Origin of the sequence: Pseudomonas sp. BE134, assembly GCF_031456105.1 — a bacterium.
Taxonomy (GTDB): domain Bacteria; phylum Pseudomonadota; class Gammaproteobacteria; order Pseudomonadales; family Pseudomonadaceae; genus Aquipseudomonas.
Map to the genome: position 1 here is coordinate 56765 of NZ_JAVDUA010000012.1, position 113961 is coordinate 170725.

General features: G+C 57.6%; 105 protein-coding genes, 4 tRNA genes, 3 pseudogenes and 1 riboswitch (1 of these 113 running past the window's edge). Of the genes and pseudogenes, 38 read left to right on the forward strand and 74 right to left on the reverse strand.

What is annotated here, in order from left to right; translation table 11 throughout:
• Positions 1–56 precede the first annotated feature (56 nt).
• Entirely contained in the window at positions 57–701 is a 645-nt protein-coding gene (locus J2Y56_RS12145; protein WP_007946016.1) for a hydrolase, read from the reverse strand.
• Positions 702–860: 159 nt separating this feature from the next.
• Between J2Y56_RS12145 and J2Y56_RS12150 the strand changes: the two genes are divergently transcribed.
• Positions 861–1748, forward strand: coding sequence for a LysR substrate-binding domain-containing protein (locus J2Y56_RS12150; RefSeq protein ID WP_310350388.1), 888 nt, complete (start codon positions 861–863; stop codon positions 1746–1748).
• A gap of 20 nt (positions 1749–1768) precedes the next feature.
• On the opposite strand, the gene J2Y56_RS12155 is transcribed toward J2Y56_RS12150, so the two are convergent.
• From J2Y56_RS12155 to J2Y56_RS12170, 4 genes are all read right to left on the reverse strand, one after another.
• Entirely contained in the window at positions 1769–2281 is a 513-nt protein-coding gene (locus tag J2Y56_RS12155) for a MepB family protein (RefSeq protein WP_310336002.1), read from the reverse strand.
• Positions 2278–3156, reverse strand: a complete 879-nt coding sequence (locus J2Y56_RS12160; RefSeq protein WP_310350392.1) for a carboxylate/amino acid/amine transporter — start codon at positions 3154–3156, stop codon at positions 2278–2280. The genes J2Y56_RS12155 and J2Y56_RS12160 overlap by 4 nt, the downstream gene beginning before the upstream one ends.
• A gap of 256 nt (positions 3157–3412) precedes the next feature.
• Positions 3413–4012 (reverse strand): FMN-dependent NADH-azoreductase, encoded by a 600-nt coding sequence (locus tag J2Y56_RS12165; RefSeq protein ID WP_007946020.1) that lies wholly within the window; start codon positions 4010–4012, stop codon positions 3413–3415.
• A gap of 372 nt (positions 4013–4384) precedes the next feature.
• Positions 4385–4699 (reverse strand): hypothetical protein, encoded by a 315-nt coding sequence (locus tag J2Y56_RS12170; RefSeq protein ID WP_007946021.1) that lies wholly within the window; start codon positions 4697–4699, stop codon positions 4385–4387.
• 49 nt (positions 4700–4748) lie between these two features.
• Between J2Y56_RS12170 and J2Y56_RS12175 the strand changes: the two genes are divergently transcribed.
• The 5 genes and pseudogenes from J2Y56_RS12175 to aqpZ all read left to right on the forward strand — a co-directional run bounded on the left by J2Y56_RS12175 (position 4749) and on the right by aqpZ (position 9926).
• Entirely contained in the window at positions 4749–5672 is a 924-nt protein-coding gene (locus J2Y56_RS12175; protein ID WP_007946022.1) for a LysR family transcriptional regulator, read from the forward strand.
• Between the two features lie 14 nt (positions 5673–5686).
• A pseudogene (locus tag J2Y56_RS12180) lies at positions 5687–6492 on the forward strand (alpha/beta fold hydrolase).
• Positions 6493–6495: 3 nt separating this feature from the next.
• On the forward strand, positions 6496–7053 hold the full coding sequence (locus J2Y56_RS12185) for a peptidylprolyl isomerase (RefSeq protein WP_310336005.1): 558 nt from the start codon (positions 6496–6498) through the stop codon (positions 7051–7053).
• Between the two features lie 85 nt (positions 7054–7138).
• Positions 7139–8971, forward strand: coding sequence for an ABC transporter ATP-binding protein (locus J2Y56_RS12190; RefSeq protein WP_310336006.1), 1833 nt, complete (start codon positions 7139–7141; stop codon positions 8969–8971).
• Between the two features lie 256 nt (positions 8972–9227).
• Positions 9228–9926, forward strand: a complete 699-nt coding sequence (gene aqpZ / locus J2Y56_RS12195) for an aquaporin Z (RefSeq protein ID WP_310350400.1) — start codon at positions 9228–9230, stop codon at positions 9924–9926.
• A gap of 15 nt (positions 9927–9941) precedes the next feature.
• On the opposite strand, the gene J2Y56_RS12200 is transcribed toward aqpZ, so the two are convergent.
• The 6 genes from J2Y56_RS12200 to aceK form a co-directional block, all read right to left on the reverse strand.
• Positions 9942–11066 carry a GNAT family N-acetyltransferase gene (locus J2Y56_RS12200; protein ID WP_310350402.1) on the reverse strand — a complete coding sequence of 375 codons (1125 nt, stop codon included), beginning with the start codon at positions 11064–11066 and terminating at the stop codon, positions 9942–9944.
• 69 nt (positions 11067–11135) lie between these two features.
• Entirely contained in the window at positions 11136–11372 is a 237-nt protein-coding gene (locus tag J2Y56_RS12205; protein ID WP_007949521.1) for an anti-sigma factor, read from the reverse strand.
• Entirely contained in the window at positions 11366–11980 is a 615-nt protein-coding gene (locus J2Y56_RS12210) for an RNA polymerase sigma factor (protein ID WP_033049811.1), read from the reverse strand. The genes J2Y56_RS12205 and J2Y56_RS12210 overlap by 7 nt, the downstream gene beginning before the upstream one ends.
• Before the next feature lie 150 nt (positions 11981–12130).
• Entirely contained in the window at positions 12131–13252 is a 1122-nt protein-coding gene (locus J2Y56_RS12215) for a beta-ketoacyl-ACP synthase III (RefSeq protein WP_310350404.1), read from the reverse strand.
• Between the two features lie 328 nt (positions 13253–13580).
• Positions 13581–17492, reverse strand: a complete 3912-nt coding sequence (gene hrpA, locus J2Y56_RS12220; protein WP_310350407.1) for an ATP-dependent RNA helicase HrpA — start codon at positions 17490–17492, stop codon at positions 13581–13583.
• A 162-nt stretch (positions 17493–17654) separates the two neighbouring features.
• Positions 17655–19373 carry a bifunctional isocitrate dehydrogenase kinase/phosphatase gene (gene aceK / locus J2Y56_RS12225; RefSeq protein ID WP_310350410.1) on the reverse strand — a complete coding sequence of 573 codons (1719 nt, stop codon included), beginning with the start codon at positions 19371–19373 and terminating at the stop codon, positions 17655–17657.
• Positions 19374–19716: 343 nt separating this feature from the next.
• On the opposite strand from aceK, the gene J2Y56_RS12230 reads away from it, so the two are divergent.
• A complete protein-coding gene (locus J2Y56_RS12230) occupies positions 19717–20625 on the forward strand; it encodes a DMT family transporter (protein WP_310350412.1) in 909 nt (302 codons plus the stop codon).
• Positions 20626–20747: 122 nt separating this feature from the next.
• Here J2Y56_RS12230 and J2Y56_RS12235 read toward each other — a convergent pair whose 3' ends face one another.
• The 7 genes from J2Y56_RS12235 to flgB all read right to left on the reverse strand — a co-directional run bounded on the left by J2Y56_RS12235 (position 20748) and on the right by flgB (position 27870).
• On the reverse strand, positions 20748–22328 hold the full coding sequence (locus J2Y56_RS12235) for an aldehyde dehydrogenase (NADP(+)) (RefSeq protein ID WP_310350415.1): 1581 nt from the start codon (positions 22326–22328) through the stop codon (positions 20748–20750).
• Between the two features lie 42 nt (positions 22329–22370).
• Entirely contained in the window at positions 22371–23366 is a 996-nt protein-coding gene (araD1, locus tag J2Y56_RS12240; RefSeq protein WP_007943925.1) for an AraD1 family protein, read from the reverse strand.
• Positions 23367–23418: 52 nt separating this feature from the next.
• Complete coding sequence (locus J2Y56_RS12245) at positions 23419–24594, reverse strand: L-rhamnonate dehydratase (protein ID WP_007943924.1); 1176 nt, start codon at positions 24592–24594, stop codon at positions 23419–23421.
• A gap of 332 nt (positions 24595–24926) precedes the next feature.
• Positions 24927–26243, reverse strand: a complete 1317-nt coding sequence (flgE, locus tag J2Y56_RS12250; protein ID WP_007943923.1) for a flagellar hook protein FlgE — start codon at positions 26241–26243, stop codon at positions 24927–24929.
• A 31-nt stretch (positions 26244–26274) separates the two neighbouring features.
• Positions 26275–27000, reverse strand: coding sequence for a flagellar hook assembly protein FlgD (gene flgD / locus J2Y56_RS12255; protein WP_007943921.1), 726 nt, complete (start codon positions 26998–27000; stop codon positions 26275–26277).
• Positions 27001–27015: 15 nt separating this feature from the next.
• Positions 27016–27459 carry a flagellar basal body rod protein FlgC gene (flgC, locus tag J2Y56_RS12260; protein WP_007937507.1) on the reverse strand — a complete coding sequence of 148 codons (444 nt, stop codon included), beginning with the start codon at positions 27457–27459 and terminating at the stop codon, positions 27016–27018.
• Between the two features lie 3 nt (positions 27460–27462).
• Complete coding sequence (gene flgB / locus J2Y56_RS12265) at positions 27463–27870, reverse strand: flagellar basal body rod protein FlgB (RefSeq protein ID WP_007943919.1); 408 nt, start codon at positions 27868–27870, stop codon at positions 27463–27465.
• 62 nt (positions 27871–27932) lie between these two features.
• On the opposite strand from flgB, the gene J2Y56_RS12270 reads away from it, so the two are divergent.
• Positions 27933–28091, forward strand: a complete 159-nt coding sequence (locus J2Y56_RS12270) for a hypothetical protein (protein WP_157214408.1) — start codon at positions 27933–27935, stop codon at positions 28089–28091.
• A gap of 49 nt (positions 28092–28140) precedes the next feature.
• Here J2Y56_RS12270 and cheR read toward each other — a convergent pair whose 3' ends face one another.
• On the reverse strand, positions 28141–28968 hold the full coding sequence (gene cheR, locus J2Y56_RS12275) for a protein-glutamate O-methyltransferase CheR (RefSeq protein WP_007943918.1): 828 nt from the start codon (positions 28966–28968) through the stop codon (positions 28141–28143).
• 46 nt (positions 28969–29014) lie between these two features.
• A complete protein-coding gene (locus J2Y56_RS12280) occupies positions 29015–29947 on the reverse strand; it encodes a chemotaxis protein CheV (RefSeq protein ID WP_007943917.1) in 933 nt (310 codons plus the stop codon).
• An 81-nt stretch (positions 29948–30028) separates the two neighbouring features.
• Between J2Y56_RS12280 and flgA the strand changes: the two genes are divergently transcribed.
• The 4 genes from flgA (at position 30029) to J2Y56_RS12300 (ending at position 32638) form a co-directional block, all read left to right on the forward strand.
• Complete coding sequence (flgA, locus tag J2Y56_RS12285) at positions 30029–30790, forward strand: flagellar basal body P-ring formation chaperone FlgA (RefSeq protein WP_081502754.1); 762 nt, start codon at positions 30029–30031, stop codon at positions 30788–30790.
• Positions 30791–30956: 166 nt separating this feature from the next.
• Positions 30957–31283 (forward strand): flagellar biosynthesis anti-sigma factor FlgM, encoded by a 327-nt coding sequence (flgM, locus tag J2Y56_RS12290; RefSeq protein ID WP_150779048.1) that lies wholly within the window; start codon positions 30957–30959, stop codon positions 31281–31283.
• A 48-nt stretch (positions 31284–31331) separates the two neighbouring features.
• Positions 31332–31799 carry a flagella synthesis protein FlgN gene (locus J2Y56_RS12295; RefSeq protein ID WP_007943914.1) on the forward strand — a complete coding sequence of 156 codons (468 nt, stop codon included), beginning with the start codon at positions 31332–31334 and terminating at the stop codon, positions 31797–31799.
• Between the two features lie 92 nt (positions 31800–31891).
• Positions 31892–32638 (forward strand): flagellar brake protein, encoded by a 747-nt coding sequence (locus J2Y56_RS12300; RefSeq protein ID WP_007943913.1) that lies wholly within the window; start codon positions 31892–31894, stop codon positions 32636–32638.
• A 64-nt stretch (positions 32639–32702) separates the two neighbouring features.
• Here the strand turns inward: J2Y56_RS12300 and J2Y56_RS12305 are convergent, their stop codons facing one another.
• The 6 genes and pseudogenes from J2Y56_RS12305 to J2Y56_RS12330 form a co-directional block, all read right to left on the reverse strand.
• Entirely contained in the window at positions 32703–34076 is a 1374-nt protein-coding gene (locus J2Y56_RS12305) for an MFS transporter (RefSeq protein ID WP_007943912.1), read from the reverse strand.
• A 69-nt stretch (positions 34077–34145) separates the two neighbouring features.
• A pseudogene (locus tag J2Y56_RS12310) lies at positions 34146–34317 on the reverse strand (glutamine synthetase); the annotation flags it as partial.
• Positions 34318–34450: 133 nt separating this feature from the next.
• On the reverse strand, positions 34451–35143 hold the full coding sequence (locus tag J2Y56_RS12315; RefSeq protein WP_007943911.1) for a sensor histidine kinase KdpD: 693 nt from the start codon (positions 35141–35143) through the stop codon (positions 34451–34453).
• Complete coding sequence (locus J2Y56_RS12320; protein WP_007943910.1) at positions 35140–36744, reverse strand: tetratricopeptide repeat-containing response regulator; 1605 nt, start codon at positions 36742–36744, stop codon at positions 35140–35142. The genes J2Y56_RS12315 and J2Y56_RS12320 overlap by 4 nt, the downstream gene beginning before the upstream one ends.
• Before the next feature lie 155 nt (positions 36745–36899).
• A complete protein-coding gene (gene chrA, locus J2Y56_RS12325; protein ID WP_007943909.1) occupies positions 36900–38237 on the reverse strand; it encodes a chromate efflux transporter in 1338 nt (445 codons plus the stop codon).
• Between the two features lie 158 nt (positions 38238–38395).
• Positions 38396–38472, reverse strand: a tRNA-Arg gene (locus J2Y56_RS12330).
• Between the two features lie 288 nt (positions 38473–38760).
• Here J2Y56_RS12330 and J2Y56_RS12335 point away from each other — a divergent pair.
• Both J2Y56_RS12335 and J2Y56_RS12340 read left to right on the forward strand, forming a co-directional pair.
• A complete protein-coding gene (locus J2Y56_RS12335; RefSeq protein ID WP_007943908.1) occupies positions 38761–38991 on the forward strand; it encodes a hypothetical protein in 231 nt (76 codons plus the stop codon).
• 24 nt (positions 38992–39015) lie between these two features.
• Entirely contained in the window at positions 39016–39195 is a 180-nt protein-coding gene (locus J2Y56_RS12340; protein WP_007943907.1) for a PA3371 family protein, read from the forward strand.
• On the opposite strand, the gene phnN is transcribed toward J2Y56_RS12340, so the two are convergent.
• Entirely contained in the window at positions 39170–39742 is a 573-nt protein-coding gene (gene phnN / locus J2Y56_RS12345) for a phosphonate metabolism protein/1,5-bisphosphokinase (PRPP-forming) PhnN (RefSeq protein ID WP_310336032.1), read from the reverse strand. The two genes, J2Y56_RS12340 and phnN, sit on opposite strands and share 26 nt — an antisense overlap.
• 386 nt (positions 39743–40128) lie before the next feature.
• Here phnN and J2Y56_RS12350 point away from each other — a divergent pair, with 386 nt between their 5' ends.
• Positions 40129–40455 (forward strand): Arc family DNA-binding protein, encoded by a 327-nt coding sequence (locus tag J2Y56_RS12350; RefSeq protein ID WP_007943904.1) that lies wholly within the window; start codon positions 40129–40131, stop codon positions 40453–40455.
• Between the two features lie 100 nt (positions 40456–40555).
• Here the strand turns inward: J2Y56_RS12350 and mgtE are convergent, their stop codons facing one another.
• The gene (gene mgtE, locus J2Y56_RS12355) at positions 40556–41998 is read right to left on the reverse strand and encodes a magnesium transporter (protein WP_007943903.1); all 1443 of its coding nucleotides are present in this window, start codon (positions 41996–41998) and stop codon (positions 40556–40558) included.
• A gap of 319 nt (positions 41999–42317) precedes the next feature.
• On the opposite strand from mgtE, the gene J2Y56_RS12360 reads away from it, so the two are divergent.
• Positions 42318–42845 (forward strand): cell envelope protein SmpA, encoded by a 528-nt coding sequence (locus J2Y56_RS12360; RefSeq protein ID WP_310350424.1) that lies wholly within the window; start codon positions 42318–42320, stop codon positions 42843–42845.
• A 19-nt stretch (positions 42846–42864) separates the two neighbouring features.
• Here J2Y56_RS12360 and J2Y56_RS12365 read toward each other — a convergent pair.
• The 7 genes from J2Y56_RS12365 to ltaE all read right to left on the reverse strand — a co-directional run bounded on the left by J2Y56_RS12365 (position 42865) and on the right by ltaE (position 48834).
• Positions 42865–42941 (reverse strand) — tRNA-Arg (locus J2Y56_RS12365).
• Between the two features lie 72 nt (positions 42942–43013).
• A tRNA-Arg gene (locus J2Y56_RS12370) sits at positions 43014–43090 on the reverse strand.
• Between the two features lie 107 nt (positions 43091–43197).
• Positions 43198–43288 (reverse strand) — tRNA-Ser (locus J2Y56_RS12375).
• Between the two features lie 62 nt (positions 43289–43350).
• Positions 43351–43539 carry a carbon storage regulator CsrA gene (csrA, locus tag J2Y56_RS12380; protein WP_002554426.1) on the reverse strand — a complete coding sequence of 63 codons (189 nt, stop codon included), beginning with the start codon at positions 43537–43539 and terminating at the stop codon, positions 43351–43353.
• Positions 43540–43725: 186 nt separating this feature from the next.
• Positions 43726–44967 carry an aspartate kinase gene (locus J2Y56_RS12385; protein WP_007943901.1) on the reverse strand — a complete coding sequence of 414 codons (1242 nt, stop codon included), beginning with the start codon at positions 44965–44967 and terminating at the stop codon, positions 43726–43728.
• Positions 44968–45058: 91 nt separating this feature from the next.
• The gene (gene alaS / locus J2Y56_RS12390) at positions 45059–47683 is read right to left on the reverse strand and encodes an alanine--tRNA ligase (protein ID WP_150779058.1); all 2625 of its coding nucleotides are present in this window, start codon (positions 47681–47683) and stop codon (positions 45059–45061) included.
• A 146-nt stretch (positions 47684–47829) separates the two neighbouring features.
• Entirely contained in the window at positions 47830–48834 is a 1005-nt protein-coding gene (gene ltaE / locus J2Y56_RS12395; RefSeq protein WP_310350428.1) for a low-specificity L-threonine aldolase, read from the reverse strand.
• A 195-nt stretch (positions 48835–49029) separates the two neighbouring features.
• Positions 49030–49202: riboswitch (FMN riboswitch) on the forward strand.
• A gap of 102 nt (positions 49203–49304) precedes the next feature.
• On the opposite strand from ltaE, the gene J2Y56_RS12400 reads away from it, so the two are divergent.
• The gene (locus tag J2Y56_RS12400; protein WP_007943897.1) at positions 49305–49814 is read left to right on the forward strand and encodes a 6,7-dimethyl-8-ribityllumazine synthase; all 510 of its coding nucleotides are present in this window, start codon (positions 49305–49307) and stop codon (positions 49812–49814) included.
• Between the two features lie 128 nt (positions 49815–49942).
• Here the strand turns inward: J2Y56_RS12400 and astE are convergent, their stop codons facing one another.
• The 7 genes from astE to J2Y56_RS12435 form a co-directional block, all read right to left on the reverse strand.
• Entirely contained in the window at positions 49943–50953 is a 1011-nt protein-coding gene (astE, locus tag J2Y56_RS12405) for a succinylglutamate desuccinylase (protein WP_310336037.1), read from the reverse strand.
• 12 nt (positions 50954–50965) lie between these two features.
• Positions 50966–51253, reverse strand: coding sequence for a hypothetical protein (locus J2Y56_RS12410; protein WP_007943895.1), 288 nt, complete (start codon positions 51251–51253; stop codon positions 50966–50968).
• Positions 51254–51278: 25 nt separating this feature from the next.
• Entirely contained in the window at positions 51279–52625 is a 1347-nt protein-coding gene (astB, locus tag J2Y56_RS12415) for an N-succinylarginine dihydrolase (protein ID WP_007943894.1), read from the reverse strand.
• A 201-nt stretch (positions 52626–52826) separates the two neighbouring features.
• Entirely contained in the window at positions 52827–54296 is a 1470-nt protein-coding gene (astD, locus tag J2Y56_RS12420) for a succinylglutamate-semialdehyde dehydrogenase (RefSeq protein WP_162830873.1), read from the reverse strand.
• On the reverse strand, positions 54293–55318 hold the full coding sequence (gene astA / locus J2Y56_RS12425; RefSeq protein ID WP_310350431.1) for an arginine N-succinyltransferase: 1026 nt from the start codon (positions 55316–55318) through the stop codon (positions 54293–54295). The genes astD and astA overlap by 4 nt, the downstream gene beginning before the upstream one ends.
• An 84-nt stretch (positions 55319–55402) precedes the next feature.
• Positions 55403–56422 carry an arginine/ornithine succinyltransferase subunit alpha gene (gene aruF / locus J2Y56_RS12430; protein ID WP_150779065.1) on the reverse strand — a complete coding sequence of 340 codons (1020 nt, stop codon included), beginning with the start codon at positions 56420–56422 and terminating at the stop codon, positions 55403–55405.
• Positions 56423–56649: 227 nt separating this feature from the next.
• A complete protein-coding gene (locus tag J2Y56_RS12435; RefSeq protein ID WP_007943890.1) occupies positions 56650–57870 on the reverse strand; it encodes an aspartate aminotransferase family protein in 1221 nt (406 codons plus the stop codon).
• A gap of 287 nt (positions 57871–58157) precedes the next feature.
• Here J2Y56_RS12435 and J2Y56_RS12440 point away from each other — a divergent pair, with 287 nt between their 5' ends.
• Positions 58158–63002, forward strand: a complete 4845-nt coding sequence (locus J2Y56_RS12440) for a dermonecrotic toxin domain-containing protein (RefSeq protein WP_310350436.1) — start codon at positions 58158–58160, stop codon at positions 63000–63002.
• Position 63003: 1 nt separating this feature from the next.
• Here the strand turns inward: J2Y56_RS12440 and argR are convergent, their stop codons facing one another.
• From argR to acs, 7 genes are all read right to left on the reverse strand, one after another.
• Positions 63004–63984, reverse strand: coding sequence for a transcriptional regulator ArgR (gene argR, locus J2Y56_RS12445; protein ID WP_007943887.1), 981 nt, complete (start codon positions 63982–63984; stop codon positions 63004–63006).
• Positions 63985–64229: 245 nt separating this feature from the next.
• Entirely contained in the window at positions 64230–64994 is a 765-nt protein-coding gene (locus J2Y56_RS12450) for an ABC transporter ATP-binding protein (protein WP_007943885.1), read from the reverse strand.
• A gap of 27 nt (positions 64995–65021) precedes the next feature.
• Positions 65022–66134, reverse strand: a complete 1113-nt coding sequence (locus J2Y56_RS12455; protein WP_310350438.1) for a M14 family metallopeptidase — start codon at positions 66132–66134, stop codon at positions 65022–65024.
• A 1-nt stretch (position 66135) separates the two neighbouring features.
• The gene (locus tag J2Y56_RS12460; protein ID WP_007943882.1) at positions 66136–66834 is read right to left on the reverse strand and encodes an ABC transporter permease; all 699 of its coding nucleotides are present in this window, start codon (positions 66832–66834) and stop codon (positions 66136–66138) included.
• The gene (locus J2Y56_RS12465; protein ID WP_007943881.1) at positions 66831–67520 is read right to left on the reverse strand and encodes an ABC transporter permease; all 690 of its coding nucleotides are present in this window, start codon (positions 67518–67520) and stop codon (positions 66831–66833) included. The genes J2Y56_RS12460 and J2Y56_RS12465 overlap by 4 nt, the downstream gene beginning before the upstream one ends.
• A gap of 92 nt (positions 67521–67612) precedes the next feature.
• Positions 67613–68389: an ABC transporter substrate-binding protein gene (locus J2Y56_RS12470; protein WP_007943880.1), complete on the reverse strand. Its 777-nt coding sequence runs from the start codon at positions 68387–68389 to the stop codon at positions 67613–67615.
• Between the two features lie 587 nt (positions 68390–68976).
• Positions 68977–70932 (reverse strand): acetate--CoA ligase, encoded by a 1956-nt coding sequence (gene acs, locus J2Y56_RS12475; RefSeq protein WP_007943879.1) that lies wholly within the window; start codon positions 70930–70932, stop codon positions 68977–68979.
• Positions 70933–71480: 548 nt separating this feature from the next.
• On the opposite strand from acs, the gene J2Y56_RS12480 reads away from it, so the two are divergent.
• Both J2Y56_RS12480 and J2Y56_RS12485 read left to right on the forward strand, forming a co-directional pair.
• Positions 71481–71744, forward strand: coding sequence for a DUF2790 domain-containing protein (locus tag J2Y56_RS12480; protein WP_007943878.1), 264 nt, complete (start codon positions 71481–71483; stop codon positions 71742–71744).
• A gap of 533 nt (positions 71745–72277) precedes the next feature.
• Complete coding sequence (locus J2Y56_RS12485) at positions 72278–73528, forward strand: ribonucleotide-diphosphate reductase subunit beta (RefSeq protein ID WP_007943877.1); 1251 nt, start codon at positions 72278–72280, stop codon at positions 73526–73528.
• 197 nt (positions 73529–73725) lie between these two features.
• Here J2Y56_RS12485 and J2Y56_RS12490 read toward each other — a convergent pair whose 3' ends face one another.
• The 5 genes from J2Y56_RS12490 to J2Y56_RS12510 are packed head-to-tail and all read right to left on the reverse strand — an operon-like array spanning position 73726 to position 82517.
• Complete coding sequence (locus tag J2Y56_RS12490) at positions 73726–75540, reverse strand: AIPR family protein (RefSeq protein WP_310350441.1); 1815 nt, start codon at positions 75538–75540, stop codon at positions 73726–73728.
• 1 nt (position 75541) lies between these two features.
• A complete protein-coding gene (locus J2Y56_RS12495) occupies positions 75542–76555 on the reverse strand; it encodes a PD-(D/E)XK motif protein (protein ID WP_310350445.1) in 1014 nt (337 codons plus the stop codon).
• Positions 76539–79394 (reverse strand): Z1 domain-containing protein, encoded by a 2856-nt coding sequence (locus J2Y56_RS12500; protein ID WP_310350446.1) that lies wholly within the window; start codon positions 79392–79394, stop codon positions 76539–76541. The genes J2Y56_RS12495 and J2Y56_RS12500 overlap by 17 nt, the downstream gene beginning before the upstream one ends.
• Before the next feature lie 23 nt (positions 79395–79417).
• Positions 79418–80947 (reverse strand): ATP-binding protein, encoded by a 1530-nt coding sequence (locus J2Y56_RS12505; protein WP_310350449.1) that lies wholly within the window; start codon positions 80945–80947, stop codon positions 79418–79420.
• Positions 80892–82517, reverse strand: coding sequence for a DNA cytosine methyltransferase (locus tag J2Y56_RS12510; RefSeq protein WP_150779074.1), 1626 nt, complete (start codon positions 82515–82517; stop codon positions 80892–80894). Before J2Y56_RS12510 ends, J2Y56_RS12505 begins: the two co-directional genes overlap by 56 nt.
• 51 nt (positions 82518–82568) lie before the next feature.
• Between J2Y56_RS12510 and J2Y56_RS12515 the strand changes: the two genes are divergently transcribed.
• Complete coding sequence (locus tag J2Y56_RS12515) at positions 82569–83003, forward strand: very short patch repair endonuclease (RefSeq protein ID WP_310350453.1); 435 nt, start codon at positions 82569–82571, stop codon at positions 83001–83003.
• On the opposite strand, the gene J2Y56_RS12520 is transcribed toward J2Y56_RS12515, so the two are convergent.
• Entirely contained in the window at positions 83004–84845 is a 1842-nt protein-coding gene (locus J2Y56_RS12520) for a hypothetical protein (protein WP_310350456.1), read from the reverse strand.
• A gap of 150 nt (positions 84846–84995) precedes the next feature.
• Here J2Y56_RS12520 and J2Y56_RS12525 point away from each other — a divergent pair, with 150 nt between their 5' ends.
• On the forward strand, positions 84996–85982 hold the full coding sequence (locus J2Y56_RS12525; RefSeq protein ID WP_310350458.1) for a hypothetical protein: 987 nt from the start codon (positions 84996–84998) through the stop codon (positions 85980–85982).
• On the opposite strand, the gene J2Y56_RS12530 is transcribed toward J2Y56_RS12525, so the two are convergent.
• Together J2Y56_RS12530 and J2Y56_RS12535 are read right to left on the reverse strand one after the other, a co-directional pair.
• Positions 85983–86678, reverse strand: a complete 696-nt coding sequence (locus tag J2Y56_RS12530; protein WP_310350461.1) for a DUF6933 domain-containing protein — start codon at positions 86676–86678, stop codon at positions 85983–85985.
• Positions 86679–86713: 35 nt separating this feature from the next.
• Positions 86714–87082: a hypothetical protein gene (locus J2Y56_RS12535; protein WP_310350463.1), complete on the reverse strand. Its 369-nt coding sequence runs from the start codon at positions 87080–87082 to the stop codon at positions 86714–86716.
• Positions 87083–87303: 221 nt separating this feature from the next.
• Here J2Y56_RS12535 and J2Y56_RS12540 point away from each other — a divergent pair, with 221 nt between their 5' ends.
• Both J2Y56_RS12540 and J2Y56_RS12545 read left to right on the forward strand, forming a co-directional pair.
• Positions 87304–87621, forward strand: coding sequence for a helix-turn-helix transcriptional regulator (locus tag J2Y56_RS12540; RefSeq protein WP_007946091.1), 318 nt, complete (start codon positions 87304–87306; stop codon positions 87619–87621).
• An 11-nt stretch (positions 87622–87632) separates the two neighbouring features.
• A complete protein-coding gene (locus J2Y56_RS12545) occupies positions 87633–87851 on the forward strand; it encodes an XRE family transcriptional regulator (RefSeq protein ID WP_310336068.1) in 219 nt (72 codons plus the stop codon).
• Positions 87852–87898: 47 nt separating this feature from the next.
• On the opposite strand, the gene J2Y56_RS12550 is transcribed toward J2Y56_RS12545, so the two are convergent.
• The gene (locus tag J2Y56_RS12550; RefSeq protein WP_310350467.1) at positions 87899–88957 is read right to left on the reverse strand and encodes an MBL fold metallo-hydrolase; all 1059 of its coding nucleotides are present in this window, start codon (positions 88955–88957) and stop codon (positions 87899–87901) included.
• A gap of 217 nt (positions 88958–89174) precedes the next feature.
• Between J2Y56_RS12550 and J2Y56_RS12555 the strand changes: the two genes are divergently transcribed.
• Together J2Y56_RS12555 and J2Y56_RS12560 are read left to right on the forward strand one after the other, a co-directional pair.
• Positions 89175–89792, forward strand: coding sequence for a TetR/AcrR family transcriptional regulator (locus J2Y56_RS12555; RefSeq protein WP_007946094.1), 618 nt, complete (start codon positions 89175–89177; stop codon positions 89790–89792).
• Between the two features lie 120 nt (positions 89793–89912).
• Positions 89913–90452 carry a DUF1003 domain-containing protein gene (locus J2Y56_RS12560; RefSeq protein ID WP_007946095.1) on the forward strand — a complete coding sequence of 180 codons (540 nt, stop codon included), beginning with the start codon at positions 89913–89915 and terminating at the stop codon, positions 90450–90452.
• Between the two features lie 7 nt (positions 90453–90459).
• Here the strand turns inward: J2Y56_RS12560 and J2Y56_RS12565 are convergent.
• Positions 90460–90555 (reverse strand): annotated as a pseudogene (locus tag J2Y56_RS12565) (LysR family transcriptional regulator); the annotation flags it as partial.
• 177 nt (positions 90556–90732) lie between these two features.
• Here J2Y56_RS12565 and J2Y56_RS12570 point away from each other — a divergent pair.
• On the forward strand, positions 90733–91041 hold the full coding sequence (locus J2Y56_RS12570) for an antibiotic biosynthesis monooxygenase (protein ID WP_310350472.1): 309 nt from the start codon (positions 90733–90735) through the stop codon (positions 91039–91041).
• 125 nt (positions 91042–91166) lie between these two features.
• Here J2Y56_RS12570 and J2Y56_RS12575 read toward each other — a convergent pair whose 3' ends face one another.
• Entirely contained in the window at positions 91167–91493 is a 327-nt protein-coding gene (locus tag J2Y56_RS12575; protein WP_310350476.1) for a DUF2025 family protein, read from the reverse strand.
• 236 nt (positions 91494–91729) lie between these two features.
• Here J2Y56_RS12575 and J2Y56_RS12580 point away from each other — a divergent pair, with 236 nt between their 5' ends.
• On the forward strand, positions 91730–92857 hold the full coding sequence (locus tag J2Y56_RS12580) for a glycerophosphodiester phosphodiesterase (RefSeq protein WP_310350479.1): 1128 nt from the start codon (positions 91730–91732) through the stop codon (positions 92855–92857).
• 122 nt (positions 92858–92979) lie between these two features.
• Positions 92980–93288, forward strand: a complete 309-nt coding sequence (locus tag J2Y56_RS12585; RefSeq protein WP_310350482.1) for a PepSY domain-containing protein — start codon at positions 92980–92982, stop codon at positions 93286–93288.
• A gap of 102 nt (positions 93289–93390) precedes the next feature.
• Here J2Y56_RS12585 and J2Y56_RS12590 read toward each other — a convergent pair whose 3' ends face one another.
• Positions 93391–95049 (reverse strand): methyl-accepting chemotaxis protein, encoded by a 1659-nt coding sequence (locus J2Y56_RS12590; RefSeq protein ID WP_405046854.1) that lies wholly within the window; start codon positions 95047–95049, stop codon positions 93391–93393.
• A 237-nt stretch (positions 95050–95286) separates the two neighbouring features.
• On the opposite strand from J2Y56_RS12590, the gene J2Y56_RS12595 reads away from it, so the two are divergent.
• From J2Y56_RS12595 to J2Y56_RS12610, 4 genes are all read left to right on the forward strand, one after another.
• Positions 95287–96309: a transporter gene (locus J2Y56_RS12595; RefSeq protein WP_310350486.1), complete on the forward strand. Its 1023-nt coding sequence runs from the start codon at positions 95287–95289 to the stop codon at positions 96307–96309.
• 138 nt (positions 96310–96447) lie between these two features.
• On the forward strand, positions 96448–98064 hold the full coding sequence (locus J2Y56_RS12600) for an inorganic phosphate transporter (RefSeq protein WP_310350488.1): 1617 nt from the start codon (positions 96448–96450) through the stop codon (positions 98062–98064).
• Between the two features lie 291 nt (positions 98065–98355).
• Positions 98356–99222, forward strand: a complete 867-nt coding sequence (locus J2Y56_RS12605; RefSeq protein WP_310350491.1) for a hypothetical protein — start codon at positions 98356–98358, stop codon at positions 99220–99222.
• Positions 99219–99941, forward strand: coding sequence for a TylF/MycF/NovP-related O-methyltransferase (locus J2Y56_RS12610; protein WP_007946102.1), 723 nt, complete (start codon positions 99219–99221; stop codon positions 99939–99941). Before J2Y56_RS12605 ends, J2Y56_RS12610 begins: the two co-directional genes overlap by 4 nt.
• A gap of 205 nt (positions 99942–100146) precedes the next feature.
• Here the strand turns inward: J2Y56_RS12610 and J2Y56_RS12615 are convergent, their stop codons facing one another.
• Positions 100147–100602 (reverse strand): multidrug/biocide efflux PACE transporter, encoded by a 456-nt coding sequence (locus J2Y56_RS12615; RefSeq protein WP_310350494.1) that lies wholly within the window; start codon positions 100600–100602, stop codon positions 100147–100149.
• A 90-nt stretch (positions 100603–100692) separates the two neighbouring features.
• Here J2Y56_RS12615 and J2Y56_RS12620 point away from each other — a divergent pair, with 90 nt between their 5' ends.
• Positions 100693–101547, forward strand: coding sequence for a LysR family transcriptional regulator (locus tag J2Y56_RS12620; RefSeq protein ID WP_007945383.1), 855 nt, complete (start codon positions 100693–100695; stop codon positions 101545–101547).
• Between the two features lie 115 nt (positions 101548–101662).
• On the opposite strand, the gene J2Y56_RS12625 is transcribed toward J2Y56_RS12620, so the two are convergent.
• The 3 genes from J2Y56_RS12625 to J2Y56_RS12635 all read right to left on the reverse strand — a co-directional run bounded on the left by J2Y56_RS12625 (position 101663) and on the right by J2Y56_RS12635 (position 103864).
• Positions 101663–102898 carry an RNA polymerase sigma factor gene (locus J2Y56_RS12625; RefSeq protein WP_310350496.1) on the reverse strand — a complete coding sequence of 412 codons (1236 nt, stop codon included), beginning with the start codon at positions 102896–102898 and terminating at the stop codon, positions 101663–101665.
• Between the two features lie 115 nt (positions 102899–103013).
• Positions 103014–103358 (reverse strand): YciI family protein, encoded by a 345-nt coding sequence (locus J2Y56_RS12630; RefSeq protein ID WP_310350499.1) that lies wholly within the window; start codon positions 103356–103358, stop codon positions 103014–103016.
• 80 nt (positions 103359–103438) lie between these two features.
• On the reverse strand, positions 103439–103864 hold the full coding sequence (locus J2Y56_RS12635) for a nuclear transport factor 2 family protein (RefSeq protein WP_310350501.1): 426 nt from the start codon (positions 103862–103864) through the stop codon (positions 103439–103441).
• A gap of 142 nt (positions 103865–104006) precedes the next feature.
• Between J2Y56_RS12635 and J2Y56_RS12640 the strand changes: the two genes are divergently transcribed.
• Positions 104007–104492, forward strand: a complete 486-nt coding sequence (locus tag J2Y56_RS12640; protein ID WP_310336085.1) for a GNAT family N-acetyltransferase — start codon at positions 104007–104009, stop codon at positions 104490–104492.
• Positions 104493–104520: 28 nt separating this feature from the next.
• On the opposite strand, the gene J2Y56_RS12645 is transcribed toward J2Y56_RS12640, so the two are convergent.
• From J2Y56_RS12645 to J2Y56_RS12665, 5 genes are all read right to left on the reverse strand, one after another.
• Positions 104521–104862 (reverse strand): hypothetical protein, encoded by a 342-nt coding sequence (locus J2Y56_RS12645; protein ID WP_150779096.1) that lies wholly within the window; start codon positions 104860–104862, stop codon positions 104521–104523.
• Entirely contained in the window at positions 104855–105121 is a 267-nt protein-coding gene (locus J2Y56_RS12650) for a type II toxin-antitoxin system Phd/YefM family antitoxin (RefSeq protein WP_150779097.1), read from the reverse strand. Before J2Y56_RS12650 ends, J2Y56_RS12645 begins: the two co-directional genes overlap by 8 nt.
• Positions 105122–105217: 96 nt before the next feature.
• Positions 105218–105706, reverse strand: a complete 489-nt coding sequence (locus J2Y56_RS12655) for an N-acetyltransferase (RefSeq protein WP_310350504.1) — start codon at positions 105704–105706, stop codon at positions 105218–105220.
• Positions 105707–105803: 97 nt separating this feature from the next.
• On the reverse strand, positions 105804–106289 hold the full coding sequence (locus tag J2Y56_RS12660) for a GyrI-like domain-containing protein (RefSeq protein ID WP_007945392.1): 486 nt from the start codon (positions 106287–106289) through the stop codon (positions 105804–105806).
• Between the two features lie 66 nt (positions 106290–106355).
• Positions 106356–107018 carry a LysE family translocator gene (locus tag J2Y56_RS12665; protein WP_007945393.1) on the reverse strand — a complete coding sequence of 221 codons (663 nt, stop codon included), beginning with the start codon at positions 107016–107018 and terminating at the stop codon, positions 106356–106358.
• 139 nt (positions 107019–107157) lie between these two features.
• Between J2Y56_RS12665 and alaC the strand changes: the two genes are divergently transcribed.
• Positions 107158–108375 carry an alanine transaminase gene (alaC, locus tag J2Y56_RS12670; RefSeq protein ID WP_310350509.1) on the forward strand — a complete coding sequence of 406 codons (1218 nt, stop codon included), beginning with the start codon at positions 107158–107160 and terminating at the stop codon, positions 108373–108375.
• A 153-nt stretch (positions 108376–108528) separates the two neighbouring features.
• Here the strand turns inward: alaC and J2Y56_RS12675 are convergent, their stop codons facing one another.
• Both J2Y56_RS12675 and J2Y56_RS12680 read right to left on the reverse strand, forming a co-directional pair.
• A complete protein-coding gene (locus J2Y56_RS12675; RefSeq protein WP_007945395.1) occupies positions 108529–109881 on the reverse strand; it encodes a GntP family permease in 1353 nt (450 codons plus the stop codon).
• A gap of 82 nt (positions 109882–109963) precedes the next feature.
• Positions 109964–110497, reverse strand: coding sequence for a gluconokinase (locus tag J2Y56_RS12680; protein ID WP_150779101.1), 534 nt, complete (start codon positions 110495–110497; stop codon positions 109964–109966).
• Between the two features lie 215 nt (positions 110498–110712).
• Between J2Y56_RS12680 and J2Y56_RS12685 the strand changes: the two genes are divergently transcribed.
• The gene (locus J2Y56_RS12685) at positions 110713–111744 is read left to right on the forward strand and encodes a LacI family DNA-binding transcriptional regulator (protein WP_007945397.1); all 1032 of its coding nucleotides are present in this window, start codon (positions 110713–110715) and stop codon (positions 111742–111744) included.
• Between the two features lie 141 nt (positions 111745–111885).
• Positions 111886–112518 carry a glutathione S-transferase family protein gene (locus J2Y56_RS12690; RefSeq protein ID WP_007945398.1) on the forward strand — a complete coding sequence of 211 codons (633 nt, stop codon included), beginning with the start codon at positions 111886–111888 and terminating at the stop codon, positions 112516–112518.
• A 30-nt stretch (positions 112519–112548) separates the two neighbouring features.
• Here the strand turns inward: J2Y56_RS12690 and J2Y56_RS12695 are convergent, their stop codons facing one another.
• Together J2Y56_RS12695 and J2Y56_RS12700 are read right to left on the reverse strand one after the other, a co-directional pair.
• Positions 112549–113562 (reverse strand): ABC transporter substrate-binding protein, encoded by a 1014-nt coding sequence (locus J2Y56_RS12695; protein WP_310350514.1) that lies wholly within the window; start codon positions 113560–113562, stop codon positions 112549–112551.
• Positions 113559–113961 carry the 3' portion of a sigma-70 family RNA polymerase sigma factor gene (locus tag J2Y56_RS12700; protein ID WP_007945401.1) on the reverse strand. The gene runs 131 nt beyond the window's last position, so only the last 403 of its 534 coding nucleotides appear in the window; its start codon lies off the right edge, out of view; its stop codon occupies positions 113559–113561. The genes J2Y56_RS12695 and J2Y56_RS12700 overlap by 4 nt, the downstream gene beginning before the upstream one ends.

The window sequence follows — 113961 nt, forward strand, 5'->3', positions numbered from 1 at the left end:
TCATCGCGAGCAGGCTCGCTCCTACAGGGGTTTGCATCGTTTCCGAAATTTGCGCCTTACTTGACCTGCCGCTGAGGCGCCTTGTGCACCATGGTGTAGGCGTAATCCACGCCCATGCCATACGCGCCGCTGTGTTCCAGCACCAACTCCATCACCGCTTCGTAAGTGTCTTTGTGTGCCCAGTCACGTTGGTACTCAAGCAGCACCTGTTGCCAGGTCACCGGCACCGCACCCGCTTGAATCATCCGCTGCACCGACATGTCGTGCGCTTCCTTGGTGGTACCGCCAGAGGCGTCCGTGACGATGTACACCTCGTAACCTTCAGCCAACGCTTCCAGTGCCGGGAAGGTCAGGCAGACCTCGGTCCACAGCGCGGCAATGATCAGTTTTTTGCGGCCGGTGGCTTTCACCGCGTCTACCAGCGCCTTGTCTTCCCACGAGTTCATCGAGGTACGCTCGATCGGCTTTTGCTCCGGGTGAACCGCCAGCAGCTCGGGCCAGATGTAACCGCTGAAGCTTTCGGTTTCCACCGAGGTGTAAATGGTCGGCACGTTGAAAATCTTCGCGGCCTTGGCCAGGCCTACCGTGTTGTTCTTCAGCGTCTGACGGTCGATCGACTGCACGCCGAACGCCATTTGTGGCTGGTGGTCGATCAGGATCAGGGCGGAATTGTTTGGGTTGAGCAGTTCACGGATAGACATGGCGCGTTCCTTTTGATGTCGATTTTCAAAGTGAGTAAGGGGTGAGTCGACGTTGCCTTCAGCGGCGTTGTCGTCGGCTTGGATGTCACTTTAGGGGCTGGCACAAAAAGGGACAATCCTCTAAAATTGAGAATCATTGATTCCAAAAAAGGGACAATCATGGACCGCATCGAATGCATGCGCGCCTTTGTCGTCACGGTCGGCGAAAACGGCTTCGCCGCCGCTGCACGGGCAATGGATGTGCCGCGATCAAAAGTCAGCAAACAGATTCAGGCGCTGGAGGACGCAATTGGCGTGCAGTTGCTGCAGCGCACCACTCGCAGCCTGCACCTGACCGAGGCAGGCGCCGAATACTTCGACGCGGCACGCGAAGTGCTGGCTTCGCTGGACGAAGCCGAACAGCGAGCGCGTGAGGGCATCGGTGAATTGCGCGGGGTGTTGCGAGTCAATGCGCCGATGTCCTTTGGCTTGCGCCGACTGGGGCCATTGATCCCGCTGTTTCATGAACAGCACCCGAACATCGAGCTGCAACTGGTGCTCAGTGACCAACAGGTGGACCCGGTGCGCGGTGGTTTCGACGTGACCATCCGCATCGCCTGCCTGCCGGACTCGACGATGATTGCCCGGCAACTGGCGCCGGCCCCGCGAATTCTGGTGGCGTCCCCGGCCTATCTGGCGCGCGCTGGCACACCGCAAACCCCGCAAGACTTGCGCGCGCATCAGTGCCTCAATTACGGGTACTTGCAAAGCGGCGTCAGCCTGCAACTGTGCAACGGCCAGGAAACCCAGCGGGTCAACGTGACAGGCCCCTTGCATGCCAACAACGGCGACTTGCTCGCTCAGGCCGCCGAAGCTGGCATGGGCATCGCCCTGCTGCCTGACTTCATTGTCGAGGATGCGCTGACGGCAGGCCGCCTGGTGCCATTGATGTGTGAATGGCAGGCGCCCGCGATCACCATTAACGCGGTGTACCCTTCCGCACGTCGGGTCCCGCAGAAGACCCGCACGTTTATTGAGTTTTTGGTGGCGCAGTTGGCAGAGAAATAACGCTCATCCCTTGTAGGAGTCTATTTTCCGAAGAGTCGGCGCACCTGATCCGCATCGGCGCTACCGTTCTGTTCAAGCGCGAGGAAATACTTCAGCTGCCATTGCTGCGTCCTGATCGCCTGTTTTGCGACAGGTCTGGCCCACGGTGGATAAACACGAATCGCACGCTTGCCACCGACACCGTCAATCGACATGACCCCTTTGGCGGCCAGTATCTTTTGATCGAACACAAACTGCCCGCGGTGCGTGTCATCAGCAACACTCACCACCACAAAGGCAATGCCATCGCCGGTGTCGAATGGTGCAATCTCGCTGACCGACGTCGGTCGCTTCCATAGCGTAACGAACTGGCCAATCTTGGTCGGCGTGGTCTTCGCCACACGGAAGACCACCTCATGGTCATCGAGGCCAAGGCGGCAGGCTTCGTACTCGGCACTCTCCGGTTCGCGTTGAGCCTCCTGGGTCAATGTCATGCCTGCTGGTTTGTACACCTGCTCGATGGCGGTGATCAGTTCTTGCGGAAGGTCCGTCATCGTCGTTCCTGCACCGGCTGAATGTCTCGTCTGATGCCCAACCGACTAATCCACACCGCCATCAAAATCACCGACCCACCGAGGAACAATCGCCCCAGTTCCTCATGCTGATTCCAGATCAGCAGATTGATCAGCAAGCCCACGGGCACATGCAGGTTGTTCATCACCGCCAGCGTCCCGCCATTGACCATGCAAGCGCCCTTGTTCCACCAATACAAACCCAGCGCCGTCGAAACCAACCCGAGAAACACCAACACGCCCCATTGCAGCGGCGCTTCGGGCAGGAAGTTCTGTTTGCCGAACAGCAGGAACGCCGGCAAGGCCACCGCCAATGCACCGAGATAGAAGTAGCCGAATCGGCGGTAGTGCGGCAGATCGCTCGGATGGCGCGCCACCAGATGCTTATAAAGCACCTGCCCGGCGGCGTAGGTGAAGTTGGCGAGTTGCAGCAGCAGGAACCCCATGAAGAAATCCGGGTTGATCCGGTCGTAGCGAATCACTGCCGCCCCCATCACCGCCACCACCGCAGCAATCAATGCCCACGGATTGAAACGCCGGTTCAGCGCATCTTCGATCAGGGTCACGTGCAACGGCGTGAGGATGGTGAACAACAAGACTTCCGGCACTGTCAGCACGCGGAAGCTCAGGTACAGGCACACGTACGTCACACCGAACTGCAACGCGCCGATCAGGAGCATGCCGCGCATGAACGCAGGCTCCACCGAACGCCAGCGCGTCAGCGGAATGAACACCAGCCCCGCAAGTACCACACGCACCAGAACCGCAAAGTAACTGTCGACATGACCGGCCAGGTATTCGCCGATCAAACTGAAGGAAAACGCCTGGATCAGCGTGACAAAAAGTAGATAGCCCATGCTCGCCTCGTTTTGAATGGCGGCGACGATAGCGGGTTTTACTTGTAATCGCGAACGCTCAGCCATCACCCGCTCCCACAGGGGGATGTGTATGTCAGCCAAATCCCAGGCAAAAAAAACCCGATCTCGCTAAGCGTTCAATCGGGCAAGAGCACTCAGGAGCAATAAGTGCAAAGGGAGGTTCGATGCGCGTAAAGCCTTGAAGGGGTTGCGCCAGGTCACTTGAACATCAAGGGATTATCTGGCGATTAAAGCCTCATGCCACCTGGGAAAGCTTGGCGTTGGCCTGGTTCAGGCCCTTCTCGTGGAAGTCGCCGCCCAGGTTCATGCCTTCGGCGTGAATAAAGGTTACGTCGTGGATACCGATGAACGCCATGACCTGACGCAAGTACGGTTCCTGGTGATCCGCTGTGCTGCCGGCGTAGATTCCGCCGCGAGCAGTCAGCACGTAGGCACGCTTGCCGCTGAGCAGACCTTGCGGACCCGTGTCGGTGTATTTGAAAGTCACGCCTGCACGCAGCACATGGTCGAGCCAGGCTTTAAGTGTGCTGGGGATAGCGAAGTTGTACATCGGCGCAGCCATGACCAGCACGTCGGCGGCCAGCAATTCGTCGGTCAACTGGTTGGAGCGTTCCAGCGAAGACTCCTCGATGTCGCTGCGCTGCCCGGCAGGTTTCATCCAGCCGCCCAGCAGGTTGATGTCCAGGTGCGGCACCGGGCTGACGGCCAGATCACGAACGGTGATCTGATCGCCTGGATGAGCCGTTTTCCACTGGTTGATGAAGGTCTGGGTCAGTTGACGGGAAACCGAGTCTTGCTGACGGGCGCTGCTTTCGATGATCAGAACGCGTGACATGGGATGTAGGCTCCATCTGAGAATGCTGTAAGGCGATGGAGTGAAGGTTAAACAGAGTCATATCGATGAAAAAGCGCAAATAACTGCTATAACCCATCAATAAATTCGTTTATAAGCTGAGCATACCCGTGTAGGAGCGGGCTTGCCCCAAGGCCGATCAGTTAAGCCATCACACGACCCGTAGCAGCTGGCGAAGCCTGCGTTCGGCTGCGCAGCAGTCGTTAAATCAGGCGATGCTGTGTTTCAGAAAGACCGCCAACACAGGTTTTACGACTGCTGCGCAGCCGAACGCAGGCTTCGCCAGCTGCTACGGACAAAGTTATGGCTTAACTGATCGGCATTAGGGCAAGCCCGCTCCCACAGGTGCTGAAGTCATTTGGGCGTGCACGTTAGCTCGATACGCAACTTGATAATGCCGCGGGTGAACTTGGCGGTGGCATCTTTGTGTTTTCCCGCCGGCACATCGATCTTGCGAGTACGCGGTGCTTCCGGGCCGTTGCTGAAAACCGCTTTGCAGGTCGCATCAACGTCGCCGTAGTTCGCCACCCGGATGGAGCCCATGTCGTTATCCGTGTCATAGGTGGTGTAGTCGATCTTCAAGCCATTGAGTTTTTTCTGCACATCAATCGGATACGCAAACGCCGTCAGCGGCAGCACCGCCAGCAGCACACAAAAAAGTTTTTTCATCCAGCAGTCTCCATAAAGGGCTGCCAGCTTAGGACAAGAGGAGCCATTCATGAAAGCGCCCCGCGTGACCCTTGATCAATGGCGAACGTTGCAGGCCGTGGTCGACCACGGTGGTTTCGCCCAGGCCGCCGAAGCGCTGCATCGCTCGCAATCGTCGGTGAGCTACACCGTGGCACGCATGCAGGACCAACTCGGTGTGCCGCTGTTGCGCATCGACGGGCGCAAAGCCGTGTTGACCGAAGCCGGTGGCGTGTTGCTGCGTCGTTCGCGGCAACTGGTGAAACAGGCCAGTCAGCTGGAAGACCTGGCCCATCACATGGAACAGGGTTGGGAAGCCGAAGTGCGGCTGGTGGTCGACGCGGCATACCCTAGCGCCCGCCTCGTCCGTGCCTTGACCGCGTTCATGCCGCAAAGCCGCGGCTGCCGGGTTCGTTTGCGCGAAGAGGTGCTGTCGGGGGTAGAAGAAGTCCTGCTCGAAGGCGTGGCAGACCTGGCGATCACCGGGTTCAGCATTCCAGGTTATTTGGGGGCGGAATTGAGCGATGTCGAATTCGTCGCAGTCGCCCACCCCGAGCATGCGCTGCACCGCCTCAACCGTGAGTTGAATTTCCAGGACCTGGAAAGCCAGATGCAAGTGGTGATCCGTGACTCCGGGCGCCAGCAGCCGCGTGATGTCGGCTGGCTTGGGGCCGAACAGCGCTGGACCGTCGGCAGCCTGGCCACCGCCGCGACATTTGTCAGCAGCGGCCTGGGTTTCGCCTGGCTGCCCCGGCACATGATTGAACGGGAACTCATGGAAGGTACGCTCAAGCTGCTACCGTTGGATCAGGGCGGCAGTCGTAACCCGAGTTTTTACCTGTATTCAAATAAGGACAAACCCCTGGGACCTGCGACGCAGATTCTCATTGAACTGCTGCGCACCTTCGACACCGCACCGCTGGACGCGCCTTTCGCCGCCCCTGAACAAGCCTGACAAGGAGTGAATGCATGGCCTATTTCGAACATGAAGGCTGCAATCTGCACTACGAGGAATACGGCCATGGTACGCCGTTGCTACTGGTCCACGGTTTAGGGTCCAGCACGCTGGACTGGGAAATGCAGATCCCGGCACTGTCCGCGCACTACCGGGTGATCGTCCCGGATGTACGTGGCCACGGTCGTTCCGACAAACCTCGCGAGCGCTACAGCATCGCCGGCTTCAGCGCCGACGTCGTCGCACTGATCGAGCATTTGAACCTCGGCCCGGTGCACTACGTGGGGCTTTCGATGGGCGGCATGATCGGCTTTCAATTGGCCGTGGATCAACCGCAATTGCTGAAAAGCCTGACCATCGTCAACAGCGCGCCACAGGTCAAATTGCGCAGTCGCGACGATTACTGGCAGTGGTTAAAACGCTGGAGCCTGATGCGCGCCCTCAGCCTGGGCACCATTGGCAAGGCCCTCGGTGGCAAGTTGTTCCCGAATCCGGAACAGGCAGATTTGCGTCAAAAGATGGCCGAGCGCTGGGCAAAAAACGACAAACATGCTTATCTCGCCAGCTTCGATGCCATCGTTGGCTGGGGGGTTCAGGAACGACTTTCGAAGGTCGCCTGTCCAACCCTCATCGTCAGCGCCGACCGTGATTACACACCCGTCGCGCTGAAAGAGGCCTATGTAAAACTGCTGCCCGATGCACGGCTGGTGGTGATTGCCGATTCGCGTCACGCCACCCCGCTGGACCAACCCGAACGCTTCAACCAAACACTGCTCGAGTTTCTCACCGCAGTCGACACCACCCCACTCAGGATCACTGACCCATGCTGAAAAAAATCGCCCTCGTCGCCGGCACCGTACTGTTTGCTGCCAACCTGATGGCTGCAACGCCCGCCAAGGCACCACACGTATTGCTGGACACTACCAACGGCCAGATTGAAATCGAACTGGACCCGGTCAAGGCGCCGGAGAGCACCAAAAACTTCCTCAAGTACGTAAACAGTGGCTTTTACAACAACACCATTTTCCACCGCGTCATCCCGGGCTTCATGATCCAGGGCGGCGGTTTCACTCAGCAAATGCAGCAAAAGCCGACTGAAGCACCAATCAAGAACGAATCCAAAAACGGTCTGCATAACGTCCGTGGCACGCTGTCCATGGCCCGTACCTCCGATCCGGATTCGGCCACCAGCCAGTTCTTCGTCAACGTCAAGGACAACGACTTCCTCGACCAAGGTGATGGTTACGCCGTGTTCGGCAAAGTCGTGAAAGGCATGGACGTGGTGGATGTCATCGTCAACTCGCCAACCACTAAGCGCAACGGCATGAGCGACGTGCCCGCCGATCCTGTGTACATCAAGTCGGCCAAAGTCATCGACTAAGCTTCACAGGAAGTCTTGAGCGGCTACCGGCCTGCGGGGCCGCTCACACTGTTCAATGGAGAGCCCGTGCGCGGGCGGAGAACTGATGCTTTATCGCCGTTTTGAAAAACTGATCGACGTATTCCGCGATGCACCAACGGCTGCGCCCCCTGATCGGGTTTTCCCTTTCTATACCTATTACCTGAAGCAGGTCTGGCCGAGTTTCGCCGCCCTGCTGATCGTCGGCCTGTTTGGCGCGTTGATCGAAGTCGCACTGTTCAGTTACCTGAGCCGCATCATCGACCTGGCCCAGGGCACGCCGAACGTCAATTTCTTCAAGGAGCACGGCATCGAACTGGCCTGGATGGCGGTGGTGGCGTTGATCCTGCGCCCGGTGTTCGTCGGCCTGCATGACCTTCTGGTGCACCAGACCCTGAGCCCCAGCATGACCAGCATGATCCGCTGGCAGAACCACAGCTACGTGCTCAAACAGAGCCTCAATTTCTTCCAGAACGACTTCGCCGGGCGCATCGCCCAGCGCATCATGCAAACCGGCAACTCATTGCGCGATTCTGCGGTGCAAGCGGTGGACGCGCTGTGGCACGTGCTGATCTACGCGATCAGTTCGCTGGTGTTGTTTGCCGAAGCCGACTGGCGCCTGATGATCCCGCTGCTGAGCTGGATCGCTGCGTACATGGGTGCGCTTTATTACTTCGTGCCACGGGTCAAAGAGCGTTCGGTGGTGTCTTCCGATGCGCGTTCCAAACTGATGGGACGGATCGTCGACGGCTACACCAACATCACCACGCTGAAACTGTTCGCCCATACCAATTTCGAACAGCAATACGCCAAGGAAGCCATTGAAGAACAGACGGTGAAGGCGCAACTGGCTGGCCGGGTGGTCACCAGCATGGACGTGGTCATCACCAGCATGAACGGCTTGCTGATTGTCACCACCACCGGCCTGGCGCTGTGGCTGTGGACGCAGTCGCTGATCTCCGTGGGGGCGATTGCCCTGGCCACGGGCCTGGTGATCCGCATCGTCAACATGTCCGGCTGGATCATGTGGGTGGTCACCGGCATCTTCGAAAACATCGGCATGGTTCAGGACGGCTTGCAGACCATTTCTCAACCGGTCAGCGTGATGGATCAGGACGAGGCCAAACCACTGGCCGTCGCCCGGGGCGAAGTGCGTTTCGAGCACGTCGATTTCCACTACGGCAAGAAGAGCGGGATCATTGGCGACCTCAACCTGAGCATCAAGGCCGGTGAAAAAATCGGCCTGATCGGTCCCTCCGGCGCCGGCAAATCAACCTTGGTCAACCTGCTGTTGCGCTTGTATGACGTGGAGGGAGGGCAAATCCTCATCGACGGTCAGAACATTGCCGAAGTCGGTCAGGAAAGCCTGCGCGAGCGTATCGGCATGATCACTCAGGACACCTCGCTGCTGCACCGCTCGATCCGCGACAATTTGCTGTATGGCAAACCCGATGCCACTGATGCCGAACTCTGGGAAGCGGTGCACAAGGCCCGCGCCGACGAGTTCATCCCGCTGCTCTCGGATGCAGAAGGCCGCACGGGATTCGATGCGCACGTGGGTGAGCGCGGGGTGAAACTGTCTGGCGGTCAGCGTCAGCGGATAGCGATTGCCCGCGTGCTGCTCAAGGATGCGCCGATTTTGATCATGGACGAGGCGACGTCCGCCCTCGATTCGGAAGTGGAAGCGGCCATCCAGGAAAGCCTGGAAACCCTGATGCAAGGCAAAACCGTGATCGCCATCGCCCACCGTCTCTCGACCATTGCCCGGATGGACCGCCTGGTGGTGCTGGAAAACGGCAGGATCGCCGAAACCGGCACCCACGCCGAACTACTGGCCCATGGCGGGTTGTATGCACGGTTGTGGCAGCACCAGACCGGGGGTTTTGTCGGGATCGATTAATTCAAAATCCCCCCTATCCCCTGTCTGATCGTTCCCACGCTCTGCGTGGGAATGCAGCCCGGGACGCTCTGCGTCCCAAAAGCGGACGCAGAGCGTCTATTGAGGCATTCCCACGCAGAGCGTGGGAACGATCTGCCTTACCCGTCGGCTGGAATTCTGTAAAAACCCTGCTGTACTCAGCCAAGGTTCTGGAGATGGTTCTGCAGTCCATCTGCTGGAGGCGAAAGGCATTAAAACTTCGAAAGGACACGCTCTCATGTCTCTATTCAAACGTTCAGCGACAGAGTTGGTAGGTACGTTCTGGCTGGTGTTGGGGGGGTGCGGCAGTGCAGTGCTGGCCGCTGCCTTCCCGGATGTAGGCATCGGTTTACTGGGGGTGTCCCTGGCGTTTGGGTTGACGGTGCTGACCATGGCGTTCGCTATCGGCCATATTTCCGGTTGTCACCTCAACCCGGCGGTGTCACTGGGGCTGGTGGTCGGCGGACGGTTTCCCGCCAAGGAGCTGCCGGCTTACATCATCGCGCAAGTGATTGGCGGGGTGATTGCAGCCGCGTTGCTGTATTTCATTGCCAGCGGTAAGGCCGGCTTCGACCTGGCCGGCGGCCTGGCCTCCAACGGCTATGGCGAACACTCCCCCGGCAGCTATTCCATGGTGTCAGGGTTTGTCTGTGAACTGGTGATGACAGCGATGTTCATCCTGATCATTCTCGGCGCCACCGACAAGCGCGCTCCGGCAGGACTTGCCCCCATCGCCATCGGCCTGGGGCTGACCCTGATCCACCTGATCTCGATCCCGGTCACCAATACCTCGGTCAACCCGGCGCGCAGCACCGGCCCGGCATTGATCGTCGGTGGCTGGGCCATTCAACAGCTGTGGATGTTCTGGGTCGCGCCGCTGCTGGGTGCGGTGATCGGCGGCATCACCTATCGCTGGCTGGGCAAAGAAGACACTTAAGGCCTCGGACGAGGATCAGTCTTGCCGGTAAGGCAAGGCGGTCCTCGCCTCTTCTGCATACGCCAGCACCCCAACGCGCTCTTGCTGCAGGAAGTCTTTGACCGCCGCTTTCAGACCCGCGTGGCGCAGGTAATGCCAGGAATGGGTGATCACCGGTTCAAACCCGCGAATCAATTTGTGCTCGCCTTGGGCACCGGCGTCGAAACGTTGAAAGCCATTGGCAATCGCATAATCCATGCCCTGATAGAAACACGTCTCAAAGTGCAGTCGATCAAACTCCGCCAGACAACCCCAGTAACGCCCGTAGAAACTGTCGCCCCCCACCAGACTGAAGGCCATGGCCACCGGCCGTGAGCCCTGTTTGGCCAGCACCACACGAATCGACTCCGGCATGCGCTCGGCCAACAGGCTGAAGAATTCGCGTGTCAGGTAAGGCCTTTGCCGACGTACCGCGTAAGTATTGGCATAGCACGCATAAATGAAATCCCACTGCGCCTGATCCAGCTGCCGACCTTCAAGCCATTCGAAATCAATGCCCTGCCCCGCGACTTGCTCACGCTCTTTGCGCATCTGCTTGCGTTTACGTGAACTCAGCACGTCGAGGAAATCCTGAAAATCCCGATAGCCGCGATTCTGCCAGTGATACTGACAGCCAATTCGCTGCAACCAGCCGGGCTGTTCGGCCAGTGCGGCGTCAGTGAACGGGTCAGTGAAGTTGATGTGTGCGCTGGAGAGGTCTTCTATCTCAAGATAGCCCGGCAGGCTCTTGAGTAACTCGAAACCGTCCTCGACGCTGGCCGCCAGCAAGCGTGGCCCGCTGACAGGACTGAAGGGCACGGCGGTCAATAATTTGGGGTAATAGTCGATACCGGCCCGCTCACAGGCATCCGCCCAGGCATGATCGAACACGTATTCACCATAGGAATGCCACTTGCGGTAACTGGGCAGCGCGGCGATCAGCCGATCCCCTTCGATGTGCAACAAATGCTCGGGTTGCCAGCCGGAATGCGGGCCGATGCTGCCACTGTCTTCCAGGGCACTGAGGAAGGCATGGCGCAGAAATGGCTGATGCTCGGGTACGAGTGCATCCCAGATGTGCGGTGCTATTTCGGACAGATTTTCCAAACGTTGCAGCGGCATCAACTTCCTCTCCACTTCTTGCTTGAAAGACCTGCGAGCCTGTTTCTTGACCTGCGCAATGAATCCTCTCTACGGCATGTCCTTGCGGCGTTCCGCAGCGAGACGTTCAGCCAGCGCATCGACCTCCGGCAATGGCTCTTCGGGCATGGCGCGCAATGTCGCCTGCATCAGCCGCATCTGTCGAATGAACCGCCGGCAACTGGGGCAGAACATCAGGTGATGACGCACCATCAGCCGCTCACGAAAACTCAGATCGCCATCGAGATAATCGCTGGAACGCGCCACTTGTTCCTTGCAGGTCAACATTCCCCGGTTTCCTCAAAATGTTCTACGGCCGCAAAAACCTTCAACCGCGCCCTGTGCAACAGCACGCGAACATTGGAGAGCGAGATGTCCAGAAGATTACAGATTTCTTCCAACTCCAGCCCCTGACGCTCACGAAGTAACAATACACTTCTTTGCAGCTCTGACAGGCTCAGCAGCGTGTGATCCAGGCATTCACGCAACTCGCGTTCGGTCAGCAGCGCTTCCGGCGTGTCCTGGTGCCATACAAAGGGAGCCACCCGCCAGTGACCGTCACCTGGAGAAAAACGGTCATCGTCAATTGTGCCATGGGGTGACGGCAGGTCATCGAGGAACACTTCGCGTCGGTTTTGTTTGTATCGACCTTTTGCCGCATTGGCCGTAATGGTCAGCAACCAGGTCTTGAGGCTCGAACGCGCCTCGAATTTGCTCAGATTGCGCACGACCGATAACCACGCATCCTGGACGATTTCGTCGGCATGCCGGCTCCCCACAATCGCATACGCCACGGCCCGCATGGCACTCTGATAGGTACTGACTAACTCTTTGAAAGCCTTTTGTTCACCGGCCAGTAATCGCTCAAGCAGTTGCGCATCGTCAGCCGCCATCAATCAATCCCCTTGTTCTGACTTCCGAAATGACGACGGCAAGACTTCGCCTACAGCTTAGTCCTGCCGTCGCCCGGAAGTTACAGTGTCCTGACGGTTTCGAATGTAGGAAACATCCTCACAATCAAACAGAAAGGGATTACAAGGTTTGGCTCAACGCTTGCGCAGAATCACACTACCAATCGAATAACCGGCGCCAAACGAACTGAGCACGGCCAGCGAACCGGCGGCCAGATCATCCTGGTTCTTGTGAAACGCAATCACCGAGCCGGCAGAGCTGGTGTTGGCGTAGGTGTCGAGAATCACCGGGGCTTCTTCTTCGGTGGCCTCACGACCCAGCAGTTTCTTGACGATCAGGTGATTCATGCTGAGGTTGGCCTGGTGCAGCCAGAAGCGCTTCACGTCGCTGATGTTCAGCGAGTTTTCTTCCAGGTGCGTCGCGATCAGCTCGGCGACCATCGGGCACACGTCGCGGAATACCTTGCGGCCTTCTTGCACGAACAGTTTGTCCTTGGCACCGATGCCCTCTTCCGCCGCGCGGTTGAGGAAGCCAAAGTTGTTGCGGATGTTGTTGGAGAACTTGGTCAGCAGCTTGGTGCTGACGATATCGAACTGGTACTTGGACGTCGCCAGGTCCGCACGCTCGATGATCACTGCGGTGGCAGCGTCACCGAAGATGAAGTGACTGTCGCGGTCGCGAAAGTTCAGGTGACCGGTGCAGACTTCCGGGTTGACCATCAGGATGGCCCGGGCCTGGCCCAGTTGCACGCTGTTGGCGGCCGCCTGAATGCCGAAGGTTGCCGAGGAGCACGCAACGTTCATGTCGAAACCGAAACCCTGGATGCCCAGCGCTTCCTGGACTTCGATGGCGATGGCCGGGTAGGCGCGTTGCAGGTTGGAGCAGGCGACGATCACGCCGTCAATGTCCGCGGCAGTCTTGCCGGCACGCTGCAAGGCTTGTTCGGCGGCGCCGATGGCCATTTGGCAAAGTACCGACCATTCGTCGTTTGAACGCTCCGGCAGGCGTGGCGCCATGCGTTGCGGGTCGAGAATGCCGTCCTTGTCCATGACAAATCGGCTTTTGATGCCGGAGGCTTTCTCGATGAACGCCGCGTTGGACTCGGTCAACGCTTCGACTTCGCCACGGGCGATGGCCTCGGCGTTGTCGGCGTTGAATTGCGCAACGTAAGCGTTGAAAGACTGCACCAGCTCTTCGTTGGAGATGCTGTTGGCCGGGGTGTACAGGCCGGTGCCGCTGATGACGACGTTATACATGGTTGTTTCTCTAATCTGTTCAGGCAGAAAGCATTGGCACCGACGTACCAACACACAAGGGGTCTGTTCCCGTCATGGGAAGCCAACCAGGCATCGCTTTATTCCGATCCGCCTGAACCTTGAAGGGCTCAAAACCGCGGGACCGGCGTTTATAGGCGCGAAGTTTGCCATAAACATTGGGTTTTGGCGCCATTTGCGAGAGCAACGGCGTACCTGATGTGGGAGTGAGCCTGCTCGCGATTTCGGTGTATCAGTTAATAATAATGTGACTGATGTACCGCAATCGCGAGCAGGCTCGCTCCCACAGGGTATTGGGCAAGCCCCGGTTCTAGGGTTCGACCTGGGTCCACTGTTTATTCAGGCGCTTGTCGGAGATCGGCACCTTGGTTCCCAATTGCTGGGCGAACAGCGAAACCCGGTATTCCTCCAGCCACCAGCGATAGAGCTCCAGCTGCGGATCGCGTTTGCCTTCCTGGGCGTGTTTGCTGGCGCGGGTCTGGTATTGAGTCCAGAGACCGGACAATTCACCGCTCCACACCCGATCGCGCTGCACTTGAGCTGCGATTTTTTCAAAGCGCTGCTCGACCGCTTTCAGGTAACGCGGCAATTCCTTGAGCCACACCATCGGCGTTTCGCGGACAAAACCGGGATACACCAAGTGACTGAGCTGCTGCTTGATGTCGTTCAAGGCCACGGCTTGCGCCAGGTCGATCTTGCCCTTGAAGCGTTTTTGCAGGCCGTGCCAGAGCTTGAGGATTTCCAGCGTCAGCTTCGCCAGACGCTCGGCGTGTTCAGTCCAGCCGCCGCGTTTGCGTTCGGCCAACGCCGCCAACCCGGCGCCATCACGCGGCAACGGGTCTTCACCCTCGAGAATGCAGCTGTCGAGACTGGCCAGCAGAATGTCTTCCACCAGACTGTCGATGCGCCCCATGTCGCGGTACATCAGGCCCAGTTCGGTCAGACCCGGCAATTTGCTGCGCAGGAACTTCGCCGGTTCGGCCAGTTGCTGCATCAGCAAACGCTGCAAGGCCCGACGATGCTGGAATTCGGCTTCGGCCGGGGTCGAGAAACGCCCTTCCTTGACCGTGCCGCCCTCTTCCACTAGCGCCGGATAAACCGTCATCGACAGCCCGGCGATCTTCTGCTGGGTTTTCTCGGCGACAGCGGCAAAGACTTTGGCTTCCACCGGCTGCTGGCTTTTCGCGGTTTGCGGCACCGCCAACGCGGCCTGACTCGCTTCGGCAAACCGTGCGGTCAGTTCCGCCAGATCACGCCCTTCGCCAAGGAATTTGCCCTGGCCGTCGACGATTTCCAGGTTCATGCGCAAATGGCTGTCGACCTGCTGCGACGCTTCGGCCCACGCCTCATCACTGACCCGCGCTCCGGTCATGCGCAACAACTCGCGGCCCAGCGCCAGTGGCAACGAACCTTCGGCGAAGGTCATGCGCTGCAATGCGGCTTTGACGAAGTCCGGCACTGGCACAAAATTCTTGCGCAGGGCCTTGGGCAAGTTGCGCACCAGCGCGATGCATTTGGCTTCGATCACACCCGGCACCAGCCATTCCAGACGTTCCGGTGGCAGCATCGGCAGCAACGGTGCCGGCACGCGCAGGGTCACGCCGTCGCGCGGATGGTTGGGCTCGAAGTGGTAACTCAGCGCCAGCTCCAGATCGCCGATGTGCAAGGTGTCCGGGTAATGCAGCGCGGTGACTTCGCTGGCCTCGCGGGCCAGCACGTCTTCTTCGCGCATGATCAGCAGCTGTGGATCTTTCTGGCTGTTGACCCGGTACCAGCTGTCGAAAGTCGCGGTTTGGTGGATCTCCGCCGGTAATCGCGCATCGTAAAAGGCAAACAGGGTTTCTTCGTCGGCCAGAATATCGCGGCGACGGGCCTTGGCTTCCAGTTCGTCGAGTTGCTCCAGAAGTTGCGCGTTGGCCGTCAGGCATTTGGCCCTGGATTGGATCTCGCCGCGCACCAGGCCTTCACGAATGAAAAACTCTCGGGACACCACCGGGTCAATCGGCCCGTAATGCACCGGCCGACGGCCGACCACGATCAGCCCGAACAAGGTGATCTGCTCGAAGGCCACGACCTGACCGCGCTTCTTCTCCCAGTGCGGTTCGAAGTGGTTTTTCTTGATCAGGTGCCCGGCCAGCGGTTCGATCCAGTCGGCGTCGATCTTGGCGACCATGCGCGCGTAAAGCTTGGTGGTTTCCACCAGTTCAGCGGTCATCAGCCATTGCGGGCGTTTTTTACCCAGCCCGGAGGACGGGTGAATCCAGAAACGCCGCTGACGGGCGCCCAGGTAATCACCTTCATCGGTCTTCTGGCCGATCTGGCTGAGCAGGCCCGAGAGCACGGCTTTGTGCAGTTTCGGGTAATCCGCCGGCTCTTTGTTGATGCTCAACTGCATGTCGCGGCAGATCAGGCTCAACTGACGGTGCGAGTCGCGCCATTCGCGCAGTCGCAGGTAATTCAGGAAGTTCTTGCGGCACCAGTTGCGCAACGGGCTTGCCGTCAGTGCCAGGCGCTGTTCTTCAAAACCGCGCCACAGATTGACCAGACCGGCGAAGTCCGAGTCCACGTCTTTCCATTGTGCGTGGGCCTGATCCGCCGCTTGCTGACGCTCCGGCGGACGTTCACGCGGGTCTTGAATCGACATGGCGCTGGCGACGATCAGCACTTCCTGCAAGCTGCCCAGTTTCGCCGCTTCCAGCAGCATGCGACCCATGCGCGGGTCCACCGGCAATCGCGCCAGATTTCGCCCCAGCGGCGTCAGTTGGCTGTTGCGGTCCACCGCTGAGAGTTCTTGCAGAAGGTTGAAACCGTCGCTGATGGCTTTGCCGTCCGGCGGTTCGATAAACGGGAAGTCGGTAATCTCGCCGAGGCGCAGGTGCAGCATCTGCAAAATAACGGCGGCGAGGTTGGTTCGCAAAATCTCCGGATCGGTAAATTCCGGACGGCCATTGAAATCGTCTTCACCGTACAGGCGGATGCAGATACCCGGCTCAACCCGCCCGCAACGACCTTTACGCTGGTTGGCGCTGGCCTGGGAAATCGCTTCGACAGGTAAGCGCTGAACCTTGGCGCGGTAGCTGTACCGACTGATGCGCGCGGTGCCGCTGTCGATCACGTAACGGATGCCCGGCACGGTCAGCGAGGTTTCCGCGACGTTGGTCGCCAGGACCACACGACGGCCTGGGTGCGACTGGAAAATCCGCTGCTGCTCGGCCGGCGACAGGCGCGCGTACAACGGCAGGATTTCGGTGTGCTTGAGCTGAGCCTTGCGCAGCATCTCGGCCGCGTCACGAATCTCGCGCTCGCCGGGCAAGAACACCAGCACATCGCCAGGACTCTTGCGCTCGCTGCGCTCGAAGGCGGCGATTTCGTCTAGGGTGGCGAGGATCGCCTGGTCCACGGTCAAGTCATCCTCGACGCGGTTGCCCTCCTCGTCCTGCTCCAGGGTCAGCGGGCGATACCAGGTTTCCACCGGGAAGGTGCGGCCGGAGACTTCGACAATCGGCGCGTCATCGAAATGTTTGGAGAAGCGCTCCAGGTCGATGGTTGCCGAGGTGATGATGACTTTCAGATCCGGGCGACGCGGCAGCAGGGTTTTCAGGTAACCGAGCAGAAAGTCGATGTTCAGGCTGCGTTCGTGGGCTTCGTCGACGATGATCGTGTCGTAGCGTTCGAGGTAGCGATCGTTCTGGGTTTCCGCCAGCAGGATGCCGTCGGTCATCAGTTTGATCAGGGTGTTGGAGTCGCTCTGATCCTCAAACCGCACCTGATAACCGACCAGCGCGCCCAACGGCGTCGCCAGTTCTTCGGCAACCCGGCTGGCCACGCTACGGGCGGCGATTCGACGGGGCTGGGTATGGCCGATCAGACCATGCTGGCCGCGACCGATTTCCAGGCAGATCTTCGGCAACTGGGTGGTTTTACCCGAACCGGTTTCGCCGGCGATGATCAGCACCTGATGCTTGAGCAGCGCTTCTTTGATTTCGTCGCGCTTGGCGGCAATCGGCAAACTGTCGTCGTAACGAATTACCGGCAGGCTGGCACGCCGCGCCAAGACCTGATCACAGGACGCCTGCATCCGCGCCACCCACAGGGCCAGCTTGGCCTCGTCAGGTTTCTTGCGCAGCTCAAGCAACTGCCGCCGCAGCCGGTGGCGGTCGGCGAGCATGGCGTGATCGAGGTTTTTCAGCAGTTTGTCGATGGAGGGCGATTCGTCGGTCATCGGGTACGCAATTCAGTCGTCTAGTGGCGCAGGGGGGCGATTGTCGCAGATTTAAAGGACAAACGAGATCCCTTGTAGCAGCTGTCGAGCCCCAGCGAGGCTGCGTCGAGGCCAACGCAGCCTCGCTGGGGCTCGACAGCTGCTACGGGGCATGCGAGCCGACTACTCGTTATCCAGGCCCTTGCGGCGATACGGGAATACGTCGATCACTTTGCCCGCCCGAATCGCTTCCTGCAGGCTCTTCCAGTAATCGGCGTTGTACAACTCACCATGCAGTTGATCAAACAACTTGCGCTGGCCGGAGTCGGCAAATAAAAACGGGGGAAACTCCTCGGGAAACACATCCAGCGGCCCGATCGAATACCAGGGCTCGGACGCCATCTCGTCTTCCGGCGTGCGCGGTTGCGGGATGTGGCGGAAGTTGGCCTCGGTCAGGAAGCAAATCTCGTCATAGTCATAAAACACCACGCGTCCGTGGCGGGTGACGCCGAAGTTTTTCAGCAGCATGTCGCCGGGAAAGATATTTGCCGCCGCCAATTGCTTGATCGCCAGGCCGTAATCTTCCAATGCCTCGTGCACCTGCGCGTCGTTGGCGTTTTCCAGGTACAGGTTCAGCGGCGTCATCCGCCGTTCGGTCCAGCAGTGACGTATCAGCACGGTGTCGCCTTCCACCGACACCGTTGACGCGGCCACTTCAAGCAATTCTTCCAGGCACGCCGGGTCGAATTTGCTTAACGGGAAACGGAAATCGGCGAATTCCTGGGTGTCAGCCATGCGCCCCACACGGTCGACGCTTTTTACCAGACGGTATTTCTCGATCACCGTGGCGCGGTCGACGTTTTTCGACGGCGAGAAACGGTCCTTGATGATTTTGAACACGGTGTTGAAACCCGGCAGGGTAAACACGCTCATGACCATGCCGCGCACACCGGGGGCCATGATGAACTGGTCGTCGGTGTTGGCCAGGTGATTAATCAGCGCCCGGTAGAACTCGGACTTGCCGTGCTTGTAGAAACCGATCGAGGTGTACAGCTCGGCGATGTGCTTGCCCGGCAGGATGCGCTTGAGGAAACCGATGAACTCCGCCGGCACCGGCACATCGACCATGAAATACGAACGGGTGAACGAGAAGATGATCGACACGTCCGCTTCATCGGTAATCAGCGCATCGATCTGAATCCCGCGACCTTCGCGGTGCAGCAGCGGGATCACCAGCGGCCACTGTTCGTCCCGGGTATAGATGCGCCCGACCAGGTACGCCCCTTTATTGCGGTAAAGCACCGAGGAAAACAGTTCGACGCTCAACTCCGGGTCTTTGCACACCCAGTCCGGCAGGTTCTCGCGCAGTTGCGCTTCGAGGCGGCTCAAGTCGCCGGCCAGATCGGCGTAATCCTCGCTGAAGCGGTAGTCGGCAAAAATGCTCTCAAGCATGCCGGACAACTGGCCCTGAGGTTTGTAGGTGCGGGTTTGTGCAGCGCGGGCCCGGCGCAGGCTCGGGCGGGTGGTGTGGATGAACATGCAGCCGTCGCTGATCAGGTCATGGCTGAACAAACCGCAGAAAATCGAGTTGTACCAGGTCTCGGACAGTTCATCATCGAAGCGCAGGTCGATCAGCGTGATGTATGCACTTTTGACCAGCGGCCAGCAGCTGACATCCAGCGTGTCGCTGTCGAAAGCGACACGCAGCCGCTCCACCGTTTCGCTGACTTTTTCTTCATAGAGATTGATCCGCGCAGCCGACGCGACTTGCGTCTCCTGCCACTGGGCTTGCTCGAAACGCGCCCGGGCGCCGTCGGTGATCTGCCGGAAATGCTCGCGGTAATCGTCAAAGCCATCGAGGATCATTCGGGCGATATCGGCGGCTGGCCATTGCTGCGGCATGGTGAGACCTCTGCGGGAATTCGTGAGCCCTGAGCTTAGCCAGTGAACCGGGTGCAGGAGAAGCGTAATTTTGCGCTCAGGTTATTGCCGTAACGAGAACCGTAGCAGCTGGCGAAGCCTGCGTTCGGCTGCGTAACAGTCGTAAAACATGAGTTTGCGGTCTACCTGAAACACCGCATCGGCTGATTTCACGACTGCTACGCAGCCGAACGCAGGCTTCGCCAGCTGCTACTAAGTGCAGTTCGGCTTAACTGAACGGCATCAGGGTTATTTGCCCGTTTTTCGGTTGCCATCGATCAGGCCCTCGGCAACACTCTCGTCCCCATCAAGGAAGGAGTACACCGTGAGCCCCGTTGATATCGTCCGTTTACTGTCGCTGGCGGCCATTTGGGGTGCGAGCTTTCTGTTCATGCGCATCATCGCCCCAGTGATTGGCACAATCCCCACGGCTTTTTTCCGCGTGTCGATTGCTGCGGCCGGCCTGCTGGTGATTCTCGGACTGCTGCGCATCAGCTGGGATTTCAAAGGCAAACTCAAGACCGTGATGCTGCTCGGGGTGATCAACTCCGGGATTCCGGCGACGCTCTATTCGGTGGCCGCCCAGGTGCTGCCGGCCGGGTACTCGGCCATCTTCAACGCAACGACGCCACTGATGGGTGTGCTCATCGGCGGGTTGTTCTTTCATGAGCGACTCACCGCCGCCAAGCTCGGCGGGGTGTTCCTCGGATTGTTGGGTGTTGGCGTCCTGACCCGCGCGGGCCCGGTCGCGTTCGACCTGCAACTGCTGATGGGCGCCCTCGCCTGCCTGCTTGCCACGACGTGCTATGGCTTCGCCGGTTTCCTCGCCCGCCGCTGGCTGGATCAGGCCGGTGGTCTCGACAGCCGCTTGTCTGCGCTGGGCAGCATGCTGGGGGCGACGCTGTTTCTGCTGCCGCTGTTCGGCTACAGCGTGATCAGTCAACCGCCGGCGAGCTGGGGTGGCTGGAATGTCTGGTTGTCATTGCTTGGGTTGGGGCTGGTGTGTACCGCGCTGGCGTACATCATTTACTTCCGGCTGCTCAGCTCGATCGGGCCGGTGAGGTCAATGACCACGACTTTCCTGATTCCGCCGTTCGGGGTGTTGTGGGGAGCGTTGTTGCTGGATGAGCCGTTGTCCATGGCGCATGTCTATGGCGGGGTGCTGATTGCGGCGGCGTTGTGGTTGGTGTTGAAGCCTTCGGTGGTGAAAGTGGCTGAGGTGACTGCCAAGTAATTTGTGGTGAGGCTGATGCCGCCTTCGCGAGCAAGCCCGCTCCCACACTCGATCTTCGTCGTGACACCGATCGAATGTGGGAGCGGGCTTGCTCGCGAAAGCGCTAGTCCAAGCACCAAAAATCACAGTGCCTGGTTATTCACCTCCCCATCCACCAACCGCCGAATCCCCAGCGGATTAGCGTTCTGCAACGCCTCGGGCAGCAACGCATCCGGGTAATTCTGAAAGCACACCGGGCGCAGGAAGCGGTCTATCGCCAGCGTGCCCACTGATGTCCCTCGGGAATCGGACGTCGCCGGGTAAGGCCCGCCATGCACCATCGCCTCGCACACCTCGACCCCGGTCGGATAACCGTTGAGCAAAATCCGTCCGACCTTTTCCTGAAGCATGTCTGCCAGCCAGCGGTACTCCAGCAACTCCTCGGCCTCGCCAATCAAGGTCGCTGTCAGTTGCCCGCGCAAGCCCTGCAAAGCCGCCGCCAACTGAGCCTGACTCTCGACTTCGACGACAATGGTGGTCGGCCCGAAGACTTCTTCCTGAAGCAGCTCATTCCCCTCAAGTAACAGGCTGACATCGGCCTTGAACACCTGCGGCTGAGCCTGATTACCCTGTTGCGGCCTGCCCGCCAGGTGCGTCAGCCCCGGATGCTCGTGCAGTTCGCCAAGGCCTCGGTTGTAGCAGGCCAACGTACCGGCGTTGAGCATGGTTTGCGCCGGTTGCTGGTTCATGCTGGCGCAAAAGGTTTCCAGAAAGGTGCTGAACTGCGGCGAACGCAGGCCGATAACCAGGCCGGGATTGGTGCAGAACTGACCACACCCCTGGGTCACCGAACCGGCAAGCTGCGCGGCGATTTGTTCGCCGCGTAGCGCTAGCGCTTCGGGCAGCACGAAGACCGGGTTGATGCTCGACATCTCGGCAAACACCGGGATCGGCTGCGGCCGGGTCGCGGCCATGTGGCTCAGGGCATTGCCGCCCTTGAGCGAACCGGTGAAGCCCACCGCCTGAATCGCCGGGTGCCTGACCAGCCACTCACCGACGCCCCCGCCATAGATCATGTTGAACACACCCGCCGGCATTTCGGTGCGCTCGGCGGCACGGATGATCGCGTCCGCCACCCACTCGGCCGTCGCCATGTGACCGCTGTGAGCCTTGAACACCACCGGGCAACCGGCGGCCAATGCCGACGCCGTATCACCACCGGCGGTGGAGAACGCCAGCGGAAAGTTACTCGCGCCAAACACCGCGACCGGCCCCAAAGCGATACGGTATTGGCGCAGATCCGGACGTGGCAATGGCTGGCGCTCTGGCAGCGCCCGATCAATCCGCGCCCCGTAGAAATCACCGCGACGCAGCACCTTGGCGAACAAGCGCATCTGCCCGCTGGTGCGTGCGCACTCGCCCTGAATGCGCCCGGCCGGCAGCGCGGTTTCGCGGCACACGGTGGCGACGAAGTCATCGCCGAGTGCATCGATTTCATCGGCGATGGCATCGAGGAACCGCGCGCGCTTTTCCGCGCTCAAGTTGCGGTAGACCGGGTAAGCGGCAGCCGCTGCTTTGGCGGCGGCATCCACTTCGGCTTCAGAGGCCTGAAAGAAGGTACCCGGCAGAGCTTCGCCGGTGGTTGCGTCGAGGCTTTTCAGTTGCAGCGTGCCATTGGCGCTGCGGCGGCCGCCGATGTAGTTGTGTCCCAGTAACGTGGTCATGAGTGATTCCTTGACCGGCCAATAAGGCCGGTAATTGAGGACTTAAAGCGCACGCACCTGGCCGATGGCCAACGGTGGGGTGCTTTCGCCGATACCGTTGACCAACGGCGCGCCGAACTCATCGAGGCTGATCTGAAAACGATCGCCCGGCTGGGTTTTCACGCCGTCGGCAAACGACAGCGTGGCGGTGCCGAAGTAGTGCACGTGGACATCGCCGGGGCGCAAAAACTGCGTGTATTTGAAGTGGTGGAATTCGAGGTTGGCGAGGCTGTGGCACATGTTGTCTTCGCCGCTGAGAAATTCCTTTTCCCATATCGTTTCGCCGTTGCGTTTGATGCGGCTGGTGCCGACCAGGTGCCTGGGCAATTCACCTACGCGCAGCTCGGGACCATACGAGCAATAGCGCAGTTTCGAATGCGCCAGGTACAGGTAATTGCGCCGTTCCATCACATGGTCGGAAAACTCGTTGCCCAAGGCATAACCCACGCGATATGGCAGGCCGTCGTCGCCAATGACATAAAGACCGGTCAATTCAGGTTCTTCACCGGCGTCCTCTGCAAACGGCGGCACCGGAAAATCCGCACCGGGGCGCACGACGATGCTGCCGTCACCCTTGTAGAACCATTCCGGTTGCGCGCCAACCTGCCCCTCCGCCGGTTTTCCGCCCTCCAGGCCCCACTTGAAGATGCGCATGGTGTCGGTCATGCCGGCTTCGACGGCGCCGTCCTGCTGGTGCATTTTGTCCCGCGCCGCTGCGCTGCCCAGATGAGTCAGGCCAGTGCCGCTGATCAGGCAATGGGCCGGGTCCTCGTGATCCAACGGCGGCAGGACCTTGCCCTGTTGCAACAGTTGCGCGTAATCCGGGCCTGCCTCGGTGCCGCGTTGAGCGACTTCTTCTTGCAGGCTACGTTGGGCGCGAATCGCCGCGAGTGCCAGTTCACGGGTGCTGCGGGTGCCTTTGAGCACCTGCACCTGGGTCCCGTCGACGAGGCCGACCTGACGCTCACCGGCAGTATTTTCAAATTGAATCAGGCGCATGACGGCCTCCAGAAAGTCGGGGATGGCGCCGCCCGAAAGCGACGCCTCAAGGTCACTCGATGATGTTGAAGTCGCTCAAATACTCATCGGAGATTTCCAGACCCAGGCCTGGCGTGTTGTCGTCGAGCTGGATGTAGCCGTTGACCGGTTGCGGCTCGCCCTTGAACACGTAGTAGAAGAGTTCGTTGCCGACCTCGACGTCGAACACCGGGAAGAACTCGGCCATTGGCGAGGCAGTGGTAGACATGGTCAGGTGGTAGTTGTGCATCTGTCCGGCGTGGGGAATAACCGGCACCGACCAGGCTTCGGCCATGGCGTTGATCTTGCGCGCGGCGGTGATGCCGCCCACGCGGTTGGTGTCGTACTGGATCACGTCGACAGCGCGACGTTCCAGCAGGTCTTTGAAGCCGTAGGAGGTGAACTCATGCTCACCGCCAGAGATCGGCATGATCCCCATTTTTTTCAGCTCGATGTAGCCCTCGATGTCATCGGCGATCACCGGTTCTTCCAGCCAGCGCGGCTCGAATTCGGCGAGTTTGGGCAACATGCGCCGCGCATATTCCAGGGTCCAGCCCATGTAGCATTCGAGCATGATGTCGATGTCGGGGCCGGCCAGATTACGCAGCGCGCGCACTTGTTCGATGTTCTTGCGCATGCCCGCCGGGCCGTCTTTCGGGCCGTAGCCGAAACGCATTTTCAGCGCGGTGAAACCCTGGTTCAAATAGCCCTGGGCTTCTTCGAGGAACAGGTCGAGGTTGTCATTGGCGTAGAGTTTGGAGGCGTAGGTCCAGATTTTTTCCTTGGTGCGCCCGCCGAGTAATTTGAACACCGGCTTGTTTACGGCTTTGCCCATGATGTCCCAGATGGCGATGTCGATGGCCGAGATCGCCGCCATGCCGATGCCTTTACGGCCCCAGGCGTGGCTCTGGCGGTACATCTTCTGCCAGATGTATTCGTTGTCGAACGGGTCTTCGCCGATGGCGATCGGGGCCAGGTAGGTGTCGATGATTTCCTTGGCCACGCGCGGCGCCAGTGCGCAGTTACCGATGCCGACCAGACCGGTATCGGTCTCGACTTCCACCACCAGCCAGCCGTGAAAACGGAACGAGCCCATGGCGTCACCGCGTTCGAACAGGATGTCGCTGGCGTTGGTGCAGAAGTGTGCTTGAGGGGGAACGACTTTGCCTTTCCACTCAAAAACGCGGGTACGGATGGCTTTGATTTTCATGAATACAGTTCCTTGCGCTGCCGGCTTCTTGTAATTGTCAGGTCGCTGCGCAGAGCCGCTCGGGAGCGGGTTCCGGCATTCGATGGAGCGACTTTAGCCAGCGCTCGGGGGAGCGGATAATCACTTATGCGTATCCGGCGATAACCCTGGGTGATCACACCAATGGATTTTTGCCTGAATGGGGTTATCAGGCACAACGCAAACCCAATGTGGAGCGACGGTTCAGCCTGTTCGAGATGGAGCCAATACAGACCACCAGGATTTTTGTATCCGAGAAAAATCCAAAAAAAAACCCCTCTTTCGAGGGGCTCTTCAAGTAACGCTATCAGGCATCAAGCCATCTGAATGATGGTCTGCATGATGGTGCTCTGGGTGGAGATGGTCTTGGCGTTCGCCTGGTAGTTGCTCTGCGCCTTGATCAAATCAACCAGTTCATTGGTCAGGTTGACGTTGGACTCTTCCAGGGAGTTGGAAACCACTGAACCCAGCGTGCCGGTTTTCGGTGCATCGATACCCGCCACACCCGAGGAAAATGTTTCTTTCCAGCTAGAACCACCGATTGGCTGCAAGCCTTGTTCGTTGGCGAAGCTGGCAATGGCTACCTGGCCGATGGCCTTGGTTTGCTGGTTGGTGAAGTTGGCGGTCATGACACCGTTTTCATCGATGGTCAGACTGGCGATCTGGCCAGTGGCGTAGCCGTCCTGGAACTGCGCAGTACGGGCGGTTGGCGAGGCGTACGACGAGGTTTTGGTCATGTCGAAGGCAATACCGCCAACAGCGGCGTCCGAACCGTTCAGGGCCCAGGTTGGCGGGTTGGCGTTGGCGTCAACCAGCACGCCCGGTTTCCAGCCTGTCATGGTCAGAGTGGTACCGGTTTGCGTCCAGCCCGCGCCGCCCGTCAGGGTCTTGATGCTGCCATCAGGATTGAAGGTGAGGTCAGCCGTGATCGGCACCGGAGGGTTTGCAAGCGGGTCGGTTGGGCTACGGCCGTCCATGTAGGTGTAAACGGTCCAGGAGTTGGACGCCGCATTTTTAACGTAGTACTGGTCCATCGTGTGCTGGTTGCCCTGCGTGTCGTACACAGGGGTGGAAATGGTCTTGTTGTAGCTGTTGGTGTCCTTGACGTTGAACGGCGTCACGGTTGGCAGCGGATCCGAGGAGTTCAGGTTCATCGTCTGATCGACACGCGTGGTCGCATTCGGCGCCAGGCTCGACGTGTCGATTTTCAGGTCAGTCAGCACGCCGTTGATGATCTTGCCATTGGCGTCTACGCCATAACCCTGCAAGCGATTACCGTTGTTGTCGACCACGTAGTTTTCGGCGTTGGTCTTGAACGCGCCGGCACGGGTGTAGCTCAGGGAACCGTTGTCGCTCATGATGAAGAAACCGTTGCCCTGGATGCCCATGTCCAACACGTTGCCGGTGTTGTTCACATCGCCCTGGCCGAACTGTTGGGAGACGTTGGCCAGGCGCACGCCGTTGCCGATGGTCTTGCTGCCGGTGCCCAGGCGGGTGGCCGAGTACACGTCTTCGAATTCTGCACGGGAGGATTTGAAACCGGTGGTCGCGACGTTGGCGATGTTGTTGCCGGTTACGTCCAGTTGTTTGTTGGCTGCATAGAGACCGCTAAGGCCGATATTGAAAGACATATTCCACTCCTTTGTGCCGTGTTAGTCGGCTCTATATACCAATGGTTTGTACTTTGGACAGGGCAATGCTGCCCAGGCCGGCCAGGTTCAGCATCAACTCACCGCCGGTCTGGCTGATGGTCACGCTGTTGACGGTTGCGGGCAGGTAAGTCACCAGCGAGGTCGCCTGGCTGTCGTAAGTCGCGGTGGCGGCGAACTTGTACGTCCCGGCCTTGGCCACTTCGCCCGCATCGTTCTTGCCATCCCAGATGAAACTGGCGTTGCCGGCTGCCTGGCTGCCCAGGTCGATGGTGCGAATGACTTTGCCATCGGCATCGGTGATCTTGACCGTCACCGGGTTCGTCGATGCCGGCACGACCGCCGTACCGTTGAAACTTTTGGAGGTATCGACCACGGCGGTGTCGGTCTGGGCGACAACCGAGCGGCCGACCAGCGAAGACGCTTGCAACGCTTGCGACGAGTTGTAATTGCCGGCAATGCCGGTGACCGTATCGTTGAGCGTGGTGATGCCTTCCAGGCTACTGAACTGCGCCAACTGAGCCACGAACTCACCGTTGTCCTGCGGCTCCAGCGGGTTCTGGTTTTTCAGCTGGGTGACCAGCAATTGCAGGAATGCGTCCTTGCCCAACGCTTTCTTGCCAGTGGCACTGCCAGTGGCTCCGGCCAGGCCGTCGTTGCTGGTGGGGTTGGTCTTGACCGAAGAATTGGCTAAAACATCCTTGATGTTCACGCCGACGCTGGTATCGATAACACTCATCTGAGTCGCCCCTTATCACTGACCGAGGGTCAGGACCTTCTGCATCATGGTTTTGGCGGTGTTCATCATTTCGGCGTTGGTCTGGAACGAACGGCTCGCGGAAATCATGTCGGCCATTTCTTCGACGACGTTGACGTTCGGGTAGTAGACGTAACCCTTGGCGTCGGCAGCCGGATGGTTCGGCTCGTAGCGCGCTTCAAGGTTGCTCTGGTCTTCGACCACGCCCAGCACTTGCACGCCTTGACCGGCAGCATCCTGGTTCTGGAACAGCGAATCGCTGCCGCCGCTCTGGCCGCCCTGGAACATGGTGGCGAACACCGGGTGACGGGCGCGATAGGTCTGGTCGATGCTCGACGAAACGGTTTCGGCGTTGGCGATGTTCGAGGCCACGGTGTTCAGGCGCGTGGTTTGAGCGCTCATGCCGCTACCGGCAATGTTGAAAACACTGGAAAGGGACATGGCTTACTCTCCGCGCAGGGCTGACACCAGCCCTTTGAATTTGCTGTTGAGCAGGGTGAAGCTGGCCTGGAAGCCGACGGCGTTTTCCGCGTAGTTCGACTGTTCCAGCTGGGCGTCCACGGTGTTCTGGTCAATCGACGGTTGCATCGGCGTGCGATACAGCAGCGACTCGTCGCCATTGCCCAGGCCTTGGGCTTCGATATGACGGCTGTTGGTCATGTTCAAGGCAAACGTACCGCTCTTGGTTTTCTCGTTCTGTGCGGCGAGCACTTTCGAGAAGTCCAGGTCCCGAGCCTTGTAGTTCGGGGTATCGGCGTTGGTGATGTTGTTGGCCAGGACTTCGGCACGCTGAGCGCGGAAGCCCAGGGCTTGTTCGTGGATACCGAGCGCTTTATCGAAGCTGATGCTCATGTCGGGAAACCTTCGGGTGACCTGATTTTTCGTAACAGGAGACATAGCAAGCGGCGTGCCAAATGAAAAAAGCCCATAAACCGGGGCTTTGCCGGGAGTGGCAAGGCGGCAATGCCAGAAAAGCGGCAACCGGTTTCCGCCATCTGCCGCTTTTCTGCCGCTTTCTCACTGGCAACTCCATTCCCCTGTGGGAGGTGCTGGAGGAAAAAAATCAGGCATAAAAAACGGGAGCCCTCTGAGGTCTCCCGTTTTTTTGATCCTGCCAACGAATCACTTCGCCTGGTAAATAATCCCCGGGCTGCACTGGACCATCTGGTAATGATCCGGCAAACCGTTCAGCGCTTCGGACGCGCCGAGGAACAGATAGCCACCTGGCTTGAGCGTGCTGTGAATGCGCAACAGGATGTCTTTTTTCACCTCGGCGGAGAAGTAGATCAGCACGTTGCGGCAGAACACGATGTCGAACTTGCCCAGCGCTGCGTAGCTATCCAGCAGGTTGAACGAGCGAAACTCCACCCGGCTCTTGATCGGCGCCTTGATTGCCCAGCGTCCCGGCCCTTTCGGGTCGAAATAACGCTGAAGGCGCTCGGGCGACAGACCACGGCCAATCGCCAGGCTGTCGTACTCGCCAGTCTTGCAGTTGGTCAGCATGGTGCCGGACAGATCGGTGGCCACAATCTGCGCGCCCATCTTCAATTGGCCCAGGTTGACGCGCTCGAACTCATCGATGGACATCGACAGCGAATACGGTTCCTGCCCCGATGAACAGGCCGCCGACCAGATCCGCAAGCGCTGACCAGGTGCGGCCTTGATGGCTTCGGGCAACACCTTGTTCTTCAATACTTCAAAGGGATAGGTGTCACGAAACCACAAGGTTTCGTTGGTGGTCATGGCATCCACCACCATCTCGCGCAAACCGCTGCGTGGCTGGGTCTGAATGCGCTGGACCAGTTCACCCAGCGACTTGATGCCCTGCTGTTCCATCAGTTTGTTGAGACGGCTCGAGACCAGGTACTGCTTGTTTTCACCGAGCAAAATGCCACAGGCCTTTTCCAGGAAGACCCGGAACTGTTCGAAATCCAAATTACCCGTAGACAAAGATGCCGCCTCTTAAATCGTATGAACCACCAGGAGCAGAAGGCTCCTAGCTGATATCTGCTGCTTTGATCCGGTCGACTACCCGGGATGCCAGGTCATCAGGACGGAACTTGGCAAGGAAGTCATCGGCACCGACTTTCTTGACCATCGCCTGATTGAAAACCCCCGACAACGAAGTATGCAGGATGATATGAAGCTTTTGCATGCGTGGGTCGTTGCGGATCTCGGCCGTCAGCGTGTACCCGTCCATCTCCGGCATCTCGATGTCGGAAATCATCATCAGGAACTCTTCTTCCGGCTTTTTCCCTTCGTCGACCAGCTTGCGCAGGTAATCCAGCGCTTGCCTGCCGTCGTTCAACGCCACCACTTCAACGCCGACGGTTTGCAGGCAACGAGTGACCTGCTTGCGCGCCACCGACGAGTCATCGACCGTCAAGACCTTCAAGGACAAGGCCTTGTGCTGGGTCTCGACATCGATCACACCGGCTGAAATCGCGTCCGGTGTCGGCGCTACTTCCGCCAACACTTTTTCGACGTCGATGATTTCGACCAGCTGGTTGTCGACCCGCGTCACAGCCGTCAGGTAATGATCGCGTCCGGTACCCTTGGGTGGCGGATGAATCTCCTCCCAGTTCATGTTGACGATGCGTTCCACCGAGCGCACCAGGAAACCCTGGGTCTTGGTGTTGTACTCCGTGATGATCACGAACGGATTGCTTTGATCTTTCAACGCGCCGGAGCCGGTCGCCATCGCCAGATCAAGAATCGGAATGGTTGCCCCCCGGATACTTGCCACACCGCACACGACAGGACTGGATTTGGGCATCAGCGTGAGTTTGGGGCATTGCAGCACCTCCCGAACCTTGAACACGTTGATCCCATAAAGCTGCTGGCCGTCGAGACGGAACAACAACAGCTCGAGGCGATTCTGCCCTACCAGTTGCGTGCGCTGGTTTACCGCATCCATTACACCAGCCATGCACCGACTCCTACACAACGCTTGAGTGTGTTGCGACGCGCTGTCATCACTAAACGGCACGGCGCTTGCTTTTGAACGCTTATGAACACAGAACCGACATTTTTTCGACGCCTGACATCAAACGCTCGCCAATGGCTTTGCGCGATATCGGCCGTGTGCCTGTTCAACGCTGACAGTCCTGCCCTTGCTGATGCAGTTACCTTGCCTGACATGCTTATCGGCGTCACTCAGGGCTTTCTTGAGTTCACTGTCGAAGACTATTTGGCGAGCAGTCAAACCGAAGGTCGCTATGAGATTCAGGTCAACCAGCTCGACCCCCGACTGCGTATGCCCCTGTGCGACAAGGAATTGACAGCCACTTTAGAGAGCCCGGCGACCCCGATTGGTCGGGTCACGGTCAAGGTCCGGTGCGACAGCAGCGCCCCCTGGACGGTTTTCGTACCCGCTCAAGTCCGCCTGTTTCGCGACGTTGTCACCACCACCCGACCACTCAAGCGAGCCGGCTATATCGAACCGGGTGACGTCATGCTGCGCGAACGAGACATCAGCCTGATCAGCCAGGGTTATTTCACCTCCACGGATCAGGCGATCGGGCAGAAACTGACCCGACCAACGGTCACCGATCAGGTCCTGACGCAGGTTCATCTGGAACAGGCCGAAGTCATCACCAAGGGCGACCAGGTGGTGATTACCGCCCGCAGCGGTACGCTCAGCGTGCGCATGCCGGGCGAAGCCCTGTCGAATGGCGGTTTACGTGAACAGATTCGGGTGAAAAACCTCAACTCCCAACGGGTCATCAAGGCGCAAGTCATCGCGCCAGGCCAGGTGGAAGTGACCATGTAGAGATCTCTGTGGGTGAAAATATGGCGCTGACCGTAGCTGTTCCCTAAACTGTGCCGCACGCCGGAAATGCGCTGGCGCATGCACGCTCATTGATAAATGGGCCTAAAGTTTTTGCAGGGAGAGCCGAAAACATGGCAAGCGTCCAAATTCCCAGAGGTTTTTAATCATGGTCATCGACTTCAATCGTTTGAACAGTTCCTCGTCACTGCCCGGCAGTACGCGTACCAGCGCCAGCAAGGACACTGCCGAAGCCGGCAAATCCGCGCCGCTGAATACCCCGGCAGAACAGGCCAGTACCGCCAAAAGCGGGGAATCGGTACACCTCAGCAATGAGGCTCAGCAGTTGCAGAAGGTCACTGACAAGCTGCGCGATCAGCCTGCCGTCGACAACGCCCGGGTGGCCGAGTTGAAAGCAGCGATTGCCGATGGCAGCTATAAAGTCGACAGCAACCGTGTAGCCAGCAAACTGCTCAACTTCGAAGCCCAGCGCTAGGCCACGGCCTGCGCCAGGCTTTTGGACGCTTAAACCCCAAGGCCAGCCATGCACGACACTAATTTACTGCAACTGATCATCGACGACTTCGCTCCAGCTCAACACTTGCTGGAATTGCTGCAGACCGAGTCCCTCGCACTGCATGGTCGCGACATGCCGCTGCTCGAAGACATTCTGGCGAGCAAACAGGCAATGATCATTCTGCTCGAACAGCATGGCCGCAAACGCAGCGAAATCCTCGCCAGCCTCAACCTGCCCACCAATCGCCAGGGCCTGGAGCAACTCGCCAGCCAATCAAGCGTCGGTGAGCAACTGCTGGAACAGAGCGACGCGCTGACAGCCCTGCTGACTCAGTGCCAGACGATCAATGTCAACAATGGTCAGTCGATCCTGATTCAGCAGGCCGCCACGGCCAATCAGCTGAAAATTCTTACCGGCGGCGAACCACCCGCGCTTTACGATGCCCGCGGATCGACCTCCCACTTAGCGAAGCCACGCCCGCTCAGTCAGGCTTGAACCTGTCGATGAGTTCGCTCTATCAAGACGTGCCACATGCTGGCAATATGCCGGCTATGCGCAGTCATATTTTGTCCGGAGAATGATGAACCGTGTCCTATGCCTTAAACGCGGAAGATGCTCCGCAGCCACCCAAGGTGCTTTCCACACCAATGGAGATCGCTGGCAACCTTCGGCAGCTACAAGAGAGTCATGACCCGCTGATCATTACGTTTCATGAGCGCAACCAGCGTTTCCAGAGCTATCTGGTAGACGTCGATCGTGACGCCAACATGATCGCCCTGGACGAAATGGTGCCGCGCGATGGCGAGCGCTATCTGCTGGCGGGCGAGTCGTTTCGGGTCGAAGGCTTCCATGATGGTGTGCGCATCGCCTGGGAAAGCAACGGCCCACTGAGCATCGACGAATTCAGCAACACGCGCTGCTATCGCGGCAAACTCCCTGACGAAGTGGTTTACCACCAGCGCCGCAACGCCTTCCGGGCGGCATTGAAGCTGGCGCAGTTGGTCGAGGTCGAACTGGGTGGTGAAAAGCTCAAATCGCCGGTCAGCGGCAAGCTGCTGGATATTTCCGCCACCGGCTGCAAGCTGCGTTTTGACGGCGACATTACCGGCCGGCTGCAATTGGGTCAGGTCTACGACCGCTTCACCGCCGCCCTGCCCTTCGGCAGCATGACCACACCCGTGGAGTTGCGTTATCTGCACTTCGAAGAAAAGGTCTCCACTACCTTCGCCGGTATCCGTTTTCATAACATGAGCGGGCTGGTGCAGCGTCAGGTCGAGCGGTTCGTGTACCAGCTTCAACGTGAAGCACGGCGCTTCGACAAAGACGACCTCTGATACGACGCGTCAAAAAAACGGGCAGTCCCTTGCGGTGACTGCCCGTTTTTTTATGCATGCAAAATCAGGGTCTGGCTTCAGTAAAACTTTGTTCGCGTCCCGAGTCAGGGTCTTGTGGTGGCGTCGAATCTGCTTCTGGCTCCACTTCGGGTCCCGGTTCCGATTCTGGATGGGGCGGGCTGTGCATCTGCTCCTGCACGACCTGCTCATCGACCCGTGGATCAAGGCACGCCACCAACGGTGAACTCGACATGCTGTCCGGCATGGCCACGTGATGCAGCGGCGCATCGTCGACCTGATGCAGGTTGGTGACCGCTTTCGGGCGGATCCGCCACACCAGCACCAGCGCGAAGAAACTGAAAAACGCATAAAGCATCTGGCTGCCAAACAACTTCATCAGCACCCCGGCGACCAGCGGCCCGATGCTGGCGCCGACGCCGTAGGTCACCAGCAGCATCGCCGTCAGCGAGACCCGACGATCTCCTTCGACGTGGTCATTGGAGAACGCTACCGCCAATGGATACAGGCAGAACTGCACCAGCGAACACAGGAACCCGGAAATGAACAACACCTCAATCGGCACGACCTTCAGGATCGCCAGCGGTAACGCAGCCACGGCCAGACTGAAGGCAAAACAGCGGATCAACAGTGCCCGGTCATAACGGTCGGACAGCCAACCCAGCGGCCACTGCACCAGCAGGCCGGCAAAAATACAGCTACCCATGAACAGACCGACCTGCTCGTTGGACAACCCCTGTTGGGAGGCATACAACGGCGCCAGACCGTAGAACGAACCCACGATCAGCCCCGCCCCCAGCACCGTACTCAACGACTGCGGCACGCGCTTGATGAAGAAGCGCGGCTCCATTGGGGCCGGGTGCAACGCCGCCGGGTGAATCCGTCGAGTCAGCGCCACCGGCACCAGGCACAAGGCGAAGCACAGGGCGACCAGCATCAGCAGTTCCAGGCCCAGGCCGGGGTGCATGACCAGAATCAACTGACCCAGTACCAACCCCAGATAGGAAGCGATCATGTAACCGCTGAACACCTTGCCGCGCTTGTGGGCGTCGGCTTGTTCGTTGAGCCAGCTCTCGATGACCATGTACTGGCACATCATGCCCAGGCCGACGATCACCCGCAGGAACAGCCAGGCCGGCAGCCAGTCGGTCAACCCATGGCCGAGCACGGCCGCACCAACAATCCCGGCACACGCGGCATACGCACGGATATGCCCGACCCGGGCAATCAGTCGGTGACCGATCTTGCCGCCCAGCACCAGGCCGAAATAGTTGGCCGCCATCAACGCACCGACCCACAGGCTGTCGACGTTATCGGCGGCCAGGCGCAAGGCCAGGTACGTGCTTAACAGGCCCGAGCCGATCAACATCATCAGCGAGGCGAAATACAGAGCTCGAAAGGATTTCCAGATTTGGCGCATCGGCGTTCCGAGCGGCTCCTTGCAGTGAAGATCGGACTATCGAAACAATAGACCGAAGACGGCGAAGCGTCAGGCCCGGGTTGCTAAAACACGCCGTTCCCAGGGAGTAAGTTCGTCAAAGAAGCGGGTCAGCTCAAATGGACTTCGAAGCGACGTAGCCTTCGATGAACTCATTGCCAAACAGTTCCTTCGCCAATTGGCTACGTTTCAGACGCTCAAGTACAGCCTGCAAGGTACAGGGCTACGAAAAGATACTCGGCAGCTCAGATTCGTCCTGCCAGAAGGCATTCGACGACGCATACGGGTGGCACGCCCCGAACAAAATAGACTTTGCCCGCTCAGAATATCAAGCAGCGCCACACAATAAAGAATTGTCAGGGCAGGTAAAGGCTGAACACTCCACCGCCCAACGGACCGCCGTTGCTGAGCCGGGTACTCCCGCCGACACCATTACGCTGGTGCAGCGCGGCAATCCGACCGGCAAAATACAGGCCCAGGCCGGTGCTGCTACTGCTGTAATTGATGCCCTGCACATAGTCGGCCTGAAACTCGATCATCTCGCAGGGATAGCCGTCGCCATCGTCATTGACGGTCAGCACCAACTGGCCGCCCTCGTCACTGACGCTGATCAGCAATGACTGGCGCGCGTAACGAATGGCGTTGTTGATGATGTTGGCCAACACCGAGGCAACCAACTCACGGTCGAAGAAACCCAACGGGCTCAAAGGGTCGACTTCATAGGTCGCGATAATGCCGCGACTGGCGAAGACTTCCTGATGGCTGGCCAGTTGCGCTTCCAGAAAGTCATCCAGATCATGGTAGGCCGGCTGCAACGGCAGCTGATTGACGCCCAGTTTGTACAGGCCCAACAACTGCACCAGCATGCCATTGAGGTGCGCGAACTCATACTCGATGACGCCCTGCTCCGGGCTGTGCTGCGCCGGATCGGGCAAGCGGGACAGCCACTGGCTGTGAGCCTGAATCAGCATGGCCAACGAGTTCTTCATGTCGTGTACGGTGGAAGCGATCACCGTCGAAAAATCCAATGCCGGGTTGTCTGGGCTCATCCGCCGAACGCCTTGATTTTCAGTTTCTGATAGCGCGGATAACGCGCGTCGGTGTCGGGCATCAATCCGACCATTTTCAGGCAGACCCGACATTCTTCGATTTCGGCCGACGGCACACTGGTATCAGTACCGTGCAACAGCGACTGCGCCATGTTCAGGGCGATACTGATGTTTTTGGGCTGCATCGCCAGCGCTTTGCGGAACACCGCTCGGGCCTCCGCCAGGTTGCCGGTCTTGTACACCCGCACGCCCTGACGGTTAAGGTCGGCGGCCGCGTTGCTGGAACTGAGGATCGTCGGGTCATCGGTCAGCTTGGCGATCCCCTTCATCACCACCGGATCGTCGCCGTAGATTTCCGCGCAGTTTTTCAACATCGACGCTCCGGCGCTCGCCTGACCAAGCATCTGCAACTGCTTGGCCACCAGCAGCGCCGCTTCGGCACTCATGAATTGCTCCATGCCATCGAGGCGCATCATCGCTTGCTCGGTGAGCTTCTCGGCCGTTTCGGCGTCGTTTAGCAACAGACTGGTGGCTTTCATCAGGCGCGCACGAATCTGCAGGCCCGGGTCGCTCGGGTTCTCCTTGGCCACCAGGCTGAGGGTCGTGTTGATTTCCAGGCGAGTGCGGGTATCCAGCCCTTTCTCGCTGCCTTTGCTGATCAGGGCGTGTGCCAGTCCCAGATTGCTTTCGGCATCCTTGAAGCGCGACTGAGCACCTTGGGACACTGCCTGACGGTAGGCCCGGGAGGCGGTGTCGAAATCTTCGTTGGCCATTGCCAGTTTGCCTAGCAGCGCTTGCCGGCGCACGGCCAGCGGCGACAGGCGAATGGCCTCTTCCAATACTTTCTGCGCGCCCCTGTTGTCGCCTTCGACCACCAGCACGTCGGCCATGCCGTCATACAGCGCCGGCATCATCGGAAACACTTTCAGGGCTTTTTCGTAGATGCCCTTGGCCTGGCTGACGTGACCGCGCTTGAACAGCAACTGGCCCAGCCCGGCAAACGCCCACGGCAACGGCCGATCAGCAATGATGCTGTCATAGAGGCGTTCCAGCGCTTCGTTCTGATTCAAGTCGCGCAACGCATCTGCGCGATAACGCAGACACAGCGGCGAATAACGGATGTCCTTTTTGCACAGTTCGATACAGGCATTGAGCACTTCCAGCGGTTTGCCACGATCGAGTGCTTGCAGGATCGGCTTGAGCAAGTTCTTGCGCTGCTCCAGACGCTCCAGGCGCTGAGCCAGGCCAGAGCGGTTGAACGGCTTGGTCAGGTAGGCATCCGGTTCGTGCTCCAGCGCGCTGAGCACCATGGCCTGGCTGGTTTCGGCGGTGACCATGACGAACACACTTTCATGGCTGATCAGCTTCTCGATCATCAAGTCTTCGAGGACCTGCTGACCGTTCTTCTTGCCGTCGCCAAGGTGAAAATCCTGCAGGATGAAATCGTAGGATTTCTGCGAACACATGCGCAGCGCCTGTTCGCCTGTGTCTGCGGTATCCACGTCCTTGACGCCCAGCTCACGCAGCATGGACCTGACGGAACTGCGGAAATCCGAGAAATCATCGACGATCAGAAAACTCTTTTGGTGATACGACAGCATCGAAGATTTCCAGGCAATTTTAAGAAGAAGAAAAGCATGACCGTTCGGGTTATCGGCCAACAGTACCGTTACCTTTAGGTTGAGAGGGACTCATCGACGGGCGATCTGGCGGGCTCGACGCCTGCCAAAGAACTTTTAACCAACGCGTACGTTGTTTAGCGCAGCAGATGCACGGCCAGGCCGACGACTGCACAGGCCATCAGCACCTGAATCACGCCCCGCTTGAAGCGGAACAACGCAATGGCCGCTGCGATAGCGATCAGTGCAGAGGGCCAATCCAGGCTGCCGCCAAAACCGTTCGGCCAAAGCACGTGATAGCCGAAGAAACACGCCAGATTGAGAATCACACCAACGACGGCTGCCGTAATGGCAGTGAGAGGGGCGGTGAACTTGAGTTCATTGTGGGTCGATTCCACCAACGGACCGCCCGCCAGGATGAACAGGAACGAGGGCAAGAAGGTGAACCATGTCACCAGGGAGGCAGCCACAGCCCCCGCCAGAAACACCTGATCGGCACCGAATACTTGCGAGACATAGGCCCCGACAAACCCGACGAAAGCCACCACCATGATCAACGGCCCGGGCGTGGTTTCGCCCAGCGCCAGACCATCGATCATTTGTGTCGGGGTCAGCCAGCCATAATGACCGACGGCGCCCTGATAAACATAGGGAAGCACGGCATACGCACCGCCAAACGTCAGCAACGCCGCCTTGGTAAAGAACCAGCCCATTTGGGTCAAGGTGCCTTCCCAACCAAAGAGTGCGGTCAAAACTCCCATCGGCAATGCCCATAGCACAGCGCCAATCAGTGCGAGCGATACCACTTTCACCCAGCTGAATCTTGCATGATCCGGAGTCGGGGTGTCGTCGTCGATCAAGGCCGGGCCGAAGGACTTTTTGGCGGCGCCATGACCACCCACCCTGAATTTCTCGGGCGTCAGGCGGCCACCGACATACCCGATCAGTGCTGCGCCCAGAACGATCAACGGGAATGGAAGATTGAACGCGAAGATTGCTATGAATGAAGCGGCCGCTATCGCCCATAGCCAATTGTTTTTCAATGCCCGAGAACCGATTCGATGGGCCGCCTGCACAACGATGGCGGTCACGGCAGGCTTGATGCCATAGAAAAGCCCAGCCACCACAGGCACTTCGCCAAAGGCGATGTACAGCCACGACAAAGCGATCAGGATGAACAACGAGGGCAACACAAACAGCACGCCAGCAATTACCCCGCCCCAAGTCCGATGCATCAGCCAGCCGATATAGGTGGCCAATTGCTGGGCCTCTGGCCCTGGAAGCAACATGCAGTAGTTGAGGGCATGCAGAAAGCGTCGTTCGGAGATCCAGCGCCGACGCTCCACCAGCTCCTGGTGCATGATCGAGATCTGTCCGGCTGGCCCGCCAAAGCTGATGAAACCTAACTTCAGCCAGAACCAGAATGCTTCACGAAAACTGATCGCTTGCGGCCTCGACAGCTCTTCTTCATCCATGGGTATAAAGCCTCTGGAAACGAGTCAGCAGGTAGTGTGCGATGCGGGTACTGACAGAAAGGCATTCTGATGCTTTTAGGGTTAGCGACGCATGACTGCTTGTACGCTGATCCAATCAGGTTTCAAACGCCGCGTTGCGCTAGACGCCATGAAATAGATGGTGTCCCAGGGCAGGTTCGAACTGCCAACCTTCCCCTTAGGAGGGGGATGCTCTATCCAATTGAGCTACTGAGACACAAGTCGCCCGCACGAGATGTGGTGCGATAGACGGCGTGCATGTTAACGGGCGGGCTTGAGTTTGTCATGTCGTCCGTAGGCTTTTTGACTGTAGGCAGACGACCCCAAGACCGTGGCCTTGTATACCGTGCAAATTGCATCCTCTCAAAATGCCAGCATTGCAATTTGCAAGACGCCCTCCTCTTAAAGATAAGTTAATTCGTTGTTTTTAAAGGAATTAATAGCCGTTAAACTCTTGGCATGCTGACTGCTTCTATTGTTGTCAAGAACAACTGAGGCCAGCCTCATGAACTGCGCACTTTTTCTCTCAAATACGATCGCCCTTGCAGTCCTGGCAGGATTTCATTTTACGCCCGAGAACAACCCGGTGCAGGTTGCTCATCGCACACCGCATTACCTTCAACTGCAAAAAGCCCCGCAATTGGCGATCATGAATGATCAGCGTGGCTTGATTCGCCAGGATGTGAGCCAGGAAGTCAGTCCGGTGTCGCAGCCTTCAGAACGCTTGGTATTTTAAGTAACCCCTCATCAGGAGCACAGCATGTCCAAATCAGCCGCAGGATTTTTGATCCTTGCCTTACTGAGCGGCATTCTTCATATGGCATTGGTTCAGGAGGCCGCCGTTACTCTGCCCCTGATTGCCTGCGGCGTTTTCGGCGGGTTGTTTGTGTTGGCGCTGATTGTCGGGCGAAAAATCAAGTTTGATCCGGTCCTGCGTTAAATTTCAGCAGACTGATCAGATGCGCAACGGTAAGCGCGAGCTCCCCTGAGTTATCGAGTCGATGAATCTGCGTATCGCCGGGTAAATCGTCCGCCGTGAAGTGACCGTTGCGGCTCAGTCGCGCTTCAATCTGCGCAAGACTCTCACGGCCACGCCGCACCAGGCGTTGACGCAATACTTCATCCTTGACGGTCAACAGTACCGGCAGAAGTGCCGGGTAGCGCTGCATCGCCTCGGCAAGATGACCGCGAGAACCGTTGATCAAGACCTGCCGGCCGTCCTTTAGCCACTGATCAATCTGAATCGGAATACCATAATCCAGCCCATGGGCGTGCCATGACAACGCGAATTGACCCTCGTCTTTGCGGCGCGCAAATTCTTCGCGGGATACACCGATGGCGTCCTCGCCCACACTCTCTGCGGAGCGCGTGATCACTCGCCGTACAACTTCAACGCCCATCGACTGCAAAGGTTTTCGAGCCGCTTCGATGAGGCTGTCTTTGCCGGCCCCGGAAGGCCCCATCAAATAAATCAGCCTGCCATCCATCTTGAATCATCCCCCCACTGCGCGTCCGCCCCTAGTAAATCGGCAAATTGCCACTATCCTGTATAAGACAAGGATCAAAGATCGAATCCGCATAGCATGCACCTTCAGGCGACTTGAGACATCTCCTGTCGGGCAGATGTCGCGGTCAGCGATACGGCGATGGATTAATTTTCCAACCAGTCCGCATTTCTGAAAGCAGGTGCTGGCAGAAAGCCTTTACCCGGTTCAATATTTGTCACAGAATTGACGCCAATGATATGGCTACGTTGAGGCATGATGCGCGCCTCTCTCAATTCAGGTTGAACATTTGGCCAGGGAGCTTGTCCTATCAGACATCCTGCGGCCAATCCCGAGAACCGCTCCCCTGAACTAACCCGGTTAAATATATGCGCCCATTGAAACAGGCAATTTATTCCAGCCGTACGGCTGACAAGTTCGTCGTACGTCTGCCAGACGGAATGCGTGAACGCATTGCCGAGGTGGCTCGCAATCATCATCGCAGCATGAACTCCGAAATCATTGCGCGCCTTGAGCAGAGTCTTATCCAAGAAGGCGCTCTGGGCGAAGAGTTGAGCATGCGCCTGGACAGCCCGGAGCTGTCATTGCATGAACGCGAATTGCTGCAACGCTTCCGTCAACTTTCCCACCGCCAGCAAAACGCACTGGTTTCGCTGATCGCCCATGATGCCGAATTGACCGCAGACGCTTCTTGATTCAACCCGAAAGCTCAAGCCAGCATAATCGCTGGCTTTTTTTTGCCTGAAATTTGGCAAAAAGAAACCCGCCGATGGCGGGTTTCTATATGCGGACAAGTCAGAGCAGGAAAATCGTCGCCAGCCCGAGGAAGATGAAAAAGCCACCGCTGTCGGTCATGGCGGTGATCATCACACTCGCGCCCATCGCCGGGTCGCGTCCCAGCCGCGCAAGGGTCATCGGAATCAGCACCCCCATCAATGCCGCCAGCAACAGATTGAGCGTCATGGCGGCAGTCATGACCACGCCAAGAGACCAACTGCCATATAGCATGTAGGCCACTACCCCAATCACACCGCCCCAGACCAGGCCATTGATCAAACCGACCGCCAGCTCTTTACGCATCAGCCGCGAGGTATTACCGGTACTCACCTGATCCAGCGCCATGGCCCGAACGATCATGGTGATGGTCTGGTTGCCGGAGTTGCCGCCGATACCGGCCACGATCGGCATCAACGCCGCCAGTGCCACCAGTTTTTCAATGGAGCCTTCAAACAGACCGATCACCCGGGATGCGATAAACGCGGTAATCAGGTTGACCGCCAGCCAGGCCCAACGGTTACGCAGTGATTTCCAGACCGACGCAAAAATATCTTCTTCTTCGCGCAGACCCGCCATGTTGAGAACTTCGTTTTCGCTCTCTTCACGAATCAGGTCGACCATTTCATCGATGGTCAGACGACCGATCAGCTTGCCGTTCTTGTCGACCACGGGCGCCGAGATCAAGTCGTAACGTTCGAATGCCTGAGCAGCGTCGTAGGCGTCCTCGTCCGGGTGAAAACTCACCGGATCGCTGGCCATGACGTCCGAAACCTGTTTTTCCGGATCGTTGACCAGCAAACGCTTGATCGGCAGCACACCCTTGAGTACGCCGTCATAATCGACCACAAACAATTTGTCGGTGTGGCCCGGCAGCTCTTTTAGGCGACGCAGGTAACGCAGAACCACTTCGAGACTGACATCCTCACGGATGGTCACCATCTCGAAGTCCATCAGCGCACCGACCTGCTCCTCGTCATAGGACAACGCGGAGCGAACGCGCTCACGCTGCTGCCCATCGAGGGTTTCCATCAGCTCGTGGACGACGTCTCGCGGCAGCTCGGAAGCCAGGTCAGCCAGTTCGTCGGCATCCATGTCCTTGGCCGCCGCCAGGAGCTCATGATCGTCCATGTCGGCGATCAGGGTTTCACGGACCGAGTCGGATACTTCGAGCAGGATGTCGCCGTCGCGATCCGCCTTGACCAGCTGCCAAAGCGTCAGACGATCGTTCAGCGGCAGCGCTTCAAGGATGTAGGCGACGTCGGCGGAGTGCAGATCATCGAGCTTGCGTTGCAGCTCAACGAGATTTTGCCGGTGAACCAGGTTCTCGACCCGATCGTGATGCGGACCTTCCTGGCGATGAGTCAGGTCTTCGATGACCCGCTGACGCTGCAACAGCTCAACAACTTGAGCGAGGCGGTCCTGCAGGCTTTCTTGCGTTTTCTTTACTTCAACTTCGGACATAGGCGAACTCCACTCCCAGCAGCGGGGCACGCCGGAAGGATCAATCAGTCAATTCATGATTGGTAAAACGGGATACTGAGTAACTACTGGGTAAGTCCATGGAGGTATTCCACAAGCCCCGGCGGGGCTGACGGGGGCAATGATACACCGCCCAACGGTTTTAAACGTTAAAAAATCGTGGCTGAAACAAGCGCTTGCAAGACAAACCTGAGCGCCACCTTATCTATCCAATTGCGACGACTCATTCTGAAAAGAAAACACACCGCCCTCGAAAAATGTAGCAGCTACCCTTGATATCGACCGTCATGGAGGACGCCAAATGCCGCCGATCGCGTACTATTTTCTGCTGACCGCCCTGCTCTGCCTGCCGCCCCAGCTGCACGCAGGCACTGTTCACCGATGTGAAGCCCCCAACGGGCAGATCACCTTCACCACCTTGAGCTGCACGGCCGAAGAGCGCCTGTCTTTGCAGGATGTGCACACCTTCACACCCGGCAGTACGATGGCACTCATGCCAAGCGCCGAAACAGGCGAAACAGGCGAAACATCCAGCATGAAAAACAAAAGGAGAGTGCCGACCATCGTGGGTCAGGCCGAGGACAAATGCGGAAACCTGATCAACGCCAAGGAACGACGCACAGCGATTATCAATCAACGTGTCGTCGCCGGCATGAGCCAGCAGGACGTCGAGAGCGCTCTCGGCAAGCCAGACAAGATCAGTATCAGGAATTCATCAACAAGCTACCGCTACGACACCAAGCGAGGTCGTAGCGCGCACGTCGAGTTTGATGAGAAAGGATGCACTAAAGGAAAAGCCAAACTCCAGACGGCAAAAAACCCGCGTTAAACGCGGGCTTTTTGTTGTTTGGTGCACTCGACAGGATTCGAACCTGTGACCGCTCGGTTCGTAGCCGAGTACTCTATCCAGCTGAGCTACGAGTGCATTTTGTGTTTTTAAACCAGACCACAACTGGCTGAAGCAAAGTCGCTCGCATTACTGCAAACAACTCTTAAATGGTGCACTCGACAGGATTCGAACCTGTGACCGCTCGGTTCGTAGCCGAGTACTCTATCCAGCTGAGCTACGAGTGCATTTGTTGCCGCGCATTATAGGCCGTCTAATCTCTATGTCAAACACTTTTTCTAGTAATTTCAACAACTTACCGAAGAAGCCAGATTACAACGTACTACGCAAATAATGGCGGAGAACGGGGGATTCGAACCCCCGACACCCTTTTGAGGTGTACTCCCTTAGCAGGGGAGCGCCTTCGGCCACTCGGCCAGCTCTCCGCAACACGGGGCGTATCTTAACCAACCTTTTCCCCGTTTGCAAACATAAAAAACGATAAAAATTAATGGCTTGGTTCTTCGTCCTTCTCTTTCTTTATACGCAGGTAAATTTCCTCGCGGTGCACTGCTACCTCTTTCGGGGCGTTCACACCGATACGCACTTGATTTCCTTTGACGCCGAGCACGGTCACGGTGATTTCGCCATCACCAATAATCAGGCTTTCTGCGCACCGCCGGGTCAGAATCAGCATACCTTTCTCCTAACGCATTTCATTTCAGGGACAACAGTCTGCAAAAAAAAGGCACTCGACCCACAACCAGAAAGATCGCAGCCCTATATGCCTGAGTATTGACCAGCGCGAGCAAAAGAACAGTCTTGGGTCGCGCTATTCAAAAAAACAAAAGGCGCGGTCAGACCGCGCCCTTCGGCAAACGCATCACTCGCCCTGTCGGGCTGGTGCGTCCAGTTCGAAAGCCGTGTGCAGAGCGCGCACGGCCAGTTCCAGGTACTTCTCTTCGATCACGACGGAGACTTTGATTTCCGACGTCGAGATCATCTGGATGTTGATGGTTTCCTTGGCCAGTGCTTCGAACATGCGGCTGGCAACGCCTGCGTGGGAGCGCATGCCAACGCCGACGATCGAGACCTTGGCGATCTTGGTGTCGCCGATGACTTCACGGGCACCCAGCTCGCCAGCGGTTTTTTCCAGCACGGTTTGCGCCGCCTGGTAGTCGTTGCGGTGCACGGTGAAGGTGAAGTCGGTGGTGTTATCGTGCGCAACGTTCTGCACGATCATGTCGACTTCGATGTTCGCGGCACTGATCGGGCCGAGAATCTTGAAGGCAACGCCCGGGATGTCTGGCACGCCACGGATGGTCAGCTTGGCTTCATCGCGGTTGAAAGCGATACCGGAAATGATCGGCTGTTCCATGGTTTCCTCTTCATCAATAGTAATGAGGGTGCCCGGACCCTCCTTGAAGCTGTGCAGTACGCGCAGCGGAACGTTGTACTTGCCGGCGAACTCGACCGCACGGATCTGCAACACCTTGGAACCGAGGCTGGCCATTTCCAGCATCTCTTCGAAGGTAATCTTGTCCAGGCGCTGGGCCACGGATACCACACGCGGGTCGGTGGTGTAGACACCATCGACGTCGGTGTAGATCTGACACTCATCAGCCTTCAAGGCTGCTGCCAGTGCCACGCCGGTGGTGTCGGAACCGCCACGACCGAGGGTAGTAATGTTGCCGTGCTCGTCGACGCCCTGGAAACCGGCGACAACCACCACACGACCGGCCTTCAGATCACCACGAATCTTCTGGTCGTCAATCTGCAAGATACGCGCTTTATTGTGCGCGCTGTCGGTCAGGATCCGCACCTGATTACCGGTGTAGGACACCGCTGGCACGCCGCGCTTGATCAGCGCCATGGCCAACAGTGCAATCGTCACCTGCTCACCGGTGGAGACGATCACATCCAGCTCGCGAGGAACTGGCTGGTCGCCGCCACTGATTTGCTTGGCCAGATCGATCAGACGGTTGGTTTCGCCGCTCATTGCAGACAGCACAACCACCAGGTCATCGCCCGCATCGCGGAATTTCTTAACCTTGTCGGCAACCTGCTCGATTCTCTCGACGGTGCCGACCGAGGTGCCTCCAAATTTCTGTACGATCAAAGCCATTTCAAAGCCGCCTCTGCCCATGAAGGGCGCCCAAATTATCACTCAAACAGCGTTCTGGCCCGCGACTAGACCGCGGGCCGGAAACACTGCCTTATAAACCCTGCTCTACAAATGGAACGGTCAGGGCCAATGCTGCATCCAGAGCGCCAGCGTCTGTACCGCCGCCCTGCGCCATATCTGGACGACCACCACCCTTCCCGCCCACTGCCGCAGCGGCTTGCTTCATCAAATCACCGGCTTTGAGTTGGCCAGTCAGGTCTTTGGTCACGCCTGCAACCAGCACGACCTTTTCCTCATGGACACTGCCGAGCAGGATCACTGCGCGGCCGAGTTTGTTTTTCAGTTGATCGACCAGCGCCAGCAGCGCCTTGCCATCCTGACCATCCAGACGCACGGCCAGCACCTTCACGCCTTTGACGTCCAGGGCAGAGGCCGACAGATCGTCGCCCGCCGCACTGGCAGCCTTGGCCTGCAACTGCTCGAGTTGCTTCTCCAGCAGACGGTTGCGCTCCAGCACAGCCGACAGCTTGTCGATCAGGTTGTCGCGGCTACCCTTGACCAGGTTGGCCGCTTCCTTGAGTTGTTCTTCAGCCGCATTCAAATAGGCCAGTGCCGCAGCACCCGTGACTGCCTCGATACGACGTACGCCCGAAGCCACACCGCCTTCGCTGATAATTTTCAGCAGGCCGATGTCGCCGGTACGGTTGGCGTGGATACCACCACACAGCTCAACCGAGAAATCGCCGCCCATGCTCAGCACGCGCACGTTGTCGCCGTACTTCTCGCCGAACAGCGCCATGGCGCCTTTTTGCTTGGCGGTTTCGATGTCGGTTTCTTCGGTTTCAACGGCAGAGTTCTTGCGAATCTCTGCGTTGACGATGTCTTCCAGCGCTTTCAACTGCTCAGGCTTGATGGCTTCGAAGTGGCTGAAGTCAAAGCGCAGGCGTTGACTGTCGACCAACGAGCCTTTCTGCTGGACGTGATCGCCCAGCACCTGACGCAATGCAGCATGCAGCAGGTGAGTCGCCGAGTGGTTCAGCGACGTCGCGTGACGCACGTCGGCTTCAACGTGAGCTTCCACTGGAGCACCGATCGTCAAGCTGCCCGAAGCCAGCACGCCGTGGTGCAGGAACGCGCCACCGGTCTTGGTGGTGTCACGCACGTCGAAACGCGAAGCGCCGGCCTGCAAGTAACCGCAATCACCCACCTGACCGCCCGATTCCGCGTAGAAAGGCGTCTGGTTCAGGACGATCACGCCCTCTTCACCTTCACTCAATACATCGACCGCCTGGCCATCTTTATACAGACCGACAATTTTCGCCGAACCGCTGGTCGCTTTGTAGCCGGTAAATTCGGTGGCCACATCAACCTTCACCAGACTGTTGTAGTCCATGCCGAAAGAGCTGGCAGAACGGGCACGGACGCGCTGGGCTTCCATTTCACGCTCGAAACCTTCTTCGTCGATGGTCAGGCTACGCTCGCGAGCGATGTCGCCGGTCAGGTCCATCGGGAAGCCGTAGGTGTCGTAGAGTTTGAACACTACATCACCCGGTACCACGTCGCCTTTAAGGTCAGCCAGATCCTGCTCGAGGATTTTCAGGCCCTGCTCCAGAGTCTTGGCGAATTGCTCTTCCTCGGCTTTCAGAACGCGTTCGATGTGCGCCTGCTGGGATTTCAGCTCCGGGAAAGCTTCGCCCATCTCGGCGACCAAGGCCGCGACGATCTGATAGAAGAAGCTGCCCTTGGCCCCCAGCTTGTTGCCGTGACGGCAAGCGCGACGAATGATCCGGCGCAGTACATAGCCGCGACCTTCGTTGGACGGCAGCACGCCGTCGGCAATCAGAAAGCCGCATGAGCGGATGTGATCTGCCACGACTTTCAGGGAAGCCTGAGCGTCGTTGGTGCAACCGATGGCCTTGGCCGAAGCGATCAGCAGGCTCTGGAACAGGTCGATTTCATAGTTCGAGTGAACGTGCTGCAGAACGGCACTGATCCGCTCCAAGCCCATGCCGGTGTCGACCGACGGTGCTGGCAGCGGGTGCAACACGCCATCGGCGGTGCGGTTGAACTGCATGAACACGTTGTTCCAGATTTCGATGTAACGGTCACCGTCTTCTTCCGGCGAACCCGGTGGGCCGCCCCAGATGTCGGCGCCGTGATCGTAGAAAATCTCGGTGCAAGGACCGCACGGGCCGGTATCGCCCATGGTCCAGAAGTTGTCGGACGCGTACGGCGCGCCTTTATTGTCGCCGATACGCACCATGCGCTCGGCTGGCACGCCGATTTCCTTGGTCCAGATGTCGTACGCCTCGTCATCGCTGGCGTAGACGGTGACCCAGAGCTTTTCTTTTGGCAGGTTCAGCCACTGATCGGACGTCAGGAAGTTCCAGGCGTAGGTGATGGCGTCACGCTTGAAATAATCACCGAAGCTGAAGTTGCCCAGCATTTCGAAGAAAGTGTGGTGACGAGCGGTATAACCGACGTTTTCCAGGTCGTTGTGCTTGCCGCCGGCGCGCACGCATTTCTGGCTGCTGACCGCGCGGGTGTACGCGCGTTTTTCCTGGCCCAGGAAGCAGTCCTTGAACTGGTTCATCCCCGCGTTAGTGAACAGCAGGGTTGGGTCGTTGCCCGGAATCAAAGAGCTGGAGGCTACACGGGTGTGGCCTTGCTCTTCGAAGAAGCGAAGGAAGGCTTCACGGATTTCTGCGCTTTTCATTAGGATCTTCCACGGAGGCTGCGGCCAAAGGCCTGTTCGAAACGTCAACAGACGAAGCGACGGCAAAGGGCCGCATTATATCGGCCCTGCGCGCGGGGTACAGCGTGTTTATACGATAGAAACAGTCAATTGGAGCGCTAACGCTATCACTTGCGCAAAAAGTCGACGAATGCCGCGACGACCTGCTCGATTTGCTCACGACTGACATCCATGTGCGTGACCATACGCAGACGCCCTGCCGCGCTCAACTTGATTCCGCGCTCGGCGGCGAACGTCTTGATTGCTTCAGCCCTGTCGCCCATCTGCACGTAAACCATGTTGGTTTGCACCGGTTCGACGTCGTAACCCGCCGCACGCAAACCTTCGGCGAGGCATTGTGCATTGTCATGGTCATCGGCCAGACGCTGGACATTGTTATCCAGGGCATACAAACCCGCCGCGGCCAGAAGCCCGGCCTGACGCATGCCGCCCCCGACCATTTTGCGCAGACGGCGCGCCTTGCCGATCAACTCGGCAGAGCCGCACAACACCGAACCGACTGGCGCACCCAGGCCTTTGGACAGGCATACCGACACGGAATCGAAGTGCTGGGTGATTTCCCTCGCATCAACACCCAGTTTGACGGCTGCGTTATATAGCCGCGCACCGTCCAGATGCAGCTGCAGCCCATGTTCATGGGTAAAGCTTCGGGCCCGCGCCAGATATTCAAGTGGCAGCACTTTGCCCTGGATGGTGTTTTCCAGCGCCAGCAAACGGGTGCGGGCGAAGTGGAAATCGTCCGGTTTAATCGCTGCGGCAACATGGGCCAGGTCCAGCGAGCCGTCGACTTGTACTTCCAATGGTTGCGGCTGGACCGAACCGAGCACCGCCGCCCCACCACCTTCGTACTTATAGGTGTGAGCCTGCTGGCCAACAATATATTCATCACCGCGTTCGCAATGCGCCATCAACCCCAGCAAGTTACTCATGGTACCCGTCGGCACGAACAGCGCAGCGGCGAAACCAAGGCGTTTTGCCAGTTCGGTCTCCAGACCGTTGACCGTCGGATCCTCACCATAAACGTCGTCACCGGTGGCCGCTTTGGCCATCGCGTCGAGCATCCCGGCGGAGGGTTGGGTGACGGTGTCGCTGCGAAGATCGATAACGCTCATGAATCTGGCCTCGGTAAGCAGGGGAAATCCCTTCCAGGCAGGAATTACTGCGGGCATGACACCGAATAATCAACCCTTGAGTGGGAAAAGGCCGCTCAAGCCAGCGAAAAAGTGGATAGCAATTATCAGATAGCCGTCATGTTCAGGCAGGAAATATGTGTTAAAAACGCTGCGCTGCCAGACATTCTGACGGCACAACGTTCTCAGGGCGGGGTGCAACTCCCCACCGGCGGTAATTGCGCGCAACGCGCATAGCCCGCGAGCGCTTGGCGACAGGCACGGTAAATGGCTGTGCATGACGACAAGGTCAGCCGACCCGGTGTGATCCCGGGGCCGACGGTCATAGTCCGGATGAAGAGAGAACGGGATTCACGCCAAAGGGCAGTCCGCAGGCATTCGTACCAGCATGCGCACCCTGAAATCCCATTCGATTCATATGCCCTGTTTTATACATAAACAGGAGTCAGAACATGCAACCCACCGCAATCGATAGCAAAAGCAAAAACCATCAGGGCGAGCGCGTTGCGTTCATCCAGGCCTGCTGGCACAAGGAAATCGTCGACCAGAGCCGTAAAGGCTTCGTGGCCGAAATGATTGCTCAGGGCTATCAGGAATCGGAAATCGATTTCTTCGAAGTCGGCGGCGCGTTTGAAATCCCGCTGCACGCCAAGTTGCTGGCCAAATCCGGGCGTTATGCCGGCATCGTCGCGGCAGGCCTGGTGGTCGACGGCGGGATTTATCGCCACGAATTCGTTGCACAGTCGGTAATCAGCGGCCTGATGCAGGTCCAGCTTGAAACCGAAGTGCCAGTGTTCTCGGTGGTTTTGACCCCGCACCACTTCCATGCCGGTGAAGAACATCAGAAATTCTTCTTCGAGCATTTTGTGCATAAAGGTCAGGAAGCGGCGAAGACGTGCGCGGATACGCTGCACAAGATGCGGGCTTTGCGTCGTAGTGAGCCGCGTGCGGTAGCTGTTTAGTCTGATGATCGCTCCCACGCTCTGCGTGGGAATACCTCAATGGACGCTCCGCGTCCGCTACGGCATGGGACGCAGAGCGTCCCGGGCTGCATTCTCACGCAGAGCGTGGGAATGATCAGTTATTGGAGTCAGGCCAGGTTTTCGTCGGTGGTCGGCACGATCAGGATGCCGGCACGCAAGCCGTTCTTCACCTTGGGGTTCGGGAAGATGATCCGGGCGCCCTCTTCTTCGATAATCCAGCGGGTATTGGCGATGTCTTCCGCCAGCAGGTAACCCACGTCCAGTTCAGAAAAATTCTCGATGTCCGCCGGAAGGTTCAAGCGGAAGCTGTCGCTGTGCTTGATGATTTCCCGCGCCACGCTGTACAACTGCAAACCGTCCAGCGCCGATTCGGTCAGTTCCGGTTCGGTACCTTCGATGATCTGTTTCAGGCGGGTTTCCAGCAGGGAAACATTGACCCCGGCGTTTTGCCCGAACGGCCGCGCCTTGCCCAGTTCGAGGGTGAAGGCCTCGGCGCCCAGCTTGTCGTAGGTGTAGGAACTGAAGACGATGGATGGTTTGTTCTGCAACAGCACCGCCTCCATGCCGGCAGCACGCAGGCGCGCCAGCTCCTTACGCGAATGCTGGCGATCTTCCTTCCAGGGGTACAAGGCGAACTGCTCGATTTTCGAGCCGCGAATCGCGGTATGCAGGTCATAGTGCAGACGCTGGCGATCCGGCAGGCTGAAGAAAACCGCCGCCAGCCGCTCCAGTTCACAAGCGCGCAAGGCTTCTGAGCCGCTGCTCTGTTCGTGACGGCCATTGAACAGCCGATTGACGTCCTGTTCGATGTAGCGCTCGCCTTTACGGATCGCGTCAGGGTTACCGAACAGAAACAGAATTCGTGCACGTGGCTTCAAGTCGCCACGAGCGATGTCATGCAACAGGCGATCAAGCAGCTCGATCGGCGCTGTTTCGTTGCCATGGATACCGGCCGACAACAGCAGGTCCAGGCCATTATCGCGAGCCTCAGGTGGCCGGACTTCCAGCGCACCTTCACTCAACCAGCGCATCCGCACGCCTTCGACAGTCAGTTGAGTCTTCTCCGCCGGTTCGCGGCCGGCGAGGGTCAGTTCAAGCAGTTTGCCGAGGGCGAGCATAGAGCGGTTTCCTTAGTGGTCGTGTGCGCAATCCGGGCCATGCACGTGGTCTTCGTCACCGATTTCAGCCGGTTCCATTTCCAGTTGCAGACTTACCAGATTAGTCGCCAATGGACGCAGCAGCAGGTTTGCGTATTCCGCGTCGCCTTCTTCAACGTCCACACCGATCAGCAGTTGGCCACGGCCATCGTGCTGGATCCACAGCTCTTTGCCTTGCCACATGACCGCGACGCGGGTGCAGGAAGTTTCCAGTTGCGTGCCGTCGGTGTCTTCAAGGATCAGCTGCAGGGTATCGCTCATGGTTTTACGCTCTCGTTTGAGACTTTCAATTGATCTGGAATGGATAAACCGCGCCCAGTTTAAGGATTTGCGTCAGTTCATCCAGTGCCGTCCGGCACTCAAGCAGCAATTGCGGGTCCGCAAGATCGTTTTCGGTCATGCGGTCGCGGTAGTGCTTGTCGACCCATTCGGTCAACGTGCCGTACAACGGGGCCGTCATGATAACCCCTGGGTTGACCGCCGCCAGTTCGGTTTCATTCAGTGCGACGCGCAGTCGCAGGCAAGCCGGGCCACCGCCGTTCTGCATGCTTTGCTTCAGATCGAAAACCTTCACTTCGCGGATCAGGCCGCCGGAGCTGGTCAAACCTTGCAGGTATTGCCAGACACGCTCGTTGCCACGGCACTCTTCCGGCACGATCAACAGCATCGAGCCGTCAGGACGCGACAGCAGTTGGCTATTGAACAAGTAGGAACGAACGGCGTCTTCGACGGTGACTGCGGAACGCGGTACGCAGACTGACTGAAACTTCCCGCCGACTTTGGCGAGTTTGCTTTGCAGTTCGGCGAGCATCTGTTCGGTGTCGAGGAAGGCGTCCTCGTGATAGAACAACACCTCACCGTTACCCACGGCGATCACATCGTTGTGGAATACGCCCTGATCGATCACCGATGGGTTCTGCTGCGCGTAGACCACGCCGTCTTCGCTCAGGCCGTGCAAGCGGACAACGGCCTGGGACGCTTCCAGTGTCTGGCGCGCCGGGTATTTCTGTGGTGCCGGGTAGCGAGTATCAAAGGCACTGCGACCGAATACGAAGAACTCGACGCCCGCTTCACCGTATTCACGGCAGAAACGGGTGTGGTTGGCGGCGCCTTCGTCACCGAACTGCGCCACGGCCGGCAAGGCAGCATGGTGAGCAAAGTGTTGCTGATCGGCGAACATGGCGCCCAGCACGCGGCTGGTGGTCGGGTGTTCAATGCTGCGGTGGTATTTGCAATTGAGGTTGGCAGCGGTGAAATGCACGCGGCCATCCGCGGTGTCGGCACTCGGGCTGACCGTGGCGGCGTTGGCCACCCACATGCTCGACGCCGAGCAACTGGCGACCAGCAACGGCATCGCTTCTTTGGCGGCGCGCTCGATCACTTGAGCATCGGTACCGCTGAAACCCAAACGGCGCAGTGCAGCCACGTCCGGGCGTTCTTGTGGTGCCAGAACGCCTTGTTGAAAGCCCATTTCCATCAGCGCTTTCATTTTCGCCAGACCTTGCAGCGCAGCTTCCTTCGGGTTCGAGGACTGCTGGCTGTTGCTCTGGGATGCGACGTTGCCGTAGGACAAACCGCCGTAATTATGGGTCGGCCCCACTAGACCGTCAAAATTGACTTCATAGGATTTCATCAGCGAGGCTCCACGAAAATCTGTTGTTATAGGCATCAGTAAAATGACTGCAATGCGATCTATGTAGCAGCTGCCGAAGGCTGCGTTCGGCTGCGTAGCAGTCGTTAATCGGTACACCCTGTTTCCAGATCAGAATCATGGATACCGCTATCGCGACTGCTTCGCAGCCGAACGCCGCCTTCGGCAGCTGCTACATAAGCCCTACGAAAGCTTCACGCCTGGGGTCAGAGCCGCAGGCAACACCAGGCTCGGGGTTTCCAGCGAGGCCACCGGGTACGCGCAGTAATCTGCTGCGTAGTAGGCGCTGGCGCGATGGTTGCCCGAGGCGCCGACACCGCCGAATGGCGCGCTGCTCGCAGCACCGGTCAGTTGCTTGTTCCAGTTGACGATACCCGCACGGCTTTCCAGCCAGAACTGCTGATAACGCGCTTCGGAATCCGACAGCAGACCGGCCGCCAGACCATAGTCGGTGTCGTTGGCTTCGACGATTGCCGCTTCAAAATCAGCGTAACGGATCACTTGCAGCAACGGCCCGAACAGCTCTTCGTCTGGACGATCAGCGACAGCCGTCACATCGACGATACCCGGAGTCAGCAACGCAGCCTGAGCCTGAGGCTGGGTCATTTCCAGCAAGGCCACTGCGCCATTGGCCAGCAAGTGTTCTTGCGCATCCATCAACGCTTTCGCTGCGCCCAGAGAGATGACCGAACCCATAAACGGTGCCGGTTGCTGATCAAATGCACCGACTTCAATCGTCGCGCAGACCGCCACCAGACGCGCCAGCAGCGTGTCGCCCCAGGCGCCCTGCGGCACCAGCAAACGACGTGCACAGGTGCAACGTTGACCGGCAGAAATGAACGCCGACTGGATGATGGTGTACACGGCGGCATTGAGGTCCGCCACTTCGTCGACCACCAGCGGGTTGTTGCCGCCCATCTCCAGCGCAAGGATCTTGTCTGGACGACCGGCAAATTGCTGATGCAAGTGATTACCCGTGCGACTGGAACCGGTGAAGAACAAACCGTCGATGCCCGGGTTCGCTGCCAGGGCGATACCGGTTTCGCGAGCACCTTGTAGCAGGTTCAATACGCCCGCCGGCAGACCGGCTTCGATCCAGCATTTAACCGTCAACTCGGCGACTTTCGGGGTCAGCTCGCTCGGTTTGAACAACACGCTGTTACCGGCCAGCAGCGCCGGCACGATGTGACCGTTCGGCAAGTGGCCAGGGAAGTTGTAAGGGCCGAACACCGCCACCACACCATGCGGCTTGTGGCGCAGCACCGCCGTGGCGTCGCCCAGCGGGCCGCTCTTCTCGCCGGTACGTTCGCGGTAGCTCTGCACCGAAATCGCGATCTTGTTGACCATGCTGGTCACTTCAGTCGCCGATTCCCACAGCGGTTTGCCGGTTTCCTCTCCGATACAGTGTGCCAGTTCGTCAGCCTTGCTTTTCAGCGCAGCGGCAAAGGCCTCAAGCACGGCAATGCGCTCGTCCAGCGTACGCCGGGCCCAGCCCGGGAACGCCTGACGCGCGGCTTGCACGGCGGATTCAACCTGAGCAACCGTGGCGCCTTCGCCGGACCACAACACTTGCTGGGTTACCGGGTTCAGCGACTGGAAGGTTTCGCCCTGGCCGGCCAGCCATTCACCTGCGATGTATAGCGAATTCATTATTTCGACTCCCTAGCTGCAGACAACGCAACGGCGCGCACTTGATCGCCAGCGTTGAGTTGAAGGCGTTTGGCGGTCAGCGGATCAACCACCAGCGTGCCGGCGGCGAGGCGTGCTGGCGCGGCAGTGATCCGGCAGTCTTCGCGCTTGCGGTTGTGAATCAGGAAAGGCGTCGCGTCATCACCTGGCGTGCCGATGGCCAACACCAGCGCCTCGCTGTCACGTACCGCACGGATCTTGCCGGTTTCGCACTCCACAGCCGGGCCGGCGTCGAAAATGTCGACATAGCCCTGATAGCTGAAACCTTCGCTCTTGAGCATGGCCAGCGCCGGCTCGGTATCCGGGTGAACCTTGCCGATGACGTTGCGTGCGTCTGGCGACAGGAAGCAGGTGTACAGCGGAAACTTCGGCATCAGCTCGGCGATGAACGCCTTGTTGCCCACACCGGTCAGGTAGTCGGCCTGACTGAATTCCATTTTGAAGAAGTGACGGCCCAGGCTTTCCCAGAATGGCGAGCGCCCGGCTTCGTCGGACACACCGCGCATCTCGGCGATGATCTTGTTGCCGAACAGTTGCGGGAACTCGGCGATGAATAGCATCCGCGCCTTGGCCAGCATGCGGCCATTGAGGCCGATGCGGTAATCGGCGTGCAGGAACAATGAGCACAACTCCGAGTTACCGGTCAGGTCATTGGCCAGGAACAGCGTCGGGATCTCGCGGTAGATGTTCAGCTCTTGCGAGGCGCTGACCGTCAGACCAACCCGGAAGTTGTACCAAGGCTCGCGCAGGCCGACCGCGCCGGCGATGGCGGAAATGCCCACCACACGACCGTTGTCGTCTTCGAGCACGAACAGGTAGTCCGCATCAGCGCGCCCGGCTTCGCCGCGAAAGGTCTTTTCGGCCCAGCCGACCCGATGGGCCAGACGTTCTTCGTTGGCCGGCAAAGTGGTCAGGCCGGTGCCGGTGCTGCGGGCCAGGTCGATCAGAGCGGGTAAGTCGCTGCTGCGTACGGGACGAACGATCATGCTATCTCCTCAAACGGGTCGCTTGCGCCACCCGTGAAATTTCGCTGCTTTCCAGGCATTTCTTTCTGGAAATCCAAGCCGGCGTTAAACCGCCACCAGGCGCACGCTGGCACCCTCACCGACGCCCAAGGCTTCGGCCGCTTCCAGATCCAGGGTCACGGGTTTGCCTGGCGCGTAATCGAGCTCAAGCAACACGGCGCGGTAATCCTGCAACTGGGCATTGGCCACCAGGTACTGACGACCGGCACCTTTGACCGGCTCACCGATTTTCACCGGCACGACGCGGCTCTGGGCGATCGAACGGATTCCCGTCACACGTGCGTGCAAGGTCGGGCCGCCGTCGAAAATGTCGATGTAGTGATCGGTTTCAAAACCTTCGCGCATCAGGATGTCGAAGGTGATCTGCGCCCGTGGATGCACCTGGCCCATCGCCTCTTGAGCGGAGTCCGGCAGCAGCGGCACATAGATCGGATAATGCGGCATCAGTTCGGCCAGGAACGTGCGGCTTTTCAGACCGCACAAACGTTCGGCTTCAGCGTAGTTGAGGTCGAAAAAGTTGCGGCCGATGGCATCCCAGAATGGCGAGTCACCGTTTTCATCGCTGTAGCCAACGATTTCGGTCACCACGGAATCGGCAAAGCGTTCCGGATGGCTCGCCACGAACAGCAAGCGACCACGAGAGTTGAGCTCGGCCCAAGGCGACCCCACCAGCTCGCGCTGTACGTAGAAACTGGTCAGCAAGCTGTTGCCGGTCAGGTCGTGGCACTGGGAGAGCACGTGAATCTTGTTATGAATCTTCAGCTCGCGGGAGGCGTGCACGAAGGTTTCATTACGGAAGCTGTAGAACGGCTCGGAATAACCCGCCGAGGCCACGATGGCCGAACAACCAGCCAGTTTGCCGGTGGTTGTGTCTTCGAGGACGAAGAAATAACTCTCTTCGCCATTGAAACTGACTTCGGCGGCAAACGAGGCTTCGCTTGCGGCGATCTTGTCGCTCAGGCGTTCAACGTCATCCGGCAAGGAAGTGACACCAATCGGGCTATCCGCAGCCAGACGCTGTACCTCGCCCAGATCAGCCATTTGCGCGGGGCGCATCACCAGCATGGTGTCACTCCTTAATCTCAGAACTTACAAAAGAAAAAATCCCGGGCCATCCCTGAAACAACTCAGAGTCAACTGTGGGAGCTAGCCTGCTAGCGATAGCGTCCTGCCAGGCAACAATGATGTTGGCTGTCAGGCCCTCATCGCCAGCAGGCTGGCTCCCACAGTTTGATCCGGCCCGGCATAAAAATTGGGTTCGACGCCTGAACAATCAGGCGCCGAAGGGTCTATCAGGCTTGCGTCAACTTCGCCACGGCACGTTCGAAGCGGTCCAGACCGGCATCGATGTCCGCATCTTCAACCACCAGGCTAGGCGCAAAACGCACCACGTCCGGGCCGGCTTGCAGAATCATCAGGCCTTCACGTTCGGCGGCGTTGAAGATGTCCTTGGCTTTGCCTTTCCAGGCATCGCTCAGCACGCAACCGATCAGCAGGCCCAGGCCACGGACTTCAGTGAAGAGACCGTATTTCTCGCCGATCTGCTCAAGGCGCGCCTTGAATTTGTCGTGCTTGGCATTGACGCCAGCCAGCACTTCAGGGGTATTGATCACGTCGATCACGGCTTCAGCGACAGCGCACGCCAGCGGGTTACCGCCGTATGTAGTGCCATGAGTGCCGACAACCAGGTGTTTGGCCAAGTCTTCGGTGGTCAGCATGGCTGCGATCGGGAAACCGCCGCCCAAGCTCTTGGCACTGGTCAGGATGTCCGGGATAACGCCGTAATGCTGGTAGGCGAACAGCTTGCCGCTGCGGCCCATACCGGTTTGCACTTCGTCGAATACCAGCAGTGCATTGTGCTCGGAGCACAGATCACGAGCGCCTTGCAGGTAAGCCAGTTCAGCCGGCAATACACCGCCCTCGCCCTGTATCGGTTCCAGAACCACAGCGCAGGTCTTGTCGGAAATGGCCGCTTTCAGCGCAGCCAGATCGTTGTACGGCACGTGGGTGATACCGGTGATTTTCGGACCGAAACCATCGGAGTACTTCGACTGGCCACCGACGTTGACGGTGAACAGGGTGCGGCCGTGGAAGCTGTTCAGCGCGGCGATGATTTCGTACTTCTCGCTGCCGTAACGATCAAAGGCGACGCGACGGGCCAGCTTGAATGCGGCCTCGTTGGCTTCGGCGCCGGAGTTACAGAAGAACACACGCTCGGCAAACGTGGCGTCAATCAGCTTATGGGCCAGGCGCAGGGCCGGCTCATTGGTGAACACGTTGGACACGTGCCACAGCTTGTTCGCCTGCTCGGTCAAGGCACCGACCAGCGCCGGGTGTGCGTGGCCCAATACGTTAACGGCTATCCCGCCGGCGAAGTCGATCAGCTCGCGGCCAGACTGGTCCCAAACGCGGGAACCGGCACCGCGCACAGGGATGAAAGCGGCAGGCGCGTAGTTGGGAACCATTACCTGGTCGAAATCGGCGCGTTGTACCGCAGCGTGCTCAACGGACATCGGAGTCTCCTGAAGAGAAAACACTCGCCTGAAACTGGCGAGCGATGGGGGGATTGTAAGGACAGTTTTCAGCCCGGCCTTGCCGCCAAGCGACAACTTCTTATAGCGCAAACCCCGGTTTCACCCGGGTTTACGGCAATGCGACATATAGCGTCGCAAAGGCGCAGTTTAAACCGCCGGCACAGGTTATAGGCAGGCTTGTCGACCGGTGCGGTAAATATGTACCGCACGCACTGCATCCTCGTCTGTTTTGCTGGGGCTCAAACCAAACGCTAAGGGAATAGCGCATGAATCAAGACGATATTGAACTCGGCAGCCAACCGGACACCCATTTTCATCACCTCTACCGAAACCTGCCCGCGTGGGTATTGGAATCCTCAGTCGAAACGCGCAACGCCCTGAAGAACGCCAGCCTTGAAGTGCCCCAGTGGCACCGCACGGCGGACCGACTGCAACATCAGGTGCTGAAAACCTCAAGCCAGACTCACCTGGCCCAGCGAAACCGGTTGGGCTCGATGTTGGCAAAACTGCAAAACGCCCGGGATTTTGCCGAGTCGATTCTGGGGCCGGCCCTGAAAGCCCGGTTCGACCTGGACGTAGACGTCAAAACCACCTTCCTGCGCCTGTACATCCCCCAAGCCACGCCCTTCTTCGCGATCAAGACCGGCGCCGCCCGCACATGGACGGTATCGCTGCTAGACGCAGCGTTGCACAACTTTCAGGCGTCAGAGACCGAGGCTGATGCCTATGAGCCGGCTTCGACGTTTATCACCAAACCGTCGCCTACAGGGCAGTTCGAAACCCTGCCGCTGGTTTCCCGAAAAATCACGATTCCAGGCTTTACCCGGTTGTGCCGGGAACTGGACATCGGCGGCCAGTACAACGCCTACCTAAAAGAAAACCTGGGGTTGACCAACCCGGTGGTCGGGGCCGTCTTGAAACCGAATGTCATGAGCGCGAACAAAGCGGCACTGCGCTCTGCGTTGCACCTGGCCCATGCACGCAGTGATATTGATAGCGACGCCTTCAACGCGATCTACCGCGTACTGGAAGGACGCGCGAGCCTGCTTTGGGACGGTCACCCCCTGCATTGTCATGACCTGACGATGATGTCTTCATCGCTGACCGGCATTGTCATTTTTGGTGCCAAATCGAGCCGGGCAACCAAGGCTACCCGCATCATTGCCTACATTCCGGATGACCCGCAGCATCCGCTCAAGCTGTACGCCGACACCGTGGCGTTCATGACCGAACTGACCCGCAAGCTGCGTTCGCCCGCTTATCAAACCTTCTTCAGCCGCTTCGTCGATCACGCGGAACGAGGGCATTTTTTTGCCGACCTTAACAGTCGCTTGCGAATGGTGACATGGCATCAACACACTCACGGCGATCCACTGCCAAGCTGGCGCGAAACGCCCATCGACAAGCCTAACCTGCAATTTTCGATGACGCCGTTCAGAGCGGGCCTGTGGAATCACCTGTACCAACGACAACTGAACAAAATCATCAACGACGCGAGCACAATCGCCGTCTCCACCGCTCGTGTCGATCAAACTGCGCGATGGGCGCTGTGGGACGCGTTCAGCAAAATCGCCTCCACGATCCTTGAAGTAGCGACGTTCGTTGCCCTGCCCTTTGTGCCGTTTCTGGGCGAGTTGATGCTGGCCTATATGGCCTACCAGCTTCTCGACGAGACCTTTGAAGGGATCATTGACTGGGCGCAAGGGCTGAAAAAACAAGCGTTCGAGCACTTGATCGGCATCGTCGAAACGGCGGTGCAAGTGGGAACCTTCGCGGTGGGCGGCGCCATCGCCGCCGGCACCTTCAGTCGCCTCCTATCCCGCGAAACGGCGGCACTTATCGCGCCGCTAAAACCCGTACCCACACCAGAGGGCAAAACCAAATACTGGAAGCCGGATCTGGCGCCGTACGAACAAACCATCGAACTGCCGGCAGAGAAAAACCCCGATCTCCTGGGCCTGTACCGCCACGAGGGCAAAACGCTTCTGCCTCTTGAAGGAAAACTGTACGCCGTACGGCCAACTCAGGATGCCCTTCAGTTTCAGATTGAACACCCAAGCAACAATGACAGCTATAAGCCGTCATTGCGGCACAACGGTCATGGCGCCTGGCAAACAGAACTGGAGCAACCCCTGCATTGGAACCGGGAAACCGTCCTGCGGCGTCTAGGGCACAGTGTCGAATCGTTTTCCAGCGCCGAGCGTGAACAGATTCTGCGAATCAGCGGTTATCACGACAACGTGCTGCGAGAAACCCATGTCGAAAACCATCGCCCGCCATCGCTGCTGACCGACACGATCAAGCGATTCAGGATCGACCGGGATATTCAGACGTTTATCGAACAGATTGGCAGCGACCAGCCTGAGCAATACAGCAAGGCTGATCCGCTCATGCAGCATCAGTTGCTGACCCGGTTCGACTCATGGCCTGTCGATACCCTCCTGCCCGAACCGGGAGCCCAGACACAAACCTTGCGAAAGCAAACCGCGGATATCGCCCGAAACTACCGCAAGTCGCTGTTCGAGCTTCGTTATCGCGAACAGGAAACGACCGAAGACCTGCCCACCCAACGACTGCTCGCCGACTTTGAGGGGCTACCGACCGATATTGCTCATGAGCTGGCGAGCAATGCGTCGGGCAACGAACTAAGGCAATTGCACAACAGGGCCACACCTCAACGCCTGAAGGACGTAGCAAGAAAAGCCCTGGAGGCTGTGCGTGCATCCCGAGCGTATGAAGGCCTCTTTTCTGATGCCCTGACGTCCGCAGACACCCACACGCTCGCCTTGCACAGCCTGGATTTGCTACCCGGATGGCCTGCCGATGTGCGCATCGAGGTGAGGGACTTCGCCCCTGACGGGACCGTGCGCGACAGCATTGGAACCGTCGACGCATCGATCCGAAAAACGCTCGTGCGCAGCGAAGACGGCGTTTATCAGGTGCTTGATGACAGCCAAAGGCCGCTGTTCTCTGGCGACTTTTATCAGGCCATCCTTCAAGCGCTGCCGGATACCGAGCGCACCACACTGGGCTTCTCCATTGGAGAAGGGCTACTGCTCAAACAGCGCATTTCCACGCAGGCCCTGGACCACCCACAGCTTCGTGCACTCTTTGCGAAAAATCCTCATCGAAAACCCTTCTATGATCCAACGACCATGCGCCTGCCCGGAGGTACGGAAGGTTACCCGCACATTGGTCCCGCAACGCCAACGCTCAACGAAAGGGTGCGCGAGGTTTACCCAAGCCTCTCCGAGGACGAAATCCAGTCCATGGTCCTCATGCTGCAGCGTCATCCCAGTGGCGCCCGTGTAGAACTTTCACGGCTGGCAAACGAGTTGGCCCGTCTGCACCAGGATCTGGGGCGCTGGATAAACGACGCCCCGACCGTCCACCCGCAAACCCGACTTGCACTGAGTGATCTGGACCGCGAGGTCGCGCGCCGCAATCGCACCCAGCTAGCCCAGGAAATCCAGCGCAGCTGGCGCCGCCAGTCCGAACGGGATTTCGACGCGCCAGATGGCAGCGAGCAGTATGTGCTGAGGTTTGCAGAACCGATCCTGGGCGACTTGCCGACACTCACCGCCGACTTCAGCCATGTGTCGCTGCTATCTCTGGAAGGTAATCATACTGCGCAGGGTGTGTCGCAGTTCCTGAACCGATTTAGTGGGCTTCGCCGCCTGGAGCTGCGCCGTTTCGCCTTGACCACCCTCCCCGAGGCCATCACCCGAATGCCGAACCTCGATGCGCTGGTGTTAAGTAATTGCGGTATCAGGATGAACACTGCCACGTGGTCAAAACTGACTGCATTGAACAAATTGGTCATGCTGGACCTGTACAAAAACCCGTTCGAAATCGTACCTCGCATCGACTCGATGAACGAACTTGTTCACCTTGATCTAAGCGATACCAACTTGACCGCCATCCCGGTCGGAGCCCTGCAGCATCCAAAACTCGATACCCTCCTGCTGATGAACAACAAGATCAGTGAGTTGCCTGTCGAGTTGTTCGAGAGTTCGCTGTACGAAAAACGCGGTGTGCACCTTACGCACAACCCGATTTCCAACCGCTCACGGGAACTTGTCAAACAACATCATTTCGACAGCGCTTACGACATGGGGGTCTACGCACCCGAGGCGGATATTGATCGCGTCAGGACGCTGTACCCTGGTATGGAAGTCGAGCAAGCGAGTGAATTTGTCTACGAGTTGCCGGGCACACTGGAGGATGGTCGGGCAGACCTGTCGCGCCTGGAAGAGGAGCTGACTCGCTTGAGAACCGATTTGTCTGCCTGGACCGCCGACCTTCCCGCCCAGCATCCTTTAACAGGCGAACCGTTCAGCCCCCTGCAACTGATTGCCGAGCAAGCCAACCGCGACGAGTTCAAGCAACTGGTGGAGAAGTGCTGGCAGCGTGAAGCCGCACTGGATGATTTCGGCGACAGCCTGGAACCCACTTACGAGTTGAGCATTCGCCCGATCATCATCGGAGAACTGCCCACCCTGAGTGCAGACTTCAGTCATGTGTCCGCGCTGGAGTTGCTGAGTGAGGATGGCTTGACACGTGCCGGCCGATTCCTGGAGGCCTTCCCGAACCTCAAAAGCCTGAGGTTGCGCAACTGCACGCTAGGTGACATTCCCGATGCCGTGTTCAACATGGGAAAACTCAGGTCACTGTCGCTTCCCAACTGTCGTGTCAGCCTGTCAGCAGAGTCGGCAAACGCACTGGCCGGAATGGACCAGCTCGATTATCTCGACCTGGGCTATAACCCACTGACACAAACACCTGATCTTTCGCAAATGCCGGGGTTGGCGACCGTCCTGCTCAACAACGCCGGCATCACCGAAATACCCAAAGGCTTGCTTAACCTGGAGGAACTGGACTGGGCGGATTTGAGCTCGAATGCGATCACCACAGTACCCAGCGACTTGATGGAACTGCCAGTGGAAACTGCGGAAAACATTACGTTGAGAGGCAACCCGTTGTCAGAGGAAAGCCTGTTACGGCTAATCAATTATTACGAACGCACGGGAGCAGATTTCGGCTTGGACGAAGTCATCAATCGAGGGGAAATGGAAATTTCCACCTCTGAAGGTTCCGAGATCGACGAGTAACTCAACCGCGCTCGGATGGCACCGACGACAACTCGAACGGGCTGCTGCTGCGCCGCTGGTTGCGATCCTCCCGCGGCGTGGCACCGAAGAAGTTGCGGTAGGCGCTGGAGAAATGCGGCCCCGAAGAGAAGCCACACGACAGGCCGATCTGGATGATCGACTTGCTGGTTTGCATCAACATCTGCCGCGCCTTATTCAAGCGCAGCTCAAGGTAATACTGGCTCGGCACACGGTTGAGGTATTGCTTGAAGATGCGCTCCAGCTGTCGACGGGATACGCACACATGCTGGGCGATTTCGTCGGTGGTCAGCGGCTCTTCGATGTTGGCTTCCATCAGCAACACCGCTTGCGTGAGCTTGGGATGGCTGGAACCGAGACGGTTTTGCAGCGGAATGCGTTGGCGCTCGCCGCCTTCGCGGATGCGCTCGACGACCAACTCTTCGGACACGGCGCCGGCCAGTTCGGCGCCGTGATCACGGGCCAATACTGCCAACAGCAAGTCGAGTACCGACAGGCCGCCGCACGCCGTCAGGCGATCGCGATCCCAATCGAATAGATGGCTGGTGGCGATGACTTTCGGGAAGCGTTCGGCGAAATCGTCCTGCCAGCGCCAATGCACGGCAGCGCGATAGCCGTCGAGCAAACCCAATTGCGCCAATGGGTAGACACCGGCCGACAAACCGCCAATCACGCAACCGGCCCGCACCAATTGTTTCAACGCACTGCTGAGCGCCGGCGCGAGTGTGGTCGGTGGCTCATCGGCGAGCAGAAACAGCTTCTGGAAATTTTCGAGCTTCCCGGCCCACGGTTCACCCGGCAATTGCCAGGCGCCTTCGGTCGGCGGTTCGGCCTGCAAAAACGACAGTTCGTAAACCACGTCCGGATGCACACGCTGGGCAACACGCAAGGCCTCCTCAGCCAGCGCAAGCGTCAGTGCTTTAGTGCTGGGCCAAATCAGGAAACCAATTCGATGGGCAGTCATGGCGGGCAATCCGAAACGAAAATCAGTAATGAAGGCACGGACCAATGCTAGCCCGTAAATGAACGCAAATCTCAAAACCTGCAGCGATCTAAATGTGGGAGCGAGCCTGCTCGCGAAAGCGGTGAATCAGTCGACATCTACGTTGAATGTCACACCGCATTCGCGAGCAGGCTCACTCCCACAGGGGATCGGGGCCAGCCTCTAAATTGCGAAGCATGCACTATCCCAGTGCGTAACGGGAGCTATTACTTGAGGCTGCCTGAGAGGAATTGTTGCAAACGTTCAGACTGCGGATTAACCAGCACTTCACGCGGGTTGCCACTTTCTTCGACGACACCTTTGTGCAGGAACACCAACTGGTTCGACACTTCACGGGCAAAGCCCATTTCGTGCGTCACCACCACCATGGTCCGGCCTTCCTGGGCCAGGGCCTGCATGACTTTCAGCACGTCGCCGACCAGTTCCGGGTCGAGTGCCGACGTCGGTTCGTCAAACAGCATTACCTCAGGTTCCATTGCCAGCGCACGGGCAATCGCCACACGCTGCTGTTCGCCGCCGGACATGTGGCCAGGGTAGGCGTCTTTGCGGTGACCCACGCCTACCTTGTTCAGGTAGTGCTCGGCTTTTTCCCGGGCTTCGGCCTTGGACATGCCCAGTACGTGAACCGGCGCTTCCATGATGTTTTCCAGCGCGGTCATGTGCGACCACAGGTTGAAATGCTGGAACACCATCGACAGGCGCGAACGCATGCGTTGCAGCTGTTTCGGGTCGGCCGCCTTCAGAGCGCCGTCCTTGTTGGCGACCAGTTTCAGCTCTTCGTTGTTGAGCAGAATCTTGCCCGCGTGCGGCTGCTCCAGCAGGTTGATGCAGCGCAGGAAGGTACTTTTGCCGGAGCCACTGGAGCCGATGATGCTGATCACATCGCCAGCCGCCGCTTTCAGGGACACGCCCTTGAGCACTTCGTGACTGCCATAGCGTTTATGCAGGTCTTGGACTTCAAGTTTGTACATGCGGTCGGTTCTCACAAAAACAGTCAGTCAGTCGTTGAGCAAGCGCCCGTGACGCAGCGCTTCGCGCCCCGCCACCTTGGCCAGCCAGAAACCGGGTTGGGCATAACGCAGCCGTTCAATGGCAAACAGCACCCCGGACGTACCAGCACACACCGTGCTGACCCGATCCGACAACGGATCGATCACTTCAAAAATCTCGTCACCGGCTTCGATCCACTCACCGGGTTTACGCAGGAAACTCACCACACCCGGGTGCGGTGCAAACAGCAATTCAGTGCCGTCGAACGGCAGGCCTTCGCACGCTTCTTGCGCAGGCTGGGGCCATTCGCCGCTGATCAGTCCTTGCTCGGCGAGGAACGCCAGAATGCCTTCGGCATGAGCCACTGACTCAACACGACCGGTATCGGCCTGACCACCCAGTTCAATGGTAGTCGCCAGACAGGCCAGCGGAATTTGCGCATCGGGGAACAAGCGCGACAGACGCAACCACGGCAGCGAACAGGCCTCGTCGAAGGAACTGCCGCCGGAATCTTCTGCCAGCAAACCGACCCGCACATTCAGGTGCGCGGCCAACGAACGCCACTGCGGCCAGTGCTGCGGCAAGGCATACATGTGCAGCGCCGCTTCAGCATCGCAGTGCAAATCCAGAACGACGTCGGCGGTGCAGGCGTGGCTGAGCAAGATGCGCTGCATGCCTTGCAACTGGCTACTCGCCTCTGGCAATGCGGCCAGATGATCGGCCATTGCCTGACGGATCAGGCGAATATTAGCGTGCGGATCATCACCCAGATGTCCGTCCAGCGCAGCGGCCACTGGCGCGCTCAGCTCAACGAAATCGCGGTTGAAGTTCTTGCCGCTGCCCGCGTCGAACCGCCCCTGATGATTGCCCTGCAACAGCTGACCGAGGCCCAGTGGGTTGGCCACTGGGACCAACTCGATCACGCCATTGAGCAAGCCTTGGGCTTCGAGCTCGGCCAGGCGCTTTTTCAGCTCCCAGGCCGTGCGCATCCCCGGCAGCTCATCGGCGTGCAGGCTGGCCTGGATGTAGGCCTTGCGCTCACCGATGCCGAAACGGAACACCGAAATCTGGCGTTCGCTGCCCAGGTGGCTCCACGGCAATGCATGATCGATGCGTTCCATATCAGTGCTTCCGCGGGGCCAGGTAGCCCAGCCAGCGGCGCTCGGCCATTTTGAACAGCTTCACCAGAATGAAGGTCAGGCACAGATAGAACACGCCCGCCGTGATGTACGCCTCAAACGGCAGGTAGAACTGGGCGTTGACCGTGCGCGCGGCACCGGTGATGTCGATCAGGGTCACGATGGACGCCAGACTGGTGGTCTGCAGCATCATGATCACTTCGTTGCTGTACTGCGGCAGCGCCCGGCGCAGGGCCGATGGCAGCAGGATGCGCTTGTACATTTTGTAGCGCGACATGCCCATCGCCTTGGCGGCTTCGATCTCGCCATTCGGCGTGGCCCGCAGGCTGCCGGCGATGATCTCGGCGGTGTAGGCGCTGGTGTTGATCGCAAAGGCCAGGCACGCACAGAACGTTGCGCTGGACAGCCACGGCCAGAGGAAGCTTTCACGTACGGCTTCGAATTGCGCCAACCCGTAGTAGATCAAAAACAGCTGCACCAGCATCGGCGTGCCGCGGATCACGTAGGTGTAGAGCCAGGCAGTCATGTTGACGGCCGCGTTCTTCGAGACCCGCATCAGGCCCAGCGGCAACGCGCACAGCAGGCCAAAAAACAGCGACAGCGCGAGCAATTTGAGGGTAGTCACCAGGCCACCGAGGTACAGTGGCATGGCCTCCCAGATGACGTTGTAGTCGAAGATCATAGATCAGCCGCCCTTACGCCTACCGAGTAGCGCTTCTCAAGGTGACGCAATGCCAGCAACGAGACACTGGTGATCACCAGGTACATCGCCGCCACCGCGAGGAAGAAGGTGAAAGGCTCGCGGGTGGCATCTGCCGCCTGCTTGGCCTTGAACATCATGTCTTGCAGACCCACCACCGAAATCAACGCGGTGGCCTTGGTCAACACCAGCCAGTTATTGGTAAAGCCCGGAATCGCCAGACGAATCATCTGAGGCACCAATACCCGGAAGAACACCTGAAAGCTGCTCATGCCGTACGCCATGCCGGCTTCTGCCTGCCCTTTCGGGATCGCCATGAAGGCGCCACGGAAGGTTTCCGACAGGTACGCACCGAAGATGAAACCCAGGGTGCCGATACCGGCGGCCAACGGGTTCAAGTCGATGTAATCGTCAAAACCGAGCAGCGGTGCAACGCGGTTGAGCAGGTCCTGGCCGCCGTAGAAAATCAGCAGGATCAGCACCAGATCGGGAATACCGCGGATCACCGTGGAATACAGATCGCCCAGCCAGGCCAGCCAGCGAATCGGCGACAGACGCAGCGCAACGCCGATCAGCCCCAGAACGATGGCCAGGACCATGGACGACAAGGCGAGCTGAAGCGTCAGCCATGCGCCATCGAGGATGACAGCCCCGTAGCCTTTCAACATGATTCAGGTCCTCGAAAGTTGGGATGAAAAAATGGCGCAAACCTCAGAGATCCTGTTGCTTGCGCCATTTCTGACTTGTCGTTGCGACGTATTTACTTGCCGTAAATGTCGAAGTCGAAGTACTTGTCCTGGATTTGCTTGTACTTGCCGTTCTCACGAATGGCGACGATGGCGGCGTTGAGCTTCTCCAGATCAGCCGTGTCACCTTTGCGAACAGCAATACCTACGCCGTCGCCGAAGTATTTGACGTCGGTGAAGGCCGGGCCAGCGAACGCGAAGCCTTTGCCTGCGTCGGTTTTCAAGAAGCCGTCATTCAACAGCGTAGCGTCTGCCACGGTGCCATCGAGGCGGCCAGCGGCCACGTCGAGGTAAATTTCGTTCTGCGAACCGTAAGGCTTGATCTCGGCACCCAGCGGAGCCAGGACTTCGCGGGCAAAACGCTCGTGGATCGAACCACGTTGCACGCCGATGTTCTTGCCCTTCAATTCAGTCAGGCCATCGCTGACTTGGGTGCCAGCCTTCATGACCAGGCGGGCCGGGGTGTTGTAGTACTTGTTGGTGAAGTCGACAGACTTCTTGCGGTCTTCAGTGATCGACATGGACGACAGGATCGCGTCGATCTTGCGCACTTTGAGTGCTGGGATCAGACCGTCGAACTCTTGCTCGACCCACACGCACTTGACCTTCATCTCTTCGCACAGGGCATTGCCGATGTCGTAGTCGAAACCAACGATGCTGCCGTCCGGTGCTTTGGAAGCGAACGGAGGGTAAGCCGCTTCGATGCCGATTTTCAGAGGCTTTTCATCGGCGAAGGTTGGCAGGGACAGCACGGACAGTGCCAGGGCGCCAAGCAGCACGAGTTTCTTCATCTTGGGACTCCATCGGTAAAGGGCAAAAACGGCAGAGTGAGCGATAGCCCAATATGCGAGTGAGTAGAACCAGACAACGATGCTGCGCTGTAGGAATCGCGCGCTTTTTTCAACGCGAGCCACAACGAGCGAGTGATCGGCATTCTAACGACAGGCCCGAAGCCGATATTTCTTCAATGCGACAACTAATTACAGAAGCACCGAGAAAGCCGCCAGAGCGCGTTGACAGCCCTGCAAAATCATGCAGGAGCAAAAGACAGTAAACCGATCTATGTAGCAAATTGCGGGCCTATTATTGGCAAACCCCGCAAATCCGGCAAGCTTGGCGTTGTGTCTTATTTTTCAGGGGGGCTGAAGCGGCCCGGGAATGGGCTTTGACGTTTCCCATCGCCCCGGATTGACGCGGGCGGTTACACATTCAGTTACTTGAAGGGTGATGGGTAACAGTGGGAAAGCACCTATAACTGAAGCCGATAATTATTGGACCTGCGTTGATCGTTCCCACGCGGAGCGTGGGAACGATCGGCACAAAAAAACCCCACCAGGCTCAACACCTGGCAGGGTTTCGATGACTCAAGAACCGCTACTTAAGCAACATTCATGGTCTTGTGCGTATCAATCAAATGCTGCACCACACCCGGATCGGCCAGGGTGGAGATATCCCCCAACCCATCGTATTCAGCCGTCGCAATCTTGCGCAGAATCCGGCGCATGATCTTGCCCGAACGGGTCTTCGGCAGCCCCGGCGCCCACTGGATCACATCCGGTGAGGCAATCGGACCAATCTCCTTACGCACCCAGTTTTTCAACTCCAGACGCAGCTGCTCGCTCGGCTCTTCGCCGCCGTTCAGGGTGACGTAGACATAAATGCCCTGCCCCTTGATGTCGTGCGGCACACCGACCACCGCCGCTTCGGCGACTTTCGGGTGAGCGACCATCGCGCTTTCAATTTCGGCAGTGCCCATACGGTGGCCAGACACGTTGAGCACGTCATCCACGCGACCGGTGATCCAGTAGTAGCCATCCGCATCACGACGCGCACCGTCACCGGTGAAATACATGCCGCGGAACGTCTTGAAGTAGGTATCAACGAAACGGTCATGGTCACCGTACAGCGTGCGCGCCTGACCTGGCCACGAATCGAGAATCACCAGGTTGCCCTCGGCAACGCCTTCGATGATGTTGCCCAGGTTGTCCACCAGCGCCGGCACCACACCGAAGAACGGACGTGCCGCCGAACCCGGCTTGAGGCCGTGAGCACCCGGCAATGGGCTCATCAAGGTTGCGCCGGTTTCGGTCTGCCACCAGGTATCGACAATCGGGCAACGGGACTGGCCGACGTTCTTGTAGTACCAATCCCACGCTTCCGGGTTGATCGGCTCGCCGACCGAGCCCAGCAGACGCAGGCTGCTGCCATCCGCGCCTTCAACGGCGGCGGTGCCCGACGCCATCATCGCGCGGATCGCGGTCGGCGCGGTGTAGAGGATGTTGACCTTGTGCTTGTCGACGATCTTCGCCACCCGGGTGATGTCCGGATAGTTCGGCACGCCTTCGAACAGCAGCGTGGTCGCGCCATTGGCCAGCGGGCCGTAGACGATGTAGGTGTGGCCGGTGACCCAACCGACGTCAGCGGTGCACCAGTAGACTTCGCCCGGGCGGTAGTCGAACACGCGCTCGTGGGTCATGGCCGCATACAGCAGGTAACCGCCAGTCGTGTGCTGCACGCCCTTCGGCTTGCCGGTCGAACCGGAGGTGTAAAGGATGAACAGCGCTTCTTCGGCGCCCATCTCTTTCGGCGCGCAGACAGTGCCGGCCACTTTCATCAGGTCTTCGTACCAGATGTCGCGATGCTGGTTCCACTTGATGTCGCCACCGGTGCGCTGGCACACGATGACCTTCTGAATGCTGCTGGTTTCCGGGTTGGTCAGTGCGTCGTCGACGTTGGCCTTGAGCGGGATCTTCTTGCCGGCACGAATACCTTCGTCCGCCGTGATCACCACTTTGGATTTGCAGTCGATGATGCGACCGGCCAGGGCTTCCGGCGAGAAACCACCGAACACCACCGAGTGAATCGCGCCGATCCGGGTGCAGGCCAGCATGGCGACCACAGCTTCGGGGATCATCGGCATATAGATAGTCACCACGTCGCCGCGGTGCACATCCTGGCCGCGCAAGGCGTTGGCGAACTTGCAGACTTGTTCGTGCAGCTCGCGGTAGGTGATGTTGCGACTTTCGGAAGGGTCATCGCCTTCCCAAATGATCGCGACTTGATCGCCGCGCTCGGCCAGATGACGGTCGAGGCAGTTGTAGGAAACGTTCAAGGTGCCGTCGGCGAACCACTTGATGTCGACATGGTGATCGTCGAAGGAGGTCTGCTTTACCGTGGTGAAAGGCTTGATCCAGTCGAGGCGCTTGGCTTGCTCGCGCCAGAAGCCGTCCGGGTTGACGACCGACTGCTGGTACATGGCCTTGTAGGTCGCCTCGTCTGTCAGCGTGTTAGCCAGGACCTCGGGACGAACGGGATACAGGGAAGCCGCACTCATCTTTCTTACCTCGGTGGAATAGTTGTTTTTGTATGACACCTTTTTAGCCGTGCCAGCCCCATAGAACCATTCGACGATGGTAGTAACAAGCCCCTACAAAATGTCGTGAAATGCCCATAAACCCCTAATCCAGGCAATTTCATAACCCAGCCATAACGCGACCTGTAGCAGCTGGCGAAGCCTGCGTCCGACTGCGCAGCAGTTGTAAACCCAACTAAACGCGGTCTGCCTGATACACCGCAACTGCTGATTTTACGACTGCTGCGCAGTCGGACGCAGGCTTCGCCAGCTGCTACAGGTTGTGCGTCGCCTTGAATAAATGCCGCTCTCTCGGGGATTGTTACGAAATCTGTCAAAAGTGTTTATCAAAACCACGCCTATATGAATAAAACCCCCACGCCTAAAATCTGCCTCGCCAACAAGGCAACCTGATTAACCAAGTTACAGCCCCCACGAAGGCCGTTAATCAAACACCCCGACACCCAACTCCACACGCAACCCCACAAAGGTTGCGTGACCCCATTCGACTTCTAAAAGGTAAATCCTAAATGAAAGCTTTATTAGTTCTGGCCCTCAGCAGCCTGTGCGCAACCGCCATGGCAGACGAGGTCCCGACTGATGTCGCACAGCAACAACCGGCCATTGAGCAATACACTTACGCCACCCACTTGGACATCGCCAAGGTTGTTTCCATGAGCGAAGTACCGAACGTGTGTGAAGTTGTCCCGATGAAAATGGAATACGAAGACTCCAAGGGCCAACGCCATATTCTGAGCTACAGCGTGATGGGTAACGGCTGCTCTAACGGCTGATCTGGACTGCACCGAATCGGGCCATTTCAGCTGATGGCTGAAGGTCGATTCCAGCCCGGCTGCGGCCGGGCTCAGTTGTGTTTGCAGACGGCTAAAACTGCTACGAAACACTACATGTAGTGAAAAACAGTGTTTTTGGTTGTTTTTTGAACAGAAATAATCCCGCGTCAAAAATTACGAAAAAAAATCTGCACCGGCCAAAGCCCTGTATTACCTCGGTTTGCCCGAAAAACCATCACTTTCGGCCCTTCCATGAGCCGATTCGCCGCACCACGCCGGCAAAAATTTCCCTATAATGCCGCCTTAACGGGCCTGCAATATCCCCTTACAGGGATGAAACGCCAGTCTGGAGCCCCGCAGTAGCGTTTAACGCTGGTTGCGCCCATCAGTGGCTCTCGCAACCCCGTACAAAATTCTGTTTTATTGCCTGCCTTGGCTGCAAAAAACGATTCCTTAAGATCCAACGCGGTCAGACCGACCGTGTGAACAACCATCACACGGGCATCTGGCCCTCACGCAGGAGACGACACGTCATGCTGAGCTGGGACGAATTCGACAAAGAAGACAGCGGCGAAGCCGTGGTAAAAGGCGCTAACGCCGGCCACGCGACCGAAGCCAACATGGACCGACTCGACACCGCTGGTGGTGTCGCCGCTCAAGAAGCTCGCGCCGTAACCGCGAACGACTCTGCCGCAATCGCCCGTGCCAAAGCTGCCTTGGACACCCTCGACGTCGCCGAAGGCCTCGCCGAACTCGAAGGCGCCTCCGCCCGCGTCGCTGTCGACGAAAAGCGCATGATCAACTGCCGCGCCGACCTCAACCAACTCGTGCCATTCAAGTACGACTGGGCCTGGCAGAAGTATCTGGACGGTTGCGCAAACCACTGGATGCCGCAAGAAGTCAACATGACCGCCGACATCGCCCTCTGGAAAGACCCGGAAGGCCTGACCGACGACGAGCGCCGCATCGTCATGCGCAACCTCGGCTTCTTCTCCACCGCCGACTCCCTGGTTGCCAACAACCTGGTCCTGGCCGTGTACCGCCTGATCACCAACCCGGAATGCCGCCAGTACATCCTGCGCCAGGCGTTCGAAGAGGCAATCCACACCCACGCCTACCAGTACTGCATCGAATCGCTGGCCATGGATGAAGGCGAGATCTTCAACATGTACCACGAGATCCCATCGGTCGCGAAAAAAGCCACCTGGGGCCTCAAATACACCCGTTCGATCTCCGATCCAAAGTTCGAAACCGGCACCGTCGAAACCGACAAAGAACTGCTGCGCAACCTGATCGCCTACTACTGCGTTCTGGAAGGCATCTTCTTCTACTGCGGCTTCACCCAGATCCTCTCCATGGGCCGCCGCAACAAAATGACCGGCGTCGCCGAGCAGTTCCAGTACATCCTGCGCGACGAATCCATGCACCTGAACTTCGGCATCGACGTGATCAACCAGATCAAAATCGAAAACCCGCACTTGTGGGATGCTGAGATGAAGGAAGAGGCTTCGCAGATGATTCTGCAGGGGACTCAGCTTGAGATTGAATACGCTCGTGACACCATGCCTCGCGGCGTGTTGGGCATGAACGCGGCGATGATGGAGGACTACCTCAAGTTTATTGCTAACCGTCGTTTGAGCCAGATTGGGTTGAAGGAAGAGTATCCGGGGACGACTAACCCGTTCCCTTGGATGAGCGAGATTATGGACTTGAAGAAAGAGAAGAATTTCTTTGAGACGCGGGTTATTGAATACCAAACTGGTGGTGCGCTTAGCTGGGACTAATAGCCTAGTTCGCCACGATTTGATGATTGCAGTCTGAATCGGCAAATCGAAAAATCAAAAGCCCCGATCTGATCGGGGCTTTTTTTTTTGCAGCTAGACATGCACAATTTTTATTCTGACAATCAGCGGCTACCAAAGACCGCCATAGACCCAAATCCCCCGCAGCGTCGGCTTCAGGGGGGATGTAGTGGCCAGGATCAGTCATATGAAGGTAATTTGCTTTCTGGAATGAATGAGCTCATTGGCGAGTACTTGTTGTTTTTTATGTAGATCCAGCACTCCTCCTTTTTTGCCCACTCTGAGATCATCCGGCCTTGAGCTCCGCGATGTAAGGTCTCATCGACTTCTTTTGCCCAAACAACAATTTGCTTTGCCAATTCTGGTGATATTTTCTGATTTTGCCAAATCATTTCCAGATCGAAATTGGAACCAGCTTTGGCAGAAAAAAGTGACAGAGTATAGATCGTCACGTTTCCTTGAAATGCTGGAAACAGGGGGCGCAAAAGCTTCTGAGCAGCTTTGAAGAGAATTACTTGTGCGATCATCCGCTTGAATTCTGCTGAGTCAGGTACTTTTGACAAGCCCTTTTCCGTGCGGTTACCAACATCCACCATGAACGCGTCAAAATTCTTTTGTCCGCCAAGACTCGCCATATGGGGATTTTGCCCCCACGCGTTTAGGAACTTTGCAAAGTCTGTCTTGGTGATCTTGCGAGTAGGTGGAATGGCTGCTTGCAGTTTTTTGATCCGAGCAGGTGTTTTACCTTCTCGTTCAAGCATGACCTTATAGCTTCCGCCAGACCGCTCGTAATACCAGCGTCCGACGCCATCCGGGCAATAGGTTCGTGCGGCCAGTGTTTCAATTTCCGTATGGAAGGGATGGTTTGCCGAAAGATCAGATGCTTTTACGGCATTCTGACTGTTTGCATATTTAGAGATGTTGGAAATCAACAACTCTTCACTTTCCGAGGAGCGTAACACTATGAGCTTGGCTGGTACTCGCACCTTCGACAAATCGGTATTTGGAAATTTTTTCTTGGTGAAATAGAGAGATGCGGTGGTTTGTCCTCCATTGACAATCTGCATTCCTTTCAGCCAAAGAATACCCGGCGAACCATCTGCTGCTCGGTTCATTCCTATTTCATCGGCAACCAAAACAACGCCATTATTGTAAGCCATGAATCGTTCTGGCTCTGTGCGCAGGCTGTCGCGAATGCCTTTATTGATTTTCCCGGTTGCACTTAAAAAGGAGCGTACGTTGGCTTCAAGAACTCGCGCGCCATATTTGTCGTATATAAATCTTAGCGCCTCACCTGGAATTGCCGTCAAGGCATAATCATACTCGCCCGCAACGCCAGGGACCCATACACAAGGAAGTGCACTTCCAGATATCTCACTGAAGTCAATTAACACTTCATCCCTAGGGCGGTTCTCCTGAAGATGGTTAAACAACCGCTCTATATCCATCACTTCTAGCTGAATGGATTTCCCCATGAATTCCGTAGGGGCAAATCCCCCCTTGGTCTTCAGCCTCAAATCGGTGATGACGAAGACCCTGAGCTTGTCCAAGCCAGAGAAGAATTGTCTGACGCTGACAACTAGAGGATAAGCCTCATTTGTTTCATCCATGCTTTTCTCAAGTGCCCCATTGACGCAGTTCTTGAGAAAACGCATACATTGGTTGGCGGCTTTGACAATTTCCGTTTGTGGGAGCAGCTCAATTTCATCAACGCCTCTGTAGAGACTGACAAACAGGTCAAGTTGATCCGGAGCCTCGTCATCGTCTGATGAGCCGAACGAATAACCACTCAAGCGCAGGGTAGAGGCGCCAGGATGATCATCGAAATAACAAAGCTGCGGCTCATTGGTCATGCCTATGTCGAACATGTGCTGCATGACTTTTTCGGCAAAAACTAATTCAGGATAGGGATATTTTTCCCCAGGTGAGTCAAAGGATAGCTCTACCTCACGTATCTCGGCCTGCAGTTCTTTTAGATACTCAATAAGTTCCACTTTAGAAAACCCCTAATTCCTGCAGTGCCTGATCTAGGCTAGTTCTTTGAGATTGCACAAGCCCTAGGTCTATCTCATACCTTGCTCGCAGCACACCCAGAGGTGTGTTGAACGGGGTCAGGCGCGGGAAGTTTTCGTCCACGCGATGAATCACTAATTCAGTGAGTGCGAACGCTCGTGTGTACCGATTCTGATGTGTGTCTAGGTAACCGCCATGTACTAGGCAGTTGTCGAACGCGCTCAGGGCCGCGGGGTCTGAGTAAAACCTCTGACGCAACAGATCGATATGCTGCACCAGATTTTTTCCTTCCTCGCTTAGGTGCAACTTGACTCCCGCCAAAAAGAACGGGTAACGCAACGAGTCGTCAAGTTGTTCAAGTGAGTCAATGCACGCTGGAAACCCTTCACTTGCAATTGTTGTCTTGACCTCAATTGAACCGCTTCCCAGTTCAAAGTCATGAAGGCCGTCCAGCGGTCCTTTCCAAGCGTCTACTGAATTGTACAACGGCATTCCCGCTTCTATTAATTGGCTCAGGACACTCAGCTCCCCGACAAGTCCAAGCTCCTCTTCAGCAGAAAGACCTTCGCGTCCTCGGCGCATGAAATCCTGCCAAGCTCTGATTCTTCCTAGGTAGCGTTGGAATAGGAGTTCTTCCTTTGCATCCGAACTTGCTTGGACGGTGGTCAGCACATCGACCACCATGCTGCTGAACAGATCCAGGCTACCAGCAGCCTGACGGACCAGCGCCAGCCAATTGAGCCCCCGCCCTACTTCACCCAATGTCGCCTTTTCCACCCTGAAACCGTGACCATTGGGTAATTGATTCATGGCGGGTAGTTTCAGGGATGGAAACCCAATCAGCAACGCTTCCTCATTACCGGGTGAGCTCCGTGCGGCGCGCAATCGACAGCCACCGCATTCGGCCAGTGCAATGCTACGCCAACCTTCATCGAGACTGTTACCTGCCAGAGGACGCCAGATAGCCTGCATTTCTTCTTCAGTCACAAGCGCCATATTGCTGCTCCCAGCTTTGCCAATGAACGTTGTTGACCATGTATTCGACTTTGGTTTTGGAGTTACTACCCGGAAAACTAATAGCGAAAGCAACTACAGGCGGAGTTTTTGGAGGGAAATCTTCCTTTGCTTCATCAGGATCTAGCAACGAGATAATTAGTAGCCCTGTTTCAGGATGCGGGACGACGCCGTCAGCGCCAAGACCACGTATACGTCGTATTGCAGATCCACTTGGGACTACTGGTGCCTCATTCTTCACTCGACGCCCCTCGTCTTCTCGCCACGCAGCTTGGGTCAGGGCCAATGCTGCATTCCATGCGGAATCGTCCAGGTCCATTGCTTCATCCCGCGGGGATAACAAACGTCCAATGGCATATCGGTCGATAAGCTTTTTCCCTGTACGCTTCATCAAATTGACCGATCTATCTCCAACTTGATAGGGGGTTTTACTCTCACCAGAGACGATTGCAACCGTCCATTGAGTTAACTCACCGTTGAGACTCATCATTTCTATAAATCGGGCGAGCAACTTACTATTGACCTTAAGCGACTCAGGATGGGTTTCGTACTCTCGGAGGAAAGTTACAACCTTTTCGGCATCGATACTTGCCCAGTGAGCTCCTCGCCATTTATCAATTTTCCCTGTTCGTATCTGCGCAGGTATCTCATTGGCTCTACCGAGTTTGTCCATGAAGCGCTCGAAAGCTGCAAAATTCTTGCTAAGAGCATCAGGCTCCTTGAAAAAGGCAACCGTTTCGGATATCTGCCCGCTGAATGACAGAAATAGAGGTTTCGCCGCCCGCATTTTCAGCCGTGAAGTTACCATGAGCACAGGGTGGGATTTGACCTTGAGTCCATAATCGATAGGCTTTCCGCCGCTTTCGCACATCATGTCGAATTCATCCCGCAGCTCCTCGGACGCGTCCGCAATATGCCCGAACCACTCGATCAGATCACTGGTGGTGTAAAGGCGGCAGAGGTCAATATATCCATGGCGGTAACCAAACCAACGCCCCATCTGCATAAGCGTGTCGTACATTTTGGAGGCGCGCAGGAAATAACTGACACTCAGCCCCTCAAGTGTTAGTCCCCGGGCGAGTTTGTCACCGCCGATGGCAATTACTTTTAGGCCTGTAGGTGTATCCGCGTAATCAAGAGCATCCTTGGCGGTGCCATTGATCATTCGTACATCCACGCTCTCCAGTACATTGAGAAGCTGAGCACGAACATCAGCCCAATCTGGAAGCTCGCATTCTTCGGGGGTAGCCAGCGACTCGCTGACTTCGTTGCTGGTTGGCACAAAGTCTCTTTCCCATAAGGCCCGTAACTCAGAGAGCAGTGTCTCCTCATCGATACCCAACGACAGTCGCTGTTTCACATTGTTTACATACGCCTGTACCTGTTCGTGCACGACCTTTTGAACCTTGTTGAAACGAGTCACATGCACCAACATTGAGTTGTGTGCGTCCCCCTGACCTCTTAGTTGGCGGGTTGCACAACTCAAAATGAAGGCGTTAATCGCTTCGACCAACGTGTCCGGCATACTATGAGGCCCCGAATGGACCGGATGGAAGTTACTCTTATGGCCATGCGGCATCCATCCCGTACGGCCATCCTCGTCGCAGTAATCCGAGACTGTTCGTATCAGCGGTAAATCACCCTCGCGCCCATCTTCGCTTGACAGGCCAAACACCCTTGTCGGCCCTACGTACGAGGAAGGTGCGGCCAAATTAGAGATGAATGCAGAGGGAAATAGATCTGGCCCCTCTTCACCCGTCTCGCCTTTATCATGAATGAAAATATTGGCAAATGGGGTGGCGGTGTAGCCTACGTAGGCACTTCGGGTAAAGGTATGCAGAATTCGACGAATCATCCGATTGATTGCGGTGGGTTCGTGTTCCAAATCAGGCAAACCGTCTACACCAACAACTTGTTCGCCGGTATCGACAGAGGCTTGGTCCGACTCATCATCAATCATCAGTACTGGTAGGTGAGTAATCAGTTTTCGACCGGTTTCATTATCCTGACTATTGGCGACATGATCGCGTAGCCAGACGAGCAGACGTGTAAGCACTGACTTGTTTTTTTTGACCACGAACAGCCATGGCCGCTCTTCCGGGGATATACCGAGGTTGCGGACGAATCCCATGTTGAAATCGCCGTTATTACTTCGGTTAGTTGCATAGTGCGGTCGGATAGACGGGGAGCCATCAATTTTCCCCACGCCGATCAAGCGGGTTGCACCCGGGGTGGGGCCAGTCTCGAAACCCAGGAAGCCCTCGTCCAGACGCATCTGAGTCTGTGAACGTAGATTATTGTGCAAGCCGGCCAATACGATGATTATCTTGTAGCCCGCATCTGCTGCCTTACAGACAAGCCCTGTAAAGTTCCCTGTTTTACCAGACTGTACGTGACCAACCACCAGACCTCGTCGATCCCATGGACCATCTCGGGTTGGATCTTCCAGCATAGACAGAATGGAGTCGGTGGATTTGTCTACAGACTCGACAGCTGCCCAAGGCAATTTTCCTTCCTGCCACTCCCGATAGCGCTGCCAGTAACGCCAATCGGTTTTTCTTTCTTGAGTCAGCCATGGGACGTGCCCCGCGTTATCCATCAGGGTTGCATCTTCTCCGACCCAGATGCTGAAACGACGGATAAGCTCGTCGGTCACACCGTCCCGATCCAATTCTTTGCCCCAATTAGGGTTCATGAATAGAACGCGATCAATCATTTCTCCAATCATGGACGGCGTTACGTCAGCGTCACCTTTTTGGGCAATCAACAGCTCCTGCACAATCTTGATGACACTGGTTTTGCTCTTTTCGGGGTCCGTCATTACTCACGTCTCATCATTTAGAATCAAGGCTGATCGGGAAGAGCGGCTATTAATTCCGGGAAGTTATGGAAGGGCTCCATGTGCAAAAGCTTTTCACGCGCAGTCGCAGCCGAATACCCTTTCAGGCGTATCAGGTTGCCATACATTATCTGAAGGATTGATTCGACCTCGGCTGCTGGCTCGCCGGCGAATCCCACCCGGGGAATTTCCTTGTCTTCAGCGGTATCTACCCAGATGCGCTGTACAGGTACAGTCTCTTCGATCACCCTCAACATTGCTTTGATCTGAGGCAATAGTTTCCCCGCTTCGTCGAGGACTGCTCGCATGGCAGGATGCTCCAGATCAATTCGATATCGTGTGCCGCCGCTGAACTTGTCAGTTTTCCAAGCCTCGATAATTGGCGGCCCCTGAATTGCTCCAACAGGTCGTCCCCGGTGAGCGAACGCTCGTCGCGATCGCGAGCGTGTTTCCTCTGCTAAACGCACGAGCCATGATCGCAATGCGATAGGTGGACGTGCGGTTGATTTACGAATGTCGATTTTCCAATCTATATCCGCATTGTTGGGGATATCCAAGCGGATGCGCGCCAGCCGATGGGCTTCATCCTTGGTCCAGGCTCGACCTGCACCCAGCCCAAGCCAGCTACCTGCGACAAGAAGTCGCTCGTTGCGGTATATGTAAAAACCTTGTTGAGCTGCCCATCCTTCCGGGCCTGCCGCTTCTTCGTACTCTTTCTCCGTTAGGCGATCACGGTGGGGGAGAACGTGACACTGCGCCGAGATAGTTCGATTTACCGGGCACACGGCAACGGGGGGACTCCACGCCTTCGAAGGGTGCCCATTGAGGAACGGGTCCCAAGCCTTAATCGGTTTGCCATTAAGCAGAAGACGCAAGCGGTTACTAGAAATATAGCGGTGAAAAACCATTCCCAAATGCTGTTTGACTTGAGTCGCCAGGTCTAAGAATTCCTGAACCCTGAATCCGGTGGTCACGATGCGATCAAGTACTTCCCATAGAACCAGCGTGCCTTTGCCAGCTTCGGCAAGAGGCTGTAAAAAAACCTCCGACCCCTCGTGAGCCCCTTCCAAAAGATGCCACCCCTGATCGGAACTGGTTGCCAAAACGTCCAGATCCCAACGTAGTGACTCCAAGCCAACTTCGTTGATCGTTGCAACTGTCAGCCGTCTACATTGAGAAAACGAGGCGGTTTTTAGTCCTAGTCCAAAGCGCCCTAGGTCGTTTGAACCTCGCTCTTCAAGTGGATTACGCTCTCCGAGACGCATGGCTTTGTCCAGCTCATCCGATGACATGCCTCGGCCATTGTCGAGGACATAAATTCTGCTGGCGTTTTCTTTCCATTCGAAGTTTACGTGAACTAAATCTGCGCCCGCACCAATACTGTTATCGATAATATCTGCCAGCGCAGTAGCGGTGTTGTAACCTAGTCCGCGCAGCGCCTCGATCATCGCTCCCGCCCGGGGCGGGGCATGCCTTGATTTAGCCTGCAATACCTTCTCCTTGGTGATGTTCAGTCCATACAGATGACCATTCACCCGTCGTGATTACATTCGCTACGACAGCGGCTATCCGTGATGCCAACAGAGGGGGCACAGCGTTCCCGACCTGATGAAATTGTTGCGTCCGGTTGCCTTCAAAAAAATAGTTATCGGGGAACGTTTGCAGGCGTGCCGCCTCACGCACAGTCAAACTGCGACACTGAAACGGATCGTAATGAATGAAGTAATGTCCATCCTTGGATATGTGACTGGTGACAGTCGTTGATGGATAGTTCTCGAGCTGAACTCTGAAGCGATCACTAAACTTTCCTGATTCCCAGTTCTTATGCTCGGGCGCCAGTCCAGGCAGGCCGAAGTCTATGTGACCTTTGGGGGAGCGTTTATGTGTCCGCGCGAAGATGGATGCGAATACATAGCGCTTGAGGTCTGACGGCATATGGCCCCTAGCTTCATGGTTCAGCCAGACGTCCAGCTTGTTATCCTTGTACCAGTGATCCAGGTCAGTTGATTGCGTAGAGCCTTCCCCGGCGTTTCGCGGATAGCGTAATGCACCGATATCCAGAGAGCCGTTCATGAAACTCGATCGAACTATCCTAATATTTGCTTCGAGCCCGGGATCTTTTGGGAGCGCGCCTGCTAGTGCTTCCTGCAAGTTATCCAGCTGATTGATCAGTTCAAGATACCAAGACTGCGGACTATCAGTGCTTCTGGACAGGCTACTGCGCAGTCTCGGTAGTCTTCCAAGAACGCTGCCTGCAGATATCTCCGGGAAGATTGGAAGTCGTTCTGGCTTTGGGGTTTGGCCTGCGGCGTCGATGGCGATACCCAAGAGAATTACCCTATGACGGGCCTGTGGTACACCGTGCTGCTCCGCACGTATGATGAAATTGCTGGACTCCACTTCTGAGACATCATCATCGGCACCAAAGGATTCATCACTCACAAGTGAGTAAATGCGGTATCGATGGCCAGAGCTTGGGTGGCGAAGGGCCACATCAGGATCGGACAAATCTTGAAGTATCTCAGGGAAGATTTCCTTGCCGCCTACCTTGGCGGAAAGAATTCCTTTTACGTTCTCCATAACAAATACGGAAGGACGGTATTGCTGGATGATTCGTAAGTAATCTCGATAGAGAAAGTGACGATGGTCATCCTCAGCCCGATAGTCGGTGTTCCCGCGATTACGAGACCGACCGACGAGCGAGTAAGCCTGACAAGGTGGACCTCCAATGAGCACCCACGGACGAGTTCTGTCTAGCTTGTTACGCAGGATTTCATCTAGCTCATCATCACCCTCTTCGGAGCCGAGTGTTATGCACTTGGCCTCATCCCCAGACCGGATCCACTGCGCCTCACTGCGAGCAGACCAAGGGCGTTCGGAACGCCCGTTGCAGTAGTCATAGTAGTCATCCAGAGCGCTAGGGTTGTGGCGTTTTAATAGGCGGTAAAATGCCCGCAGCCGCAGCGTCTTACGGGCTATAGGATCTTTTTCAGCCGAAACAATGATTTCGAAATCATCACCCTGATTGTAGGATGAGAACCCCTCACCCAAACCTCCTGGCCCAGCGAAAAGATCTACTATCTGAATTGGTTGCACTGGATTCATGACGCATTAACTCTGAGTTTCGCCCTTATTATCAAGCGGGGGAAAATGAAGATGGATACAGTGAGCAAGGAAACCCGCTCACGCATGATGTCTCGGATTGTAGGCAAGAATACCAGGCCTGAACTGAAAACTCGAAAATTGCTGCACGCCCAAGGCTTCAGGTTTCGGCTCCACGTAAAGGCGCTGGCCGGACAACCAGATATTGTGCTTGCGAAGTACAAGGCATGCATCTTCGTACAAGGCTGTTTCTGGCACCGCCATGAGGGGTGCCAATACGCCACCATGCCGGCCACTAGAGTGGAATTTTGGACTGAAAAATTCCGCCATAATGTGTTGCGCGATGCTCGGAACAGAGAACTTCTGATTGCCGCTGGCTGGCGGGTCTTTGAAGTATGGGAGTGCAGTCTAAAGGGAGCACATCCAAACCTAGACTGGTTATACCAAGCGATCAGGCAGTCACGAGACAATTTACCCCCCGAAACTTAACTAAATAATAGCCGCAAGTTTGAGGGCTTTTATCATGCCTTTGTTCAAGCGCCAGACACTGTGAATAACGGAAACGTGCTCGCTTAGCGTGCGCAGGAGCATCTTGTTGACTTCATCCACATCATGCTCAAGTTTCCGAGCCAAGTCTCGGCTGTATCCTTTTCCTTCAGATGCCAGCAGAGCGAGAATCTGTTTGCCTAGGGGAGAAAGACGAGATATTGCAGCTGCTTTGGCAAGATCAGTAACGGTTACGTCGGCATCCTCGACATCCATCGTTACAAGCACAGCTGGTTCTGTGAGAGGGGCAACTTGGATGGTCCTCTGCGTCAGCGGTGTCTGAATTTTAGTCATTGCACTTCCGCTGGGTATTTCCTCAGAATCAGGCAATTGCAGTGCCGATTTCGTAAGCGGGGCTCTGGCTTCTTCTAAGCTGGCTTGCAGGCGAGGCCTTACTGCAAAACCACGATCCCTTTCCAGATATTCCTCAAGACAACCGTCCAACAAGGAGAGTAAGGTCATGTGATTGAGCTTCAGGGCATCCGCACCTTCGTAGGTTTTTTTTCCTGGATTCTGGGTAAAATAGCGAATAACTTGATTTGCTTGATCTGACAAAGTAGGTACATCAGACGGCAGCGCCCGAACCTCTTTTTCGTCTTGAGTAGAGAGTGTCTTAGGCATTGGATCTATCGATTTTTTTTCCGCCGCATGTTCGTGACGTTCAAACGTAGAATCAGACAGCAGACTTAACAGCTCCCTCTTTATAGAAAAGCCCCCCAAGCGGTCCCGCTCAATCCAATATCGCAATCGTGTCCCGAGAGTGTGATTCAAAATCGGTGGCCGCATTTCCATTGCTCGTGCCAGTTTATCGGCCTCGATTTTCGGGTTAGCCCGAATAATGCCGAGCAATTCTTTGTCCTCTGGCTGTAACTTCAAGATCTGAAAATCGAAATACCGTCTGCTTGCTTCTTGAGTCATATCTTCGAGGCTTGATTGCCCCTCTTTAAGATCAAGGTTATTTAGGGCTATAACGTCGCTCGTTGAAAGGTCATCATGAGAAAGCTTTTCAGTAGCAGACATCGCTGCCTCCGAAGAAAAGGAGCTGGAGGGGGGGGGCTCCCCATCATCCAGATCTATACACCACTCCATTGCTTTCGGTTGTGCAGGAATTGAACCGGAGATAAGTGCTTGAACCTCTACGGCTGCTTCGATGCATTCGTTGTCATGCGTTGATTTTTGGAGGACTGGAGAGTCTTGCCAAACGAATAGGTCGAAATCACCTTCAGATCCAAAACTGTTGAATTCCTGCGGGATATCGTAGTGTGTAGTGACTTGCTTTTCGGCTGCTCCGGATATGTGAGTGTCGTGGGAGCATTGGAGCAGATAGACGCGACCTAGCAGTTCTAGAAGGTCGGAGTCTTGCTTCCTTTCAATAGCCGCGTGAATGTTAGCTATGGCTTCAGCAAAACGATTAGATGTGACCAAGACACTTATATTTTCCAGAAAAAAAGTTCGTTCTTCGATTAGTGTCAGATGACCGTCTGCATGCGGGATTTGGAATCGCAGCGACATCTGCAATCTGTGTTTGATTCGATCACAAAAAGGACTATTTTTCAGTGACTCGAGAAGCAGAGCTTGGAAGACATCGCTTGCATCAGCTTTATGAAGAGCATCTAAAGCTTGAACAAGCCCATCGATAGGTTGATCTAATACACCACACCTCAGGTGAGCCTCGAAGGCATCAAAGCCCTGTGAGTGGATGATTTCCCACAAGCTTTGAACAAGAGCTTCCCAGTCCATTCCAGTTCCCAAACCGTAAGTGTAGCCGAGCCATAAAATGGTCAAAGTGCCATCGTGGTGACATAAACTTAACACAGACGGCAAATTCCACGCCATCAGTACCCATTGCCGAGCATCGGACAGCCACACACTATAGAAACGCGTGCCTGCCCCCCGCTATTAATACTCAACCCCACTCAAGGACCCGAACCCACCATGAAATTCGACCTCGCCTACTGCCTCAGCCTCGACGACAAACTGTCGATCTATGACGTGCGCGATTTGAATTTCGACGAAACCATGGCGTTCGATTCCGCCAAAGAACACTTCCAATGTCCCAATGACAATTGCAGGGCGGCATTCGATGCGGCCAACGTGCTGACAACCTTCAACGCCAAAAACGTGAATTACGTCCGTACCCCGCACTTCAAAAACACCCCCAGCACACGGCACGAGGCGGATTGTCCTTACGTCAGTCTCAAAGCCTCGGCGTCTGGTGTGGACGCGGACGGTGCGGAAACGGATGACAGTCGCGAGGAACATTTCCCGTCGGAGTTGTTACTGACCCGGCGTCAGTATGTGCGTCAACCATCGAACCCGACGGGGACGGCGGATGAAGTTCGAGACCTCCCGCAAACCGTTTCGGCAGACACTCACTCAGAGCCCCCAGTCCGCGAATCGGCACCAGACAAGACCAGTGTCTTCGCTCACCCGGTGGAATGTTTTGTCTCGAACTTCGAGGACAAGGAGCTGCTCAAGCGCATGCCGCTGAAGATTGGCGAGCACACGGCGCCTTATGGGTCGTTCTTCAAGAAGATCGAGTATCTGCGAGACAACAAGGGGCTGATTTACTGGGGCAAGATCAAGGAGATCAAGGATTACACCCAGAGCTTTCGCATCGATTTCGAACAGAAGGTCTGGTTCAAGCAGGCGGATGAGGCGAAGAAGAAGCCTTATTCGGTCAATGTTTACTTGAGCAAGAAGCTGATCGACAACTACCGCAAGCGCAAAGCGTTTCTGGAAGAGATTAAGCACGCCATCGAGAGTGGGAAGGATTTGTGTTGCTTCTTTTATGGCGTGACGCCGGAGTTGAAGCAGGTGCCTAGCAAGAAAAACCCCGAGCAGACGTTCGGGGTGTTCAGTGCGAATATTGAGAATCTGGATCACTTCATCGTTCGGGAAGCGCCGGGGTTGGACAGGTAGTTATCCATCCTGCTGAAGCTGTCTTTCCAGTTCACGAAACTCCTGCCTCGCGTCTTTGCGCCGGTCACGTGCAGCCTGAAGACCTTGTTCATCAAGCCCACAGTATTGACGTAACCAGTGCACCATCATCTCCTCGTCAGGGGCGTAATAGTCTTTGTAACCCTTGCTGTTTCTGAAGGTGTCGTTCATCTGCGCGTCGAAGCGTCCAGCGGCGAACTCATCCGGCGGGAGAGTGCCCCACTCAGCGGCGAAACCCTGGAAGATCCAGGCGATATCATCGATGTGTTTTTGCGCACCACGATGCCTGCGTTTGTAAAACACGTACTCGCGGCAACTCTCCTGGAAACGCTCCATCATCGGCTCATCATCGACCCATTGAAGAATATCGTGCTGCGCCGCGTGATGAATCAGGCCGTAGATCCAGCGTTCCGTAAACCGCTGGATAAAACCTTCAACATCGGCCTTTTTCGCGTCCGCGAAAATCATGCAGTAGCGGGTTTTTATGTGCATGACGAACAGTACGTGTTTGCGCTGAACCGTGATCACATGGACCAGCCACTGTTCCGCCGAATCACCCAATTCATCCTCTTCAGGAGTGGGCGACGGCGGTTGGGCCTCTACCGGCGTGATTGTTTTGCCCTTGTGTACGCGGCTGAAGAATTTGCTGGCCGCTTCGGTGCAGTTGAAAATCAGCATCCGTAGTTCTCTGGTGAGTCGGTGAAATAAAGCGCTCAGTCCTTGCGCACAGTATCTTCAAGCCATTCAATCTCAGAGGGCTGACGAACCACCTCCCTTATGGAGTGCAGTGCGGTTTCACTGAGGACTGATAACTCCTCCTCGGTCAGCAAGTCATGCATGACCATCAACCACAGCCCCATGAGTGCACTGGAACGGGATTGGCCGTTATTGTCGAACGTGTCGACGATGACCTTGTCACGATCTCGCATCAGGCGATAAAGCATTCGATACCGGGTGTGAGCCGATAGCGCGCCATTTTGGCTGATGGTTTTGGCGTCGGCCAGGACACCCTGGCAGAAACGATCAAGCGCTATCTCGCGCAAGTCCTTGAGTTTTTTCCAGTCACTTTCGAGGATCGGCATGTGCGGCCTCCTTTGAAAAGTTTCAGATGGTCACCAGCCTATTCTTCCGAAATTTCCATCCAATACCAAACGGAAAATCGCCGGCGACGATGCCTCTACCGTCCGTCTGGATGGAAGCCTCGAAATAGCACAAATCAAAAAATCAGTTTGATCCGGGCACAAAACAACTGTACAAAAACACAGTATATTTTGAATCAACACTCTCGAGCCCGGAGAACACCATGGCCTCTCATGCGATGAAAATCACCCTGGAACGTATCGCCCTCTTCCAATTCACCCCGGCCCACTGCGCCCAGGCCCGAGCGATGCTGGGTTGGAGTGTTGATGAGCTGGCCCGGGAATCCGGGGTTTCGGTAGAGGCCATCGAGCGGTTTGAGGCCAAGCGCGATGTGCTGGATGTTACCCGGCTGGCGTTGGCGTATTGCTTTGAGGCGCAAGGGTTGGTGTTTTTTCCTGGGTTTGCGCCGGGTCGCGGGATGAATGTGAAAGGGTCGACGCCGAACCCGGTTGGGCGGGCGGATTATGCGATGGTTGAGTGAGGTGTCAGCGGATGATTGATGTCGATGGAAGTGAAAGGCGAGCCAAATCCGAATACGTGATGAAGATCGGGCTTCTTCTTGAAACCGGTCGGTTGGACAAGACTGGGGCGGCGCAGAAGCTCGGGTTGTCTGAAGCGGAGCTGGATGAAATGCTCCGGGGAAAGTTTCGCGATTTGACCGTAGCGAAAATCTCGGAATACCTGAACCTGCTGGTCGATGCGCGGAGCTAGTCTGGATGTGGAGCCCGGGCCGCTTCCTTCGGCCCGGCGGTCAGTCATCACGCGTTCTGAGCTGAGACCTGATCGCTTTCACTTTCCATCCCGAGCCACCACGCACTACCTCGTTGCGGGTACATCACGTTGAACGCCTCACCCATTTGCGGCGTGGAAATCGACACATTGCGCTCCCAGGCCAACGCCAGGATCCTGTCGAAGGGCTCGAACCAGGCGTGCATCGACAAATCGAAGGTGCCGTTGTGAATCGGCAATAACCAACGGCCCTTGAGGTCGACGTGCGCTTGCAGGGTTTGCTCCGGTTGCATGTGAATGTGCGGCCACTCGACGTTATAGGCGCCGGTTTCCATCAGCGTCAGGTCGAACGGGCCGTACTGTTCGCCGATGCGTTTGAAGCCATCGAAATAACCGCTGTCGCCACTGAAGAAGATCCGCGTGTCGCCGTCGATCATCACCCAGGACGCCCAAAGCGTGCTGTTGCCGTCGAACAAACCACGGCCGGAAAAGTGTTGCGACGGGGTGGCAATGAACTGGACGCCGTCCACTTCAGTGCCCTGCCACCAATCGAACTGGCGCACTTTGCTGGCATCGACGCCCCACTTGATCAGGGTGTCGCCGACGCCCAGCGGGGTGAGGAAGTATTTGGCCTTGTCTGCCAGTTTGAGCACCGCGTGATAATCGAGGTGGTCATAGTGATCGTGGGACAGGATCACCGCTTCAATCGGCGGCAAGTCTTCCAGGCTGATCGGCGGCTGGTGGAAGCGTTTGGGGCCGGCCCATTGCACCGGTGAAGCGCGCTCGGCGAAGACCGGATCGGTGATCCAGAATTTGTCCCGCAGTTTCAGCAGTACGGTGGAATGGCCGAGGCGGTAGACGCTGTGGTTGGGTGCCGCGATCAACGCCGCCTGGGTCAGGGTTTGTACCGGCACCGGGGCGGTCGGGCGGGTGTTGCGTGGTTTGTGGAAAATCATGTTCCACATGATGCGCAACATGTTGCGACCACTTGCGCGTTGCACGGGGGCATGGTTTCGAAAGAGCCCTTCGGCCTGACGGGAAGCTTCAGGCGTATTGGCGTTTTCCGCAGCGGAGGATGAAGTGGCCATGACTGAGTGACTCCAGAAAAAAACCGCTAGATGGCGGTTTTTTACGGTGGGACGATAAATGGCCAAAGCACGCACGCATCAGCCGGACGATCTATTTTTCGCTGCACAGGATTAACAAAACATTACACTGAGCAGTGTAGTTTCTAGGTTGCATCAAAGCCGCTCACAAGTAAACTACCGAGTGTAATTCCCCTCTGCATCCTGCCGAAGCGTACTTATGACAGCTCCACAGCGCCTCACCGACCGAAAACGCGAAGCCATTATTCAGGCGGCGATTGCCGAATTCCGTGCAAACGGTTTCGACATCACCAGCATGGACAAGATCGCCGCCACTGCCGGTGTGTCGAAGCGCACGGTGTACAACCACTTCCCGAGCAAGGAAGAGTTGTTTGCCGAAATCCTCAATCAACTTTGGACACGGCTGACGGCAGTAGAAGAAATGTCCTACCGCCCTGACCTGCCTCTGCGCGATCAGATGCGTCTGATGTTTCAGGCGAAATTGCAGATGCTGGGCGATGACAATTTTCTCGATCTGGCGCGGGTGGCTATTGCCGCCACCATCCATTCTCCGGAGCGTGCACAGCATATGGTCGCCAGAATGGGCGAGCGTGAAGAAGACCTGACCGTGTGGATCCGCGCAGCCCAGCTGGACGGTCGATTGAAACCGGTCGACCCCGCCTTTGCCGCCCAACAGATCCAGGGAATGCTCAAGTCCTTTGCGTTCTGGCCGCAGATTTCCATGGGGTTGACGGGCCTGTCGCCCGAGATGCAGACCACCGTGGTGGAGTCGGCGCTGGACATGTTCCTGGCCTGTTATCAGGTCTGCGAAAAGTGACAATTTCCGCTACTCCCCCCTTATCGCTCAGCTCAAAATAAAACAGCACAAGGTGTTTCAGAATGAAACTGGGGCTGGGGCTATAGTAAGCCTCAGTCCCAGCGCCATGCAGAGAGCATCATGACCACCCCGACCACCGAAACCATGTCCACCGCTCCCGTCGACCACCTGCGCTTTCACCGCCCTCACGCCCACTTGGCACCCACCTTCGGCAACGACAAATTCGCCCTGCGCGCCGAAGCCTTCGCGCGGTTCTTCGGCACGCCGACCTTTCTCGGTGCTCAGACGCTGATCGTGGTGCTCTGGGTGTGCCTCAATGTCTTCGGCGTGACCCATTTCGACGTCTATCCGTTCATCCTTCTAAACCTGGCGTTCAGCCTGCAATCGGCCTACGCCGCCCCGCTGATTCTGCTGGCCCAGACTCGTCAGGCGGCGCGCGACAAAGCGCAGTCGGAAGCCGATGCGCAGCACCGTGAGGCCATCGCCGTGGCCAACACCGAACGTCAGGCCCAAGCCGCAAAAAACACCGCACAATTGTTGGAATTGCTCGAACAAAACACTCGGCTCACCGAGATGACCAAGACCCTCACCGAACGCATTGAAAACCTGACCACTGAGATGCATCAGCACTTCGTGCGCAAAGCGCCACCAACGGTTTAGCGCTCGCTCAGGGCAGTCGCAATGCTCGTCCCAACTCATCAAACAGCGTCACCACCGAGCGTAACGCGCGGCAGTCAGGTCGGGTGAGCAACCAGAGCGCGGTGTCTAGCCGCGCGCTACAAGCCGTTGGCCACGATTCACAGAGGGATTCGCGGGCCGTTGAGCTCAAGGGGCATCCGTTCTTTGTCGCCACGCTGTTTCAGCCGGAACGTGCGGCGCTCAAGGGCACGATGCCGCCGCCGGTCCGTGCTTTCATCAAGGCTTGTGTGAGGCAGGAACCATGACAACGCCTTACTACGCGGTGATTTTCACATCCCGGCGCATTGAAGGGGATCAGGGTTACGCCGAGGCCGCTGAACGCATGCTGGAACTGGCCCGTGAACAGCCGGGGTTTCTCGGCGTGGAATCGGCCCGGGGCGACGATGGGCTCGGGATTACGGTTTCGTATTGGGCCAATGAAGCGGCGATTCTGGCGTGGAAACATCATCCCGAGCACAGTGAGATACGTGAGCGTGGGCGCTCGACCTGGTATTCGGCGTGTCATACACGGGTTTGCAGGGTTGAGCGGGATTATCGGTTTCAGCGCTGAAAATTGCGCTGTCCTTTAGGCCGCCTTCGCGAGCAGGCTCGCTCCCACAGGGGGGCAGCGTCGCTCACAAATCCCATGTGGGAGCGAGCCTGCTCGCGAAGGGGCCATCCCAGTTACCGCAAAACTCAATCCTGTACCAGACTCCTGACCGCCGCAATCTCCGGCACTTCTCGCCGCGTCATGTACACCCGCAAAGGCTCGGTAATGTTGATCCGGTCATCAATGTTCTGGTCCAGCAACAACTGAATCAATTCGCGTTTGAGCGTCATGACCTGCTCCGGCCCCGGCTCCCAGACAAACTCGCTCACTGGAATAATGCCGTCATCGGCCACGTCCATGCCGAACGAGTCTTCGCTGAATCGCACAATGTAATGACCCGTCTTGCGGTTGAGGCCGACAAAGCCGTTGAGTTGGTCGGCGGCCTGGCAGATGAGCTCGGAAGTGATGCGCATATAAACCTCACAAAAGGTCGGTAACGACCGGTGATCGATGGTTTACACGCAAGGGAAATGACGCGGGTTTCCCTCTTCCGGGGAAACTGCCGTGGCCAAGAGTACTGCAAAGCAGCGCCCATGGGCGCTGAAAAAATCTGTTTCAAACACGTTTATGTCGGTCTGGCGATAGCGCTGGTAACGCTCAGTTGTTAAAAGAGACGTCTTTGAAAATCTCTCTGCGAAAGGATCTCGACATGCCGGTTACCATCACCCAAAGCGCCCTGTTGCTGAGTCTGATGCTCGGCCTCGGCCAGGCACAGGCCGCCAGCGAACCCGCCCCGAACGCGCTGGCAAGCCGATTGGGCATTCCGCACCCGGCGGTGATCGCTCACCGTGGCGCGTCGTTCGATGCTCCGGAATCCACCGCCGCCGCCTACAAACTGGCCCGCGACCTGGGGGCTGATTATCTGGAGTTGGACCTGCAACGCAGCAAGGACGGCGTGCTGTTTGCCCTGCACGACAACAACCTGCAACGCACCACGGACGTCGCCACCAAATTCCCTGAGCGCAAGGACAGCGTGGCCAACGAATTCACCATTGCCGAGCTGAAAACCCTCGACGCCGGCAGTTGGTTCAACACGGCTTACCCGGATCGCGCGCGTCCTTCCTACGCTGGCCTGAAAATCCTGACCCTGGACGAAATCATCGACATCGCCCAGGGCAACCCGTTGCACAAACCCGGTTTGTACATCGAGACCAAAGAGCCGAAGCAATTCCCCGGCATCGAGCGCGACCTCAAGGACAAGTTGCAGGACCGTGGCTGGCTGAGCCCGGTGGGTTCGAAACTGGCGAAGAGTGATGTGGCGGTCGGTCAGGGCAAAGGCAAAGTGGTGTTGCAAACGTTCGAGAAGAGTAGCCTCGAACTGCTGCAACAGGAAATGCCGAAAGTGCCGAAGATCCTGCTGTTGTGGGTCGGCGAAGGCAGCATCGAGCCGCAATCCAAGGTGACGTTCGCCGAGTCCGGCGACAAGGAAAAAGCCACCTACTACGCCAAACAGGAACCGAAAGACAAAGCCGAATTCCAGCAATGGGTGGAGTATGCCAAGGCCCAGGGCGCCATCGGCACCGGCCCCTCCGCCGCGTTGACCGAAGGTGGCGACCAGAGCTACTCGGACCTGGTGAAACCGTGGATGAACCAATTCACCCACGATCAGGGTTTGTTGGTGCACGTTTACACCATTGACGATGCGGTGGATTACCAGAAGGTGATGGAGGCCGGGGTTGACGGGATTTTTACCAATCGGGCCAGTGAGTTGTTGAAGTTTTATAAACGGCCGGCGGCCGGGACGGTTGCGCAGTTGCTGCAAAATAACGGGTATTGAAACCCTAAAGATCGTTCCCACGCTCTGCGTGGGAACGATCCGGTAACGGGAATTAAGGATGAATTAAGTTGCCCCCGCTAATCTGATCCTACTTAAACAGATCAATCCAAGGAAAGAACCTCATGAAAACCCTGACTGCCCTGTTCACTGCCGCCGCCCTGATACTCACCGCAGGCCTGGCTCAGGCTAAAGACGTTACTGTCAATCAGATCCCTCAGCTGGCCAAAGATGGCAAGATCAAGCCGCTGGAAGAACTGAACCAGATCGTTATGAAGTTGCACCCGGGTGCCACGATTACCGACAGCGATCTGGACAACCACTTCAACAGCTACGAATACGAAGTCGAATTGCGCGACGCCAAAGGTGTTGAATGGGACGTGGATTTGAATGCCGCCACCGGCGAAGTCCTGAAAAACAAACAAGACGACTGATACACACCGCAAAAAGCCGCACGATTTGCCAATCGTGCGGCTTTTTTGGATCTGGCGTCTCGTCCTGAATAAGGTTTACACCTTCAGTCTTCCTGTGCAGGCTTAAGCGCTTAAACGCGCCGTCACTTTATTCAACTGCGACGACAACCCATGCAGGTTTTGGCTCGCGGCTTCGGTGCGTTGCACGTTGTCCAGGTTGGTACTGGCGATGCTGGTGATCTCGGTGAGGTTACGTGAAATGTCCTCGGCGACCGACGTTTGCTCTTCAGCAGCAGTGGCGATCTGGCGGTTCATGTCGCGAATCGCTTCGACGGATTGGGTGATCCGCTCCAGCATCGCCCCGGCCTCGGTCACTTGTTGCACGCTTTCCTCACTGCGTGTCTGACCACTTTCGATGGCGAGGGCCGCGTCCACGGCACCGGTTTGCACGGTCTGGATGATCTGGTTGATTTCGATGATCGATGCCGCCGTGCGCTGGGCCAGGCTGCGGACCTCATCGGCGACCACCGCAAAACCACGTCCGGCCTCACCGGCACGGGCCGCTTCGATGGCGGCGTTGAGTGCCAGCAGGTTGGTTTGCTCGGCGATGCCGCGAATCACTTCCAGCACTTTGCCGATGCGACCGCTGTCGGTTTCCAACTGACGAATGACCGTGGCGGTGTTGGCAATTTCACCGCGCATCTGAGTGATGGTGCGGATGGTGCCCTGCATGACTTTTTCGCCCTGCTGCGCGGACTGGTCGGCATCGTCAGCCGCCCGTGCGGCGTCGGCGGCGTGACGGGCGACTTCTTGTGCGGTCGCGGACATTTCGTTCATCGCCGTGGCCACCTGATCGGTGCGGTTGAACTGCTCGTTGGTGCCACCCGCCATGAGGCCGGCGATGGAGTTCAGTTCACCACTGGCGCTGTCCAGATCCTTGGCGCTGCGTTGCAAATGGCTGAAGGTTTCGGCGAGGAAATCGCGCAAAGTATTGGCTGCGACAGCTAACTTGCCCAGCTCATCCTGACGGGTACTGACCACACGCTCGCCAATCTTGCCCTGGCTGAGGTGCGCTACATATTCGATCAGTTTTTGAATCGGTTCGACCAGGTTGCGGTTGACCAGCCACAGACTCAACAGACCAATCAACAAGCCCGAAGCGAGCATCACGATGATCCCCAGCAATACCGTGCGGTCAGCGTCGGCACTGATCAACTTTGCCTGCTCGTTGCCCTGCTTTCGCAATTCGCTGACCAATTCGCTCATCTGATCGCTGGCCGCGCGGTCCACGCCTTTCACTGCGGTATCGCCCGCTGTTGGATCGGCACCGGCGGCCACGTAGGCATCGCGGCCCTTGTGGTACGCGGCGCCCAGCAAGCGGTGTTCATCACGCAGACGTTCGATGCGGGTCTTTAGTTGCGGCTCGATGCCCTTCTGCCCGGCCAGCTCACCGAGGATGCTTTGCACCTCACGCTGACGGTCTTCGAATTGCTTCCAGTATTTGTCCAGGTCCGCCGGTTGCTTGCCTCGTAGCAGGACGTTTTTCCATTCCTGAACTTGCACCTTGAATTGCAGGTTGGCTTCATCGATCAACTGTGAAGTGCGCAGAGGGCCATCGATCAGATTCGCATAGCTCTGAACACCACTGGACAGAAAATGAAAGCAAGCCAAAGCAATCAGTAACATCGCCAGCAGGCTACCGCTCAACAAGGCGAGAATTTGTGCTCTCAGGGATTTTTGCAGCATCGAGTGATACTCATGACAAGGGGGGAGACACGCCATTACAAGGCGTGAACAGTGTCCGACATCCCTGTCAGCGACCGTGGCTCATGGCCAAGGGCGCGCACGTTAAGTAAGCGTGATCGGCGGTCCAGAGCGGTTCTTTAATCTATTTCGACCACCGGTAGAGCCGCTGTTTTTCCGCCATCACCCTGTCACAAAACTGTCAAAAATCCTTGCGATGATGCCGCTCAAGTGAACCTGTAAAACCCGCGACAGGCGCCTCCCTTGCGAGCACTCATGAACCACAGCATCGACCAAAGCCATCGCGACCCGGACCTGTTTGGCCTGCTGTACGGTTTCGTATTCCGCCCCGGTGAACGCGGGCGCGAGATTGATTCAGCCAAGGCGCTGCACTACCTGCAACAACCCGACGACAACGACCAATTCCTCTGGCTGCACCTGAACCTGGCCCACGCCGCGTGCGAGCGCTGGATGAAAAGTCATCTGGAGCTGCCGGACGAATTTTTCGAAGCACTGCACGAAGGCTCGCGCTCGACGCGCATCGAGCATGTGGATTCAGCCCTGCTGGCAGTGGTCAACGATGTGGTGTTCAACCTCAGCAGCATGATCTCCTCGGATGTCTCGACGCTATGGGTGTGCGCCCGCAGTCGGCTGATCATCAGCGCGCGCCTGCAACCGCTGCACTCGGTAGACAAGCTGCGCTCCTCGGTGAAGGCCGGTGAATGTTTTCGCTCGCCCCTGGAGTTGCTGGTGCATTTGCTGCGTGACCAGGGCGAGGTGCTGACGCAAATCGTGCGCAAGACCAGCTTGAGTGTCGATCAGATCGAAGATGAATTGTTGTCGTCGCGGCTGTCGACCAACCGGGCCGAACTGGGCGCTAATCGCCGGGTGTTGGTGCGCCTGCAACGCCTGTTGGCGCTGGAGCCGGGTTCGTTGCTGCGCCTGCTCAATCGACCGCCGCAATGGCTGCAGAAGGAGGACGTCAAGGAGCTGCGCAAGTCCACCGAGGAGTTTGCGCTGATCATCAACGACCTCATGGCGTTGGGTGAGCGGATCAAGCTGTTGCAGGAAGAAATCGCCGCCAACCTCAATGAGCAGAGCAACCGCACCCTGTTCACCCTGACGGTGGTGACAGTGCTGGCGTTGCCGATCAACATCATTGCCGGTTTCTTTGGCATGAACGTCGGCGGCGTACCACTGTCGGGCGATCCGGAGGGGTTCTGGATTCTGGTGGCGCTGGTCGCGACGTTTACCGTGATTGCGGGACGTTGGGCGTTTCGTAAGCGCCAGGATTACTGAACCTCACAGTGCCCTGTAGCAGCGGTGGATTCGGATCAACGGAATAACAAAAACCCCAAACCCTGACTTGGAACAGTCCCCCTGTAACAAATTGGAACGACCATCACTGACATTCCTCCTTCCTCAGGATTGTCCGTAATGGCTACTCCTTCCTTCCCCGCCAAAGCTCAGGCACCCGTCAGCAGCACCAGACCCCAACTCGATAAAAAACCCAGCGCCTTCACGCTGGTGATTTTTTTTGGCGTGCTGGCCATCGGGTTGCTGTTCACGGCTTATAGCCTGATGCGCGACGTGAAAGAAGTCGGCACGGTCGTCACCACCTGGACCCCGTATTTACTGCTGGGTGTGGCGCTATTGATTGCCCTCGGCTTTGAGTTCGTCAACGGTTTCCACGACACCGCCAACGCCGTGGCGACAGTGATTTACACCAACTCGATGCCGCCGAATTTCGCGGTGGCGTGGTCCGGGTTCTTCAATTTCCTCGGCGTGCTGCTGTCCAGCGGTGCGGTGGCGTTCGGCATCATTGCCCTGTTGCCGGTGGAACTGATTCTGCAAGTCGGCTCGTCCGCCGGCTTCGCCATGATTTTCGCCCTGTTGATCGCCGCGATCCTGTGGAACCTCGGCACCTGGTGGCTGGGCTTGCCGGCCTCGTCTTCTCACACGCTGATCGGCTCGATCATCGGCGTTGGGGTGGCCAATGCCCTGATGCACGGCCGTGACGGCACCAGCGGTGTGGATTGGGCACAGGCGACCAAGATCGGTTATGCGTTGCTGCTCTCGCCGCTGGTCGGTTTTGGTTTCGCCGCCCTGCTGTTGCTGGCGCTGCGCGCATTCGTCAAGAACCGCTCGCTGTACAAGGCCCCTGAAGGCAACACCCCGCCACCGTGGTGGATTCGCGGCATGTTGATCGTGACCTGCACCGGCGTGTCGTTTGCCCACGGCTCCAACGATGGCCAGAAAGGCATGGGCCTGATCATGTTGATTCTGGTGGGCACGCTGCCCATGGCCTACGCACTGAACCGCGCCATGCCGGCTGACCAGGCGCTGCAGTTTGCCGCCGTGGCGCAAGTGACCCAGCAGGCGCTGGTCAAGGCTGCACCGCAATTGGCCCCGGCCGACCCGCGCCCGGTGCTGTCTGACTACGTGCGCAGCAAGGAAGCCACGCCGCAACTGGTGCCGGCGCTCGCCGCACTCACCGGCAGCATTGGCGCTCAGGTCAAGGGTTACGGCTCGCTTTCCGATGTGCCGGCCGACGCTGTGGGTAACGTGCGTAACGACATGTACCTGACCAGCGAAACCATTCGCCTGATGGACAAGAACAAGGTCGGTAATTTCGACGCCGACACCAGCGCCAAGCTGCAACTGTTCAAGCAGCAGATCGATAACTCAACGCGGTTTATTCCAACCTGGGTCAAGATCGCGGTAGCGATTGCGCTCGGGTTGGGCACCATGGTGGGCTGGAAGCGCATTGTGGTGACGGTCGGCGAGAAGATCGGCAAGACCCACCTGACCTACGCCCAGGGCGCCTCGGCGGAAACCGTGGCGATGCTGACGATTGGTGCGGCGGACATGTTCGGCCTCCCGGTGTCGACCACCCACGTATTGTCGTCGGGTGTGGCCGGGACCATGGTCGCCAACGGTGGCGGTTTACAGATGAAGACCATCCGTAACTTGCTCATGGCCTGGGTGCTGACCTTGCCGGCGGCGATCCTGTTGTCGGGCAGCCTGTACTGGTTATTCACCCAACTGTTCTGACTAAACACAAAACCCTGTAGCAGCTGGCGCAGCCTGCGTTCGGCTGCGCAGCAGTCGTAAACCATAACGCGTGGTACATCAGACAAACCGCGTGCACAGGATTTACGACTGCTGCGCAGCCGAACGCAGGCTTCGCCAGCTGCTACAGGGATTTTTTTGCCTGTGCGAAAAGCATTTCGTCGCAAAAACAGGCATTTACGCATTTATTGAGCGACCACCCGCCGGTTGGCACTTCAGTTTGCTAACGTGTTGCCGACTCTTAGGAGACTCGATGCATTCAGGAGTGGAATCGTGAATCTGTATATCAATCAGCTTCAGCAAAAAGCTGACTTCAAAGAAGCTATCTACGCCGGCGACATCTTCCTGAACACTCAGCTGCGGGCGGCCAAAGAGCTGTGTGCGTTCGCTCAGGACAGCATCACCGCCGCTTTCGACGGCGAGACCAACCACCAGGCCCTGCACACGCTGATGCCGGTGGAAGAATTCGTGGTATTGGTGACGCGCCTCAAGGGCCAGTTCACCAACAGCCAGCGCGCCAAGGATTTGATCCTGTCGTTTATCGACGAGATCGGTGTCGACCCGCGCGATTACATTTTCGACGTGCCGCGTATTCGCGTGGTGCCCAACTATGACTACCTGCATGCCGGTGTCAGCTACGCGTACAAACCGCATCGCGACACGTGGTACGGCAGCGTCGATTGCCAGATCAACACCTGGATGCCGGTGCACACTATCCGCCCCGACCAGACCATGATGATCAACGCCGGCTACTTCGACGTGCCGGTGAAGAACACTTCCAGTGAATGGAGCCTCAACGACTGGATCAACAACCAGCGGCACAAGGCCAAGGACAACCTCAAGGAGGAAGTCCGCGTGCACCCGGTGCCGCTGGAGGCGATCAATACCGCGTCTGAAGTACGCATTGCCGGCAACACCGGTGAGATGCTGATTTTCTCCGGCTCGCACCTGCACGGCACGGTCGCCAACCACACCGAACAAACCCGCTTCAGCGTGGATTTCCGCCTGATGCACCTCGATGACCTCAAGCACAAGCGTGGCGCGATCAACGTCGACAGCGCCTGCCCTGACGTCGGCGCCGGTTTCAAAGACTATTTCCACGCCCACGACTTCTCGAATTTCCAAGGAATCCAGCAATGACCAAGCGTCGCATCACGCCTGCCGAGGCCCAGTACAACGAAACCCGTGCCAACGTTCTGAAACGGGTCGATGCCGAATACGTGGCCGACGCCCCGTTCGTGTTCGCCAACCGCATCGGCGTGACCGCTGCACTGTCGCGCATGGAACTGTTCAAGAAAGTCGCTGAAGTACCGGGCGCGATCATCGAGTGCGGCGTGTACAAGGGCAACTCGCTGATGCTGTACATGCACTTGTCGATGATTCTGGAACCGTACGCGATCAACCGTTCGATCATTGGCTTCGACACCTTCGAAGGCTTCCAGAGCATCGACAAGAAAGAAGACCCGGCCGACGTCAACGAGACCATGTTCTCTGACACCGACCAGTCGTTGATCCAGGACATGATCGACGCCAACGACCTGCTGCGCCCGGTCAACCGCATCCCGCGTTGCGAGCTGGTCAAGGGCGACATCGTCAAAACCGTGCCGGAGTGGGTCAAGACCCGTCCAGACCTGGTCGTGGCCATGCTGATCCTCGACACCGACCTATACGAATCGACCAAAGTCGCGCTGGAAACCTTCCTGCCGTACATGCCAAAAGGCGCGATCGTGGTATTGGACGAAGTCGCTTACCGCAACTTCCCGGGCGAAACAAAAGCCCTGCGCGAAGTGCTGGACCTGAACAAGATTGAGCTCAAGCGCTTGCCGTTTGACTCCTGCGTCGGCTATTTCCACGTCTGACACAAAACCCTGTGGGAGCGAGCCGGCTCCGGGCGGCGTTCCGACGATAGCGGTCTGACAGTCAACGATGATGTTGAGTGTGCAGGCCCCATCGTCGGAACGCCGCCCGGAGCCGGCTCGCTCCCACAGTTTTACGGGGTGTGCCTCCGGAGATTGCCAGCCAGACCCTCGCCAGCGACACCTCCAATGAAAAACAGTCTGATCATTACCCCGCTTTAGACACACACTGTTCGCCAACCCCGCGCGTCACCATCCGCTCCCGCACCACGTCGTATACCCAGTGGTAGATGTAGGTGTACGGCAGGAAAAACAGCAGCACGCCAATATCGAGCAGGAATGCTTCCCAGAAGCTGATCTTCAGCCACCAGGCAATCAGTGGCACACCGAGCGCGACCAGACCACCCTCAAACAGCAACGCATGGACCATCCGGACCCACGCGGTGCGAGCAATCTCGCAGCGCTTGAGCACGCGGTCGAACAGGCCGTTGAACACCACGTTCCAGGCCAGGGCCAGCGCCGCGATTGCCATGGTGACGACGCCCATGTCGAGCATCGGTTTGTCCATGATCCACGCCAGCAACGGGGTACAGATCAGGACGGCCAGCAGTTCGAAGCCAACGGCCTGGAAAACACGTTCAGTGATGGATTTGTTGACGCTCATGACCAGACTCCTCTGAGTGACGGTGGTTGCCATGATCCCTCACCACACCGATACTTCATAACCAATAACCATCGATCAAGGCGATAGTTCATGGCGTCTCACGAAGTGTTACTGGCGTTTGTCGAGGCCGCGACCCAAGGTTCGTTTTCCGCAGCGGCACGCAAATTGGGGCGCAGCCAATCGACCATCAGCGCGGCGGTGGCCAGCCTGGAAATCGATTTGAACCTGGTCCTGTTCGACCGTAGCAGTCGCAAGCCGAGCCTGACCCCGGCCGGGCATGTGATGCTGCAACGGGCTGAAGAAATTCTGGCCGCCACCAGCCGGCTGGAAATCACCGCCAGCCAGCTGTCACAAGGCGTCGAGCCAAAACTGACGGTGGCGATTTCCGACACCTATCAATCCGACCGGTTCGAAGCCGCACTGAGTGCTTTCGAACAGCGCTATCCGGACCTGGAACTCGAATGCCTGATTGCCGAATGCGATGACTTGATTTCGCTGGTGCAACGCGGTCGGGCGCAGGTGGCGTTCGCTGAAATGCAAGACAGCTATCCACCGGATCTGGTCAGTTCGACCGTCGACGAACGCACGGAAATCGCGCTGTTCGTCTCCCGCACGCATCCATTGACGGCGCTCGCTCATGTCGATCAGGACGTGCTGCAACAGCACCGTGAACTGCGTCTGGCAACCATCGTCAATCCGTATGAAAGTCGGGCAAAAGGACGCGTCTGGTCGGCACCGAGCTATTTGATGCTGCTGGAAATGGCCGAGGGCGGGTTTGGCTGGGCGCCGTTGCCGCGGTGGTTGGTGGCGCGGTTTGGCCAAGGTTCGTTGCAGGAACTTCAAGTGCGCGGCTGGCCGAAACCGGTGTATGTCGATGCGCTATGGTCGCGCCAGTATCCACCGGGGCCGGCGGGGAGCTGGCTGCTGAGCAAGATGTTGGAATGAAGGTCCTTCGGCCCTTATCGCGAGCAGGCTCACTCCCACAATTGACCGAGTTGTTCAGACAGATGCGGTCTAATGTGGGAGCGAGCCTGCTCGCGATGAGGTCCGCAAACTCACATCACTCCAAAGCCTTGATCCTCGCTTCAAGAAACCGCCGCTCCGGCACTTGCTGCGTCAGCTCCAGCGCCCGCTCATACGCTGCCCGCGCCTCGCCCACCCGCCCTAGCTGCCGACAAAACTCCGCCCGCGCCGAGTGGGCCAAGTGATAATCCTGCAACTCACCCCGATCCAAAATCGCCTCAACCAACGTCAGCCCCGCTAACGGCCCGTCCCTGCGGGAGATCGCCGCCGCGCGATTCAACTCGATCACCGGCGAAGGCACTGCCGCCAGCAACACGTCATACAAACCGACAATCTCCTGCCAATCCGTTTCCGCCGCCGAGGGCGCTTCGGCATGCACCGCCGCAATCGCCGCTTGCAGGCCATACGGCCCGATCTGCCCGGTGGTCAGCGCCGCTTCCACCAGCGCACACCCTTCGGCAATCATCCCGGCGTCCCACAACGCACGGTCCTGCTCGTCCAGCACAATCAATTCACCGTCAGCCGACGTCCGGGCCAGGCGTCGCGACTCGTGCAGCAGCATCAACGCCAGCAGACCTATCACCTCCGACTCCGGCAACAAGTCCATCAATAACCGCCCCAGCCGAATCGCCTCACGCGTCAGATCCTCACGCGTCACTTCAGCCCCGATGGACGCCGAATATCCTTCGTTGAACACCAGGTAAATCACCCGCAACACGCTGTCGAGGCGCTCGGGCAATTCCGCCAGTGTCGGCACTTGATAAGGGATTTTCGCATCACGAATTTTCGCCTTCGCCCGCACGATGCGCTGAGCGATGGTAGCGGGAGCCGAGAGAAACGCCCGGGCGATTTCTTCCGTAGTCAGGTCGCAGACTTCGCGCAAGGTCAGCGGTACTTGGGCATCCGCTGCGAGTGCCGGGTGACAGCAGGTGAAGATCAGGCGCAGGCGATCGTCTTCCACGTCTTCTTCACTCCAGTCGGCCTGCTCCAGCGCCTCGGCCTGCGCAATCAGCAGCGGCCGGGACGCGGCAAATCGCGCACGCCGACGCAATACATCAATCGCCTTGAAGCGCCCGGTGGACACCAGCCAGGTGCGCGGATTAGCGGGCACGCCGTCACGCTGCCAGCGTTCGACGGCAACGAAAAAGGCCTCGTGCAGGGCCTCTTCCGCGAGGTCGAAATCGCCAAGCAAACGAATCAGCGTCGCCAGAATCCGCCGCGAGTCTTCGCGGTAAACCTGCTCGACCCGGGCTTGCACCGAGGCGACAGGCATCAGGTCGGCATGCCTTCGCTGATCCGCGCTGCCTCGATCAACCGACTGCTGGATAACTCGAATTCGGCAGCCGTTCTTTCAGCACTCATGCAGCCTCCTTTTTGATCATTGTTATTCAAGCATTCAACTGTCGAACGGGACGCACCTCGACACAGCCGACACGGGCCGCCGGAATATTCCCGGCGACCTGGAGCGCTTCATTGAGGTCCCTGGCATCGATCAGGTAGAAGCCGGCCAATTGCTCCTTGGTTTCGGCGAACGGGCCGTCGGTGATCGACATCTTGCCGTTGCGCATGCGCACCGTGGTGGCGGTCTGCACCGACTCCAGCGCCTCGGCCGCGAGCATGCGGCCGCTGCCCTGAACCGACTCGGCGTAGGCCATGCACTCGGCGTCGTTCGGGCTCTCGGGCAACGAGTGCAAGGTGTGCTCGTTGCTGTAGACCAGGCATAGGTATTTCATATGGCTCTCCTGAATCGAACGAATCAACTATGGCTGCAGATCGAGGCGTTGGCGAAATTCCCGACGAATCGGCCTGACCATCAGGGCTGCAAACCGAACAGAGCCGCGCCGCTCTGCATGTCGAACGGGGCCGACCAGTGTTCGTGGACAATGCGCCACTGCCCGGCATCGCGACGGTAGCAAGCGGTCACGCGCATCCAGCAAGCCTGGGTTTCGCCCTGCTCGTTGGTGCCACCGCAATGGGCCAGCCAATGGGCGAAAGCGACGTGCTCATCCGCCACGATGTTCATATGATCGAAGTCGAACTTGTGCGGGCCCTGGCACATTTCCATGCACTCCAGCCAATGCGCGCGGTAGGCGGTCTTGCCTCGGAATTGCAAGGCCTTGACCGCGTCGTAGGAGACGATGTCGTCGGCATACAGGGCCATGATTTTATCCACGCTCTTGGAGATGACTGCGTCACGATAGGTGTTGATCAGGGCCTGGATTTCGTTTGTAGCGCTCATGGGGGTTCTCCGTGGTTTTTGTTGTGAAGACACCCTTAGTCGTTCGGCAAAAAACCAAATCGACAGCCGAAATAAAAAATAATCCAGCGGTGCAAACTCGCTAGAATCCGAGGCTCATTCGTGTTGGAAAAAGGACACTCCAGTGACAACCCGACTCGTGCCTTACGAAAGCCTGACCGCGCGCCAGCGCCAGCAGGTCGAGGCCATCGAAGTGCACAAAGAACAGATAAAATTCAGCGGCGACATTCACGGAGCGTTGCACTCCCTTTTGTCCAAACCCGGCCCCGGCGTCAAAGGATTTACGCTGCTGGTCGAAGACGTTCCCGTGGCCTTCCTGCTGCTCAAGCGCCCGCCCGTGCTACCGGCCTGGGCCGATGAACACAGCGCCACCCTGCATGCGCTGCAAGTCGATCAACGCGCTCAAGGCAAAGGCTATGGCAAAGCCTGCCTGCAAGCGCTGCCCGAGGTGGCGCGTCAGGCGTTTCCGGAAATAAAGGGGCTGGAATTGTCGGTGGATGCGGACAATGAGCCGGCTATCGCGCTTTATGCAAAGTTCGGCTGGGTCGACAGGGGGGAAGCGTATAAGGGGCGGATTGGTTATGAGCGACGGATGGGGTTGGTTTTTTGAGGTGTGAGGATGCGTAGATAACAGCCTGTCAGAGTAATAGACAGTAGTCGAGCAGCTGCTTCTCGATGCTTTGGCGCTGGCCGATGACCAACGCGACCACCACAAGCTTTTCGCTCGGGAACACCTCATACAGAACCCGCTGCCCCAAAGGCAGATACTCACGAAAATGGGTAACCCCCAAAGACGCCGCCTCCTGACAAACACCGTAAACAAGCGCCTGGCTGGCCAGTGCCGTAACAATTTGCATGACAAGTTGATCAACCATCTCTGCCGCTTTTTTGCGACCGCATTGTTGCGTCAGATAGTGCTCAAGCGAAACAACTCCATGCTCCGCAGCCGTCGCGAACTCTACCCTGTAAATTTCAGGCATCGTTATCGTCTTGCTGTAATTGACGACGCTGCGCCAGTCTGGCCAGAAGTGTGTCACCGGAAATCAGCTTGCCCTGCTCCTTGTCGCGGGAGGCAAACGAGAGCAGCTTAATCAGCGCAATGGCCTCGTCACGACGCTTACGCTCCTCATAGGACTCAATCACATAAGCCGGTACACCATTTTGCGTGACAAGCATGGGTTCGGAGAGATCCAGCGCTGCCGCATTCTTTTTTACAAAGCTGATGGTTTCAACTCGCATCACTCATTCCTCTGTCGCCAACCGTGCAGGCTGGACAATACAACACGGTCTGAATTTAGGCTATAAAAAAACTTATCTCAAGCAATCATTTACCCATCACAACTCCAACACCATCTCATGCCACGCCATCCCGCCATGGTCCGAGGCCGACGGCTTGATGTAGGCAAAGCCAAACCCGGCGTACAACGGGATATGCTGCTCCTTGCACATCAGGTGAATGCTGACCTTGCCCGATGCACGCATGCGCTCTATAAACTCGCCCATCAATCGCTTCGCCAGCCCCTGCCCCTGATAGTCCGGGTGCACCACCACCGACATGATCACCACGTGTGGGCCAGCCGGGTCGTGGCCGATCAGTTCCTTGAACGCTTCGTCCGACATTTCCACCTGAAACGCCGCACCGGAGTTGATGAAACCGGCTACCACGCCGTCAACTTCAGCCACGATGAAACCCTCGGGCCACGTGGCGATGCGGGTGGCGATTTTTTCCCGGGTGGCGGCTTCGTCGCCTTCATAGGCAACGGTTTCGATGGCGTAGCAGCGGTCCAGGTCAGCAGGCGTGACGTGACGGATGACGGTGTTCATGGCAGGTCGCAATCAGATGGAATAGGCCGAGGATCATAAATCAGCCTCCACACGACATCGAGAGACGAATCATCGAGCCGTCTCCCGATGCAGGTGTTCAGCCTTTGATCGGCAGCCAGATTTCCAGCTTGCCAGTGTTGAGCTTCGGGTTGAAGTCTTCGCTGTAGCGTTCGAATTCCGGGGCGTCCGCCGCCTCTTTACCGGACTGCGGCAGCCAGGTTTTCCAGATGTATTGAAAGGTTGCGGGCAGCTGGTCCAGCGATCCCTTGTGCTCGAATACTGCGTAACGCTGAGGTTGAACCTCGACCCAACGGTACTTCTCTGGCAAGTCGTCGAGTTTGTCGATCTCGACACCGGCGATGTATTCAAACCCGCCTTTGCCATCCGGATTGCAGCAGATGCCGTAGGTGACTTCGCCTTTTTGCCCGGGAATCTTGCCAATCTCAGGAATGAATTTCTCCCAAAGGTCGGGGATCGCCTTGGTCGTCTGCGCAGTAAATCGGCCACCAAACCCTGCAATGAGCAAGAAGTGCCCGTGTTCGAAGCGTGGCTCGTCCGGTTTTACGCCTGTTTGCTCATCCATGACTCAACTCCTGAGCTTAAAAATGGGTTCGGCTGGAAGTATAGAAGCCAAACCCGATTCGCCTAGCTACAGCGCGTGCAACTGTTCGACGGCCGCTGCGCCAACAAACTCGTTGTAACCCGATAGAATCACGTAGACCGCGAAATAGCAGAAGATCGCCGCCGATGCCATATAGGAATAACGCAGCAGTTTGTCGCCGAGCAACTTGCCGCCGTGGCTCGCGGCAAAGCACAAACCCGCGCTCCAGAGCAGACCGGCGCAGAGGAATCCACCTAGAAACAGCGCCGAACTGAGGGCACCCCCGCCGCCAGAACGGGCGATCAACGTGCCGCCCACCGCCGCGAACCACAAAATGGCGCTGGGCGAGGACATGGCCAGGAAAATCCCGCGGAAAAACTCCTTGCGATGGGAGTTCTGCCCCACCTCGTCGGCTTGCGCCAACACCGCTTCGTGGTGAATCGCCGAATAGATCATCTTCGCCGCGAAATACACCAGTAACGCCGAACCGCCAATCCACAGGACCCAACGTACGGTTTCGTATTGCAGCAAAACGGTCATGCCCGCCAGCGCCAGCACCGCATAGATCAGGTCGCCGACACAGGTGCCCAATCCCAGCGCAAAGCCTTGGAAATAGCCGCGTTGCATGGCCAGGGTGATCATCGCGATATTGGCCACGCCGATATCCAGGCACAACGAAAGGCTCAGCAAGAAGCCGCTGCTAAATTCCATCACCCGATTTCCTTCGGAAAAAATTGTTTACACACTGGCTGGACAGTTTGCCACGACTGCCCTTACATTCCGCAACAGGCCACCGCAGTGGCCAACGTCGCTCGGACGGTTCCGGGCGCTTACGTTATCCGAGGCAACAATGGCCGAACAAGGTTCGCCGCGCCGCTTTGCGCGCATAGATCGACTCCCCCCTTACGTTTTCAATATCACTGCCGAGCTGAAGATGGCCGCCCGTCGTCGTGGCGAAGACATCATCGACTTGAGCATGGGCAACCCTGACGGCCCGACCCCGCCGCACATCGTCGAAAAACTGGTGACCGTCGCTCAGCGCGAAGACACCCACGGCTACTCGACCTCCAAAGGTATTCCGCGTCTGCGCCGGGCGATTTCCAATTGGTACAAGGATCGCTACGAGGTCGACATCGACCCGGAAACCGAAGCCATTGTCACCATCGGTTCCAAGGAAGGCCTGGCGCACTTGATGCTGGCCACTTTGGATCAAGGCGACACCGTGCTGGTGCCAAACCCGAGTTATCCGATTCACATCTACGGTGCCGTAATTGCCGGCGCCCAGGTGCGTTCGGTGCCGCTGATTCCGGGGGTGGATTTCTTCGCCGAACTGGAACGGGCGATTCGCGGCTCGATCCCGAAACCGAAAATGATGATTCTCGGCTTCCCGTCCAACCCCACCGCGCAGTGCGTGGAGCTGGATTTCTTCGAGCGCGTGATCGCCCTCGCCAAACAGTACGACGTACTGGTGGTGCACGATCTAGCTTACGCCGACATCGTCTACGACGGCTGGAAAGCCCCGTCGATCATGCAGGTGCCGGGGGCCAAGGACATTGCGGTGGAGTTTTTCACCCTGTCCAAGAGTTACAACATGGCGGGCTGGCGGATCGGCTTCATGGTCGGCAACCCGGAACTGGTCAACGCCCTGGCGCGGATCAAGAGTTACCACGACTACGGCACCTTCACCCCGCTGCAGGTCGCGGCGATTGCGGCACTGGAAGGCGATCAGCAATGCGTCAAGGACATCGCCGAGCAGTATCGGCAGCGGCGCAACGTGCTGGTCAAAGGCTTGCATGAACTGGGCTGGATGGTCGAAAATCCGAAGGCGTCGATGTACGTCTGGGCCAAGATCCCCGAGGCTTATGCGCACCTGGGCTCACTGGAGTTCGCCAAGAAACTGCTGGCCGAGGCCAAGGTCTGCGTCTCGCCGGGCGTGGGCTTTGGTGAGTACGGGGATGATCATGTGCGCTTCGCGCTGATTGAAAACCAGGACCGGATTCGTCAGGCCGTGCGCGGGATTCGCGGAATGTTCAGGGCGGATGGGTTGGTCACCAAATCTAACGCCTGACACATAACACTGTGGGAGCGAGCCTGCTCGCGATTGCGGACTTACATTCAACATCTTCGTTGAATGTTAAGCCCTCATCGCGAGCAGGCTCGCTCCCACATTTGTTTGGTGGCGATCACAAAAGCTGTGTCACCACCTGTATCGCGGTGTCGCTTAAACGAACATCGACAACAGCAGGATAAAGCCCAGCGCAACCACGGACAGGATGGTTTCCATCGCGGTCCAGGTCTTGAAGGTTTCCGCCACGGTCATGTTGAAGTACTGCTTCACCAGCCAGAAACCCGCGTCGTTGACGTGAGACAGGACCAACGAACCGGCACCGGTGGCCAACACCAGCAGTTCACGGTTCACACCTGGAATCATCCCAACCACTGGCACCACAATGCCCGCGCCGGTAATGGTCGCCACGGTGGCCGAACCGGTTGCCACGCGAATCACCGCCGCCACCAGCCACGCCAACAGAATCGGCGAGATCTGTGCGTTCACCGCCATGTGGCCGATCACGTCACCCACACCGCTGGTCACCAGCATCTGCTTGAAGCCACCACCGGCACCAATGATCAGAATGATCGCGGCAGTCGGCGCAAGGCTCGCATCGAGCCATTTCAGAATGGTTTTCGAATCAACACCCTGACGGTGACCGAAGGTGTACAGCGACAGCAGCAGCGCCAACAGCAGCGCTGCGATCGGGTGACCGATCAGGTCCATGAAGGCGCGTACAAAATTGCCTTCAGGCAGCACCACGTCGGCAAAGGTCTTGAGCAACATCAGGAGCACCGGCAGCAGCACAGTGATCAGCGTGATATTGAAGCTTGGCAGGGTTGCCGTTTCAGGCTCGTGCGCCAGTTGATCCACCAGTTCCTGATTTGGGTGACCGGGGATGTACTTGGCAATGAACGTACCGAAGATCGGACCGGCAATAATGGCCGTTGGCAGCGCAACAATCAGCCCATACAGAATGGTTTTACCGATGTCGGCACCGAAGATGCCGATGGCCAGCAACGGACCCGGGTGCGGCGGGACCAGACCGTGCACGGCAGACAAACCGGCCAGCAACGGGATACCGATCTTGATGATCGACACGCCGGTGCGGCGCGCCACAATGAACACCAGCGGAATCAGCAGTACAAAGCCGATTTCGAAGAACAGCGGGATGCCGACCAGGAAGGCCGCGAACATCATCGCCCACTGCACTTTATCTTTACCGAACGCGCGAATCAGGGTCTGGGCAATCTGGTCCGCCCCACCCGACTCGGCCATCATTTTGCCGAGCATGGTGCCCAGCGCCAGGATGATCCCGACAAAACCAAGCACCCCACCGAAACCGTCCTGGAACGCCTTGATGATGGTGCCGACTGGCATGCCGGAGGTCAGCCCGAGAAAGGCTGCCGCAATGATCAGGGCTATAAACGGGTGGAACTTGAACTTGGTGATCAGGACGATAAGCCCGATCACCGTGACCACTGCATCGAGCAGCAGGAACGTCTCGTGGGACATGCCAAACATTAGGGGTGTCTCCTGGTTGTTGTTGTTATTAAAGCGGGTAATTCGAAAGCCATCAGGACAGCGCTGTCTTTTTCGGGAAAATTCATCCCGCGTGTTTGAGGCCGTGAGCCTGCCACCAGATATGCGCCTGTGCTGCCAGTTGCTCGACGCTGAAGGTCGAGGCATCCAGCGCCAGGGTCAACGGCTCGCCAACAGGGGATTCGAGTGTGGCGAACTGGCTGTCGATCAGGGTCGAAGGCATAAAGTGCCCCGGCCGATGCGACACACGCTCGGCGGCGACTTCGGGAGTCAGTTCAAGGAAAACGAAACCCAGGCCCGGCAAGGCGCTGCGCAATACTTCGCGATAGCTGTGTTTGAGGGCCGAGCAGGTCAGCACCGGGCGTTCGCCCTTGGCGTCGATGCGGCGCAATTCGTCGCACAGGCTGTCGAGCCAGCCGGCGCGGTCTTGGTCGTTCAGAGGGATACCCGCGCTCATCTTTTCGATATTGGCGGCAGGGTGAAAAGAATCGCCTTCAATGGCAGTGGCGCCGCTGAGCTGGCACAAGGCCTCGCTGACGCATGTCTTGCCGCAACCGGCAACGCCCATGATGACCAGGGCGGTGATGGGATTATTCATGTAACACCTCAGCGCGCAGACAGCGCTACCTTTGCCAGCTATGACACTCGATCAAAAGTAGAAGTTGCCGACGCCTTCTTGTCATTTTTGTGGGTTGCAGCATGTTCGCTCCCAATGCCGAAAAGCGAGGTTCAGGCAAAACTCGCTTACACATTTGCAGCTGCTTCGGGACAGCGCTACCTTAGTGCCTTGAATTTTGTTTGGCAAGCCGCCCGATGACCTCTTCTAAAAACGATAAAAATACACGCACCACTGGCCGCCCGACGTTGAACGAAGTTGCACGCCTGGCCGGTGTCAGCCCGATCACCGCCTCTCGCGCCCTGCGCGGTGTCAGTACCGTGGCCACGGAACTAGTGGAAAAAGTCCAGAAAGCCGCGCTCGAACTCAACTATGTGGTCAACCCCGCCGCCCGCGCGTTGGCCTCGGCGCAGAGCCATTCAGTAGTGGTGCTGGTGCCATCGCTGTCCAACTTGTTGTTTATCGATACGCTGGAAGCCATTCATCAGGTGCTTCGCCCCAAGGGCTTCGAAGTGCTGATCGGCAACTTCCACTACTCACGCGATGAAGAAGAAAACCTGCTGCGTAACTACATGGCGTATCAGCCTAGGGGTTTGCTGCTGACCGGTTTCGACCGCACGGAAAGCTCGCGGCGGATGATCGAAGCCAGCAACATCCCCTGTGTGTACATGATGGAACTGGACAGCGCGGCAGGTGTGAATTGCGTGGGTTTCTCGCAATTGGCCGCCGGCGAAACAGCGGCCGAACATTTACTGTCACGCGGTCGCAAGCGCCTGGCCTACATCGGCGCGCAACTGGACCAGCGCACGTTGCTGCGTGGCGAAGGGTTCCGCAAAGCCCTGCAAAAGGCCGGTTTGTATGACCCGGACCTTGAAGTGCTGACCCCGCGCGCCTCCTCCGTCGGACTGGGCGGTGAGTTGTTTGTGCAGCTGCTTGCCAGTCACCCCGATGTCGATGCGATCTTTTTCGGCAACGACGACCTGGCCCAGGGTGCGCTGCTCGAAGCCATGCGCTGCGGGATAAAGATCCCGGGACAAGTCGCCATCCTCGGCTTCAACGACCTGCCGGCCTCGGCCCACATGGTGCCGCGCCTGAGCAGCATCAGCACCCCGCGCGAGGCGATTGGCCGGCGGTCGGCGGAGTTGATGTTGACGTTGCTGGCCGGCAACTCAGTGGCCAAACCGGTTCAGGACATGGGGTTTGAGTTGAAAATCCGGGAAAGCACCTGAGTGCTCCTTCCCGCACCGTCAAGCAGCGCATCGCCCATGCCGTGGGTTTTCAACTAACCTTGATAGTGTTCCTCATCCAGCTTGATAACGCTGAAAGTCTGTTAGATTCCTGAAGCGTCGAATCGCTAACGGAGTAGCTCAATGACCCATGCACTGAAAATTCTCGGTAAAGCGTCGTCCATCAACGTCAGAAAGGTCCTGTGGACCTGTGAGGAACTGGACGTTCCCTACGAGCGCGAGGACTGGGGCAGCGGTTATGCGTCCACCCACACGCCGGAGTTTCTCAGGCTCAACCCCAATGCGCAGGTGCCAGTGATCATTGATGACGCCGGCGTGTTGTGGGAGTCCAATACCATCTGCCGCTACCTGGCCGGCAAACACCAGAACACTGAGCTGCTGCCGCACGAACCGGTAGCGCGTGCACGGGTCGAACAATGGATGGATTGGCAAGCCACCGAACTCAATCCCTCCTGGAGCTACGCGTTTACCGCATTGGTGCGCAAGGACCCGGAGTTTCAGGACGAACATCGGATTGCTGTCGGAATACGCGGCTGGAACCAGAAAATGGCCATCCTCGAACATCAACTCGCGACCACCAAAGCCTATGTCGCCGGGGCTCATTTCACCCTCGCCGACATTGTCGTCGGGTTGTCCGTCAACCGCTGGCTTATGACACCCATGGAGCGGCCGGACTTCCCCGCCATCGACGAGTATTTCCAACGGCTGGCACAACGCCCGGGCTTCCTGAAACACGGCTGTAACGGCCTGGCATGAGTGCGCGGCGGTTAAACCGCCGCCGACACACTACAAGCTTGCACTCACCTTGCTGGCCACCTCCCCCGGTACCCAAGCCTTCCACACTTGCGGCTGCTCCCGCAGAAACGCCTGAGCCACCTCACGCGGTGGCAGACGTTTTTCGCTCATCTGCCCCAACGTCCGGTTCAGCAGATCGATCGGTAAGTCGACCTTTTCAAAGAACGCCACCAGGTCCGGGTACTGCGCCTTGAACGGTGCCGACACGCCAATGGCCAGGCTGGCCGGCATCGAGCGCGTGCCCTTGGGGTTCGGGTTATTCGCATCGGCCAGGGTTTTCCAGGCTTGCGCGTCGAACGGCGGCTCTTCCAGCTTCACCAGTTTGAAACGACCCAGCAGCGGCGTCGGCGACCAGTAATAGAACAGCACCGGTTTGCCACGGCGGATCGATGAGGCGACCTCGGCATCCAGTGCCGCACCGGAACCGGTGCGGAAGTTGACGTAGCTGGCGGTCAAATCGTAAGCCTTGAGTTTCTGACTGTTGACGATCTCCGACGTCCAGCCGGTCGGGCTGTTGAGGAAGCGGCCACGGCTCGGGTCTTCCGGGTCGCGAAACACGTCCTTGTACTTCGCCAGATCAGTGACGGACTTCAACTCCGGTGCCAGCGGTTTGATACCTCGTTCCGGGTCGCCCTTGATCACGTATTCCGGCACCCACCACCCTTCGGTGGCGCCTTTGACCGTGTCGCCCAAACCGAACACCTTGCCCTCGGCAGACGCCTTGACCCACGCCGGACTGCGCCCGGCCCACTCTTCGCCGATCACCTGAATGTCGTTTTTGGCCAGCGCTGCTTCGAGGCTGACGGTGCTACCCGGCAACGTGTCGGTCGGGTAGCCATAGCCCTTTTCGACAATCAGCCGCAGGATTTCGGTGATCAGGCTACCGCTCTCCCACGTGATGTCGCCGAAGTGAATGGGGGCGACTTTTTCCGCCGCCGGAACCTGGCTGGCCACCAGGCTGAGCGCCAGCAGCGAACTGCCTAGCAGGGTTTTGATCGATCTCATGCGGACCTCCGGGTCAAGAGTTGGCTGGCGCTGTGTTGGGCGCACAGCGCGTGGGAGCGGGTCATGTAAACGCTGACCGAACGCTGGGAGATGCCCAGTTCGGCGGCAATTTGCGGGTAGGTCAGGCCGTCGACGCGCGACAGCAGGAAGGTCGCCCGGACCTTGCCCGGCAGGCGTTCAAGGGTGCGGTCCAGAAGGTTCAGAGTTTGCGAGAACTGCAGCAATTCTTCAGGTGATGGCGCACCAGGCAGGTCCGCCAGTTGTAAGCGTTCGAGGTGCTGACGCTCCAGACTATCGCGGCGCCAGAGTTCATAAACCCGCCGACGGGCGATGGTGGTGAGCAACGCGCGCGGCTCACGAATGGGTGTCAGGTTCGGGCAGTCGAGCAATTGCACGAAG

Excerpts from the sequence above, each read along its gene's own strand:
- J2Y56_RS12145 (WP_007946016.1), bottom strand. The coding sequence starts at position 701 with ATGTCTATCCGTGAACTGCTCAACCCAAACAATTCCGCCCTGATCCTG.
- J2Y56_RS12150 (WP_310350388.1), top strand. The coding sequence starts at position 861 with ATGGACCGCATCGAATGCATGCGCGCCTTTGTCGTCACGGTCGGCGAA.
- J2Y56_RS12155 (WP_310336002.1), bottom strand. The coding sequence starts at position 2,281 with ATGACGGACCTTCCGCAAGAACTGATCACCGCCATCGAGCAGGTGTAC.
- J2Y56_RS12160 (WP_310350392.1), bottom strand. The coding sequence starts at position 3,156 with ATGGGCTATCTACTTTTTGTCACGCTGATCCAGGCGTTTTCCTTCAGT.
- J2Y56_RS12165 (WP_007946020.1), bottom strand. The coding sequence starts at position 4,012 with ATGTCACGCGTTCTGATCATCGAAAGCAGCGCCCGTCAGCAAGACTCG.
- J2Y56_RS12170 (WP_007946021.1), bottom strand. The coding sequence starts at position 4,699 with ATGAAAAAACTTTTTTGTGTGCTGCTGGCGGTGCTGCCGCTGACGGCG.
- J2Y56_RS12175 (WP_007946022.1), top strand. The coding sequence starts at position 4,749 with ATGAAAGCGCCCCGCGTGACCCTTGATCAATGGCGAACGTTGCAGGCC.
- J2Y56_RS12185 (WP_310336005.1), top strand. The coding sequence starts at position 6,496 with ATGCTGAAAAAAATCGCCCTCGTCGCCGGCACCGTACTGTTTGCTGCC.
- J2Y56_RS12190 (WP_310336006.1), top strand. The coding sequence starts at position 7,139 with ATGCTTTATCGCCGTTTTGAAAAACTGATCGACGTATTCCGCGATGCA.
- aqpZ (WP_310350400.1), top strand. The coding sequence starts at position 9,228 with ATGTCTCTATTCAAACGTTCAGCGACAGAGTTGGTAGGTACGTTCTGG.
- J2Y56_RS12200 (WP_310350402.1), bottom strand. The coding sequence starts at position 11,066 with ATGCCGCTGCAACGTTTGGAAAATCTGTCCGAAATAGCACCGCACATC.
- J2Y56_RS12205 (WP_007949521.1), bottom strand. The coding sequence starts at position 11,372 with ATGTTGACCTGCAAGGAACAAGTGGCGCGTTCCAGCGATTATCTCGAT.
- J2Y56_RS12215 (WP_310350404.1), bottom strand. The coding sequence starts at position 13,252 with ATGTATAACGTCGTCATCAGCGGCACCGGCCTGTACACCCCGGCCAAC.
- hrpA (WP_310350407.1), bottom strand. The coding sequence starts at position 17,492 with ATGACCGACGAATCGCCCTCCATCGACAAACTGCTGAAAAACCTCGAT.
- aceK (WP_310350410.1), bottom strand. The coding sequence starts at position 19,373 with ATGCCGCAGCAATGGCCAGCCGCCGATATCGCCCGAATGATCCTCGAT.
- J2Y56_RS12235 (WP_310350415.1), bottom strand. The coding sequence starts at position 22,328 with ATGACCACGTTACTGGGACACAACTACATCGGCGGCCGCCGCAGCGCC.
- araD1 (WP_007943925.1), bottom strand. The coding sequence starts at position 23,366 with ATGCGCCTGATTCAATTTGAAAATACTGCCGGTGAGCGTCAGGTCGGC.
- J2Y56_RS12245 (WP_007943924.1), bottom strand. The coding sequence starts at position 24,594 with ATGAAAATCAAAGCCATCCGTACCCGCGTTTTTGAGTGGAAAGGCAAA.
- flgE (WP_007943923.1), bottom strand. The coding sequence starts at position 26,243 with ATGTCTTTCAATATCGGCCTTAGCGGTCTCTATGCAGCCAACAAACAA.
- flgD (WP_007943921.1), bottom strand. The coding sequence starts at position 27,000 with ATGAGTGTTATCGATACCAGCGTCGGCGTGAACATCAAGGATGTTTTA.
- flgC (WP_007937507.1), bottom strand. The coding sequence starts at position 27,459 with ATGTCCCTTTCCAGTGTTTTCAACATTGCCGGTAGCGGCATGAGCGCT.
- flgB (WP_007943919.1), bottom strand. The coding sequence starts at position 27,870 with ATGAGCATCAGCTTCGATAAAGCGCTCGGTATCCACGAACAAGCCCTG.
- J2Y56_RS12270 (WP_157214408.1), top strand. The coding sequence starts at position 27,933 with ATGAAAAAAGCCCATAAACCGGGGCTTTGCCGGGAGTGGCAAGGCGGC.
- J2Y56_RS12280 (WP_007943917.1), bottom strand. The coding sequence starts at position 29,947 with ATGGCTGGTGTAATGGATGCGGTAAACCAGCGCACGCAACTGGTAGGG.
- flgA (WP_081502754.1), top strand. The coding sequence starts at position 30,029 with ATGAACACAGAACCGACATTTTTTCGACGCCTGACATCAAACGCTCGC.
- flgM (WP_150779048.1), top strand. The coding sequence starts at position 30,957 with ATGGTCATCGACTTCAATCGTTTGAACAGTTCCTCGTCACTGCCCGGC.
- J2Y56_RS12295 (WP_007943914.1), top strand. The coding sequence starts at position 31,332 with ATGCACGACACTAATTTACTGCAACTGATCATCGACGACTTCGCTCCA.
- J2Y56_RS12305 (WP_007943912.1), bottom strand. The coding sequence starts at position 34,076 with ATGCGCCAAATCTGGAAATCCTTTCGAGCTCTGTATTTCGCCTCGCTG.
- J2Y56_RS12315 (WP_007943911.1), bottom strand. The coding sequence starts at position 35,143 with ATGAGCCCAGACAACCCGGCATTGGATTTTTCGACGGTGATCGCTTCC.
- J2Y56_RS12320 (WP_007943910.1), bottom strand. The coding sequence starts at position 36,744 with ATGCTGTCGTATCACCAAAAGAGTTTTCTGATCGTCGATGATTTCTCG.
- chrA (WP_007943909.1), bottom strand. The coding sequence starts at position 38,237 with ATGGATGAAGAAGAGCTGTCGAGGCCGCAAGCGATCAGTTTTCGTGAA.
- J2Y56_RS12335 (WP_007943908.1), top strand. The coding sequence starts at position 38,761 with ATGAACTGCGCACTTTTTCTCTCAAATACGATCGCCCTTGCAGTCCTG.
- J2Y56_RS12340 (WP_007943907.1), top strand. The coding sequence starts at position 39,016 with ATGTCCAAATCAGCCGCAGGATTTTTGATCCTTGCCTTACTGAGCGGC.
- phnN (WP_310336032.1), bottom strand. The coding sequence starts at position 39,742 with ATGGATGGCAGGCTGATTTATTTGATGGGGCCTTCCGGGGCCGGCAAA.
- J2Y56_RS12350 (WP_007943904.1), top strand. The coding sequence starts at position 40,129 with ATGCGCCCATTGAAACAGGCAATTTATTCCAGCCGTACGGCTGACAAG.
- mgtE (WP_007943903.1), bottom strand. The coding sequence starts at position 41,998 with ATGTCCGAAGTTGAAGTAAAGAAAACGCAAGAAAGCCTGCAGGACCGC.
- J2Y56_RS12360 (WP_310350424.1), top strand. The coding sequence starts at position 42,318 with ATGCCGCCGATCGCGTACTATTTTCTGCTGACCGCCCTGCTCTGCCTG.
- csrA (WP_002554426.1), bottom strand. The coding sequence starts at position 43,539 with ATGCTGATTCTGACCCGGCGGTGCGCAGAAAGCCTGATTATTGGTGAT.
- J2Y56_RS12385 (WP_007943901.1), bottom strand. The coding sequence starts at position 44,967 with ATGGCTTTGATCGTACAGAAATTTGGAGGCACCTCGGTCGGCACCGTC.
- alaS (WP_150779058.1), bottom strand. The coding sequence starts at position 47,683 with ATGAAAAGCGCAGAAATCCGTGAAGCCTTCCTTCGCTTCTTCGAAGAG.
- ltaE (WP_310350428.1), bottom strand. The coding sequence starts at position 48,834 with ATGAGCGTTATCGATCTTCGCAGCGACACCGTCACCCAACCCTCCGCC.
- J2Y56_RS12400 (WP_007943897.1), top strand. The coding sequence starts at position 49,305 with ATGCAACCCACCGCAATCGATAGCAAAAGCAAAAACCATCAGGGCGAG.
- astE (WP_310336037.1), bottom strand. The coding sequence starts at position 50,953 with ATGCTCGCCCTCGGCAAACTGCTTGAACTGACCCTCGCCGGCCGCGAA.
- J2Y56_RS12410 (WP_007943895.1), bottom strand. The coding sequence starts at position 51,253 with ATGAGCGATACCCTGCAGCTGATCCTTGAAGACACCGACGGCACGCAA.
- astB (WP_007943894.1), bottom strand. The coding sequence starts at position 52,625 with ATGAAATCCTATGAAGTCAATTTTGACGGTCTAGTGGGGCCGACCCAT.
- astA (WP_310350431.1), bottom strand. The coding sequence starts at position 55,318 with ATGATCGTTCGTCCCGTACGCAGCAGCGACTTACCCGCTCTGATCGAC.
- aruF (WP_150779065.1), bottom strand. The coding sequence starts at position 56,422 with ATGCTGGTGATGCGCCCCGCGCAAATGGCTGATCTGGGCGAGGTACAG.
- J2Y56_RS12435 (WP_007943890.1), bottom strand. The coding sequence starts at position 57,870 with ATGTCCGTTGAGCACGCTGCGGTACAACGCGCCGATTTCGACCAGGTA.
- J2Y56_RS12440 (WP_310350436.1), top strand. The coding sequence starts at position 58,158 with ATGAATCAAGACGATATTGAACTCGGCAGCCAACCGGACACCCATTTT.
- argR (WP_007943887.1), bottom strand. The coding sequence starts at position 63,984 with ATGACTGCCCATCGAATTGGTTTCCTGATTTGGCCCAGCACTAAAGCA.
- J2Y56_RS12450 (WP_007943885.1), bottom strand. The coding sequence starts at position 64,994 with ATGTACAAACTTGAAGTCCAAGACCTGCATAAACGCTATGGCAGTCAC.
- J2Y56_RS12455 (WP_310350438.1), bottom strand. The coding sequence starts at position 66,134 with ATGGAACGCATCGATCATGCATTGCCGTGGAGCCACCTGGGCAGCGAA.
- J2Y56_RS12460 (WP_007943882.1), bottom strand. The coding sequence starts at position 66,834 with ATGATCTTCGACTACAACGTCATCTGGGAGGCCATGCCACTGTACCTC.
- J2Y56_RS12465 (WP_007943881.1), bottom strand. The coding sequence starts at position 67,520 with ATGTTGAAAGGCTACGGGGCTGTCATCCTCGATGGCGCATGGCTGACG.
- J2Y56_RS12470 (WP_007943880.1), bottom strand. The coding sequence starts at position 68,389 with ATGAAGAAACTCGTGCTGCTTGGCGCCCTGGCACTGTCCGTGCTGTCC.
- acs (WP_007943879.1), bottom strand. The coding sequence starts at position 70,932 with ATGAGTGCGGCTTCCCTGTATCCCGTTCGTCCCGAGGTCCTGGCTAAC.
- J2Y56_RS12480 (WP_007943878.1), top strand. The coding sequence starts at position 71,481 with ATGAAAGCTTTATTAGTTCTGGCCCTCAGCAGCCTGTGCGCAACCGCC.
- J2Y56_RS12485 (WP_007943877.1), top strand. The coding sequence starts at position 72,278 with ATGCTGAGCTGGGACGAATTCGACAAAGAAGACAGCGGCGAAGCCGTG.
- J2Y56_RS12495 (WP_310350445.1), bottom strand. The coding sequence starts at position 76,555 with ATGGCGCTTGTGACTGAAGAAGAAATGCAGGCTATCTGGCGTCCTCTG.
- J2Y56_RS12500 (WP_310350446.1), bottom strand. The coding sequence starts at position 79,394 with ATGACGGACCCCGAAAAGAGCAAAACCAGTGTCATCAAGATTGTGCAG.
- J2Y56_RS12510 (WP_150779074.1), bottom strand. The coding sequence starts at position 82,517 with ATGAATCCAGTGCAACCAATTCAGATAGTAGATCTTTTCGCTGGGCCA.
- J2Y56_RS12515 (WP_310350453.1), top strand. The coding sequence starts at position 82,569 with ATGGATACAGTGAGCAAGGAAACCCGCTCACGCATGATGTCTCGGATT.
- J2Y56_RS12525 (WP_310350458.1), top strand. The coding sequence starts at position 84,996 with ATGAAATTCGACCTCGCCTACTGCCTCAGCCTCGACGACAAACTGTCG.
- J2Y56_RS12530 (WP_310350461.1), bottom strand. The coding sequence starts at position 86,678 with ATGCTGATTTTCAACTGCACCGAAGCGGCCAGCAAATTCTTCAGCCGC.
- J2Y56_RS12535 (WP_310350463.1), bottom strand. The coding sequence starts at position 87,082 with ATGCCGATCCTCGAAAGTGACTGGAAAAAACTCAAGGACTTGCGCGAG.
- J2Y56_RS12540 (WP_007946091.1), top strand. The coding sequence starts at position 87,304 with ATGGCCTCTCATGCGATGAAAATCACCCTGGAACGTATCGCCCTCTTC.
- J2Y56_RS12545 (WP_310336068.1), top strand. The coding sequence starts at position 87,633 with ATGATTGATGTCGATGGAAGTGAAAGGCGAGCCAAATCCGAATACGTG.
- J2Y56_RS12550 (WP_310350467.1), bottom strand. The coding sequence starts at position 88,957 with ATGGCCACTTCATCCTCCGCTGCGGAAAACGCCAATACGCCTGAAGCT.
- J2Y56_RS12555 (WP_007946094.1), top strand. The coding sequence starts at position 89,175 with ATGACAGCTCCACAGCGCCTCACCGACCGAAAACGCGAAGCCATTATT.
- J2Y56_RS12560 (WP_007946095.1), top strand. The coding sequence starts at position 89,913 with ATGACCACCCCGACCACCGAAACCATGTCCACCGCTCCCGTCGACCAC.
- J2Y56_RS12570 (WP_310350472.1), top strand. The coding sequence starts at position 90,733 with ATGACAACGCCTTACTACGCGGTGATTTTCACATCCCGGCGCATTGAA.
- J2Y56_RS12575 (WP_310350476.1), bottom strand. The coding sequence starts at position 91,493 with ATGCGCATCACTTCCGAGCTCATCTGCCAGGCCGCCGACCAACTCAAC.
- J2Y56_RS12580 (WP_310350479.1), top strand. The coding sequence starts at position 91,730 with ATGCCGGTTACCATCACCCAAAGCGCCCTGTTGCTGAGTCTGATGCTC.
- J2Y56_RS12585 (WP_310350482.1), top strand. The coding sequence starts at position 92,980 with ATGAAAACCCTGACTGCCCTGTTCACTGCCGCCGCCCTGATACTCACC.
- J2Y56_RS12590 (WP_405046854.1), bottom strand. The coding sequence starts at position 95,049 with ATGGCGTGTCTCCCCCCTTGTCATGAGTATCACTCGATGCTGCAAAAA.
- J2Y56_RS12595 (WP_310350486.1), top strand. The coding sequence starts at position 95,287 with ATGAACCACAGCATCGACCAAAGCCATCGCGACCCGGACCTGTTTGGC.
- J2Y56_RS12600 (WP_310350488.1), top strand. The coding sequence starts at position 96,448 with ATGGCTACTCCTTCCTTCCCCGCCAAAGCTCAGGCACCCGTCAGCAGC.
- J2Y56_RS12610 (WP_007946102.1), top strand. The coding sequence starts at position 99,219 with ATGACCAAGCGTCGCATCACGCCTGCCGAGGCCCAGTACAACGAAACC.
- J2Y56_RS12615 (WP_310350494.1), bottom strand. The coding sequence starts at position 100,602 with ATGAGCGTCAACAAATCCATCACTGAACGTGTTTTCCAGGCCGTTGGC.
- J2Y56_RS12620 (WP_007945383.1), top strand. The coding sequence starts at position 100,693 with ATGGCGTCTCACGAAGTGTTACTGGCGTTTGTCGAGGCCGCGACCCAA.
- J2Y56_RS12625 (WP_310350496.1), bottom strand. The coding sequence starts at position 102,898 with ATGCCTGTCGCCTCGGTGCAAGCCCGGGTCGAGCAGGTTTACCGCGAA.
- J2Y56_RS12630 (WP_310350499.1), bottom strand. The coding sequence starts at position 103,358 with ATGAAATACCTATGCCTGGTCTACAGCAACGAGCACACCTTGCACTCG.
- J2Y56_RS12635 (WP_310350501.1), bottom strand. The coding sequence starts at position 103,864 with ATGAGCGCTACAAACGAAATCCAGGCCCTGATCAACACCTATCGTGAC.
- J2Y56_RS12645 (WP_150779096.1), bottom strand. The coding sequence starts at position 104,862 with ATGCCTGAAATTTACAGGGTAGAGTTCGCGACGGCTGCGGAGCATGGA.
- J2Y56_RS12650 (WP_150779097.1), bottom strand. The coding sequence starts at position 105,121 with ATGCGAGTTGAAACCATCAGCTTTGTAAAAAAGAATGCGGCAGCGCTG.
- J2Y56_RS12655 (WP_310350504.1), bottom strand. The coding sequence starts at position 105,706 with ATGAACACCGTCATCCGTCACGTCACGCCTGCTGACCTGGACCGCTGC.
- J2Y56_RS12660 (WP_007945392.1), bottom strand. The coding sequence starts at position 106,289 with ATGGATGAGCAAACAGGCGTAAAACCGGACGAGCCACGCTTCGAACAC.
- J2Y56_RS12665 (WP_007945393.1), bottom strand. The coding sequence starts at position 107,018 with ATGGAATTTAGCAGCGGCTTCTTGCTGAGCCTTTCGTTGTGCCTGGAT.
- alaC (WP_310350509.1), top strand. The coding sequence starts at position 107,158 with ATGGCCGAACAAGGTTCGCCGCGCCGCTTTGCGCGCATAGATCGACTC.
- J2Y56_RS12675 (WP_007945395.1), bottom strand. The coding sequence starts at position 109,881 with ATGTTTGGCATGTCCCACGAGACGTTCCTGCTGCTCGATGCAGTGGTC.
- J2Y56_RS12680 (WP_150779101.1), bottom strand. The coding sequence starts at position 110,497 with ATGAATAATCCCATCACCGCCCTGGTCATCATGGGCGTTGCCGGTTGC.
- J2Y56_RS12685 (WP_007945397.1), top strand. The coding sequence starts at position 110,713 with ATGACCTCTTCTAAAAACGATAAAAATACACGCACCACTGGCCGCCCG.
- J2Y56_RS12690 (WP_007945398.1), top strand. The coding sequence starts at position 111,886 with ATGACCCATGCACTGAAAATTCTCGGTAAAGCGTCGTCCATCAACGTC.
- J2Y56_RS12695 (WP_310350514.1), bottom strand. The coding sequence starts at position 113,562 with ATGAGATCGATCAAAACCCTGCTAGGCAGTTCGCTGCTGGCGCTCAGC.